Annotated in this window: 104 protein-coding genes and 2 pseudogenes (1 of these 106 cut by a window edge); 37 read left to right on the top strand and 69 right to left on the bottom strand. The window is 70.6% G+C overall.

Going from position 1 to position 112,207, the window contains the following annotated elements; all coding sequences use genetic code 11:
* The 3 genes from ACZ7OO_RS16365 to ACZ7OO_RS16355 form a co-directional block, all read left to right on the top strand.
* Positions 1–14: the final stretch of a hypothetical protein gene (locus tag ACZ7OO_RS16365; protein ID WP_471505291.1), read on the top strand. Its footprint begins 847 nt before the window's first position; the window shows 14 of its 861 coding nt (coding positions 848–861); its start codon lies off the left edge, out of view; the stop codon is at positions 12–14.
* A 142-nt stretch (positions 15–156) separates the two neighbouring features.
* On the top strand, positions 157–744 hold the full coding sequence (locus tag ACZ7OO_RS16360) for a pyridoxamine 5'-phosphate oxidase family protein (RefSeq protein WP_471505289.1): 588 nt from the start codon (positions 157–159) through the stop codon (positions 742–744).
* Positions 745–747: 3 nt separating this feature from the next.
* Complete coding sequence (locus ACZ7OO_RS16355) at positions 748–1,452, top strand: L,D-transpeptidase family protein (RefSeq protein WP_471505288.1); 705 nt, start codon at positions 748–750, stop codon at positions 1,450–1,452.
* 36 nt (positions 1,453–1,488) lie between these two features.
* Here the strand turns inward: ACZ7OO_RS16355 and ACZ7OO_RS16350 are convergent, their stop codons facing one another.
* Entirely contained in the window at positions 1,489–2,964 is a 1,476-nt protein-coding gene (locus ACZ7OO_RS16350) for a sensor histidine kinase (protein ID WP_471505286.1), read from the bottom strand.
* Positions 2,961–3,701, bottom strand: coding sequence for a response regulator transcription factor (locus ACZ7OO_RS16345; RefSeq protein WP_471505560.1), 741 nt, complete (start codon positions 3,699–3,701; stop codon positions 2,961–2,963). Before ACZ7OO_RS16345 ends, ACZ7OO_RS16350 begins: the two co-directional genes overlap by 4 nt.
* A 151-nt stretch (positions 3,702–3,852) precedes the next feature.
* On the opposite strand from ACZ7OO_RS16345, the gene ACZ7OO_RS16340 reads away from it, so the two are divergent.
* The 8 genes from ACZ7OO_RS16340 (at position 3,853) to ACZ7OO_RS16305 (ending at position 11,812) form a co-directional block, all read left to right on the top strand.
* The gene (locus tag ACZ7OO_RS16340) at positions 3,853–5,208 is read left to right on the top strand and encodes a ferredoxin reductase family protein (protein WP_471505285.1); all 1,356 of its coding nucleotides are present in this window, start codon (positions 3,853–3,855) and stop codon (positions 5,206–5,208) included.
* A 10-nt stretch (positions 5,209–5,218) separates the two neighbouring features.
* The gene (locus ACZ7OO_RS16335) at positions 5,219–5,734 is read left to right on the top strand and encodes an FMN-binding protein (RefSeq protein ID WP_471505283.1); all 516 of its coding nucleotides are present in this window, start codon (positions 5,219–5,221) and stop codon (positions 5,732–5,734) included.
* A gap of 59 nt (positions 5,735–5,793) precedes the next feature.
* On the top strand, positions 5,794–7,176 hold the full coding sequence (locus ACZ7OO_RS16330; protein ID WP_471505281.1) for a ferredoxin reductase family protein: 1,383 nt from the start codon (positions 5,794–5,796) through the stop codon (positions 7,174–7,176).
* Positions 7,177–7,228: 52 nt separating this feature from the next.
* Positions 7,229–8,026, top strand: coding sequence for an FMN-binding protein (locus ACZ7OO_RS16325; RefSeq protein ID WP_471505280.1), 798 nt, complete (start codon positions 7,229–7,231; stop codon positions 8,024–8,026).
* A complete protein-coding gene (locus ACZ7OO_RS16320) occupies positions 8,019–8,819 on the top strand; it encodes an FAD:protein FMN transferase (protein WP_471505279.1) in 801 nt (266 codons plus the stop codon). The genes ACZ7OO_RS16325 and ACZ7OO_RS16320 overlap by 8 nt, the downstream gene beginning before the upstream one ends.
* A 109-nt stretch (positions 8,820–8,928) precedes the next feature.
* Positions 8,929–9,102 (top strand): hypothetical protein, encoded by a 174-nt coding sequence (locus ACZ7OO_RS16315; protein WP_471505277.1) that lies wholly within the window; start codon positions 8,929–8,931, stop codon positions 9,100–9,102.
* Between the two features lie 77 nt (positions 9,103–9,179).
* Positions 9,180–10,994: an ABC transporter ATP-binding protein gene (locus ACZ7OO_RS16310; protein WP_471505276.1), complete on the top strand. Its 1,815-nt coding sequence runs from the start codon at positions 9,180–9,182 to the stop codon at positions 10,992–10,994.
* On the top strand, positions 10,991–11,812 hold the full coding sequence (locus tag ACZ7OO_RS16305) for a serine/threonine-protein kinase (RefSeq protein WP_471505274.1): 822 nt from the start codon (positions 10,991–10,993) through the stop codon (positions 11,810–11,812). The genes ACZ7OO_RS16310 and ACZ7OO_RS16305 overlap by 4 nt, the downstream gene beginning before the upstream one ends.
* A 1-nt stretch (position 11,813) precedes the next feature.
* On the opposite strand, the gene ACZ7OO_RS16300 is transcribed toward ACZ7OO_RS16305, so the two are convergent.
* The 10 genes from ACZ7OO_RS16300 to ACZ7OO_RS16255 all read right to left on the bottom strand — a co-directional run bounded on the left by ACZ7OO_RS16300 (position 11,814) and on the right by ACZ7OO_RS16255 (position 22,182).
* Complete coding sequence (locus ACZ7OO_RS16300) at positions 11,814–12,563, bottom strand: hypothetical protein (protein WP_471505272.1); 750 nt, start codon at positions 12,561–12,563, stop codon at positions 11,814–11,816.
* Positions 12,553–13,140: an RNA polymerase sigma factor gene (locus tag ACZ7OO_RS16295; RefSeq protein WP_471505271.1), complete on the bottom strand. Its 588-nt coding sequence runs from the start codon at positions 13,138–13,140 to the stop codon at positions 12,553–12,555. The genes ACZ7OO_RS16300 and ACZ7OO_RS16295 overlap by 11 nt, the downstream gene beginning before the upstream one ends.
* Positions 13,141–13,249: 109 nt before the next feature.
* Complete coding sequence (locus ACZ7OO_RS16290) at positions 13,250–13,795, bottom strand: arginine repressor (RefSeq protein ID WP_351320293.1); 546 nt, start codon at positions 13,793–13,795, stop codon at positions 13,250–13,252.
* 7 nt (positions 13,796–13,802) lie between these two features.
* Positions 13,803–14,999, bottom strand: coding sequence for an acetylornithine transaminase (locus ACZ7OO_RS16285; RefSeq protein WP_471505270.1), 1,197 nt, complete (start codon positions 14,997–14,999; stop codon positions 13,803–13,805).
* Positions 14,996–15,913: an acetylglutamate kinase gene (argB, locus tag ACZ7OO_RS16280; RefSeq protein WP_471505268.1), complete on the bottom strand. Its 918-nt coding sequence runs from the start codon at positions 15,911–15,913 to the stop codon at positions 14,996–14,998. The genes ACZ7OO_RS16285 and argB overlap by 4 nt, the downstream gene beginning before the upstream one ends.
* Positions 15,910–17,061: a bifunctional glutamate N-acetyltransferase/amino-acid acetyltransferase ArgJ gene (argJ, locus tag ACZ7OO_RS16275; RefSeq protein ID WP_471505267.1), complete on the bottom strand. Its 1,152-nt coding sequence runs from the start codon at positions 17,059–17,061 to the stop codon at positions 15,910–15,912. Before argJ ends, argB begins: the two co-directional genes overlap by 4 nt.
* On the bottom strand, positions 17,058–18,086 hold the full coding sequence (argC, locus tag ACZ7OO_RS16270; protein ID WP_471505266.1) for an N-acetyl-gamma-glutamyl-phosphate reductase: 1,029 nt from the start codon (positions 18,084–18,086) through the stop codon (positions 17,058–17,060). Before argC ends, argJ begins: the two co-directional genes overlap by 4 nt.
* Before the next feature lie 66 nt (positions 18,087–18,152).
* Positions 18,153–18,563: a GtrA family protein gene (locus ACZ7OO_RS16265; protein ID WP_471505264.1), complete on the bottom strand. Its 411-nt coding sequence runs from the start codon at positions 18,561–18,563 to the stop codon at positions 18,153–18,155.
* Entirely contained in the window at positions 18,563–19,537 is a 975-nt protein-coding gene (locus tag ACZ7OO_RS16260) for a glycosyltransferase family 2 protein (RefSeq protein WP_471505263.1), read from the bottom strand. The genes ACZ7OO_RS16265 and ACZ7OO_RS16260 overlap by 1 nt, the downstream gene beginning before the upstream one ends.
* A gap of 23 nt (positions 19,538–19,560) precedes the next feature.
* Positions 19,561–22,182, bottom strand: a complete 2,622-nt coding sequence (locus ACZ7OO_RS16255) for a YfhO family protein (RefSeq protein ID WP_471505261.1) — start codon at positions 22,180–22,182, stop codon at positions 19,561–19,563.
* 247 nt (positions 22,183–22,429) lie between these two features.
* Between ACZ7OO_RS16255 and ACZ7OO_RS16250 the strand changes: the two are divergent.
* From ACZ7OO_RS16250 to ACZ7OO_RS16240, 3 genes and pseudogenes are all read left to right on the top strand, one after another.
* Positions 22,430–22,723: pseudogene (locus tag ACZ7OO_RS16250) on the top strand (carboxymuconolactone decarboxylase family protein); the annotation flags it as partial.
* Between the two features lie 57 nt (positions 22,724–22,780).
* The gene (locus ACZ7OO_RS16245) at positions 22,781–23,017 is read left to right on the top strand and encodes a hypothetical protein (protein ID WP_471505260.1); all 237 of its coding nucleotides are present in this window, start codon (positions 22,781–22,783) and stop codon (positions 23,015–23,017) included.
* A gap of 14 nt (positions 23,018–23,031) precedes the next feature.
* The gene (locus tag ACZ7OO_RS16240; protein ID WP_471505559.1) at positions 23,032–23,475 is read left to right on the top strand and encodes a DUF6314 family protein; all 444 of its coding nucleotides are present in this window, start codon (positions 23,032–23,034) and stop codon (positions 23,473–23,475) included.
* Positions 23,476–23,580: 105 nt separating this feature from the next.
* On the opposite strand, the gene ACZ7OO_RS16235 is transcribed toward ACZ7OO_RS16240, so the two are convergent.
* The 3 genes from ACZ7OO_RS16235 to ACZ7OO_RS16225 form a co-directional block, all read right to left on the bottom strand.
* Entirely contained in the window at positions 23,581–24,174 is a 594-nt protein-coding gene (locus tag ACZ7OO_RS16235; RefSeq protein WP_471505258.1) for a histidine phosphatase family protein, read from the bottom strand.
* Between the two features lie 116 nt (positions 24,175–24,290).
* Positions 24,291–24,737: a GNAT family N-acetyltransferase gene (locus tag ACZ7OO_RS16230; protein ID WP_471505257.1), complete on the bottom strand. Its 447-nt coding sequence runs from the start codon at positions 24,735–24,737 to the stop codon at positions 24,291–24,293.
* A gap of 43 nt (positions 24,738–24,780) precedes the next feature.
* The gene (locus tag ACZ7OO_RS16225) at positions 24,781–26,250 is read right to left on the bottom strand and encodes an aminotransferase-like domain-containing protein (protein ID WP_471505255.1); all 1,470 of its coding nucleotides are present in this window, start codon (positions 26,248–26,250) and stop codon (positions 24,781–24,783) included.
* Between ACZ7OO_RS16225 and ACZ7OO_RS16220 the strand changes: the two genes are divergently transcribed.
* Together ACZ7OO_RS16220 and ACZ7OO_RS16215 are read left to right on the top strand one after the other, a co-directional pair.
* The gene (locus ACZ7OO_RS16220) at positions 26,249–27,175 is read left to right on the top strand and encodes a DMT family transporter (protein WP_471505254.1); all 927 of its coding nucleotides are present in this window, start codon (positions 26,249–26,251) and stop codon (positions 27,173–27,175) included. The two genes, ACZ7OO_RS16225 and ACZ7OO_RS16220, sit on opposite strands and share 2 nt — an antisense overlap.
* A 13-nt stretch (positions 27,176–27,188) precedes the next feature.
* Positions 27,189–27,389 (top strand): DUF1918 domain-containing protein, encoded by a 201-nt coding sequence (locus ACZ7OO_RS16215; protein WP_471505253.1) that lies wholly within the window; start codon positions 27,189–27,191, stop codon positions 27,387–27,389.
* 46 nt (positions 27,390–27,435) lie between these two features.
* Here ACZ7OO_RS16215 and ACZ7OO_RS16210 read toward each other — a convergent pair whose 3' ends face one another.
* On the bottom strand, positions 27,436–28,662 hold the full coding sequence (locus ACZ7OO_RS16210) for a glycoside hydrolase family 10-like protein (protein WP_471505251.1): 1,227 nt from the start codon (positions 28,660–28,662) through the stop codon (positions 27,436–27,438).
* A 170-nt stretch (positions 28,663–28,832) separates the two neighbouring features.
* Here ACZ7OO_RS16210 and ACZ7OO_RS16205 point away from each other — a divergent pair, with 170 nt between their 5' ends.
* Together ACZ7OO_RS16205 and ACZ7OO_RS16200 are read left to right on the top strand one after the other, a co-directional pair.
* Positions 28,833–29,693, top strand: a complete 861-nt coding sequence (locus tag ACZ7OO_RS16205; RefSeq protein WP_471505250.1) for a 3-hydroxybutyryl-CoA dehydrogenase — start codon at positions 28,833–28,835, stop codon at positions 29,691–29,693.
* Positions 29,694–29,909: 216 nt separating this feature from the next.
* Positions 29,910–30,167 (top strand): hypothetical protein, encoded by a 258-nt coding sequence (locus ACZ7OO_RS16200; protein ID WP_352219974.1) that lies wholly within the window; start codon positions 29,910–29,912, stop codon positions 30,165–30,167.
* A gap of 19 nt (positions 30,168–30,186) precedes the next feature.
* On the opposite strand, the gene ACZ7OO_RS16195 is transcribed toward ACZ7OO_RS16200, so the two are convergent.
* From ACZ7OO_RS16195 to infC, 10 genes are all read right to left on the bottom strand, one after another.
* Positions 30,187–30,723, bottom strand: coding sequence for an NUDIX hydrolase (locus tag ACZ7OO_RS16195; protein WP_471505249.1), 537 nt, complete (start codon positions 30,721–30,723; stop codon positions 30,187–30,189).
* Positions 30,724–30,811: 88 nt separating this feature from the next.
* The gene (locus ACZ7OO_RS16190) at positions 30,812–32,152 is read right to left on the bottom strand and encodes a transcriptional regulator (protein WP_471505247.1); all 1,341 of its coding nucleotides are present in this window, start codon (positions 32,150–32,152) and stop codon (positions 30,812–30,814) included.
* Between the two features lie 202 nt (positions 32,153–32,354).
* The gene (locus tag ACZ7OO_RS16185) at positions 32,355–33,461 is read right to left on the bottom strand and encodes a PP2C family protein-serine/threonine phosphatase (protein WP_471505246.1); all 1,107 of its coding nucleotides are present in this window, start codon (positions 33,459–33,461) and stop codon (positions 32,355–32,357) included.
* A gap of 195 nt (positions 33,462–33,656) precedes the next feature.
* Positions 33,657–36,170, bottom strand: coding sequence for a phenylalanine--tRNA ligase subunit beta (pheT, locus tag ACZ7OO_RS16180; protein ID WP_471505244.1), 2,514 nt, complete (start codon positions 36,168–36,170; stop codon positions 33,657–33,659).
* Positions 36,170–37,291 carry a phenylalanine--tRNA ligase subunit alpha gene (gene pheS, locus ACZ7OO_RS16175; protein WP_352219978.1) on the bottom strand — a complete coding sequence of 374 codons (1,122 nt, stop codon included), beginning with the start codon at positions 37,289–37,291 and terminating at the stop codon, positions 36,170–36,172. The genes pheT and pheS overlap by 1 nt, the downstream gene beginning before the upstream one ends.
* 162 nt (positions 37,292–37,453) lie before the next feature.
* Complete coding sequence (locus ACZ7OO_RS16170) at positions 37,454–38,590, bottom strand: sensor histidine kinase (protein ID WP_471505242.1); 1,137 nt, start codon at positions 38,588–38,590, stop codon at positions 37,454–37,456.
* A 53-nt stretch (positions 38,591–38,643) separates the two neighbouring features.
* Positions 38,644–39,498, bottom strand: coding sequence for a TrmH family RNA methyltransferase (locus tag ACZ7OO_RS16165; protein WP_471505241.1), 855 nt, complete (start codon positions 39,496–39,498; stop codon positions 38,644–38,646).
* 107 nt (positions 39,499–39,605) lie between these two features.
* The gene (gene rplT, locus ACZ7OO_RS16160) at positions 39,606–39,989 is read right to left on the bottom strand and encodes a 50S ribosomal protein L20 (protein WP_018549117.1); all 384 of its coding nucleotides are present in this window, start codon (positions 39,987–39,989) and stop codon (positions 39,606–39,608) included.
* A 97-nt stretch (positions 39,990–40,086) separates the two neighbouring features.
* Complete coding sequence (gene rpmI, locus ACZ7OO_RS16155; RefSeq protein ID WP_189264757.1) at positions 40,087–40,281, bottom strand: 50S ribosomal protein L35; 195 nt, start codon at positions 40,279–40,281, stop codon at positions 40,087–40,089.
* Positions 40,282–40,416: 135 nt separating this feature from the next.
* Positions 40,417–41,073, bottom strand: a complete 657-nt coding sequence (gene infC / locus ACZ7OO_RS16150) for a translation initiation factor IF-3 (protein ID WP_352220194.1) — start codon at positions 41,071–41,073, stop codon at positions 40,417–40,419.
* A 400-nt stretch (positions 41,074–41,473) separates the two neighbouring features.
* Between infC and ACZ7OO_RS16145 the strand changes: the two genes are divergently transcribed.
* Positions 41,474–41,848, top strand: a complete 375-nt coding sequence (locus ACZ7OO_RS16145) for a DUF1844 domain-containing protein (protein ID WP_471505239.1) — start codon at positions 41,474–41,476, stop codon at positions 41,846–41,848.
* A gap of 3 nt (positions 41,849–41,851) precedes the next feature.
* Here ACZ7OO_RS16145 and ACZ7OO_RS16140 read toward each other — a convergent pair whose 3' ends face one another.
* A complete protein-coding gene (locus ACZ7OO_RS16140; protein ID WP_471505238.1) occupies positions 41,852–42,583 on the bottom strand; it encodes an SseB family protein in 732 nt (243 codons plus the stop codon).
* A gap of 150 nt (positions 42,584–42,733) precedes the next feature.
* Here ACZ7OO_RS16140 and ACZ7OO_RS16135 point away from each other — a divergent pair, with 150 nt between their 5' ends.
* Positions 42,734–43,732 carry a serine hydrolase gene (locus tag ACZ7OO_RS16135; RefSeq protein WP_471505236.1) on the top strand — a complete coding sequence of 333 codons (999 nt, stop codon included), beginning with the start codon at positions 42,734–42,736 and terminating at the stop codon, positions 43,730–43,732.
* Between the two features lie 95 nt (positions 43,733–43,827).
* Here the strand turns inward: ACZ7OO_RS16135 and mycP are convergent, their stop codons facing one another.
* Both mycP and ACZ7OO_RS16125 read right to left on the bottom strand, forming a co-directional pair.
* On the bottom strand, positions 43,828–44,991 hold the full coding sequence (mycP, locus tag ACZ7OO_RS16130) for a type VII secretion-associated serine protease mycosin (protein WP_471505234.1): 1,164 nt from the start codon (positions 44,989–44,991) through the stop codon (positions 43,828–43,830).
* On the bottom strand, positions 44,988–45,851 hold the full coding sequence (locus ACZ7OO_RS16125; RefSeq protein WP_471505232.1) for a hypothetical protein: 864 nt from the start codon (positions 45,849–45,851) through the stop codon (positions 44,988–44,990). Before ACZ7OO_RS16125 ends, mycP begins: the two co-directional genes overlap by 4 nt.
* Positions 45,852–47,423: 1,572 nt before the next feature.
* On the opposite strand from ACZ7OO_RS16125, the gene ACZ7OO_RS16120 reads away from it, so the two are divergent.
* Complete coding sequence (locus tag ACZ7OO_RS16120; RefSeq protein ID WP_471505230.1) at positions 47,424–48,626, top strand: amino acid deaminase/aldolase; 1,203 nt, start codon at positions 47,424–47,426, stop codon at positions 48,624–48,626.
* A gap of 5 nt (positions 48,627–48,631) precedes the next feature.
* Here ACZ7OO_RS16120 and ACZ7OO_RS16115 read toward each other — a convergent pair whose 3' ends face one another.
* From ACZ7OO_RS16115 to ACZ7OO_RS16100, 4 genes are read right to left on the bottom strand one after another with little or no spacing between them, the layout of a single operon-like run.
* The gene (locus ACZ7OO_RS16115) at positions 48,632–49,447 is read right to left on the bottom strand and encodes a DUF2510 domain-containing protein (RefSeq protein WP_471505558.1); all 816 of its coding nucleotides are present in this window, start codon (positions 49,445–49,447) and stop codon (positions 48,632–48,634) included.
* A 39-nt stretch (positions 49,448–49,486) separates the two neighbouring features.
* Entirely contained in the window at positions 49,487–50,278 is a 792-nt protein-coding gene (locus ACZ7OO_RS16110) for a 3-oxoacyl-ACP reductase (RefSeq protein ID WP_471505229.1), read from the bottom strand.
* The gene (locus tag ACZ7OO_RS16105; protein ID WP_471505227.1) at positions 50,275–51,654 is read right to left on the bottom strand and encodes an aldehyde dehydrogenase family protein; all 1,380 of its coding nucleotides are present in this window, start codon (positions 51,652–51,654) and stop codon (positions 50,275–50,277) included. The genes ACZ7OO_RS16110 and ACZ7OO_RS16105 overlap by 4 nt, the downstream gene beginning before the upstream one ends.
* 8 nt (positions 51,655–51,662) lie before the next feature.
* Positions 51,663–53,021 carry a glutamine synthetase family protein gene (locus ACZ7OO_RS16100; protein ID WP_471505226.1) on the bottom strand — a complete coding sequence of 453 codons (1,359 nt, stop codon included), beginning with the start codon at positions 53,019–53,021 and terminating at the stop codon, positions 51,663–51,665.
* A 95-nt stretch (positions 53,022–53,116) separates the two neighbouring features.
* On the opposite strand from ACZ7OO_RS16100, the gene ACZ7OO_RS16095 reads away from it, so the two are divergent.
* On the top strand, positions 53,117–53,851 hold the full coding sequence (locus tag ACZ7OO_RS16095) for a FadR/GntR family transcriptional regulator (protein WP_471505225.1): 735 nt from the start codon (positions 53,117–53,119) through the stop codon (positions 53,849–53,851).
* A gap of 54 nt (positions 53,852–53,905) precedes the next feature.
* On the top strand, positions 53,906–54,592 hold the full coding sequence (locus ACZ7OO_RS16090; protein ID WP_471505224.1) for a gamma-glutamyl-gamma-aminobutyrate hydrolase family protein: 687 nt from the start codon (positions 53,906–53,908) through the stop codon (positions 54,590–54,592).
* 242 nt (positions 54,593–54,834) lie between these two features.
* On the opposite strand, the gene ACZ7OO_RS16085 is transcribed toward ACZ7OO_RS16090, so the two are convergent.
* Positions 54,835–55,755 (bottom strand): LysR family transcriptional regulator, encoded by a 921-nt coding sequence (locus ACZ7OO_RS16085; RefSeq protein ID WP_471505222.1) that lies wholly within the window; start codon positions 55,753–55,755, stop codon positions 54,835–54,837.
* Between the two features lie 70 nt (positions 55,756–55,825).
* On the opposite strand from ACZ7OO_RS16085, the gene ACZ7OO_RS16080 reads away from it, so the two are divergent.
* Positions 55,826–56,944 carry a TDT family transporter gene (locus ACZ7OO_RS16080; RefSeq protein WP_471505221.1) on the top strand — a complete coding sequence of 373 codons (1,119 nt, stop codon included), beginning with the start codon at positions 55,826–55,828 and terminating at the stop codon, positions 56,942–56,944.
* On the opposite strand, the gene ACZ7OO_RS16075 is transcribed toward ACZ7OO_RS16080, so the two are convergent.
* From ACZ7OO_RS16075 to ACZ7OO_RS16065, 3 genes are all read right to left on the bottom strand, one after another.
* The gene (locus ACZ7OO_RS16075; protein WP_471505219.1) at positions 56,856–57,575 is read right to left on the bottom strand and encodes a helical backbone metal receptor; all 720 of its coding nucleotides are present in this window, start codon (positions 57,573–57,575) and stop codon (positions 56,856–56,858) included. The genes ACZ7OO_RS16080 and ACZ7OO_RS16075 overlap by 89 nt on opposite strands.
* The gene (locus ACZ7OO_RS16070) at positions 57,575–58,144 is read right to left on the bottom strand and encodes a helix-turn-helix domain-containing protein (RefSeq protein WP_362721681.1); all 570 of its coding nucleotides are present in this window, start codon (positions 58,142–58,144) and stop codon (positions 57,575–57,577) included. Before ACZ7OO_RS16070 ends, ACZ7OO_RS16075 begins: the two co-directional genes overlap by 1 nt.
* A 748-nt stretch (positions 58,145–58,892) precedes the next feature.
* On the bottom strand, positions 58,893–59,291 hold the full coding sequence (locus tag ACZ7OO_RS16065) for a hypothetical protein (RefSeq protein WP_471505218.1): 399 nt from the start codon (positions 59,289–59,291) through the stop codon (positions 58,893–58,895).
* A gap of 64 nt (positions 59,292–59,355) precedes the next feature.
* On the opposite strand from ACZ7OO_RS16065, the gene ACZ7OO_RS16060 reads away from it, so the two are divergent.
* Positions 59,356–60,285 carry a 5'-3' exonuclease gene (locus ACZ7OO_RS16060; RefSeq protein ID WP_471505216.1) on the top strand — a complete coding sequence of 310 codons (930 nt, stop codon included), beginning with the start codon at positions 59,356–59,358 and terminating at the stop codon, positions 60,283–60,285.
* A 115-nt stretch (positions 60,286–60,400) separates the two neighbouring features.
* Positions 60,401–61,252, top strand: coding sequence for a siderophore-interacting protein (locus ACZ7OO_RS16055; RefSeq protein ID WP_471505214.1), 852 nt, complete (start codon positions 60,401–60,403; stop codon positions 61,250–61,252).
* 90 nt (positions 61,253–61,342) lie between these two features.
* Here ACZ7OO_RS16055 and ACZ7OO_RS16050 read toward each other — a convergent pair whose 3' ends face one another.
* The 3 genes from ACZ7OO_RS16050 to ACZ7OO_RS16040 all read right to left on the bottom strand — a co-directional run bounded on the left by ACZ7OO_RS16050 (position 61,343) and on the right by ACZ7OO_RS16040 (position 63,934).
* Positions 61,343–62,119 (bottom strand): ABC transporter permease, encoded by a 777-nt coding sequence (locus tag ACZ7OO_RS16050; protein WP_471505213.1) that lies wholly within the window; start codon positions 62,117–62,119, stop codon positions 61,343–61,345.
* Entirely contained in the window at positions 62,116–63,123 is a 1,008-nt protein-coding gene (locus ACZ7OO_RS16045; protein ID WP_471505211.1) for an ATP-binding cassette domain-containing protein, read from the bottom strand. Before ACZ7OO_RS16045 ends, ACZ7OO_RS16050 begins: the two co-directional genes overlap by 4 nt.
* Positions 63,124–63,301: 178 nt before the next feature.
* Positions 63,302–63,934 carry a PadR family transcriptional regulator gene (locus ACZ7OO_RS16040; protein WP_471505209.1) on the bottom strand — a complete coding sequence of 211 codons (633 nt, stop codon included), beginning with the start codon at positions 63,932–63,934 and terminating at the stop codon, positions 63,302–63,304.
* 211 nt (positions 63,935–64,145) lie between these two features.
* On the opposite strand from ACZ7OO_RS16040, the gene ACZ7OO_RS16035 reads away from it, so the two are divergent.
* The 3 genes from ACZ7OO_RS16035 to ACZ7OO_RS16025 all read left to right on the top strand — a co-directional run bounded on the left by ACZ7OO_RS16035 (position 64,146) and on the right by ACZ7OO_RS16025 (position 68,327).
* Positions 64,146–65,672, top strand: coding sequence for an amino acid permease (locus ACZ7OO_RS16035; RefSeq protein ID WP_471505207.1), 1,527 nt, complete (start codon positions 64,146–64,148; stop codon positions 65,670–65,672).
* Between the two features lie 508 nt (positions 65,673–66,180).
* Positions 66,181–67,281, top strand: a complete 1,101-nt coding sequence (locus ACZ7OO_RS16030; protein ID WP_471505205.1) for a hypothetical protein — start codon at positions 66,181–66,183, stop codon at positions 67,279–67,281.
* Positions 67,282–67,385: 104 nt separating this feature from the next.
* Positions 67,386–68,327 (top strand): RluA family pseudouridine synthase, encoded by a 942-nt coding sequence (locus ACZ7OO_RS16025; RefSeq protein WP_471505203.1) that lies wholly within the window; start codon positions 67,386–67,388, stop codon positions 68,325–68,327.
* A 21-nt stretch (positions 68,328–68,348) separates the two neighbouring features.
* Here ACZ7OO_RS16025 and ACZ7OO_RS16020 read toward each other — a convergent pair whose 3' ends face one another.
* The 6 genes from ACZ7OO_RS16020 to ACZ7OO_RS15995 form a co-directional block, all read right to left on the bottom strand.
* Entirely contained in the window at positions 68,349–69,821 is a 1,473-nt protein-coding gene (locus ACZ7OO_RS16020) for a cytochrome P450 (protein ID WP_471505201.1), read from the bottom strand.
* Between the two features lie 50 nt (positions 69,822–69,871).
* On the bottom strand, positions 69,872–70,492 hold the full coding sequence (locus tag ACZ7OO_RS16015; protein ID WP_352220007.1) for a GTP-binding protein: 621 nt from the start codon (positions 70,490–70,492) through the stop codon (positions 69,872–69,874).
* Complete coding sequence (locus ACZ7OO_RS16010) at positions 70,473–70,886, bottom strand: DUF742 domain-containing protein (protein ID WP_471505199.1); 414 nt, start codon at positions 70,884–70,886, stop codon at positions 70,473–70,475. Before ACZ7OO_RS16010 ends, ACZ7OO_RS16015 begins: the two co-directional genes overlap by 20 nt.
* Positions 70,883–71,290, bottom strand: a complete 408-nt coding sequence (locus ACZ7OO_RS16005) for a roadblock/LC7 domain-containing protein (protein ID WP_352220009.1) — start codon at positions 71,288–71,290, stop codon at positions 70,883–70,885. Before ACZ7OO_RS16005 ends, ACZ7OO_RS16010 begins: the two co-directional genes overlap by 4 nt.
* Positions 71,287–72,873, bottom strand: a complete 1,587-nt coding sequence (locus tag ACZ7OO_RS16000; RefSeq protein WP_471505197.1) for a sensor histidine kinase — start codon at positions 72,871–72,873, stop codon at positions 71,287–71,289. Before ACZ7OO_RS16000 ends, ACZ7OO_RS16005 begins: the two co-directional genes overlap by 4 nt.
* 323 nt (positions 72,874–73,196) lie before the next feature.
* Positions 73,197–73,823, bottom strand: a complete 627-nt coding sequence (locus ACZ7OO_RS15995) for a TetR/AcrR family transcriptional regulator (RefSeq protein WP_471505195.1) — start codon at positions 73,821–73,823, stop codon at positions 73,197–73,199.
* A 185-nt stretch (positions 73,824–74,008) separates the two neighbouring features.
* Here ACZ7OO_RS15995 and ACZ7OO_RS15990 point away from each other — a divergent pair, with 185 nt between their 5' ends.
* From ACZ7OO_RS15990 to atzF, 4 genes and pseudogenes are all read left to right on the top strand, one after another.
* On the top strand, positions 74,009–74,833 hold the full coding sequence (locus tag ACZ7OO_RS15990) for an urea amidolyase associated protein UAAP1 (RefSeq protein ID WP_471505193.1): 825 nt from the start codon (positions 74,009–74,011) through the stop codon (positions 74,831–74,833).
* Positions 74,830–75,432, top strand: a complete 603-nt coding sequence (locus tag ACZ7OO_RS15985) for an urea amidolyase associated protein UAAP2 (RefSeq protein ID WP_352220013.1) — start codon at positions 74,830–74,832, stop codon at positions 75,430–75,432. The genes ACZ7OO_RS15990 and ACZ7OO_RS15985 overlap by 4 nt, the downstream gene beginning before the upstream one ends.
* Positions 75,429–78,941, top strand: a complete 3,513-nt coding sequence (locus ACZ7OO_RS15980; RefSeq protein ID WP_471505191.1) for a 5-oxoprolinase/urea amidolyase family protein — start codon at positions 75,429–75,431, stop codon at positions 78,939–78,941. Before ACZ7OO_RS15985 ends, ACZ7OO_RS15980 begins: the two co-directional genes overlap by 4 nt.
* A 4-nt stretch (positions 78,942–78,945) precedes the next feature.
* Positions 78,946–80,622 (top strand): annotated as a pseudogene (atzF, locus tag ACZ7OO_RS15975) (allophanate hydrolase); the annotation flags it as partial.
* 67 nt (positions 80,623–80,689) lie between these two features.
* Here atzF and ACZ7OO_RS15970 read toward each other — a convergent pair.
* The 11 genes from ACZ7OO_RS15970 to ACZ7OO_RS15920 all read right to left on the bottom strand — a co-directional run bounded on the left by ACZ7OO_RS15970 (position 80,690) and on the right by ACZ7OO_RS15920 (position 92,105).
* Positions 80,690–83,542: a DEAD/DEAH box helicase gene (locus ACZ7OO_RS15970; RefSeq protein WP_471505190.1), complete on the bottom strand. Its 2,853-nt coding sequence runs from the start codon at positions 83,540–83,542 to the stop codon at positions 80,690–80,692.
* Between the two features lie 94 nt (positions 83,543–83,636).
* On the bottom strand, positions 83,637–84,581 hold the full coding sequence (gene tatC / locus ACZ7OO_RS15965; protein WP_471505188.1) for a twin-arginine translocase subunit TatC: 945 nt from the start codon (positions 84,579–84,581) through the stop codon (positions 83,637–83,639).
* Positions 84,582–84,628: 47 nt separating this feature from the next.
* Positions 84,629–84,913: a Sec-independent protein translocase subunit TatA gene (gene tatA, locus ACZ7OO_RS15960; protein WP_352220016.1), complete on the bottom strand. Its 285-nt coding sequence runs from the start codon at positions 84,911–84,913 to the stop codon at positions 84,629–84,631.
* A gap of 260 nt (positions 84,914–85,173) precedes the next feature.
* On the bottom strand, positions 85,174–85,368 hold the full coding sequence (locus ACZ7OO_RS15955) for a hypothetical protein (RefSeq protein ID WP_471505186.1): 195 nt from the start codon (positions 85,366–85,368) through the stop codon (positions 85,174–85,176).
* 10 nt (positions 85,369–85,378) lie between these two features.
* Positions 85,379–85,639, bottom strand: a complete 261-nt coding sequence (locus ACZ7OO_RS15950; protein WP_471505557.1) for a hypothetical protein — start codon at positions 85,637–85,639, stop codon at positions 85,379–85,381.
* A gap of 84 nt (positions 85,640–85,723) precedes the next feature.
* Positions 85,724–86,743 (bottom strand): helix-turn-helix transcriptional regulator, encoded by a 1,020-nt coding sequence (locus tag ACZ7OO_RS15945; protein WP_471505185.1) that lies wholly within the window; start codon positions 86,741–86,743, stop codon positions 85,724–85,726.
* A gap of 19 nt (positions 86,744–86,762) precedes the next feature.
* A complete protein-coding gene (locus tag ACZ7OO_RS15940; RefSeq protein WP_471505183.1) occupies positions 86,763–87,716 on the bottom strand; it encodes a helix-turn-helix transcriptional regulator in 954 nt (317 codons plus the stop codon).
* 206 nt (positions 87,717–87,922) lie between these two features.
* Positions 87,923–88,294 (bottom strand): FKBP-type peptidyl-prolyl cis-trans isomerase, encoded by a 372-nt coding sequence (locus tag ACZ7OO_RS15935; RefSeq protein WP_352220021.1) that lies wholly within the window; start codon positions 88,292–88,294, stop codon positions 87,923–87,925.
* A gap of 74 nt (positions 88,295–88,368) precedes the next feature.
* A complete protein-coding gene (locus ACZ7OO_RS15930; protein ID WP_471505181.1) occupies positions 88,369–89,370 on the bottom strand; it encodes an FKBP-type peptidyl-prolyl cis-trans isomerase in 1,002 nt (333 codons plus the stop codon).
* A 104-nt stretch (positions 89,371–89,474) separates the two neighbouring features.
* Positions 89,475–90,836, bottom strand: coding sequence for a Pup--protein ligase (pafA, locus tag ACZ7OO_RS15925; RefSeq protein ID WP_069771814.1), 1,362 nt, complete (start codon positions 90,834–90,836; stop codon positions 89,475–89,477).
* Positions 90,837–90,845: 9 nt separating this feature from the next.
* The gene (locus tag ACZ7OO_RS15920) at positions 90,846–92,105 is read right to left on the bottom strand and encodes an MFS transporter (protein ID WP_471505179.1); all 1,260 of its coding nucleotides are present in this window, start codon (positions 92,103–92,105) and stop codon (positions 90,846–90,848) included.
* Positions 92,106–92,193: 88 nt separating this feature from the next.
* On the opposite strand from ACZ7OO_RS15920, the gene ACZ7OO_RS15915 reads away from it, so the two are divergent.
* Positions 92,194–93,210, top strand: coding sequence for a LacI family DNA-binding transcriptional regulator (locus ACZ7OO_RS15915; RefSeq protein WP_471505177.1), 1,017 nt, complete (start codon positions 92,194–92,196; stop codon positions 93,208–93,210).
* Between the two features lie 77 nt (positions 93,211–93,287).
* Here ACZ7OO_RS15915 and prcA read toward each other — a convergent pair whose 3' ends face one another.
* The 6 genes from prcA to arc form a co-directional block, all read right to left on the bottom strand.
* The gene (gene prcA / locus ACZ7OO_RS15910; RefSeq protein WP_471505176.1) at positions 93,288–94,055 is read right to left on the bottom strand and encodes a proteasome subunit alpha; all 768 of its coding nucleotides are present in this window, start codon (positions 94,053–94,055) and stop codon (positions 93,288–93,290) included.
* A gap of 71 nt (positions 94,056–94,126) precedes the next feature.
* On the bottom strand, positions 94,127–94,972 hold the full coding sequence (prcB, locus tag ACZ7OO_RS15905) for a proteasome subunit beta (RefSeq protein WP_471505174.1): 846 nt from the start codon (positions 94,970–94,972) through the stop codon (positions 94,127–94,129).
* Positions 94,924–95,412, bottom strand: a complete 489-nt coding sequence (locus ACZ7OO_RS15900; RefSeq protein ID WP_471505172.1) for an endonuclease VII domain-containing protein — start codon at positions 95,410–95,412, stop codon at positions 94,924–94,926. Before ACZ7OO_RS15900 ends, prcB begins: the two co-directional genes overlap by 49 nt.
* A 15-nt stretch (positions 95,413–95,427) precedes the next feature.
* A complete protein-coding gene (locus ACZ7OO_RS15895; protein ID WP_351739822.1) occupies positions 95,428–95,646 on the bottom strand; it encodes a ubiquitin-like protein Pup in 219 nt (72 codons plus the stop codon).
* A gap of 194 nt (positions 95,647–95,840) precedes the next feature.
* Complete coding sequence (gene dop / locus ACZ7OO_RS15890; RefSeq protein WP_471505170.1) at positions 95,841–97,352, bottom strand: depupylase/deamidase Dop; 1,512 nt, start codon at positions 97,350–97,352, stop codon at positions 95,841–95,843.
* Between the two features lie 244 nt (positions 97,353–97,596).
* Complete coding sequence (gene arc / locus ACZ7OO_RS15885; protein WP_471505168.1) at positions 97,597–99,363, bottom strand: proteasome ATPase; 1,767 nt, start codon at positions 99,361–99,363, stop codon at positions 97,597–97,599.
* Between the two features lie 535 nt (positions 99,364–99,898).
* Here arc and ACZ7OO_RS15880 point away from each other — a divergent pair.
* A complete protein-coding gene (locus ACZ7OO_RS15880; RefSeq protein WP_471505166.1) occupies positions 99,899–100,204 on the top strand; it encodes a ferredoxin in 306 nt (101 codons plus the stop codon).
* 43 nt (positions 100,205–100,247) lie between these two features.
* Here the strand turns inward: ACZ7OO_RS15880 and ACZ7OO_RS15875 are convergent, their stop codons facing one another.
* The 3 genes from ACZ7OO_RS15875 to ACZ7OO_RS15865 all read right to left on the bottom strand — a co-directional run bounded on the left by ACZ7OO_RS15875 (position 100,248) and on the right by ACZ7OO_RS15865 (position 103,744).
* The gene (locus tag ACZ7OO_RS15875; protein ID WP_352220031.1) at positions 100,248–100,829 is read right to left on the bottom strand and encodes a hypothetical protein; all 582 of its coding nucleotides are present in this window, start codon (positions 100,827–100,829) and stop codon (positions 100,248–100,250) included.
* A 288-nt stretch (positions 100,830–101,117) separates the two neighbouring features.
* Positions 101,118–102,020, bottom strand: a complete 903-nt coding sequence (locus ACZ7OO_RS15870; RefSeq protein ID WP_352220032.1) for a tRNA (adenine-N1)-methyltransferase — start codon at positions 102,018–102,020, stop codon at positions 101,118–101,120.
* Between the two features lie 230 nt (positions 102,021–102,250).
* On the bottom strand, positions 102,251–103,744 hold the full coding sequence (locus tag ACZ7OO_RS15865; protein WP_471505164.1) for a site-2 protease family protein: 1,494 nt from the start codon (positions 103,742–103,744) through the stop codon (positions 102,251–102,253).
* A 140-nt stretch (positions 103,745–103,884) separates the two neighbouring features.
* Between ACZ7OO_RS15865 and ACZ7OO_RS15860 the strand changes: the two genes are divergently transcribed.
* Complete coding sequence (locus ACZ7OO_RS15860; protein WP_471505162.1) at positions 103,885–104,826, top strand: RecB family exonuclease; 942 nt, start codon at positions 103,885–103,887, stop codon at positions 104,824–104,826.
* Positions 104,827–104,841: 15 nt separating this feature from the next.
* Positions 104,842–105,513 (top strand): response regulator, encoded by a 672-nt coding sequence (locus tag ACZ7OO_RS15855; protein ID WP_020939010.1) that lies wholly within the window; start codon positions 104,842–104,844, stop codon positions 105,511–105,513.
* Positions 105,514–105,616: 103 nt separating this feature from the next.
* Here ACZ7OO_RS15855 and ACZ7OO_RS15850 read toward each other — a convergent pair whose 3' ends face one another.
* From ACZ7OO_RS15850 to metH, 3 genes are all read right to left on the bottom strand, one after another.
* Positions 105,617–107,221 carry an ABC transporter substrate-binding protein gene (locus ACZ7OO_RS15850; RefSeq protein ID WP_471505160.1) on the bottom strand — a complete coding sequence of 535 codons (1,605 nt, stop codon included), beginning with the start codon at positions 107,219–107,221 and terminating at the stop codon, positions 105,617–105,619.
* 422 nt (positions 107,222–107,643) lie between these two features.
* Entirely contained in the window at positions 107,644–108,345 is a 702-nt protein-coding gene (locus ACZ7OO_RS15845) for an HAD family hydrolase (protein WP_471505158.1), read from the bottom strand.
* Positions 108,346–108,505: 160 nt separating this feature from the next.
* Positions 108,506–112,021: a methionine synthase gene (gene metH, locus ACZ7OO_RS15840; RefSeq protein ID WP_471505157.1), complete on the bottom strand. Its 3,516-nt coding sequence runs from the start codon at positions 112,019–112,021 to the stop codon at positions 108,506–108,508.
* Positions 112,022–112,207: the final 186 nt, after the last annotated feature.

Here is a 112,207-nt window from a genome sequence, read left to right as displayed (position 1 = left end):
CGCTCACCAAGTGACGTGACAGGCAGCTGTGGCCGCCCCGTGTACAGCGCCGGCCGGGGCGGCCACAGTGGTGTCCGGAGGCCTGGGGACCCCGGGGCCGTCCGGATGCCGGAATTGCTTAGACGCGCGAAGTAAACGCGCCGATAATTCCCTGGTATGGGAAAGACCTATGAGCGCATCGACGGCAGACTCCGCACGTTCATCGAGGAACAGCCCGTGTTCTTCACCGCCACCGCACCGCTCGCGGGCGACGGCACGGTCAACCTCTCCCCCAAGGGCCTCAAGGGCTCCTTCGCGGTGCTCGACGAACACACCGTGGCCTACCTGGACTTCGCCGGCTCCAACGCCGAGACCATCGCCCATCTGCGGGAGAACGGCCGCATCACCCTGATGTGGTGCGCGTTCCAGGGCCCGCCGAACATCGTGCGGGTGCACGGCCGCGGCGAGCCGGTCTTCCGCGACGACCCGCGGTTCGGAGAACTGCTGACCCGTTTCCCCGGCATCGACCCCACCCCGCACGGCCTGCGCGCGATCATCGTCGTGCACGCCGAACTCGTCCGGGACACCTGCGGTTACGCGGTCCCCTACATGGCGTACGACACCGACCGCGACCTGCACGGCAGGCGCTTCGCGCGCGAGGACGACGCCTCGCTGAGCGCGTACTTCGAGAAGAAGGACCACATCGCGGTGAGCCTGGATGGCCTACCCGGGCTGCCGTTGCCGCTGCCGCCGTCTACCGTCTGAGCCATGCGTCCAGGCGTCGCCGTCACCCTTGTCTCCGCGTCCCTGCTGCTGCTCGGCGCGGCACCGGGCGGCGGGGACACCGCACCGCTGCCCGCGCGGCTGGCCGACACGGGTGGCGGCAGCCAGCTGATCACCGCCGAGGCGTCCGCACCGAACTCGACATCGGGGACTTTGACCTGGTGGGAGCGCCGAGACGGGCAGTGGGTGCGGGTCGGGTCGGCCGCCGCGCGGTTCGGCGCGAAGGGACTGGTCGAGGGAACCGCGCGGCAGCAGAGCACGAACACCACCCCGACGGGGTTGTACGACCTTCCGTTCGGGTTCGGCCTCCAGCCGGCACCGACCGGGACTGCCGTCGAGTACCGGGCGGTGACGGCGAATTCATGGTGGTGCCAGGACAACGACTCGACCTCCTACAACCGTTGGGTCGAGCCGTTGCCGAGCGACTGCCGGGCCGCCGAGTCGGAGCGGTTGTCGTCGTACCGGACGCAGTACGGTTATGCGCTGGTGATCGGGTTCAACTACGAGCGTCCTGTGCGGGGACGGGGTGCCGGGATCTTTCTCCATGTCAACGGACAGGGCGCCACGGCCGGGTGTGTGTCGGTGCCGGTGGACGCGATGCGGGAGATTCTGCGGTGGGCGGATCCGGCCCGGGCACCGCACATCGCCATCGGGACCACCGGCGGGGACACGGCGATCACCCGGTACTGACTTCACAGAAGCGCCGCAGGAGCCACCCCTGCTGGGTCACCCGAGCGGAAGTCCGACCATGAACGTCGTCGATCCCGGGGCGCTTTCCAAGGTGACGGTCCCCCCGTGGGCCTCCACCACCGCCGCCACGATCGACAGGCCCAGGCCCGCTCCCCCGCCGGAGGCGTCCGCGCGGCGGCGGTGGTCGGCTCTCGTGAAGCGTTCGAAGACGCCCGGCTGGATGTCTGCCGGGATGCCCGGACCGCCGTCGTGGACCTGAAGGACCCCTGCCCGGCCGTCCGCCTCCAGCGTCACCGTCACCTTCGTACCAACAGGCGTGTGCAAACGCGCGTTGGCCAACAAGTTGGCCAACACCTGTTGCAGGCGGTGCGTGTCGCCCGTCACCGTCACCGGCTCCTCCGGGAGGTCCAGGGTCCAGTGGTGGTCCGGGCCCGCGGCGCGGGCGTCCGTCACCGCGTCCAGGATCAGGCGGGTGAGGTCGACCGGGTGGCGTTCCAGCGGGCGACCCGCGTCCAGGCGGGCCAGGAGGAGGAGGTCGTCGACCATCTCGCCCATCCGGGAGGACTCGGCGGCGATGCGTTCCAGGGCCCGGGTGATCTCGGGAGGGAGCGGGCCCGGGTGGAGCAGCGCCAGTTCCGCGTGGCCGCGGACCGAGGCGACCGGGGTGCGCAGCTCGTGGCTGGCGTCGGCCGCGAAGGTGCGCAGGCGTTCCTCGCTGGCGTGGCGTTTCGTCAGCGCGTCCTCGACATGGCCAAGCATGCGGTTGAAGGCCGTGGCCACCCGGCCGACCTCGCTGCGGGGGTCCGCTTCGGGGGCGCGGGGTGGCAGGGCCACCTCACCGCTGGCGAGCGGCAGTTCGCTGACCCGGGTGGCGGTGGCCGCCACCCGGCTCAGGGGGCGCAGGGACCAGCGGACCCAGAGGGCTCCGGCCACTCCCGCCGCGGCGAGAGCCAGGCCGAAGACGCCGGCCGCCACCCCTTCCAGTCGGTGGACGGTGGCCTTCACCGGCTCCAGGGGCAGTCCGGTGATCAGGACGTCCCCGTCGCGGCCCGGCCAGGCCATGAGCCGGTAGTCGCCCATGGAGGAGAGCCGGACCGTGTGGCCCCCGCCGTTCGCGGGCACCTCGGCGAGGGAGGCGCGGTCGCGGGCCGTGAGGCCGACGGTCAGGTCCGGATTGTTCCCGGAGGGGATCAAGGCCGCGTTGGTGACCTGGCCCTTCAGGAGCCGCGCGCCGAAGGTGCCGGCGGCCTGGCGCCGGGTGTCGCCGTGCTCGTCGCCGTCGTGGTCGGTCGGCTTGATCTTGCCGTGCTCCAGCGACTCCGGGAAGCTCACGCCGGTCTGCTGGAGCTGCTGGTCCAGGCGTCCGGTGAGGAAGCCGTCCAGCTCGAGCACCGCCGCGACGCCGACGGCCGCGCAGCTCACCGCGAGCAGGACGACCAGGCCGACGGTGAGGCGGGCGCGGAGGGTGCGGGGCCCGCGGAGGCGCCGTAGCCGCCGCCGTAGGAGATTCACCTGGTCACCGGCTTCAGGACGTAGCCCGCGCCGCGGACCGTGTGGATCATGGGCTCTCGGCCCGCGTCCACCTTCTTGCGCAGGTAGGAGATGTACAGCTCCACGACGTGGGCGCGGCCGCCGAAGTCGTACGACCACACCCGGTCCAGGATCTGCGCCTTGCTGAGGACGCGGCGCGGGTTGCGCATCAGGAAGCGGAGGAGTTCGAACTCGGTCGGGGAGAGCTCGATCAGTTCGCCGGCCCGGGTCACCTCTCGGGCCTCCTCGTCCATGGTCAGGTCCCCGACGGTGAGGCGAGGGCCCTCGTCCTGCTGACGGGCCATTCCGGCGCGGCGCAGCAGTCCGCGCAGCCGGGCGACGACCTCCTCCAGGCTGAAGGGCTTGGTGACGTAGTCGTCGCCGCCCGCGGTGATACCGGCGATCCGGTCCTCCACGGCATCCCGGGCCGTGAGAAAGAGCACACAGACGTCCGGCTTGACCCGGTGCAGCGAACGGAGCACGGCGAAGCCGTCGGTGTCCGGCAGCATCACGTCCAGGACCACCGCGTCCGGCCGCAGCTCACGGGCCGTGGCCAGGGCGGATTCGCCGTCGCCCGCCTCGCGGACCTCCCAGCCCTCGTAGCGCAGGGCGCCGGTGAGCACCTCCGCGAGATCCGGGTCGTCGTCGACGACGAGGACCCGCAGCGGGGTGCCGTCGGGGCGGGTGAGGGCGGGGCGGCCGGAGCGGGTGGTGTTCATCGCGTCTACCAGCATCGCTCCTCCGGGGAGAGAGCGGTGACCCCTGGTCCTCTGAGTTTGCTCTGAGTCGGCTCAGCAGGCGCCCGCTCAGAGGTCGCTCAGAAGTTCGGACTGCACAGTGGCGGCACGGAACGGAGAAAGGACGCGACTCATGACGACCGTGGACGAACGGCGTACGGCCCCGGCCGTGCCCGTGGCCACGCGCCGCTCCCCCGCCACTGCCGTGCTCACCGTGCTGTGGGCCGGGGCGGTGGCCGTGCTCGCGCTGTGGTGGTCGGACAGCGGCTCGGTCGTCGGTGCGGCGGGCTGGCTGACCGGGGCCGGGCGGATCGCCGGACTGCTGTGCGGGTACGCCTGTGCGGTGCTCGTCGGCCTGATGGCCCGGGTGCCGTTGCTGGAGGTCCGGGTCGGCTCGGACCGCGTCGCCCGCTGGCACGCGATGGCCGGCCGGTACACGGTCTGCCTGCTGGTCGCGCACATCGCACTGATCCTCAGCGGGTACGCCGCCCAGGACCATGCCTCGCTCGTCCACGAGACGCTCACCGTCGTCCTGGACTATCCGGAGATGCTCAAGGCCACCGCCGGTACGGTGATCCTCTTCGCGGTCGGTGTCACCTCGGTGCGGGCGATGCGCCGTCGTACCAGCTACGAGTTCTGGTACTACGTCCACCTCCTCACCTACGCGGCCGTCTTCCTCGCCTTCGGCCACCAGCTGGCACTCGGCAACGACTTCAACGGCAAGCCGGTCCCCACCGCCTTCTGGTACGCGCTGTACCTGGGGGTCGCGGGCCTGGTGCTGTGGTTCCGGATCCTGGCTCCCGTGCGGCTCAATCTCCGGCACCGGCTGCGGGTGGAGACCGTGCAGCAGGAGGCGCCGGGCGTGTACTCGGTGGTGATCCGCGGGCGGCGCATCGACGAAATCGGGGCGCGGGCCGGGCAGTTCTTCCGCTGGCGGTTCCTCGGCGGCGACCGCATGGGCTGGACGTCGACGCCGTACTCGCTCTCGGCACCGCCGCGCGGCGACCTGCTGCGGATCACCGTCAAGGCACTCGGCGACCACAGTGCGGCCGTGTCGCTGCTGCGCCCCGGCACCCGGGTGTGGGCGGAGGGCCCGTACGGCGCTCTCACCGCCGACCGGGCCACCAGCCACCGGACCCTGCTGATCGCGGCCGGTGTCGGCGTCACCCCGCTGCGGGCGCTCTTCGAGACGCTGCCCGGCGAGGTCACGCTGCTCTACCGGGCGCGTACGGCCGAGGACCTGGCGCTGGGCGGCGAGCTGGAGGCGATAGCTCGGTGGCGTGGCGCCGAGGTGCGGTACGCCCTCAACGGCCCGCACGGCGAGCGCCCCGCCCTCACGGCGGAGGCGCTGCGGGCGACCTTCCCCGGTCTCGCCGGGCACGACGTCTACATCTGCGGTCCGCACGGGTTCGCCCAGGAGGTGTACGGCGCGCTGCGTGCCGCCGGGGTGCCGGACCGCCGTATCCACCACGAGTCCTTCGAGCTGTGAGGCCCCTGCCGTGCACCCACTGAACAAGAACCGGCCCCTGCGGCGCATCATGCTGGCGAGCGCCGCCACCGTCTCGGGGATGGTGCTGCTGCTGGCACTGAAGCCGCACACGAGCCCGACCGTGGTCACCGACTCGGCGGCCCCGGCGCCGTCGAGCAGCGCGAGCGCCGCGCCTCGGGCGTCGAACGGCACCGGCGGGAGCGGCAGCACCGGCGGGAACGACAGCACCAGCGGGAGCGGCAGCACGGTTACCAAGACCGTCACCGGGGACACCGTCCAGACCCGCTGGGGTCCCGTCCAGGTGCGGGTGACCGTCAAGAGCGGCAAGATCACCGACGTAGCGGCGCTCCAGTACCCGCAGGGCAACCCCCGGGACCAGGAGATCAACAGCTACGCCCTCCCGCAGCTGCGCAGCGAGGCGCTGGCGGCCCAGAGCGCGAGCATCGACACCGTCTCCGGGGCCACCTACACCAGCGAGGGTTACCAGCAGTCGCTCCAGTCGGCACTGGACTCCGCGGGTCTCTGAACACTCGGGCTGTGCGGCACGTACCTGTGGGCCAAGGGTCAAGTCCCGACGGAGGAACCGTGACCACCACGCTCGCAGGCGGACGTGCCGCCCGCCGCCAGACGATGCGCCGCATCCGCCCGCGCCGCTCCCCGGCCGTACCGCTGCTGCTCGCCGTGTGGGCGGGCGCGGCGGCCGTGCTGTGGCTGTGGTGGCACAACACCCCGTCCATCGCCGACCAGAACGGCAAGATCCTCAACGCCGGCCGCATCACCGGTCTGCTGGCCGGATACCTGATGGCACTCGTCGTGCTCCAGATGGCCCGGGTGCCGGCGCTGGAGCGGCGGGTCGGCTCCGACCGCGTCGCCCGCTGGCACGCGATGAGCGGCCGCTACACGCTCTGCCTGGTCTTCGCGCATGTCTTCCTCATCATGTGGGGCTATGCGCTGCAGGCCGGCAAGACGCTGAACGACATCGTCCAGCAGACCATCGACTCCATCAACCAGCTCCCCGACATGGGCAAGGCGGCCATCGGCACCGGTCTGTTCGTGGTCATCGGCCTCACCTCGATCGGCCCGGTCCGGCGCAGGATGCCGTACGACACCTGGTACCACGTGCACCTGCTCACGTACGCGGCGGTGTTCCTGACCTTCTGGCACCAGATCACCACCGGCAACGACTTCGCCCTCACACCGATGGCCAAGACGTTCTGGTACGGCCTGTACGGAGCGGTGAGCGCGCTGGTCGTCTGGTACCGGATCTTCACCCCGATCCGGCTCAACCTGCGGCACCGGATGCGGGTCGAGGCGGTCATCGAGGAGACGCCGGGCATCGTGTCGGTGCTGATCGGCGGCCGCAAGCTGCACCGGATGGGCGCGGAGGCCGGCCAGTTCTTCCGCTGGCGGTTCATGGCCCCCGGGATGCGGTTCAGCTCGCACCCGTACTCGCTGTCGGCGGCGCCCCGCCCCGACATGCTGCGGATCACCGTCAAGGCGATCGGCGACCACAGTGCGCGGCTGCGCGAACTACGGCCCGGAACCAAGGTGTGGGCCGAAGGGCCGTACGGGGCGATGACCGCGTCCCGGCGCAGCCGCGGCAAGGTTCTGCTGGTGGCGGGCGGCGTCGGGATCACGCCCATGCGGGCGCTGTTCGAGACGCTGCCCGGCGCCGCCGGCGACCTGACGCTGCTCTACCGGGCCAACACCACGCAGGATCTGGCACTCTGGGACGAACTCGCCAAGATCGCCAACGAGCGCGGGGCCCGGCTGATGTACGCGGTCAACAGCCCGGAGGGCGAGCGGCCCGACATCTCCGCGGAGAACCTCCAGCGGAAGATCCCGGACATCGATCGCCACGACGTCTTCATGTGCGGCCCGCCCGGGTTCGCGCAGCAGGTGTACGACGCTCTGCGCGGCGCGGGGGTTCCCGCCCGCCGCATCCATCACGAGTCGTTCGAGATGTGAGCGACGGGACCACGGAATCCACGGAATCCAGGGAATCGGGAGTTCGGAAACGATGAGGAAGAGTCACCCCATCAGGCGTGTGGTGCTGGCCACCGCGGCGACCGTGTCCGGTGTCGTGCTGCTGCTGTCGCTGAAGCCGTCGTCCGCCCCGGCGTCCGCGTCGGCGGCGGGCGCGGCCCCGTCGGCCGCGGCGGCGGGACAGGAGTCGCCGCAGGGCGGCACCGGGGGCGCCGGGGCCACGACGGTGACCGGTGACGCGACCCAGACCCAGTACGGGGTCGTACAGGTCCGGCTGACCGTCGCGGACGGGAAGATCACCCAGGCCGAGGCGGTCCAGGCGCCCAAGGGCGGCACCAGCGACCAGAAGACCGCGCTGTCGGTGCCGCAGCTGAACAAGGAGACGGTGGCGGCGCAGAGCGCGAACATCGACTCCGTCTCCGGGGCGACCTACACCAGCACCGGCTACAAGCAGTCCCTGCAGTCGGCGCTGGACAAGATGAAGGAGACGGGCGCGGCCGGCTCGTCCGGCTCCTCGTCGTCCGGCTCCTCATCTGGCTCCGGGTCCGCGCAGGCGCAGGCCAAGACGGTGACCGGGCAGGTCGCGCAGACCCAGTACGGGCCGGTCCAGGTCCGGATCACCGTCGCCGGCGGGAAGATCACCAAGGTGGACGCCGTACAGGCGCCCAGCGGCGGCACCAGCGACCAGAAGACCGCGCTCTCCGTACCGAAGCTCAACCAGGAGGCGGTGGCGGCCGGGAACGCGAACATCGACTCCGTCTCCGGGGCCACCTACACCAGCACCGGCTACAAGCAGTCCCTGCAGTCGGCGCTGGACCAGGCCGGTGGCTGAGGCGGTGGCGGACGCGGAGGCTCCCGCCGCGATGCGTCATGCCGAGGAGGTCATGGGGACCGTCTTCTCCTTCGATGTCCGCGGCGGGGATCCGGATGCCGTACGGGCGGCCCTGGACGAGGCGGTCGCCGGACTGCACCGGGTCGACGAGGTGTTCAGCACCTACCGCGAGAACAGCCAGGTGTCCCGCCTGGCACGGGAGGAACTGGGCGTCGACGAGTGCGACGCCGAGGTGGCCGAGGTGCTGGAGCTCGCGGCCGAGGCGGAACGGGCCAGCGACGGCTGGTTCAGCACGCGCTACCGGGGACGCCTCGACCCCACCGGCATCGTCAAGGGCTGGTCCGTCGAGCGGGCGGCGCGGGCGCTGGCAAGGGTCGCCGGGGTGACCGGGGTGAGCGTGAACGGGGGCGGCGACGTCCAGATGTTCGGCGCGCCCGAGCCGACACGGGCGTGGCGGGTGGGGATCGCCGATCCGCTGCGGCCGGGCGGGCTGGCGGCGGTGATCACGGCGGCGGGCGTGGGCGAACTGGCGGTGGCCACCTCCGGTACGGCGGAGCGGGGCGCCCATATCATCGACCCGCGGACCGGGAAGTCGGCGGTGACGGACCTGGTGGCGGTGACGGTGGTGGGTCCGCGGCTGACCTGGGCGGACTGCTGGGCCACGGCGGCGTTCGCGATGGGGTCGCGGGCGGGGCTGGCGTGGCTGGAGTCCCTGCCGGACGTGGAGGGGCTGCTGATCACCGCGGGCGACGAGGTGCGGTGCACCGGGGGGCTCGCGGCGCGTCTGGGCTGAGGGCACCGACTGAGCAGAGTGCGACATTTTTCAGATTTGACCCATAGATCGCCATCCCATCCCCCTCTTCGGCCGTACTCCCTGTGAAGCAAGTTTCGGGAGGAACACCATGGCCATCTTCAGCAACCTCATGCCGGCCGACCACCGGCACCATGACGACCGCTCGTCCGACGACGACCGTCACGGCCACCGCCACGACGATCACGACCACCACGACCACCACGACCACCACGACCGCCACGGCCACGACCACGGCGACCGTCACGGCCACAACGGCTACTGACCGCGCGCAGCGGCTGAGCGGACCGGCGATCGAAGGAGCCGGTCCGCTCAGCCGGCGGTTCCCCGGGGATCCCCGTCATGGCTGATGTCCTGCGGCGTCTGCTGTCGAACGGTGAGCCGTCCGACGCCCTGGTCGCGGCCGCACCCCCGCTGTCCCCGCGCGAGGTCTTCCGGCGGTTCTGGCCGTACACCCGCGGTGGCCGGCGCTGGCTCGTGCCCCTCGTCCTGCTGAGCCTGACCGCCCCCGCCGTCGACGCCGCCGAGCTCTGGCTCTTCAAGATCGTCGTCGACGATGTGCTCGTCACGCGGGAGTTGCGGCCGTTTCTGTGGATCGCGCCTACCTATCTGGGCCTTGTGGTCTGCTCCGGCGTGCTCGGCTTCGCCGACGACGTGACCTCCACCTGGGTCGGCGAACGCTTCCTGCTCGCTCTGCGCTCCGATGTGTTCCGGCATGTCCAGGGGCTGTCGCTGGGCTTCTTCGAGCGTCGGCGACTCGGGGACGTGCTGTCCCGGGTCACCGGCGATGTCGACGCGGTGGAGACGTTCCTGCTCTCGGGGGTGGCCGACGCCCTGTACTACGTGATCCGTCTGGGCGTCTTTCTCGGTCTGCTGTTCTACCTGCGCTGGGACCTGACCCTGCTCGCCCTCGTCATCGTGCCGCTGTTCTGGGGCTCCGCCCGGCACTTCTCGCGGCTGATCAAGGAGGCGTCCCGGGAGCGCAGGCGCCGCAGCGGCTCACTCAGCGCGATCGCCGAGGAGTCGCTGGGCAATGTGATGCTCGTGCAGGCGTACAACCGGCAGGGCTGGGAGGCGCGCCGGTTCGAGCGGGAGAACGTCGGCAGGTTCCGGGCGGCGATGGCGTCGGCGCGGATCCGTGCCGTGTACGGGCCCGTCGTGGAGATCATCGAGGTGTCGGGCGGGCTCGCGGTGCTGGGCCTCGGCACCTGGGAGATGGCCGAGGGCCGGCTCACGCTCGGCGGGCTGCTGGCGTTCCTCGCGCTGATCGGCAAGCTGTACAGCCCGGTGCACGGCCTGTCGGGGCTCGGCACCACCTTCTACGCGGCCTCCGCCTCGGCGGAACGGATCATCGAGTTCCTGGACCAGCGGCCCCAGGTGGCCGAGGCGCCGGGGGCACGGCGCATCCGCCGGGCGCGGGGTGACGTGGAGTTCGACGGGGTGTGGTTCCGCTATCCCGGCAGGGCGGCCTGGGCGCTGTCGGGGGTGTCCTTCCATGTGGCGCCCGGGGAGACGCTGGCGCTGGTCGGGGCGAGCGGGGCGGGCAAGTCCACTCTCGCGAAGCTGCAGTTGCGGTTCTACGACCCCGACCGGGGCGCGGTCCGCCTCGACGGGACCGACCTGCGCGAGCTCAGCCTGTCCGACGTACGGGAGAACGTGGCGGTGGTGTTGCAGGAGACGCTCGTCTTCCATGGCACCGTGCGGGACAACATCGCCTACGGGCGGCCGGCGGCCACGGACGCGGAGATCGTCGCGGCGGCGCGCGCCGCGGACGCGCACGAGTTCATCGAACGGCTCCCGGAGGGCTACGACACGCTCGTCGGCCAGCGCGGCCGCACGCTCTCGGGCGGCCAGTGCCAGCGGCTGGCGATCGCCCGGGCCATGATTCGGGACGCGCCGGTGCTGCTCCTGGACGAACCGACCGCCGGGCTCGACGTCCGGTCGGGCCGGCGGATCATGGACCCGCTGCGCCGGCTCATGGACGGACGGACGACCGTCGTCATCTCCCACAACCTCCTCACCGTCCGCGACGCCACCCGGATCGTGGTGCTCGACCACGGCCAGGTCGTCGAGGACGGCGCGCACGCGGATCTGCTCGGCCGCGAAGGGGCGTACGCCCGGCTGCACCGGCTGAACGCGGGAGCGGTGCTGTCATGAACCTCGTGGGCCAGGCCCCGCCGCTGGCGCCTGGCACGCGACCGGTCCCGGGGTACGAGGTGCTGGGGCATCTCACCCGCACCGGGTGGCTCGACCTCCACGACGCCTGGAGCGCGGAGCGGGACTGCCGATGCGTGATCAAGGTGGTGCGGCCCGACCGCCGGGGCGAGCGGGGGCTGGGTGAGCGGCTGCTGCGCGAGGGCCGGTGGCTGCGCGACTTCAGCCATCCGCACCTGGTCCGCGCATACGACCTCTTCGACTCCCCCGAGCCGCTCGTCGTCCTGGAGACGCTGACCGGTGAGACGCTCTCCCACCTGCTGCACCGGCTGCGGCGCCGGCCGTCCGCCGCCGACATGGCGCTGCTCGGGGTGCAGCTGTGCTCGGCGCTCCACTACCTGCACGGCCGGGGCCTGCTGCATCTGGACCTCAAACCGTCCAACGTGGTGGTGGACCGCGGTCACGCCAAGGTGCTCGATCTGAGCCTCGCCCGGCCGCCCGGGCCCACCCCGGCCGGGGTGGGCACCTGCTGTTACCTCGCCCCCGAGCAGGCTCGCGGCGGCACCCTCACTACCGCCGCCGACGTGTGGGGCATCGGCGTCACACTGTTCGAAGTCGCGTGCGATGACTGGCCTTTCGACTGCGCCGGGGCCGCGCTGGAGCACCGTCCGCCGCCGGTCTCCTCCCGGCGGCGGCTCCCCCGCCCTCTCGCCGCCGCCGTCGACGGCTGTCTGCGGGCCGAGCCCTCGGCCCGCCCCACCGTCCCCGACCTGGCCGCCGCCCTGGACGCGACCCTGCCGTCCCCGACCCGCGGCGCGTGATTCACGTCTTCGGGGCCACCACGTTGCCCTTCTGCAGCTGGGCGGTGGCGAGGACGGTGCCGTCGGGAGAGGCCAGGCGGGCGCCGGTGTACTTGGTGAGGTCGACGGGGACGGCCACACCCCAGTTGCCGCGCCCGTCGCGCAGCGGGAAGTCGCCCACCCGCGTGGTCGTACCGTCGGCGCGTTCCAGGAGGCAGGTGACCTTGCCCGTGTAGGGGGTGCCGGTGAGGGCGACGGACATGAAGATCCAGGCGGGGCGGCCGGGGTGGGCGTAGACCTCGCCGACGGGCTGCCCGCCCCCGGCCGGGGTCATGTCCCCGACCAGCACGGGCTCGGACCCGACGGCGGGCGCCGAGGCGGTGATCTCCTGGACGGCGGTGCCGATCCCCCAGCCGGCGAATCCGACGGCGACGGTGAGGGCGGCGCCGACCGCGGCGAGCCGCAGCCGGGCCCGCCGGGCGCGGCTGCGCAGGCCCTGGGCGGCGCGGGCGGGCCGCTGCCCCTCGGGCCCCGCCGACTGCTGGGCCAGGCTGCGCGCCACCCGGGTCTCGAAGCCGGGCGGTGGCTCGCGGTCCGGCAGCAGGCCGATCAGCCGGTCGCCGATCCCGGTGAGCTGCCGGACGTACTCCCGGCAGTCCGCGCACCCGTCCAGATGGGCGATGGCCTCGGCCCGCTCGCGGCCGGGCAGCACGCCCAGCGCCAGTTCGGCGCCGGCCTCCCGCAGCTTCTCGCAGTTGGCGTCACTGGACATGGTCGCCTCGCTTCGGAGACGTGAGTACGGTGCGGAGTCTTGCCATCGCCGTCCTGATCCGGGTCTTGGCGGTGCCCAGCGGGATCTGCTCCGTGTCGGCGATCTGCTGGGCTGTCATGCCGTAGATGCCTGCCATCATGAGGGCTCGGGCCTGTTCCCTCGGCAGCCGTGCCAGAGCCGCCCGGAGCTGGGTGGACGCCTCGTCGGCCAGCGCCCACTGCTCCGGGGTCTCGGTGACGACGTCGAGGAGGGGGTCGAGGTCCTCGGGTGCCATCGGTTGCGTCCGCCGGGCACGGACGGCGTCGACGGCGAGGTTGTGCGCGATGGTGGTGAGCCAGGTCGCGACCGAGCCGCGGCGCGAGTCGTAGATCTGGGCATGCCGCCACGCGCGCTCGAAGGTCTGCTGAGCGATGTCCTCCGCGAGCTGCTGGTCCCCGGCGACAGCCATGGCGACGCCGAAGACCCGGTGCTGGAACCTCCGTACGAAGATCGCGGCGAGCTCCGGATCTCCGCTGGCCAGCCCTGACAGCAGAGCCTCGTCCGGGAGACGGCCGACGGGGAACCGGAAACCCGACACACCTCTGTATACGTTCGACGGCCGCCAGGGGATTGCCCGGCCGCCTGACCGCTCGCCGCGGAAGATCACATACCCATTCTCCGTCGGCGGGCCGGGCCACGCACGCGGGTCAGTGACCGTTCTGGGCCAGGCGCAGCAGGTGGTCCGCGAGGGCCTGTCCGCCGGTCGGCTCACGACTGATGAGCAGCAGCGTGTCGTCCCCGGCGATCGTCCCCAGGATGTCCTGCAGTTCCGCCTGGTCGATCGCCGAGGCGAGGAACTGAGCCGCCCCCGGAGGGGTCCGCAGGACGACCAGGTTCGCCGAGGCCTCCGCGGAGATCAGGAGTTCCTGGGAGAGGCGGCGCATCCGCTCCTCCTTCGCCGACTCCCCCAGCGGCGCACGGGGCGTACGGAAGCCGCCCTCGCTGGGCACCGCGTAGATCAGTTCCCCGTCGGTGTTGCGGATCTTCACCGCGTTGAGCTCGTCGAGGTCCCGGGAGAGCGTCGCCTGGGTGACCGTCAGCCCGTCGTCGGCGAGCAGCTTCGCGAGCTGGCTCTGCGACCGCACCGGCTGCCGGTTGAGGATGTCCACGATCCGGCGGTGCCGGGCGGTCCGGGTCTGCGGCACCGCGGGCCCCGCCCCGCCCGACTGGTCGAACTCCTGCGCCTGGCTCATCGTCGTCTCATTCTCCGGATCGTCCGTCCCCGCTCGCTGCGTCGAGGATGCCGGGCAGGGCCCGCAGCAGCGCGTCCGCCTCGTCGTCGCGGAGGTTCAGCGGGGGCATCAGCCGAACGACGTCCGGGGCGGGCGCGTTCACCAGGAACCCGGCCTCCTGAGCCGCCTGCTGCACCTGTACGGCCAGCGGCTCGGTGAGCACGATACCCAGGAGGAGGCCCGCCCCCCGGACATAATCGATCAGCCGGTGGCCGAGACCCTCGATTCCGTCCCGCAACTTCTCGCTCTGCCGCTTGACGTTCTCCAGCAACCCCTCGTTCTCGATGGTGTCGAGGACGGCGAGCCCGGCGGCGCAGGCGACCGGGTTGCCGCCGAAGGTCGTGCCGTGGTGGCCCGGCTGGAGGAGTTCGGCGGCGCGGCCGAAGGCCACGGTCGCGCCGAGCGGCAGTCCGCCGCCCAGCTGCTTGGCGAGGGTGACGACATCGGGCAGCACGCCCTCGTGGGCCTGGTACTCGAACCAGGTGCCGGTGCGGCCGATACCGGTCTGCACCTCGTCCAGGACGAGCAGTGCGCCGGTGGCGGCGGTGATCGCGCGGGCCGCCTTGAGATAGCCGGCCGGGGGGACGACCACGCCGTTCTCGCCCTGCACGGGCTCGATGACGACCAGGGCGGTGTCCTCGGTGACGGCGGCGGCCAGCGCCTGTGCGTCGCCGTAGGGCACGTGGGTGACGTCGGCGGGCAGCGGGCGGAACGGGTCCTGCTTGGCGGGCTGCCCGGTGAACGCGAGGGCGCCCATGGTACGGCCGTGGAAACCGCCGTCGGTGGCGACCATGTGGGTGCGCCCGGTCAGCCGGCCGATCTTGAATGCGGCCTCGTTGGCCTCGGCGCCGGAGTTGCAGAAGAAGACCCTGCCCTCCCGGCCGAAGAGCTGGAGCAGCCGTTCCGCGAGGGTGACGGTGGGCTCGGCCATGAAGAAGTTGGAGATGTGGCCGAGGGAGGCGATCTGCCGGCTCACGGCCTCGACGATCGCGGGGTGGGCGTGGCCGAGCGCGTTGGTGGCGATACCGCCGACGAAGTCGTAGTACTGGCGGTCCTCGGTGTCCCAGACCATGACGCCCTCGCCGCGTACCAGGGGCAGCCGCGGGGTGCCGTAGTTGTTCATGAGCGCGCCCTGCCACCGCGTGGTCAGCTCCTGGTTGCTCATGACTGTTCCCCCTGTCGCTCGTCGGGCACGACCATCGTGCCGATGCCTTCGTCGGTGAAGATCTCCAGCAGGATCGAGTGCTGGACTCGGCCGTCGATGACGCGGGCGGTGGTGACGCCGTTGCGTACGGCGTGCAGACAGCCCTCCATCTTCGGCACCATGCCGGAGCTCAGCTCCGGCAGCAGCTTCTCCAGTTGGGAAGCGGTGAGACGGCTGATCACCTCGTCGGAGTTCGGCCAGTCCTCGTAAAGGCCCTCGACGTCGGTGAGGACCATGAGAGTCTCGGCGCCCAGCGCAGCAGCGAGTGCCGCAGCCGCCGTATCAGCATTGACGTTGTAGACATGTCCCGAATCACAGTCGTCCTGGGAGCGGGCGATCGAGGAGACGACCGGGATCCGGCCGTCGGCGAGCAGGGCCTGGATCGCGCCCGTGTCGATCGCGGTGATCTCGCCGACCCGCCCGATGTCGACGAGCTCGCCGTCGATCTCGGGCCGGTGCTTGGTGGCGGTGATGGTGTGGGCGTCCTCGCCGGTCAGACCGACGGCCAGCGGGCCGTGCTGGTTGAGCAGGTTCACCAGCTCGCGCTGCACCTGTCCGGCCAGCACCATCCGTACGACGTCCATGGCGTCCTCGGTGGTGACCCGGAGCCCGGCCTTGAACTCGCTGACGATGCCGTGCCGGTCGAGGGCGGCGCTGATCTGCGGGCCGCCGCCGTGCACGACGACCGGCTTGAGGCCGGCGTGGTGCAGGAAGACGACGTCCTGGGCGAACGCGGCCTTCAGGTCCTCGTCGATCATGGCGTTGCCGCCGAACTTGATGACGACGGTCCTGCCGTTGTGGCGCACCAGCCAGGGCAGCGCCTCGATGAGGGTCTGGGCCTTGGGCAGCGCGGTGTGCTTACGCGTAGTGCTCATGACGAATAGGCGCTGTTCTCGTGGACGTAGTCGGCGGTCAGGTCGTTGGTCCAGATAGTGGCGGTCTCCGCGCCCGCGGCGAGGTCGGCGACGATGTGCACCTCGCGGTAGCGCATGTCGACCTTCTCGCGGTCCTCGCCGACTCCGCCGTTCTTGCACACCCAGACGCCGTTGATGGCGACGTTGAGCCGGTCGGGCTCGAAGGCGGCCCTGGTGGTGCCGATCGCGGAGAGGACGCGGCCCCAGTTGGGGTCCTCGCCGTGGATGGCGCACTTGAGAAGGTTGTTGCGGGCGATGGAACGCCCCACCTCGACGGCGTCGTCCTCGCTTGCCGCGTTGACCACCTCGACCCTGATGTCCTTGCTGGCGCCCTCGGCGTCCCGGATCAGCTGCTGGCCGAGGTCGTCGCAGACGGCCCGTACGGCCTCGGCGAACTCCTCGTACCCGGGGGTGACCCCGGAGGATCCGGAGGCGAGCAGCAGCACGGTGTCGTTGGTGGACATGCAGCCGTCGGAGTCGACGCGGTCGAAGGTCGTACGGGTGGCTGCCCGGAGCGCCTTGTCCAGGACCTCGCTCTCGGCGACCGCGTCCGTGGTGAGCACGACCAGCATGGTGGCGAGGCCGGGCGCGAGCATGCCGGCGCCCTTGGCCATGCCGCCGACGGTCCAGCCGTCCTTCGTCACCACGGACGTCTTGTGCACGGTGTCGGTGGTCTTGATGGCGATCGCGGCCTTCTCGCCGCCGTGCTCGCTCAGGGCGGCGGCCGCGGTCTCGACCCCCGGGAGGAGCTTGTCCATCGGGAGCAGCACACCGATCAGACCGGTCGAGCAGACGGCCACCTCGATGGCGCCCCGGCCCAGCACCTCGGCGGCCTTCTCCGCCGTCGCGTGGGTGTCCTGGAAGCCCTTGGGGCCGGTGCAGGCGTTGGCGCCGCCGGAGTTGAGGACGACGGCCGAGACCTGGCCGCTCTTGAGGACCTGCTCGGACCACAGGACCGGCGCGGCCTTCACGCGGTTGGAGGTGAAGACGCCCGCGGCGGCACGGCGGGGCCCGTCGTTGACCACGAGGGCCAGGTCGGGGTTGCCGTTCTCCTTGATCCCGGCCGCGATGCCCGCGGCCGTGAATCCCTTCGCTGCCGTCACGCTCACGGCGCAACTCCGATCGTGGTCAGCCCGGTGGTCTCGGCGAGACCCAGGGCGAGGTTCATGCTCTGGACGGCACCGCCCGCGGTGCCCTTGGTCAGGTTGTCGATGGCGCTGATCGCGATGATGCGGCCCACCGCCTCGTCGTATGCGACCTGCACCTGAACGGCGTTGGAACCGTAGACGGACGCCGTGGCGGGCCACTGGCCCTCGGGGAGCAGGTGGACGAAGGGCTCGTCGGCGTAGGCCTTCTCGTAGGCGGCCCGGACGGACTCGGCGCTCACCCCGCTCTTCGCCGCGGCGCTGCACGTGGCGAGGATGCCCCGGGGCATCGGCGCGAGCGTCGGTGTGAAGGAGACGGCGATCCGCTCCCCCGCCACCGCGCTGAGGTTCTGGATCATCTCGGGGGTGTGCCGGTGGCCGCCGCCGACGCCGTACGGCGACATGGACCCCATGACCTCGCTGCCCAGCAGGTGCGGCTTGGCCGCCTTGCCCGCGCCGGAAGTGCCGGACGCGGCGACGATCACGGCCTCGGGCTCGGCGAGCTGGGCCGCGTAGGCCGGGTACAGGGCCAGGGAGACGGCTGTGGGGTAGCAACCGGGTACCGCGATGCGCTTGGACCCCTCCAGCGAGGCGCGGGCACCCGGCAGTTCGGGGAGGCCGTAGGGCCAGGTGCCGGCGTGCGGGGAGCCGTAGAAGCGCTCCCAGTCGGCCGGGTCCTCGAGACGGAAGTCGGCGCCCATGTCCACGACGAGGACGTCCGGGCCGAGCTGCTCGGCGACGGCGGCGGACTGGCCGTGGGGCAGGGCGAGGAAGACGACGTCGTGCCCGGCGAGGGCGTCGGCGGTCGTCTCCGCCAGCACACGGTCGGCCAGCGGCAACAGATGCGGCTGGAGCGCGCCCAGGCGCTGCCCCGCGTTGGAGTTGCCGGTCAGGGCACCGATCTCGACCTCGGGGTGCGCGAGGAGCAGCCGCAGGACCTCTCCGCCCGCGTATCCGCTCGCTCCGGCAACCGCCGCACGTACCGCCATGTCCATCCTCCTCCAGATGGCATGACTATACGGTCCGTTGCACGTTTATGCAACGCCGTATGCAACCTATGCGGCCTCCACCTTCGGCAGCATGACCCAGCGCGACACCACGAAAGTCACCGGAATCGCCGCCGCCGAGGCCAGCAGCGGAGCGAACCGGCTGCCGGCGTGCAGTACGTCGACGATCACATAGACCCCCACCGTGGTGATCACGAAATTCGTCGCATTGGTCAGCGGGAACAGCAGGAATTTCCGCCAGGTGGGACGTATTCGGTAGGTGAACTTCGCGTTGAGAAAGAACGAACCGATCATGCTCAGCAGGAATGCGAGAATATGCGCGGCGAGGTACGGCAAATACACAAGGAACAGCAGGTAGAGACCGTAGTACGTCGCCGTGTTGATGACCCCGATCACCGCGAAGGTGATGATCTGCCCGGATATCGGGCGGGTGGGTCCGGTGGTCAAGGCGTTCGGCATCAGGGGATGAGGTCCTTCGTCGTGCCGCGGGTGCGGTCTTCCGTTCGGTCCACGTTCGTCGCCTTCACCAGGAAGTGCGGGCGCCCCTTGACCTCGTAGTAGATCCGGCCGGTGTACTCACCGATGACCCCGAGCATGATCATCTGCACGCCGGCCAGGGCGGTGACGGCTGTAATGATGGTGACATAGCCCGGCGTCTGGACGCCGTTGATCATCGCTCCGCCCACGATCCACGCCGTGTACACACCGGCCAGGGCCAGCAGGGTCATGCCGAGGTAGAGCGCGGCGCGCAGCGGGCGGTTGTTGAAGGAGAGCAGCCCGTCGAGGCCGTAGTTGAGCAGGCTGCGGAACGACCAGGAGCTGGAGCCGTGTTCGCGTACCGCGTTCTCGTACTCGAAGGTGGTGCTGGGGAAGCCGACCCAGGCGAACAGGCCCTTGGAGAACCGGTTGTACTCGGTGAGGTCCACGACGGCGTCCACCACCCGGCGCGACATCAGCCGGAAGTCGCCCACGCCGTCGACGAGTTCGACGTCGACGAGCCGGTTGATGAGCCGGTAGTAGAGGCGGGCGGTGAGCGTGCGGGTGAAGCGGTCGCCCTGCCGGGTGCGCTTGGCGATGACCTGGTCGTAGCCCTCGCCGCGCAGTTCGACCATGCGCTTGATGAGCGACGGCGGGTGCTGGAGGTCGGCGTCCATGACGATCACGGCGTCGCCGGTGGCGTGCTTCAGACCGGCGAGCAGGGCGGCCTCCTTGCCGAAGTTGCGGCTGAAGGAGACATACCGGACGCGCGAGTCGCCCTCGGCGATCTGGCTGAGGAGGGTCAGCGTCTTGTCGCGGCTGCCGTCGTCGACGTACACGAACTCCATGTCGTGACCGAGCGGCAGGAGCTCGTTGGCGATCTTCTGGACCTGCTCGTGGAAGCGCTCGATGACGTCTTCCTCGTTGTAGCAGGGCGCGACGATCGATATCAGCATGGGTTTCTCCCCCTGGGGACGGGTCAGTGAGCGGTGGTCGTGCGCTCGCCGGAGCGGATGACGGTTCTGCGGCGTACGGCCGAGAGGGTGCCGAGCAGGATCAGGGTCAGCAGCGAGGCGCCGCCGACGGCGGTGCCCAGGCGCAGCCCGGGTGGGTGGAAGGTGCAGGTGAGGCTGGTGGCGGAGCCGTGCAGCGGGACGGCGATCAGGCCGTAGAACTCGCTCGCCGCGACCTCGTCGCCCCCGGCTGAGCAGCGCCAGCCGGCGATCCGCGGGGCGGCCACGACGGCGGTTCCCCTGCTGCCGGCGGGAAGCCGGGCGTGCAGGGTGCCGTCGGAGACGGTCACCTCGGTCGCGCCCGTGGACTTCAACTGCTGTACGGCGCTGCGCAGTTTCGCGGTGTCGAGGCAGCCGACGGCGCCCTGCGCCGGGACGCGGCTCAGCCGGTTGGGCAACAGGTCGATCCGCACCCGCCCCGAGGCGCGTACCGTGCCGAGCGGCTGCATCGCGGCGATCTTCGCGCCCTCGGCGTCGGACCGGTAGAGCTGCTGCTCGCCGCCGCTGGCGAGTTGTGCCGTACCGGAGTAATGCGGCGCCCACAGGAACGCCTCGCTTCCGGCCCGGCACCGAGCGGTGAGCGTCTGCGCTCCGTCGACCAGCAGCCCCCGCACCTCGTCGCCCTTCCGCTCACCGCTGAGGGTGGTGCGCGGCAGGGTGTAGACGCGGGTGCCGAGCAGCAGTTCCTGGTTGCGGTACGGCGAGAGGCCGAAGGCGGCCGGGGTGGTGCGCGCGGCGGCGGGCCGCACGGTCACCAGCGGCGGGACGTCCTCGCGGGTGACGGTCGCCGGGCCGCCGCCCTGGGGCAGCCACTTCTGGTGCGGGTCCGGCGGGTTGTGCACCCGGGCGCCCACCGAGAAGACTGCGTCGGTGACCGGGTTGTCGAGGCTCTGCAGGCTGCGGCCGCGCGAGGTCCAGCCGTCGCCGAGCGCGGTGAGGGTGCGGCTGAGGACGTCGGAGGTGAGGCTGCTGTAGTACTGGGAGCCCTGGCCGCCGACCATCATCGGGTCGTTGGCGACGGTCTGGTTGCGGCCGGGTTCGGTGCGGTACTTGGGCCAGGCGTCGGCCTGGGCGACGGCGTCCGCCTCCCGCTGCTGGCGGTCTCCCCAGGGTGCGTAGTCGTCCATCTGGCTGAGACGCATACGGCCGGCCACGGCGGAGGTGGCGGCGGCCTCGCCGAACTGGGCGCCGATCAGCAGCACGGCGGCAAGTCCGGCAAGCGCGGGCCTGCCGTCCCTGAGACTCAGGAGCGCGAGCCCGCCGAGGGCGCCCGCGACCGCGATCAGCACCACCGGCCAGGTGTGGTGGGCATGCTTCTGGGTCAGGGTGCTGCGGCCGGCGACGACGGCGATCAGGACCAGGAGCACGGTGGCGGCGCCCAGGGCGCGCCGGTCCGGCAGCCCGTAGGCAAGGGCATGCCACGCCGCTATCACCAGCAGGGCGCAGAACACGAAGGCCTGCCGGTAGGAGCTGCCGTTCGGGGCGGCGAAGGCGTGCCAGGCCAGGCTGGTCGGCGCCCACTGCAACGACAGACCCACGGCGAGCACCAGCACCGTCCAGCCCGCCCGTACCCGGGCCGGGACCTTGCGGTGGAAGGGCAGGGCCAGGGCGAGCACCAGCGCGGTGATGCCGACGTAGAGGGCCGGCGAGTTGTAGCTGTAGGTGGTCGGCAGCAGCCGGGCGAACAGGTAGTCGGCGCCGACCGGGGCGAAGTGGCCCTCGCGGCCCGGGTAGGCGTGCTTGGTGCCGGAGTAGACGACGATCACCAGCGGCGCGGCCAGGCCGATCCCGAGCCCGACGACGACCGTGGCCCGGCCGACCACGGCCAGTGCGCGCCGCCACGGCAGCTCGGCGAGCACCAGCCGGAGCAGCAGCACGAGGGCGGCGCCGAGGGTGGCCATGTAGGCGGTGTAGAAGTTGGCGGTCCAGGCGAGCGCCACGATCAGCACGCCGAGCAGCGGGCGCCGGCCGGCCATGGCCCACTCGCCGACCAGGCAGAGCAGCGGCAGCGCGATCAGCCCGTCGAGCCACATCGGGTTGAACGAGGCGAGGGCGAGGCTCCAGCCGCACAGGGCGTAGGAGGCACCCAGGATCCCGGCCGCCCACCAGCGGCCGCGGCGCAGGCTGAGCAGCAGCCAGGCCATGGCGGCTCCGGCGGTCGCCGTCTTCAGCACGGTGATCACGTACACCGCGAGGTCGATCTCGTCACGCGGGAACACCCCGACCAGCAGGGCGAACGGGCTGCTGACATAGGTGCCGATGTCAGGCAGGAAGCTGGAGCCGTAACCGGACTGCCAGTTGAAGACGATCCCGCCGTCGGCCCTGCCGTGCAGCAGGTCCCACAGGTGGGCGTGGAAGGGCACGTACTGGTTGCCGAGGTCGTTGACGCTGCGGGTGTGGGAGCCGAAGGGGTAGCTGCGGGCCACCACGTCGGCCGCACAGAACGCGACGGTGGTGAGGAGCGCCGAGAGCAGGGCGGCCGCCCGGCGCGGATCGGCGTTCAGCCGTCGCGCGAGTCCGGTCTCCCGCTCTTCGCTCCCCGCCGGTTTCACCCCCTGTTCGTGCCCGGTCAGGGTCGTGCGATTCATGCTGTGCGGCCCCCAGAGAAAAACGGGGGGTGGTTACTCCCCGCTGGTCGGTGTTTCGCCGACTTAGACGGGTAGAGGTTCCTGATGGTTGTGTCTCGCCTGTGAAGTAATAAGTCGAATTCCGAATGTGTGTACGCGTGTAGAAGGAATTCATTACTTCGATGGAAACAGAAGATTTCCAGGATGTGAGCGACAGGTTAACTCGCCGTTGAGAACCAGGTCAGAATGTCCTGACCAGTGGGCTGAGATGAGCGAGAGCACCAGCCGTGACGAGCGTTTCGCCCGTGGGCTGGAGGTCATGAGCCAGGTCGACGGCGGGCTCGGGGAGCGGGTCCTGGAGTCGCTGGCCGACAGCAGCCCCGAGCTGGGCCACCAGGTCGTCGCCTGGGGCTTCGGGGAGATCTGCTCCCGGCCCGAGCTGGTGCCGCGTGACCGGCAGCTGGTGACCCTGGGGATGCTCACCGCGCTCGGCGGCTGTGAGCCCCAGCTGGAGGTGCACATCAACTTCTCCCTGAACGCGGGACTCACGCCCCAGGAGATCGGGGGGCGGACGTCGGCCGGCTCGGGGACGGGTGCCATGGCGGCGTAAAGTCGGCGCATGCAGATGCTGCTGCCGTACCTGATCGTGCTCGCCGGGTTCGCCGCCGTCCTCGCGGCTCTCGCCTGGCTCGCGCGGTACATCCGGCGACGGGGCTCGGCGGGTGGCGGGCTGAGTGGGGCGCTCGCCGCGTACGAGGAGGCGTTCCGGGCGACCGGCCACGCCTCGCACCACGAGATCCGGCAGCAGGCCGAGCGCAAGGCACCGACCGGCTCCCCCCGTCCGAAGAAGACATGACCGAAGGCATGACCGTGGGTGATTTCTGGCCGGTGGCCGATGTGCTCGCGCACCTGCTCGGGCGGTGGCGGGTCGAGCGGGGCGTGCGGGATCTGGCGAGCGGGGACGAAGGGTGGTTCGAGGGGGCCACGGTGTTCCGGACGCTGGCCGGGGGCGGCCTGCTGCACGAGGAGTCGGGGACGTTCACCTGGCAGGGGGTGGCGCGGCCCGCCGAGCGGACGCTGCGGTTCCTGCCGGGGCCGCGGCCGGGCACGGCGGACGTGCGGTTCGCCGACGGGCGGCCCTTCCACGACCTGGACCTGGCGTCGGGACATTATGTCGCCGACCACCCGTGCGCGGCCGACCTCTACCGGGGCGAGTTCACCGTCCGGGACGCCGACCACTGGCGGACGGTGTGGCTGGTCGGCGGCCCGGCGAAGGACCTGGTCCTGACCAGCGACTACGTGCGCGAGCCCTGAGACCGGACCAGCGGACCTCGGCCCACCAACCCGTGACCACGAACCGGCCACCACGGCTCCACGGACCGCCGACGCCGCCGCCATGCGGCACCTCCAGCGGAGCGCTCAAGTACGCGAGGCCTGGTTCGGCGACACGTCGAACCGTAGGTTCCAGCGTCCGGCGCGGCCCGTCACCGTGGTCGTCGACAGGGGGCGCACGTCGATGTTCCAGTATGTCGACGGGGGCGCCTTGAGGGCGTAGACGAGCGCGGCGCGGATCACCGAGGGCTCGGCGACGGCGACGATTCGGCCGCCGTCGTCCACCGGGCGGGTGTCGAGCCAGCCGCCGACCCGGGAGATGAACGACAGCAGCGACTCACCGCCGTGCGGGGTGGCGCGCGGGTCGCCGAGCCAGGCGTCCACCTGGTCGGGCTCCCTGGCCATCGCCTCGCCCAGCGTCAGCCCGCGCCAGCGGCCCATGTCGCAGTCGCGCAGGGCGAGCTGGACCAGCGGGGCGTAGCCCAGACCCTCGCCGGTCGCGCGGCTGCGCGGGGTCGGCGAACAGTAGCGCAGCTCGGCCGCCGCGAGCGGTAGCAGGTCGGCGGCGACGCGCTGCACCTCGTCCCAGCCCGCCTGGTCCAGGGGGCGGGCGTCCTCGAAGCGCTCCGCGAGCAGCGGTGAGCTGCGCGCGGCCGCCACGAACGTGACCCGAAGTGACATGCGGCGATGGTGTGACGCTCAAGTGCACAGGTCAAGGGCTCTTGATGGGTGACTTGCGCGAGGAGGGGGAAACGTTACCCAATGGTCAGGAGGTGTCCGACAAGTCAACCGGAATGTCACTTCGGTGCCTCGTAGTAGAGGACCATCCACTGGTCCGGGTGTTCGAGCGGCGCAAATCCGAGCTTCTCGTAGACCCCGTGGGCGTCGTGGGTGGCGAGCAGGACGCGCCGCACCCCGGACGGCCGCAGGTGCTCGCGGATCGCCCCGACCATCGCCGTGCCGACGCCCTTGCCGCGCACCGACGGGTCGACGTACACGTCGGCGAGCCAGGCGAACAGCGCCTGGTCGGTCACCACGCGCGCGTACGCGACCTGCTCCCCGGTGACGGTGTCGTAGACCCCGAAGTTGAGGGAGCCGGTCATCGCCCGCCGGTGCTGCTCCAGCGGGCGGCCGGTCGCCCAGTAGGCGTCGGTGGACAGCCAGTCGTGGACGCGTTCGACGTCCACACGGTCGGTGTCGGCGGAGAACTCATAGCCCTCGGGGAGGCTGGGTGCGTCGCTCATGGGGGGATCCTCGCCGGTCGGCCGCACCGGCGTCGATCGGATTTCAGGGTCCTTCGGACGGGGCTCTCAGGGTTCCGGGCCGCAGCACCTCGTCACAGGCCGTCCGCAGCCGTCGTACGCCCTCCAGGATCTCCCCCGTCCCGGCGACCGCCGCGAAGCTCAGGCGGATGTGGGCGGCCGGGGGTTCGGCGCTGAAGTAGGGGCGGCCGGGGGTGACGGCGACGCCCGCGCGGAGGGCCGCGGCGGTCAGGGTCGTGTCGTCGATGCCTTCGGGCAGGCGGAGCCAGAGGTGGTAGCCGCCGGAGGGGATGTGCGGGAGGGCGAGTTCGGGGAGGTGGTGGGCGAGTGCGCCGGTGAGGGTGTCACGGCGGCTCTTCAACTCGGCCGACAGGGCGCGCAGATGGCGGGGCCAGGCCGGGGAGCCGACGAGTTCGAGGGCGGCCTCCTGGAGGGGGCGGGGGACGAAGAAGGTGTCGACGATCTGGATGGCGCGCAGGCGTTCGAGGACCGGACCGCGGGCGGCCAGTGCGGCCACCCGGAAGCTCGGCGAGGTGGCCTTCGTCAGCGAGCCGACGTGCACCACGACTCCGTCGGGGTCGTCGGCGGCGAGCGGGCGGGGCAGCGGGCCCGCGTCGGCGTGGACCAGCCGTCGTACGTAGTCGTCCTCGATGACGAACGCGCCGGCCTCCCGGGCGATCCGCACCACCTCGGCGCGGCGGTCGGGGGCGAGGACGGCCCCGGTCGGGTTCTGGAAGAGGGGCTGGCAGACGAAGACCCGGGCGCCGGTGGCGCGGAACGCGTCGGCGAGGAGGGCGGGGCGCACCCCGTCGGGGTCGACCGGGACCGGGACCGGGCGCAGTCCCGCGGCGCGTGCGATGGCGAGCATGCCGGGGTAGGTGGGGGACTCGACGAGGACCGGGGCGCCGGGCGGGGCGAGCGCGCGCAGGGCGGTGGCCAGGGCCGACTGGCCACCGTTCGCGATCAGCACGTCGGCCGTGGTGACCGCGCCGCCGATGTCCCGGGCGAACCACTCGCGCAGCTCCGCAAGCCCGTCGAGGGGCGGCCGTCCCCACGCGCCGGGCCGGCGGCCGGCCCTCGCCAGTGCCGCCGCCATCGCGCGCTCCGGTTCCAGGGAGGCGTGCAGGTAGCCGCCGCTGAGTTCCAGCACACCGGGCGGCGGGACGGCCAGGCAGACGGTGACCCCGGATGCGTCGACCGTGCGCGGGACCACGTCGAGGGCGCCGTCGGCGCTGAGCGCCACCTCCTGCCAGGAGGTGTCCCCGGTGGACTCTGCCGTGGTCCGCGGCCGGGCCTTGAAGGCACCGGCACCGGGCCGGGTGACGACCAGACCCTCCGCGACCAGCTGGGCCAGCGCCCGCGAGACCGTCACCGGGCTCACCCGGAACCGCTCCACCAGCGCCCGGCTCGACGGCAGCTTTCCACCCGCCGAGTAGCGGTCGAGCTCCCGCCGCAGATGTTCCGCCAGTTCAAGGACACTGCTACGCTCTTGCATGAGAGTAGAGAGTAGCGCTACCACAGCCAGTTCGATAGCGGTCGACACTCCCCCGGCCACCCCCGCCTCCCATCGGGCCGGCACCCTGCAGGCCGCACTCGGTGTCGTCGCCTTCTCCCTCACCTTCCCGGCCACCGCCTGGGGGCTTGAGGGGTTCGGGCCCTGGGCGCTGGTGGCGGTGCGCAGCGTGCTCGCGGCGGCCATGGCGGGCAGCTGTCTGCTGTTCCTTCGGGTACGACTGCCCGAGCGCCGGCACTGGGCGGGGCTGGCCGTCGTCGCGGCCGGCGTGGTGCTCGGCTTCCCGATGCTGACCACGCTCGCCCTGGAGACCTCCACCACCTCGCACGCGGCCGTGGTGGCGGGCCTGCTCCCGCTGACCACCGCCCTCTTCTCGGCCCTGCGCATGGGCGTACGTCCCTCCCGCACCTTCTGGGCGGCGGCCCTCGCGGGCGCGGCGACCGTGCTGGCGTTCACGATCGCCCAGAGCGGCGGGGCGCTCACGACCGCCGACGGGTATCTCTTCGCGGCGCTGGTGGTGTGCGCGGCCGGCTACACCGAGGGCGGCCGGCTGGCCCGGATCATGCCGGGCTGGCAGGTCATCGGCTGGGCGCTGGTGTGCTGCCTGCCGCTGACCGTGCCGGCCGCGGTGGTCGCGCTGTCGTACGAGCCGGTCGTCTGGAACGCGCACGGCGTGGCCGGCGTGCTGTGGGTGGCGGTGGGCTCGCAGTTCCTCGGTCTGGTGGTCTGGTACCGGGGCATGGCGGCCGTCGGCATTCCGAAGGCCAGCCAGTTGCAGTTGGCCCAGCCCCTGCTCACACTGGTGTGGTCGGTACTGCTGCTCGGCGAGCACGTCACCGCGGCCGCTCCACTCACGGCCGCCGCAGTGCTCGTGTGCATCGCCGTCACCCAACGATCGCGATCGTGAGGAGGCCCTGGAGATGCATGCATCCAAGGGCGACCAGCTTGTCCAGCACGGCAGGGTGGTCGGACAGCACGACCATGTCTCGGAAGTCGTCCAGGTGCTGGGCCCCGAGGGCAACCCGCCCTACCGGGTCCGCTTCGAGGACGGCCACGAGGCCATCATGTCCCCCGGCCCCGACTGCCAGGTCAAGCACCGGGAGACCCAACAGCGTCAGTAGGCCGCGGCGACGGGCCTACGCAACGGGGGCGCCCGCCGCTCTCCGGTCAGACCGGCGGGAGGGCCGGCTGCTGGTAGTGGTCGGCGACCACCCGTGACAGCGCCCCGATCGGATCGGCGGCCACGTCCTGGGCCGCGAAGTACACATGCCCGCCGACCTGCGCGTACTGGTTGGCCAGGGTCAGATGCCGGGACAGCTCGGCCGGGTTCTGCCAGGCGGTGGGCGCGCCGGCGGCCCCCGCCTGGTACAGCGCCTCACCGATGTAGAGCCGGGTCCCGGAGCCCTTGGCCACGCCCGCCCACCACTCGACGACCTTGGCGTAGTCGGCGGCCGCGTCGCCGATCTGCCAGTACGCCTGCGGGACGACGTAGTCGATCCAGTTCTTCTGCACCCATTTCCGGGTGTCCGCGTACAGGTCGTCGTAGGTCTCCACCCCCGCTTGGGTGTCCGAGCCCCGGGAGTCGGTGGTGGCGTTGCGCCACACGGCGAACGGGCTGATTCCGAACCGGGTGCCGGGCCGGAGCTTGCTGATCCCGGCGGCGGTCTCGGTCACCAGCTTGTCGATGTTGTCCCGGCGCCAGGCCGCCCGGGAGGAGAAGTCGCCGCCGTGGGTGTCGTAGGCGTCGTCGTCGTCGAAGGTCTGGCCGGCCACCGGGTACGGGTAGAAGTAGTCGTCGAAGTGGACCGCGTCCACGGGGTACTTGGCGACCGCGTCCAGGATCGCCTGCTCCACGAAGGCACGGACCGCCGGGATGCCGGGGTTGTAGTAGAGCTTGCCGCCGTATGGCACCACCCAGTCCGGGTGCTTGCGGGCGGGGTGCGAGGCGACCAGCTTGCCCGGGTCGGTGTTGTTGGCGATCCGGTACGGGTTGAACCAGGCGTGCAGTTGCAGGCCCCGGGCGTGCGCCTCCGCGACGGCCACGCCGAGCGGGTCCCAGCCCGGGTTCTTGCCCTGGGTGCCGGTGAGGTACTGGGACCAGGGCTCGTGGGGCGAGGGCCAGAACGCGTCGGCGGTGGGCCGCACCTGGAACATCACAGTGTTGAGCCGGTAGTCCACCGCCTTGTCGAGGAGGGCGGTCAGCTCCTTGCGCTGGGCCGAGGCCGACAGCCCGGTGCGCGAGGGCCAGTCACGGTTGGAGACGGTCGCCAGCCACATGCCTCGCATCTCGGTGGCCGCGCGTCGGGGCCGGGCCGCGGCCGTCGCCCCCGGTGCCGCCAGCGCCAGCGTCGACAGCGCCGCCGCCGCAAACATCCTGCGAGACACTCCTGCCATCTGAGACCTTCTAACTCTCCGGATCCGCGTGGTCACGGATCGCCTCCGCGCCACAGGATGCACCCACCCACACGATCGATCATCGATACTTACGGGTAACGTGCACGAACGGAGCAGGCACCGGATCCGGAGGTCCTGCCGGCCGGCCGTAGATCAGCGAAGGGGACGATGTGACCGACATCGAGAAGGTCGGAGTCGTGGGCTGCGGCCAGATGGGAGCAGGCATCGCCGAGGTGTGCGCTCGCTCCGGTCTGGACGTGAAGGTCGCCGAGACCACCGGCGAGGCCCTGGAGATCGGCCGTACCCGGCTGTTCAACTCCCTGGGCAAGGCGGCCGAGCGCGGCAAGATCAGCGAGGAGGAGCGGGACGCCACCCTGGCGCAGCTGAGCTTCACCACGGACCTCGGCGAGTTCGCCGACCGTGACCTGGTGATCGAGGCCGTCGTCGAGAACGAGCAGGTGAAGACGGAGATCTTCCAGGTGCTCGACCAGGTGGTGACCCGCCCGGACGCGATCCTGGCCTCCAACACCTCCTCGATCCCGCTGGTGAAGCTGGCGGTCGCGACCTCCCGTCCCGACCATGTGATCGGCATCCACTTCTTCAACCCGGCCCCGGTGCAGAAGCTGGTCGAGCTGATCCCCGCGCTCACCACCTCCGAGGGCACCCTGAGCCGTGCCCAGGTCTTCGCCGAGAAGGTGCTCGGCAAGCACGCGATCCGCGCCCAGGACCGGTCCGGGTTCGTGGTCAACGCGCTACTGGTGCCGTATCTGCTCTCGTCCATCCGGATGTTCGAGTCCGGCATCGCGAGCCGCGAGGACATCGACAACGGCATGGAGATGGGCTGCGCCCACCCGATGGGCCCGCTGAAGCTGTCCGACCTGATCGGTCTGGACACCATCGTCTCCATCGCCAACTCGATGTACGCCGAGTACAAGGAGCCGCTGTACGCCGCTCCCCCGCTGCTCCAGCGCATGGTCGAGGCGGGCCGGCTGGGCCGGAAGACCGGCTCGGGCTTCTACACCTACGGCTGAGCACACCCGACTTTCCACGTTGATTACAGGGAGCGATGCTCCACGGGCCCGGCACCGCCAACGGTGCCGGGCCCGCGTGTTTCACACACCGTGTGCGCTCCGGACACGCATATGCCCTTCGCACACTCTCCCCACGCGCTCACCTGGCGAGTTCATCTTCATGCGCATGCAAAGGGATGCGGAACGACATCTTCGACTACGCAAAGGAGTGGACCCGTGGCCACCGAACAAGAGCATCCCGTGGTCCAAGGAGAACTCGCAGAGTTACGTCGTCGCCTCGATGTGGCCTACGCCCGGGTCGAGGGAGGGCTCAACCTGCTCAGTCACCGCACCAAGGAGACGGCCAAGGAACTGGACGACGTGAACGCCCGCCTCGCCTCGCTGGAGAATGCCCGCTGGCCTCTGCCCTCGATCGCCGCGCTCATCGCACTGGGCGCCCTCGTCGTCACCGTCTGGCAGGCGCTGGCCCGCTAGTCGGCCAGTCGTCAGTCGCCTAGTCACCGGCCAGCCTGAGGTGGTGCAGCAGGAGTAACGCGGCCGCCATGTTGGCGGCCGGGACCTCCCCGCGGGCGATCATGTCCGGGACGAGCTTGAGAGGGACCCACTCCCGGCGGTCCGATTCGAAGTCGTCCACGGGGTGTCCGACGTACTCGCCCTCGTCGGACCAGTAGATGTGGTGCCGGGCGTCGGTGAGGCCGTTGGACGGCTCCACGGTCATGAGGTGGTGCAGGGTTCCCGGCCGCCAGCCGGACTCCTCCTCCAGTTCCCTGGCGGCCGCGACGGCGATGTCCTCACCGTCCTCGACCACACCGGCCGGGAGTTCCCACCCCCAGCTGTCGGTGATGAAGCGGTGGCGCCACAGGAGGAGGACCTCATTGGCCTCGTTGACCACCGTCGCCACGGCCACGGGCCGCAGCCGTATCAGGAAGTGGTCGAGATGCCGGCCGTCCGGCAGCTCGACATCTGCGAGTTTGACGCTGAACCAGCGGTTTTCATACACAGATTGTTCGTTCAGTTTCGTCCACTGCACGGTTCTGCCACCTTCCGCCGAGTAAGTGGCAATATCGCAGCAGGGACTCCTCAGGCCTACAGTGCGCCTCGATCGATACGGGTGCGGTCTACAGCGGTACGCGCAGCGCGCTGTCGATGAGCTCGGCGGCTTCGGCGGTTCCGGCCGAACCGCTGCGCACCAGGTGCTCGCGCACCGCGCGGAGTCTGTCGCGCAGTCGCTGGGACTCCATTCCGCGGGCCTGTTCGGCCATCTGCACGGCCGTGGCCACCGCGTTGTCCGCGTTTCCCTGGCGCAGTTCGATGGTGCTGAGCATGGCCAGCCGATGCACCCGTCCCCGGTCGTGGGCCGGGTTGTCGACGGCGGCCGCGGCATGCTCCCGGGCGGCGGCCAGCTCGCCGAGACTGAGCAGCGCCTCGGCCACCTGCACATTGACCAGACCGGGTTGGACATAGCCGGTCTCGTCGGGTTCATAGCCGCGCCGGATGCGTTCGGCGGCCGCCTCCGCCCGCCGGATGCAGGACAGCGCGCTCGTGCCGTCGCCGAGGTGGGCGTACGCCTTGGCCTGCATCGCGTAGAGGTCGGAGGCGAGCGCCGGGGTGATGTGCTTGCCGGCGGCGCGCAGCGCGGCCTCCGCGAACGCGACGGCCTGCCGGAACTCCCGCATGAACAGCGCCTGGTTGACAAGGAGCGCGATGACGTACGCGCCGAGTCCCCGGTCGCCGCTCGCCTTCGCCAGGCGCAGGGCCTGGTGGAAGTAACGCTGAGCGAGGCCGTGGGCGTCGGAGTCGTAGGCGCAGATCCCCACAATGGCGACCAATCCCCCGGTCGCCCGGTGCAGTTGACGCCCCGTGGCGTCCGTGTAGCTGCCTCGCAGCAGCGGAGCCGCCTCGGCGTTGAGGAAGCCGACGACCCTGCTGCGGGTGGCCATGCCGCCGGCCTTGCGGTACATCTGCTCGTAGTGGGCGCGGGCGGCACGCAGCATCTCCAGGTCGCCCGGGGTGACCCGGTGCCGGCCGCCACGCGAGACGTCCACGTCCTCAGGGGGGTTCTCCCACTCCCACACCGGCATCACCGCGGGCGTGCCGGTGACGGCGGGGGCGCCGAGTATGTGCGGGCGCTGCTGTTCGTCGGACCGCCACAGGGCCGTGGCCCGTTCGACGAACCCGGAGAGCGCGGTGGTGTGCGGGACACTGGGCTCGCCGGGCACGCCGAGGCCGATGTCATCGAGGGTGACCGTGCGGTGCAGCCGGGCGGCGAGCACCTCGCAGATCAGGTCGGGCACCTGGCCACGCGGCCGCTGGCCCTTCAACCACCGTGCCACGGCGGTGTGTTCGTAGCGGAGCGAGAGTCCACGGGCCCGGCCCGCCTGGTTGACATGGGCGGCGAGACCGGCGTGCGAGATCCCCGCCTCGTCCAGGATCGCGTCGAGCAGAGAATTGGGCTGCATGAATGCCCCCCCGAGTGGCCTGGTGCCGTCAGCGTAGTGCGTGGGTGTTCACACGGGGTGTGAACGGAGTGCGCGAATCCGCAGCGTACGCACGCTGTTGCGGAGCGTGTCGGACCGGTTGACTGAACTGCCTCGCAAGAGGCCGGCCGGGCCGCCGGCTCCCCCCCTCCTACAGTGCGGTGGCCTGGCCGATGTCCGGGGGCTAGCGGTGCGTTGACGGCTGCGGGTGCGCAGGGGTCGGTCGCACGGTTCCCCGCGCCCCGAGCAAGGCGCGTTGCTGTGCACGGTCGTTGGTCAGTGCGAGGAGTGCGATGTCGTCGGAGGGACGGCCGTTCGTGTGGTGGAGCAGGGCGGTGAAGACCGTCCTCAGGATGGTCTGCGGAGAGACCGGGCGGTCCCGTACCGCTTCCGCCAAGGCCCCCCGCAGGGAGAAGAAGTGGCCCCGCGCGTCTCTCGCGTCCTCCGCACCGTCCGTATAAAGGACGAGGGAGTCGTCCGGGAGCAGTCGACCACAGTGCGTGGCGGCAAGGTCCGGCGGCAGGGGGAAGGGCCCCAGAGGCGGCAGCGGTTCCGCCCCCGACAACGGGCCGATCCTCGTCCCGCTGATCAGATACGGCCATGGATGGCCGCAGTTGAGAGCGCGTAGTTCGCCGTCCCCGGCGATCTCCAGCAGGAGTACGGTGACGAACTCCTCGGCGACCGGGTTGTCCGGGTCGAGGCCGCTGGAGGGGTGTTCGGCGCGGGCTCGTTCGCGCAGGTGTCTGGCGAGGGCGCGGTCCAGCCGGCCGAGGACATGGCCCAGTTCGGGCTCGTCGTGGGCGGCCTCGCGAAAGCTGCCGAGGACGGCGGCGACGGTGCCGATGGCGGCCAGTCCGTGCCCGCGTACGTCGCCCATCACGACCCGTACGCCGTGCTCGGTGGCGACGGCCTCGTAGAGGTCGCCGCCGATGATCGCGCCCCGGTCGGCGGAGAGCTGGGCGGCCGCGACGTTCAGCCCCGCGAGACGGGGCGGCAGAGGCCGCAGCAGCACGCTCTGCGCGGCGCAGGCGACCCTGCGGGCCTGCCGTAGCTCCCGGAGCAGGGCCCGGCGGACATGGAGTATCAGCCCGGTGCCGACCGCGAAGAACACGGCGCTGGTGACGATCCGCGCGCCGAGCCCGTTCTGCTCGGCCAGCGGGCATCCGAATTTGTACGAGACCGCGACGGCACCCCACACCGTGGGCAACCCCAGGGCGAGCGCACAGCGCGAGGACCGAGAACGTGTCCGGGGCCGCCTCCCACGGGGAACCCCAGCCTTGATGCGGATCATGCCGATGGCCCCCAAGTAGGCCCTGACAGAACAGACGGACCGACCCCGAAAGGCCGGTCCGATTCTGTCGACGGCATGCCCCGAAAGGGCCATGTCCCGGATGGATCTCACCCGAATGAGTGACCGTCCGTCAGACACCCGCATTTATGCAGGTGGCAAGCGCCCCGAAGGGACTCGGGACTGTGTCCGTTGCGCCTAGCCCCGCAGCACCGCTCCCGTGCGCTCGCCCGCCAGGGCGACCGCCGCATCCCGGGCAGCCGACGCCTCGTCCACCGTCAGCGTGCGATCGGACGCCCGGAACCGCAGCGCGTACGCCAGCGACTTCTTCCCGTCGCCGAGCTGCTCGTCGTTGACATACACGTCGAACAGCCGGATGCCTTCGAGCAGTTCACCCGCGCCCTCGCGCAGCGCGGCCTCGACATCCGCGGCCGGTACCGGCTTGTCCACCACGAGGGCGACATCCTGCGTGGCCACCGGGAACGTCGAGATGCTCGGCGCCTGCGGCACACCGTCGCCGGCCTGCTCCAGGGCGTCCAGGTCCAGCTCCATCGCGCAGGTGCGCGCGGGCAGCCCCAGTGCCTTGAGCACGCGCGGGTGGAGCTCGCCGGCGTGGCCCACGACCCGCTCGGTGCCGTCGGCGACGACCGCCAGCTCGGCGCACCGGCCGGGGTGCCACGGCCCGTACTGGCCGGACCGCACGATCAGCTCGGCCCCGGCCTCACGGGCGACCGTGCGCCCCGCCTCGACGGCGTCGGCCCAGTCGGCCGGACGGCCCTTGCCCCACCAGCCGGCCTGCTCGCGGGCGCCCGTGAGGACGGTGGCCACGTGCCGGGGCTGCTCGGGCAGCACGGCGTTCAGCGCGGCGAGTTCCTCGTCGGTCGGGCGGCGGTCGACCGGCAGATGACCGGCGACGCCCTGCTCCTCGCGCGGGAGGAAGACCAGGCCGGTCTCGAACAGCGCCAGGTCGTGGGCGCCCCGCCCGTCGTTGCGGCGCAGCGCACCGAGCAGACCCGGCAGCAGCGAGGTGCGCAGCGCGGGCTCCTCGTCGTTGAGCGGGTTGGTCAGCCGGAGGGCACGGCGGGCCGGGTCGTCGGCAGCCAGGCCCAGCTGGTCGAAGACCTGCTCGCTGACGAACGGGTAGTTCGGCGCCTCGACATAACCGGCCCCGGCCAGCGCGCGGCCCACCCGGCGGTGCAGCCGCTGACGGTGGGTCAGGCCCCGGCCGGACGGCGCCTTGGGCAGCGTGGAGGGCAGGTTCTCGTAGCCCTCCAGGCGGATGACCTCTTCGGCCAGGTCGTTCTGTTCGATGAGGTCGGGCCGCCAGGACGGCACGGTGACGATCAGTTCGTCCTGCCCGTAGACATCGCAGCCCACCTCCTGGAGACGGCGGACGACGGTCTCCCGGCCGTACTCGACACCCGCGACCTTGTCGGGGTGGTTCGCCGCGACGGTGATGGTGTGCGGCGCGGAGGGCGCGATCACCTCGGTGACGCCGGCCTCGGCGGTGCCGCCGGCGAGCAGCACCAGTAGGTCCACCGTGCGCTGCGCGGCGGCGGCCGCGGCCTGCGGGTCGACCCCGCGCTCGAAGCGGCGGGAGGCCTCGGAGGACAGCTTGTGGCGGCGGGCGGTGCGCGCGATGGCGACGGCGTCGAAGTGGGCCGCCTCGATCACCACGTCGGAGGTGGCGTTCTCCATGTCCTCGTGGTCGGCGATCTCGGTGTTGGCGCCGCCCATGACGCCCGCGAGACCGATCGGGCCGCGGTCGTCGGTGATCACCAGGTCCTCGGCGTGCAACTTCCGCTCGACGCCGTCGAGGGTGACGATCTTCTCGCCCTCGGCCGCGCGGCGGACGCCGATGGTGCCCTGGACCAGGTTGCGGTCGTAGGCGTGCAGCGGCTGGCCGAGCTCCATCATCACGTAGTTCGTGACGTCGACGGCGAGCGAGATCGGGCGCATGCCGACCTTCTGGAGCCGGCGCTGGAGCCAGATCGGGGAGCGGGCCTCGGGGCTCAGCCCGGTGACCGTGCGCGCGGTGAACCGGTCGCAGCCGATCGGGTCGGCGACCTGGACCGGGTAGCCGAAGGCGTTCGGGCCGGGTACGTCGATCAGCGCCGGGTCGCGCAGCGGCAGACCGTAGGCGATGGCGGTCTCGCGGGCCACACCGCGGATGGACAGGCAGTCGCCGCGGTTGGCGGTGACGGCGATGTCCAGGACCTCGTCGACCAGTTCGAGCAGCTCGATGGCGTCCTTGCCGACCTCGGTCTCCGGCGGCAGCACGATGATGCCGTGGGTGCCGTCGGCGCCCATGCCCAGCTCGTCGCTGGAGCAGATCATGCCGTGGGAGGTCCTGCCGTACGTCTTGCGGGCGCTGATCGCGAACCCGCCGGGGAGCACTGCCCCTGGCAGGACGACTACGACCTTGTCGCCGACGGCGAAGTTGCGGGCGCCGCAGACGATCTCCTGCGGCTCACCGGTGCCGTTGGCCCTGCCGACGTCGACCGTGCAGAAGCGGATCGGTTTCTTGAAGCCCTCCAGCTCCTCGATGGTGAGGACCTGGCCGACGACCAGGGGGCCCTTGAGGCCGTCGCCGAGCTGCTCGACGGTCTCGACCTCCAGACCGGCCGAAATCAGCTTGGCCTGCACATCGCGGCCGGTCTCGGTGGCCGGCAGGTCGACGTACTCCCGCAGCCAGGAAAGCGGGACCCGCATCAGATCTCCATCCCGAACGGCCGGGTGAACCGGACGTCACCCTCGACCATGTCTCGCATGTCCTCGACGTTGTGGCGGAACATCAGCATCCGCTCGATGCCGAACCCGAAGGCGAAGCCGCTGTACTTCTCCGGGTCGACGCCGCAGGCGGTGAGCACCCGCGGGTTGACCATGCCGCAGCCGCCCAGCTCGATCCAGCCTTCGGAGGAGCAGGTACGGCAGGGCCGGTCGGGGTTGCCGACGGACTCGCCCTTGCAGACGTAGCACAGCATGTCCATCTCGGCGCTGGGCTCGGTGAAGGGGAAGAAGTTCGGCCGCAGCCGGGTCTTCATGCCCTCGCCGAACAGCGACTGGACCATGTGGTCCAGGGTGCCCTTGAGGTCGGACATGGTCAGGCCCTCGTCGACGGCGAGCAGCTCCACCTGGTGGAAGACCGGGGTGTGGGTGGCGTCCAGTTCGTCGGTGCGGTACACGCGGCCGGGGCAGATCACGTAGACCGGCAGCTCGCGGTCGAGCAGCGAGCGGATCTGGACCGGCGAGGTGTGGGTGCGCAGCACGACACCGGACTCGGTGCCGCCCTGCGGGCCCTCGACGAAGAAGGTGTCCGCCTCGCCGCGCGCCGGGTGGTCCGGGCCGATGTTGAGGGCGTCGAAGTTGAACCACTCGGCCTCGACCTGCGGGCCCTCGGCGACCTCGTAGCCCATGGCCACGAAGATGTCCTCGATGCGGTCCGAGAGCGTGGTCAGCGGGTGGCGGGCACCGGCCGGGACGCGGTCGTAGGGCAGTGTGACGTCCACCGCCTCCTCGACCAGCACCCGGGCATCGCGCTCGGCCTCCAGCTCCTCCTGGCGGCCGGCAAGGGCCTTGTTCACGGCGCCGCGGGCCTGGCCGACCAGCTTTCCGGCGGCGGCCTTGGCGTGCGGGGGCAGGGCGCCGATCTCGCGGTTGGCGAGGGCCAGCGGGGAGGTGCCCCCGGTGTGGGCGACCTTGGCCTCCTGGAGCGCGTCGAGGGAGCCCGCGGCGGCGAACGCGGCGAGCGCCTCGTCCCGCATGCGCTCGATCTCTTCCGGTTTCAACGCCTCGACCTCGACAGGGTCGTACGACTTATTGGGTGCCGACATCTCTTCCCGTGCTTCCGATTGGCTGGCGGTGGTCCCCGAGACCGTTGGTGGGCCGTGTGAAGGACACAAAGGTGCCAAAGGCCGAGTCTAACGGGGTGGAGGAATGCGAAGCGCCCGCGGGCTGCTCAGGCGGTCTCGGTGAGCCGGACGGTGTCCGTGATCTCAGGCGAGATACGCCGGTGCGCTCACGGGCAACGTAAATCGGAACTCGGCGCCGCCGCTCGCGGCGCGTCCGACGGTGATGGTTCCGCCGTGGGCCTCGACGATGCCCTTGACGATATAGAGCCCGAGGCCGGTGCCCCCGCGCTTGCTGCCCCGCCAGAAGCGGGTGAAGACGCGGTTCATGGACTCCTCCGGGATGCCTGGCCCCTCGTCGCTCACGGTGACCGACGTGCCGGCGCTCTCCCCTTCGCGCGGGGACGCCGAGGGCGTGACGTCAATGGTGACGGCTCCCTCGCCGTGCCGCACGGCATTTTCGATGAGGTTGCTGAGGACCTGGTCGACCTTGTCGGGGTCGGCCCACAGCGCGGGCAGCGGCTGCTCGATGCGGAGCAGGAACCGGTCGGCGGGCTGCCCGGCGGCGACATACGCCTGGATGTGCCGCCCGACGGCCGCCCCTATGTCCACGGGCTGCCGGCGCAGCTCAAGGCGTCCGCTGTCGATCCTGGAGATGTCCAGCAGCTCGGCGATGAGCCGGGTGACCCGGTCGGCGTCGGCGTCGACCGTCTCCAGCATCAGCCGCTTCTGGTCGTCGGTGAACCGCTCCCATTTGGCGAGCAGGGTGGCGGTGAACCCCTTGACGGAGGTCAGCGGGGAACGCAGCTCGTGGGCGACGGTGGCGATCAGCTCGGCGTGACTGCGTTCGGTACGGCGGCGGGCCTCGGTGTCCCGCAGCGACACGACGACCCGGCGGACGGGCCCGGTGGGCTCGGCGCGCACATACCTGGCGGACACCAGCACCTCCCGGCCGCCGGGCAGCAGGAGGTTCCGCTCCGGCTGACCGACCCGGATGGCGAGGCCGCCGTAGGGATCGGTGAGCTGCCACCAGCGCCTGCCCTCCAGGTCCTCTAACGGCAGGGCCTTCTCCAGCCGTTGTCCGAGGGCGTCGGCGGGGGCGGTGGCGGTGATCCGGGCGGCGGCCGCGTTGAAGCGTACGACGATGCCGTGCTCGTCGGCGACCACCAGGCCGTCGGGCAGTTCGTCGGGGTCGACACCGGAGCCGGTGAGGTCGCCATGCCGGGGTGCGGGTACGCGGCCGGTGCCGCTGCCGCCCGGCGCGTTGCTGGTGCCGACACTCATCCCCGTACTCCACCTCTCAGACGGCGCAGCAGGCCCCCGAGCTGGTCACCTTACTAGCTCTCGGTGACGGAACGGCACCCTCCGGAGGCACGCTGTGCACGGGCCGTTGCGTACAGACATACGGCGGCGGCGGTGGCGAGGTTCAGGCTTTCGGCTTTCCCGTGGATGGGAACGCGCACGACGGCGTCCGCCAGCGCGCGGGTCTCCTCCGGGAGCCCCCAGGCCTCGTTCCCGAACACCCAGGCGGTGGGTCCGCCCATCGTGCCCTTGTCGAGCTCGTCGTCGAGGTCGTCGGTCCCGGCGCCGTCGGCGGCGAGGATCCGCACACCGACGTTCTTCAGCCCGGCGACGGCCTGCTCGACGGGCACCCCTACGGCGACGGGCAGATGGAAGTGCGACCCGACGGAGGCGCGCACGGCCTTGGGGTTGTACAGGTCGACAGAGGCATCGGTCAGTACGACGGCCTCCGCACCGGCAGCATCCGCGCACCGCAGCACGGTCCCGGCGTTGCCAGGGTCGCGGACGTTGGCGAGGACGGCGACGAGCTTGGGACGGGCGGCGAGGATGTCCTCGAACGGGGTGTCGATGAACCGGCAGACACCGACCAGCCCCTGTGGGGTGACGGTGGTGGAGATGTCGGCGACGACCTCTTCGGAGGCGAGGTGGATCCGGGCGCCGACGTCCCGGGCGTCCCCGACGATGTCGGCGTACCGCTCCGCGGCCTCGACGGTCGCGAACAGCTCGACGAGCGTCGCCGTCCCGTCGACCCGATGCCCCACCGCCTCCCGCACAGCCTGCGGACCCTCGGCGAGAAACAGCCGGTCCTTCCCCCGGAAGTTCCGCTTGCCAAGCCGCCGAGCGGCAGCCACACGGGCGGAGCGGGGGGAGATCAGCTCGGGGGTGGGCATCTTGTTCTTCACCTTCAGCAAGAGATGGGGCGGCAGGCAACAGTAGGACCCGCAGGCCATTCAGCCTGCGGGTCCTTCAGTCACGTCGGCCAAGGCCAGCGCCAGCGTCACGCCGCCTTCGGCGCGTTGACGTCCGCCGGCAGCGCCTTCTGCGCGACCTCGACGAGCGCGGCGAACGCGCCGGCGTCGTTGACCGCCAGCTCGGCCAGGATCTTGCGGTCGACCTCGACGTTCGCGGCCTTCAGACCCTGGATGAAGCGGTTGTACGTGATGCCGTTGGCGCGGGCAGCGGCGTTGATGCGCTGGATCCACAGCTGCCGGAAGTCGCCCTTGCGCTTCTTGCGGTCGTTGTAGTTGTAGACCAGCGAATGGGTGACCTGCTCCTTGGCCTTGCGGTACAGGCGCGAACGCTGACCGCGGTAGCCGGAGGCGGCTTCGAGGATCGCCCGGCGCTTCTTGTGGGCGTTGACTGCCCGCTTGACGCGTGCCACTTGTTAACTCCTTGTAGCGGGGCCGCGGTTGACTCACGCGGCCCGGAAACGACTGGGTCCCGGTGCTGACTTCAGGGCGCCGGCCGGCGCCCGCGTGTCACTTGCCGAGAAGCTTCTTGATCTTCGCGGTGTCGCCCGGGGCCATCTCGGCGTTGCCGGTGAGGCGACGCGTCACACGAGACGACTTGTGCTCGAGCAGGTGGCGCTTGCCGGCGCGCTCACGCAGCACCTTGCCGGAGCCGGTGATCTTGAAGCGCTTGCTGGCACCGCTGTGCGTCTTGTTCTTCGGCATAGCGCCGTTATCTCCTCGTCGATGGCGCTCCGGTGCCCGGTCGCGAAACCGGGCACGGTGGAACGTCGCTCTTGTATCGATTGCATCCGGAGACTTTCGCCCCTGGGTGCTGACCTGGGGCGGTTGCCCCCGGGATCACGCCTCGGCGGGCTCCTCGGCGGGCGCCTCGGCCTCCGCGTCGGCCTCCAGCTCAGCCGCGTTCTGCGACTTGCCGGGGTTGGCCTTCGCTTCGGCCTTGCGGGCTTCCTGCGCCTGCCTGGCCTCGGCCATCGCCTCGGTCTTCTTCTTGTGCGGACCGAGAACCATGATCATGTTTCGGCCGTCCTGCTTCGGGTTCGACTCGACGAAACCGAGGTCCTGGACGTCCTCCGCGAGACGCTGCAGCAGTCGGTAGCCCAGTTCGGGCCGGGACTGCTCGCGACCACGGAACATGATCGTGATCTTGACCTTGTCGCCCTGCTTGAGGAACCGTACGACGTGACCCTTCTTGGTGTCATAGTCGTGCGGGTCGATCTTCGGCCGGAGCTTCATTTCCTTGATGACCGTGTGCGCCTGGTTCTTGCGCGCCTCACGGGCCTTCATGGCCGACTCGTACTTGAACTTGCCGTAGTCCATGAGCTTGCAGACCGGCGGGCGTGCGCTCGCCGCCACCTCGACCAGGTCGAGGTCGTACTCCTGCGCAAGCTCCAGTGCCTTGGCCAGGGGGACGATGCCCACCTGCTCGCCACTGGGACCGACAAGTCGCACCTCGGGAACGCGAATCCGGTCGTTGATGCGGGGCTCGGTGCTGATGGATCCTCCTCGGTAGCACCACGCGACGGTCTGGCGGACAGCCGCGTAACGTCTGTTTTCGTGAGACCTAACCGCACCGAAGCAGAAAAAATGCCCCGGACGATCACAGGCGGGGCTCCTCGAACTACCGGAACACCGCCGCGAGGATCGCGGGGCGCACTATCGGACGGAACGCCGTCGCCATAGCGGCGAAGCGACCGTCTGACCGGTGACCCGCCGCCCAGCAGGGCGATCAGGTGGGAGTTCGAAGCCTCCACTTGTGGGCCGGGTCGGTTAGCCGCGAGGCATACCCGTCCGGCCGGTCGTCACACAAGGTTAGCAGCAAAGCGGAGAGAGGACCAATTGGGACGTCCTGGGCCCAGGTCGGAGCCCTGGGTCCGCTGCGCCTATCGTGGGCGTCATGAGTGAGACGCCCCTTCCTGGCCCCGGTGACGCCGGACAGCCCGACTTCGACGAGATGACCCGCGACATCGCCGAGGTCCCCGCGGTCGAGGTGATCGTGACGGTCGCCGTCAACCTGATGAGCGCCGCGGCCGTGAAGCTCGGTCTGACCGAGGAGGGCGACAAGTACAAGGACCTGGACGAGGCCCGCAAGCTGGTCACCGCCCTCGCCGGACTGCTCGACGCGTCCGCGACCGAGATCAGCTCCTTCCACGCGGCCCCGCTGCGGGACGGCCTGAAGTCGCTCCAGCTGGCCTTCCGCGAGGCCTCGATCGTCCTCGACGAACCGGGCCAGGGCCCCGGCGAGAAGTACACCGGCCCGGTCTACGGCTAGCGATCAGTTCCTTACGTACAAGGGCTCGCCCGGCGGCGTGGTCCCGGCCGGCAGCAGTGCCAGGTCGAGGCCGCGTACCAGGCGGGCCCGCAGCGTCTCGTCGGCGGCCAGTCGCCCGGCGACGGCCTGGACGGTCTCGGCGGCCGGCGCGGCCGGGTCCAGGACCAGGGCGAGGGTGCCGTCCGTCTGCCCCGGCCCGAGGTGGGCGCGGTGTACGGCGGGTTCGGCGGCCACCGCGGCCCGTACCGCCTCCCGCACCGTCGGGTCGGCGAGCGGATCAGCCGTCGTACGCCCCTCCGCGAGCGCCCGCAGCGCCGATCCGGTCAGTTCGAACGGCACCGGCCCCGACAGGTCCAGCACCACCGTGTCCGCCTTCTCGTGCGCGGCGGCCTGCAGCGCCTGGTGCAGGGGTACGGCGACGGGCCGCGCCGCCGGGTCCCAGCGGGCCAGCGACTCGGTGGAGGTGAAGGCGGGCAGGGCGGTACGGTGGCCGGCCTTCAGGGTGGGGACGGCCATGTCGCTGGTCTTCTCGCGGCGCAGCCCGTTCTCGTCCTCCTCCACCTCGCCCAGGACGGCCACCACCGGGACGAGCAGCCGCGCGCCCTTCAGTGCCGCCAGGACGGGTCCCGTCGCCGTCCGGTCCTCGGCCCAGGCGGCCAGCGCGGCGGTCAGCCGGGGGTCGGCGGAGCCGTCGTCGTCGGAGTAGCCGGAGTCGGGAATGTTCTTGTTCGCCACGGTCCCCGACCCTATCGGTGGGATGCTGCTGCGGTTGTGCGGGCCCCGAAACCGGATCGACACGGCTTTCACGGGATTCTCAGATATCCCTGACCTCCTTCTAACTTCCGACAAACGGATCGCACAGTCCCCGCCCCAAGCATCGCGGGCATGGAGTCCCCCAGAGCCACCTCAGGATCCCGGCGGGGCCGCCGCCGTGCCCGGCCCCGGCGCCGGGCCCTGCTGTACATCTCCCTCGCAACGGTCGCCGTCGTCGGCGCCACCGCGGCGGGGACCGTGTATGTGAAGGCACACGCACGCGACGGCGGCGCCGTATCCTCGGCTGCGTCGCCGACGCCCTCCTCCTCGGCCTCGGCGAGCGGGGAGGCATCGGTGGAGCCCGTGACGGAGCCGGCCGTGGACCGGGACGCGCTGCTGAGCACGGTGATGGAGACGGTGACCGTGCCGTCCGGGGCGAAGGTGTCGGCGGCCGTCCTCGACCTGGACTCCGGCGACAGCGCGACCTACGGCGACTCGGCGTTCGACACGGCGAGCATCGTCAAGGTCGACATCCTGGCGACGCTGCTGCTCCAGGCGCAGGACGCGGGCCGGCATCTGACGGCGACGGAGAAGGCGTACGCCGTGAAGATGATCGAGAACAGCGACAACACCTCCGCGTCGGAGCTGTGGGAGATCATCGGCAAGGCGGCGGGCCTGGACGCGGCGAACAAGCGCTTCGGGCTGACGGAGACGGAGGGCGGTGACGGGGCGCTGTGGGGGCTGACCCAGACCACGGCGGCCGACCAGCTCACCCTGCTCCAGCAGGTGTTCGGGGACGGCTCGAAGCTGAGCGAGGCCTCGCAGGCCTACATCCAGGGGCTGATGAAGACGGTCGAGTCGGACCAGCGGTGGGGGGTCTCGGCCGCCGCCGACGGTCCGGAGTTCGCGCTGAAGAACGGGTGGCTGGCGCGGAGTACGACCGAACTGTGGGACGTCAACAGCATCGGGCGGGTGACAGCGGGCGGGACCGACTATCTGGTCGCGGTGCTGTCCAACGGCACGGTGAGCCAGGCGAAGGGGATTTCGCTGGTGGAGGCGGCTGCGAAGGCGGCGGTGGGCTCGTTCACGGAGTCTTCTTCTGAGAGTGCGGCTGCTTCTGCTTCGCAGTAGGGGGAGGGTTCAACGGTTCGTGGGCGGGTGCGCGCCGGTGGGACCTGGTCGCGCCCACGCGGCGGAGCCGCACACCGATACAGCCCCGCGCTTCTTCAGATCGGTCTGCGGCGGTTTCGCCACAGGACTCCTGCCGCCACCAACAGCACGCCGCCCGCGCCGCCCGCCAGCGGGGCCGCCCAGTCCGTCGCGCTCGTTGTCTGCTTCTCCGTGTCCGGGCCCGGGCCGAAGTACTTCTTGCCGTACGACGCCGACGTGAGGCTCTGTGTCTTCAGCTTGGCCGCGGCCTTGATCGCCGCGGTTGGGTCGATCATGCCGAAGCCCCGGGAGTCGTCGCGGCCGCCGGCCGGGGCGTCGCGGGCCGTGTCCTCCAGGAGCTTTTTGACCTGGGCCGGGGTGAGGCCCGGGTGGGCGGCCTTGATCAGGGCCACGGCGCCTGAGACGAAGGCCGAGGCGGCGCTTGTGCCCCACCCCTCGTAGTACTTGTGGTCCGGGTCGGCGATGACGATGTCGTCGCCGGGTGCGCTGATCGTGGCGTACCAGCGGCGGGTGGAGAAGGCTGCGCGGGTGCCGAACTTGTCCACCGCGGTGGCGGCGATGACGCCGGGGTAGGCGGCCGGGTAGGAGATGTGGTCGCCCTTGTCGCCGCCGTTGCCGGCGGAGGCGACGACCACAACGTCCTTCTTCAGGGCGTACTGGATGGCCTCGTCCTCGCTGGGCTCGGGGTGTGCGGAGTCGGAGTCGTCGCCGAGGGAGAGGTTGATGACGTCGGCGCCGTGGTCGGCGGCCCAGCGGATGCCCTCGGCGAGGGCGTTGCCCCGGGTGGAGCGGGCCTTGCCGCGGGCGCTGTCGCCGTCTTCGAGGATGACCCGGACGGGCAGGATCCTGGCTTCCGGGGCGACCCCCATCACACCGTCGCCGTTGCCGACCCCGTGGCCGTGACCGGCGATGATGCCGGCCATGGCGGTGCCGTGCCGGGCCCAGGTGCGTTCGCCGGGCCGGGCGCCGAAGCCGATCATGTCCTTGGCGGTCAGGACGTTGCCGACGAGGTCGGGGTGGTCGGCCTCGACACCGGTGTCCAGGACGGCGACGGTGACGCCCTTGCCCTTGGTGGTCTGCCAGGCCTCGTCGAGGTGCAGGGCGGACAGACCCCACTGCTGGCTGCGGATGCTGTCGGCGTAGGCGGTCGTGGACGGCAGGAGGGCGAGCGAGCCGGCGAGCAGCAGGCTCACCGCGGCCCCGGTTGCGCGGCGCTTCATGAGGGCTTCTCCGTTGCCGAGCCTGCGGTGTTCTGCCGCAGTCGCCGTTCGATGCGGTCGGCCAGGCCCTGGGCCTCGTTGCCGAGGCCGCCCTGGGCCGCGGCGGTGGTGGCACCGGACGCCTCCGCGTCGGCGGCGGACTGCGGGGTGTCGACGGTACGGCCGTCGGCCCAGCCGGAGACGGCGTAGGCGACGACCGGGGCGTCGGTGAGCACGGAGATCGTCCAGGAGGCCCGCTGGTGCCGGCCGAACCGCTCGGCGGCGGTGCCCTTCGCGGCGTACGGAAGGGGCATCAGGTCGGTACGGCGGTCCAGGTGCTCGTCCTCGAACCGCTTGGCGAGGGCTGTCATCCCGGCCGGGTCGGCCTTGGTGAACAGCAGCCCCACGGTCGTCACATAGCTCTGGGTGGCGTCGGTGTAGGTGGCCCGGATCAGTCGCTGGCAGCCGACGGGGGCGAGGACCTTGCGCAACAGCGGGTCGAAGGCGTCGGCGCAGCCGGTGGCGGGGGCGACGGCGATCCGTGTCCAGGTGCGGTCGGCTCCGCCGGGGCCGGCGCCGGTGCCCTGAACAGTGGGCGGGAACAGTTCGTCGACAGGCACGTTGTGCCACAGGCCGGCGGCGGAACTGAAGCTGCTCGCCGCTGCCACGTCACCGCCGTCGTCGATGATCCAGCTTCCGGTCACCGCGCCGCCGATCAGTCCGAGCCCGAGCACCATGCAGGCGGCGGCAGCGGCGGTACGGGGCGCCACGCGACCGACCAACGACCGCCCCCACCCTCGCTCGTCGTACCCCTCGGGCTCGCCGAAGGTCACAACCGGCCGGTCCCTGCCGGGAGTTCCCGTGGAGGCGGTCCAGGACATCGCGGGGTCCGGCAACAGACCGGGGCCGTGCGACGACGAGGCGGTGTCACGGGGAGGCGGCGCAACACCGGTAGCCGGGGGAGTCGCGGGGCGGGGCGGGGCGACGGAGGCCGGCGCCGGGGCGTCCGTCGGGCGGGGCGGGAGGGTGGGCTTGGGGGGCTTCGCCGGGCGGGGCGGCGGGGGCGCCTTCGGCGGTGTCATGGGGCGCGGCGGGGCCGTCGGTACCGGGAACGTCCGCATGTGCGGGCTCCAGGCGGTGCCCGGCTCCGGCGCGCCGAGAGAGGCCGGGAAGTCACTGCGCGACCGCTCGGGCCGTCTGGGCCCGGTCACACCGGCGGAGCCGTCGGCCGTACCGGCCGAGGACGAGGACGCCGGTCCGGCGGCACCGCGCAGCCCGTCCGACGACGGCTCGGGCTCCTCCGCAGCACCGTCGGGGCGAAGCGAGGCGGTCGACTCCGAAGCGGACTCCGGGCGCCGGGACGACAGGCCAGGACCGTACGGCGTCCGGGACGGCGTGACGCGGCCGGTCTCCCGTCCGGGCGACGCGAACGGCTCGGTCCGACGGTCCGCCTGTCCGGGAGACACGGGCGCCGCGGCGCGGCCGACCTCCCGCCCAGGAGACGCGAACGGCTCAATCCGGCGACCCTCCTGCCCGGGGGACACGGGCGGCACCGTCCGGCGACCCTCCTGCCCGGGGGACACGGGCGGCATCGGCCGACCCGGCTCCAGACCCGAGGCGGCAGACGGCGTGGCACGGCCTGCCTCCCGCCCAGAAGACGCCAACGGCTCGATCCGGCGGGCCTCCTGCCCCGGCAACGCGGACGGTACCGTCCGGCCCGGCTCCGGACCGGAGGTGTCAGGCGGGGTGTCCGGGAAGCGGGCCGGGGCCGGCGGTCGGGGCGGTGACGCGGTGGGCTCGCTCTGCGGGGGGCGGAGGTCGGGGTAGCGGGGACGCGTGATGCGTTCGGCGGACGTCTGGCGGTCGACCGCCCGGTCCCCCGGACCCTGTTCGCCCTGCGCCACCGCACCGCCCCGACTCGTCCGGTCATCACGACTCTGCTGCACGCCGGGCCGTCCCGGCAGCTGGTCCTGCCCGGTGGTGTCGGCCCTACCAGTGGATACGTCGGACCGCTGCGACCAGTTCACTCGGCTCGGCCGGTCGAAGAATCCCGGCCCGTCGGTCCGCCCGGACGCATCGGCCGCGGCCGCACCCGGCGTCTCACTCCCGCCGCCCGCCCCGTCGGCGTCCGGCGCGGGGTCGGGCGAAGGCCGTCGCGGGATCGGGGCGTGCCGCGCTTCCGTGCTCATGCGCCCCCCGTTTCCTCCTGCCCGGGCCAACTCCGCGTACCGGCCGGCGTGCTCCCCGGCGCGGAGACGTCCGCCCCCGGGCACGCATACCCGCACGTGCGGATCCGCATCCCGGCACGGGTCAGGCGCCCGGGGTCGTTCCGCCGTACGTGCGCGTCACTCTACGGGTTGTACGAGGGCGAACGGGAACCAGTCCGCGCCCCCGGGGCATCTGCCCGTATCGTCCCCCTACCCTGCGGTAATCCTGTCTGGCAGGCTTCGTTCATGACTGCGCGCGCCGCCGACCGGGCCCGTTATGACCGGGCCACCGCCCATCTGGACGCCCCTCTCGCGATCGTCGATCTGGAAGCCTTCGACGCCAACGCGGACGATCTCGTGCGCCGGGCCGGCGGCAAGCCGGTACGGGTCGCGAGCAAGTCCGTGCGCTGCCGGCACCTGCTGGAACGGGTCCTCGCGAAGGACGGTTTCGCCGGGATCATGTCCTTCACGCTCGCGGAGTCGCTGTGGCTCGCGCGCTCGGGGTTCGAGGACATCCTGCTGGCCTATCCGTCCGCCGACCGGACCCGGTTCGCCGAACTGGCCGCCGATCCCAAGCTCGCCGCCGCCGTGACGGTGATGATCGACGACCCGGCACACCTCGATCTGATCGACGCCGCGCGTGACGGCGGGAGCGAAGTGGTGCGGGTCTGCCTGGAGTTGGACACCTCGCTGAAGCTGCTCGGGGGTCGGCTGCGGGTCGGGGCCCGCCGTTCACCGCTGTACTCCCCCGCCCAGCTCGCCGACCTGGCGCGGACCGTGGCCCGGCGGCCGGGCTTCAAGCTGGTCGGAATCATGGGGTACGAGGGGCACATCGCCGGGGTCGGCGACGATGTCGCCGGCCGGCCGCTGCGCTCCCGCGCGGTCCGGCTGATGCAGGCCACCGCCCGCCGTGAGCTGGCCGAGCGGCGCGCCGCCGTGGTGCGGGCGGTACGGGCGGTGGCGCCGGACCTGGAGTTCGTCAACGGCGGCGGCACGGGCAGTGTGCAGACCACGGCGGCGGAGGACGCGGTCACCGAGATCGCGGCCGGGTCAGGCCTGTACGTGCCCCGGCTCTTCGACAACTACACGTCGTTCACCGGCCGTCCGGCCGCCCTGTTCGCCATGCCGGTGGTACGGCGGCCCGGTGTCGGGGTCGTCACCGTCCTCGGCGGCGGCTATCCGGCCTCGGGTGCCGCGGGCCCCGACCGGCTGCCGGTGCCGTACCTCCCGCAGGGGCTGTCGTACGACCCGCAGGAGGGCCCCGGCGAGGTGCAGACCCCGCTGCTGGGCTCCGCGGCGGACGATCTGCTGATCGGCGACAAGGTGTGGTTCCGGCACGCCAAGGCGGGCGAGCTGTGCGAGCGGTTCGCCGAGCTGCATCTGGTCGAGGGCGACCGGGTGACGGCGACCGTACCGACGTACCGGGGTGAAGGTCACACCTTCCTCTGACCCGTTCAACCCGTCGGCTTCCGGCCCACGGCTCGGATGCCGCTGGTGATCGCGTCCATGTCGGACAGCGGCGGTCCGTCCGGGCCGGCGTCGAAGACGAACCGGACGACGGCCGGGGCCGGGATGCCGGAGTGGGAGGGGAAGGCGAGGGACTGGACATAGCCGCCGGGTCCCTGGGCCGTCCTCACCCGCCAGCGCACCAGGTAGCCGTCACGGCCGGCGACCGCGACCCGCCCTGACTTGACGACCTGGTGGGACCGGATGCCGCCGAAGGGCCGCCGCCCGCCGGGATCGTGCCCGTACGCCGTCTCGGCCGCGTCCGGTACGTCCCGTTCGGCGACGGTGCGCGCGGAGGCGCCGTCGGCATCGGAGGCCGTACGGCTGATGACCTCGCCGTGGCGGCACCGGCCGGTCTCGGCCGGGCAGTGGTAGGTGCCGTCGGTGGTCATCACGATGTCGTTCTGGGCGAGGTCCGAGGAGCTGGTCCAGCCGGTGGGGACCGGCAGGGTGATGCCGTTGAGCTGGTCGACGACGAGCGACGGGGGCGGTGGGCCGGTGGGGGCGGTGTTGAGCGTGGTGTCCATGCCGTCGCGCACCTCGTCCGTGCGAAGCACGCTCGCGCCGCCGACGATCGCCGTCGCCAGCACGGCACCGGCGGATATCAGCGCGATCGCCTTGGCGCGTCCGGACGCCCCGGCCGCCGGGGTCGGCGGCGCGGGGAGGCCTGCCGGGGTGCGCCGGTGCTCGGTCCAGGTCCTGCCGTCCCACCAGCGCTCCAGGTGCGGGGCCTGTGGGTCGGAGTACCAGCCGGGCGGCGTCATGCTCACTCCCGCACTGTAGGGCGGGAGTCGAGACGGCTCCTACAGGGGTGTGACATAAGCCCCGGAGATCCCGCCGTCCACCAGGAAGTCGCTGGCGTTGACGAAGGAGGAGTCGTCGCTGGCCAGGAAGGCGACGGCGGCGGCGATCTCCTCGGCCTCTGCGAACCGGCCCAGCGGGATGTGGACCAGGCGGCGGGCGGCCCGCTCGGGGTCCTTGGCGAACAGCTCCTGGAGGAGGGGGGTGTTGACCGGCCCCGGGCACAGTGCGTTCACCCGGATGCCCTCCCGGGCGAACTGGACGCCCAGTTCCCGGGACATGGCCAGAACTCCACCCTTGGACGCGGTGTAGGAGATCTGCGAGGTCGCCGCGCCCATCCGGGCCACGAAGGACGCGGTGTTGATGATGGAGCCCTTGCCCTGGCGCCGCATGTAGGGGATGGCGGCCTTGCAGCACAGGTAGACGGAGGTCAGGTTGACCTCCTGGACGCGCTTCCAGGCCTCCAGGCCGGTCTCCAGGATTGAGTCGTCGTCGGGCGGCGAGATGCCGGCGTTGTTGAAGGCGATGTCGACGCTGCCGTAGGTGTCGTAGGCGGTCCTGAAGAGCGCCTCGACCTGTTCCGGGTCGGTGACGTCGACCTTCACGAAGAGTCCGCCGACCTCCTCGGCGGCGGCCTTGCCACGGGTGTCGTCGACATCGCCGCAGACGACGTGCGCGCCCTCGGAGGCCAGCCGCCGCGCGGTGGCGAGCCCGATGCCGCTGCCGGCTCCGGTGATGACGGCGGTACGGCCGACGAGTCGGCGGCAGACGGTCTCTTCGGTGGATGCGGTCACTGTGCGGGGCCCTCCGTGCTGATGAAGACGTTCTTGGTCTCGGTGAAGGCGGTGAGCGCGTCCGGGCCGAGTTCGCGGCCGATCCCCGACTGCTTGAAGCCGCCGAAGGGAGTCCAGTAGCGGACGCTGGAGTGGGAGTTGACGGACAGGTTGCCGGCCCTGACGGCTTGCGAGACGCGCAGGGCGCGGCCGACGTCACGGGTCCAGAGGGAGCCGGAGAGGCCGTAGTCGGTGTCGTTGGCGATGCGGATCGCGTCGGCCTCGTCGTCGAAGGGGATGACCGCGGCGACCGGGCCGAAGACCTCCTCGACGGCCACGCGCGCGTGCGGGTCGACGCCGGTGAGGACGGTCGGCGGGAACCAGAAGCCGGGGCCCTCGGGGGCCTTGCCGCGGATGCCGGGCGCGTCGGTGTCGACGTACGAACGGACGCGTTCCAGCTGGGCCTTGGAGATCAGTGGGCCCATGTCGGTCCTCTCGTCGGCCGGGTCGCCGACGGTGACGGACTCGATCGCGGGGGCGAGGAGTTCCAGGAAGCGGTCGTGGACGGGCCGTTGGACGAGGATGCGGGTGCGGGCGCAGCAGTCCTGCCCGGAGTTGTCCAGGAAGGACATGGGGGCGGCGGCCGCGGCGGCCTCGATGTCGGCGTCGGCGAAGACGATGTTGGGGCTCTTGCCACCGAGTTCCAGGGTCACGCGCTTCACCTGGTCGGCACAGAGCGCCATGATGCGCTTGCCGACGCCGGTGGAGCCGGTGAACACGATCTTGGCGACGCCGGGGTGGCGGACCAGGGCCTCGCCCGCGATGTCGCCGCGACCGGGCAGCACCTGGAAGAGGTGCTCGGGAAGGCCCGCCTCCAGGGCGAGTTCGGCGAGGCGGAGTGCAGTGAGGGGGGTGGTCTCGGCGGGCTTCAGGATCACCGCGTTGCCGGCCGCGAGGGCTGGGGCGGTGCCCCAGGCCGCGATGGGCATGGGGAAGTTCCAGGGAGCGATGACACCGACGACCCCGAGGGGTTCGAGGAGGGTGATGTCGAGGCCGCCGGGGACCGGGATCTGGCGTCCGGTCAGGCGTTCCACTCCGCCGGCCGCGTAGTCGAGCAGGTCCCGGACGTTGCCCGCCTCCCAGCGGGCGTTGCCGACGGTGTGCCCGGCCTCGCGGACCTCCAGCCGGGCGAGTTCCTCGCGGTGTTCGTCGACGACGACGGCGAAGCGGCGCAGCAGCCGGGCCCGGTCGGTGGGTGCGAGCGCGGCCCACCGCTGCTGAGCCTGGGCGGCCCGTCGTACGGCGGTGTCCACGTCCTGTTCCACGGCCCCCGGGACGGTCGCGATCACCTCCTCCGTGGCCGGGTTGAGGACGTCGAGTTCGTACTGGTGCGACAAGGGATGCCTCACATGCGTTCGAAGGAGCGGCGCAGCTCCCAGTCGGTCACCGCGGCGTCGAAGGCCGCCAGTTCGACGCGGGCCATGTTGCGGTAGTGCGCGACGACCTCGTCACCGAAGGCGGCCTTGGCGATGGGGCTGTTCTCCCAGAGCTCGGCGGCCTCCCGGAGCGTGGTCGGGACATGCGCGAAGTCGGCGGTGTAGGCGTTGCCGGGGCAGGACTCGGGGAGTTCGAGCTTCTGCTCGACGCCGTACAGCCCGGCCGCGACCAGGCCGGCGACGGCGAGGTGCGGGTTGACGTCACCACCGGGCAGCCGGTTCTCGAAGCGCAGCGAGCGGCCGTGGCCGACGACCCGGAGTGAACAGGTGCGGTTGTCGTGGCCCCAGGCGACCGCGGTCGGGGCGAAGGAGCCCGGCTGGAACCGCTTGTAGCTGTTGATGTTGGGCGCGTAGAGGAGCGAGAAGTCGCGGAGCGCGGCGAGCTGTCCGGCGAGGAAGTGCCGCATGACCTCGGACATGCCGTCCTCGGAGGCGAAGACGTTGGCGCCGTCCGCGTCCGTCAACGACAGGTGGATATGGCAGGAGTTGCCCTCCCGCTCGTTGTACTTGGCCATGAAGGTGAGGGAGACGCCCTCCTGGGCGGCGATCTCCTTGGCGCCGGTCTTGTAGACGGCGTGCTGGTCGCAGGTGACCAGGGCCTCGTCGTAGCGGAAGGCGATCTCGTGCTGGCCGGGGTTGCACTCGCCCTTGGCGGACTCGACCGTCAGGCCCGCGGCCGCCATCTCGTTCCGGATCCGGCGCAGCAGTGGCTCGATCCGCCCGGTCCCCAGCACCGAGTAGTCGATGTTGTACTGGTTGGCCGGGGTCAGCCCGCGGTAGTTGGCATCCCAGGCCGCCTCGTAGGTGTCCTTGAACACGATGAACTCCAGCTCCGTACCGACCTGTGCGGTGTAGCCGAGTTCGGCGAGGCGCTCCAACTGGCGGCGGAGGATCTGCCGGGGCGCGGCGACGACCGGGGAACCGTCGTTCCAGGCGAGGTCGGCGATGAGCATCGCGGTACCCGCGTTCCAGGGCACACGGCGGAGGGTGGCGAGGTCGGGATGCATGGCGAAGTCGCCGTAACCGCGGTCCCAGGAGGACATGTCATAGCCCTCGACCGTGTTCATCTCGGTGTCGACGGCGAGGAGGTAGTTGCAGCCCTCGGTGCCGTGGCGCAGGACCTCGTCGAGGAAGAAACGGGCGGCGAACCGCTTTCCCTGCAGTCGCCCTTGCATGTCGGGGAAGGCCAGGACGACAGTGTCGATCTCACCGCTCGCGACAAGGGTGTGCAGTTCCTCGACGCTGAGCGGGGGTGTGCGGTCTGCCACGGGAGGACTCCTTGGGCTTCATCGCGCTGTTGCGGCCGGGCCGGGAGCTCTAAGGTATTGGTGAGGACCATTGCTTGGGAAGGGGGTACGGCCATATGTCGCTGGATGCGGACGGCGCCCTCGACGACCCGTTGACGCCGGTGCTGCGACCGGTACGGGCGGGCAACGGCTTCGAGGAGGCGCTGGAGCAGATCCTCCAGGTCGTCCGGCTGGGCCTGGTTCCGGGCGGCGAGCGGCTGCCCGCCGAGCGGGAACTGGCGGAACGGCTGGGGATCAGCCGGGTGACGCTGCGCGAGGTGCTGAAGGTGCTCCAGGACCAGGGTCTGGTGGAGTCCCGGCGCGGCCGGTACGGCGGGACGTTCGTGCTGCCGCGCACCGACGCGGGCGGCGAGGACGAGCTGCGGCGCCGGATCGCCGAGGTCGACATCGAGGACGTGCTGCGCTTCCGTGAGGTGCTCGAGGTGGGCGCGGCCGGGCTGTGCGCGGCGCACGGGCTGACCGACGACCAGACAGGCCGCCTCCGGGAGGCCCTGGCCCGCACCCATGAGGCGCCGCTGGCGGACTACCGTCGTCTCGACACCCTGCTGCATCTGACGATCGCCGAGTTGTGCGGCTCCCCCTCTCTCACCGCCCAGTACGCGGGAGTACGGGCCACGGTCAACGACCTCCTCGACTGCATCCCGCTCCTGGTCCGCAACCTGGAGCACTCGCAGCGCCAGCACATCGCCCTGGTGGAGGCGGTCCTGGACGGGGACGCGGACGGCGCCCGGGAGATGATGCGGGAACACTGCGCGGGGACGGCCGCTCTGCTCCGGGGCTTTCTGGCGTAGCGGCCGGTCGTCGTGCCATAAAGGTGTGGACGCACACCTTTGAGGGAGGGGCCCATGGCCGGACGGCCACTGATCGGCGTGAGCACATACCTGGAGGCCGGGGCGCGCTGGGGCGTCTGGGAGCTGGAGGCGGCCCTGCTGCCGGCCGGCTACCCACGTCTGGTCCAGCGGGCGGGCGGCCTGGCCGCGCTGCTGCCGCCGGACGACCCCGGGCACGCGGCGGCTACGGTGGCCCGCCTGGACGGCCTGGTGATCGCGGGCGGCCCGGACGTGGAGCCGGTCCGCTACGGCGCCGAACCCGACCCCCGCACCGGCCGCCCCGCGCGTGCCCGGGACGCCTGGGAGCTGGCCCTGATCGACGCGGCGCTGACGGCGGGCACACCGCTGCTGGGGATCTGCCGGGGCATGCAGCTGCTGAACGTCGCCCTCGGCGGCACCCTCGTCCAGCACATCGACGGGCACGCGGAGGTGCCCGGTGTCTTCGGCCGCCACGAGGTGAAGCCGGTTCCCGGGACCCGGTACGCCGACACGGTCCCGGAGGAGACCGCCGTCCCCACCTTCCACCACCAGGCGGTGGACCGCCTCGGCAACGGCCTGGTCGCCTCGGCGTACGCGCCCGACGGCACGGTCGAGGCGATCGAACTCCCCGCCGACCGCGGCTGGGTCCTCGGCGTGCAGTGGCACCCGGAGATGGGCGAGGACCTGCGGGTGATGCGCGCACTGATCACAGCCGCGACCTGAGCGGCGCCGGGGCGGCGTCGACCTGAGCGGCGCCGGGGCGGCGTCGGTGCGCGCGCTGGGGCGGTCGCGGCCATGGGTTCCGCCCCCTCCGCCCCTACCTGTCCCCTCACCAGGGGGCTGCGCCCCCTTCCGCCCCCGCTTCCGGGGGCTGCCGCCCCCAGGCCCCCACTTCGGCCTGAACGGCCTCGTCCTCGAACACCGGACGGGCCGGCCGACCGGTGGGTGGGCGAGGGTCTCCGGCGTCAGCCGCGGGTCAGGGAAAGCAGTTCGCGCGCCGGGCCGGTCGGGCGGTGGCCCGTCGGCCAGACCGCGCGCAGGTCACGGCGCAGCGCGATCCCCTCCACCGGGATGCTGACCAGCCGTCTCATCGCCAGCTCCTCCCCCACCACCAGTTCGCTCAGCACCGCCGGGCCCGCGCCGCTGACCGCCGACGCCTTCACGGCTGTAGTGGACGACAGTTCGATCAGTGGGCGAGCCAGGCCGCCCAGTGCCGCGTCCAGGACCTGGCGGGTGCCGGAGCCGCGTTCGCGGAGGATCAGGGGGGTCGCCGCCAGTTCCTCGGCCGCCAGCGGGCGTCGGCGACGGGCCCAGGGGTGCGCGGGGGCCGTCACCACGATCAGGCGGTCGTGGGCTATCACCGCCGAGTCCAGGCCCTGCGGAACCGTCAGCCCCTCCACGAAGCCCAGGTCCGCCTCGTCCGCGAGCAGCCGTTCCGCCACCGCCGCCGAGTTGCCGGCGAGCAGGGAGACCGCCGTGTCGGGGCGCTGGGCGCGCAGTGCGAGCAGCCAGCCGGGGAGGAGGTACTCGGCGATGGTCATGCTCGCCGCGACCCGCAGGCGCGAGTCCCGTCGGTCCCGCAGCGCCTGCGCGCCCGCGTCGAACGCCTCCGCCGCCTCCACCACCCGTCGCGCCCAGTCGGTCACCAGCGCGCCCGCGTCGGTGAGCCGCGAGCCACGTGGTGAGCGGTCGACGAGAGCCACGCCCAACTGCCGTTCCATCGAGCGGATCCGGCTGCTGGCCGCCGGCTGGGTGATGCCGATCTCCCGGGCCGCCGCCCCGAGGCTGCCCAGCCGCGCCACCGCCAGGAGCAGCTCCAGCGCACCGAGATCCGGCACGCGATGCGCCAGCGTGCCGCCTGCCGTCCGACCCTCCGTCTCGCCCATAAGACCAGCTTATGCCCCCATAGGACCGGACTCCCTGGTCGCGGCCCCGCGTCGGGAGCACGGTGGGCTCATGGTCACCGCACTCAGGCATCTCGGCCCCAACTGGTACGCCTCCGTCATGGGCACCGCAGCCCTCGCCCTCGGCGGCGCCGCGCTCGGCGACGACGGCTTGCGTGAGCTCTTCGTCGGCGTCTGGGCACTGTCCCTGCTGCAACTCGTGGTCCTGCTGGCCGCCCGCGCCCTGCACTGGACCTACCATCCCGACCAGGCCCGCGCCCACCTCCGCGATCCGGCCATGGCCCCCTTCTACGGCTGCCTCTCCATGGCCCTGCTCGCGGTCGGCGGCGGTGCCCTCACGCTCGGGCGGGACTGGATCGGCGAAACCGCGGCCGTCGACCTCGACTCCGTGCTGTTCGTCGCCGGGACGGCCGTGGGGCTCGCGGCCGCCGTCGCCGTGCCGTACCTGCTGGCCGTACGGCACCGGGTCGAGCCCGGTCAGGCCACCCCGGTGTGGCTGCTGCCGCTGGTCGCACCCATGGTGTCGGCCGCGCTCGGCCCGCTGCTGGTCCCGCATCTGCCAGCCGGGCAGCCGCGCGAGACCCTGCTCTACGGCTGCTTCGCGCTCTTCGGGGTGAGCCTGCTGGCCACCCTGCTGATGCTCACGCTCGTCTTCGCCCGGCTGGTCACCAGTGGTCCGCTGCCCCTCGTGCTCATCCCGACGATCTTCCTGGTGCTGGGCCCGCTCGGGCAGTCCACGACGGCGGTCGGCGCCTTCGCGGACCTCGCCCCCGGGGTCGTACCGCCCCAGTACGCCACCGGTTTCGGCCTCCTCGCGGTGCTCTACGGCGTTCCGGTCATGGGATTCGCGATGCTGTGGCTGGCGCTGGCGGTCGCGCATGTGGTGCGGGCGCGGCGGCACGGCATGGGGTTCGCCATGTCCTGGTGGGCCTTCACCTTCCCGGTGGGGACGTGTGTCACGGGCGCCGCCGCGCTGGGGCGGCACACCGGTCTCGCCGTGTACGACTGGCTGGCGGTGGGTCTGTACGCCGTGCTCGTCGCCGGCTGGCTCGCGGCTGCCTCCGGCACCGTACGCGGGCTGCTCAGCGGCGAACTGCTCGCAGGGCCTCGTCCAGCACCCGTGGCGCCTCGGCCAGTGACGGCCCGTACCATGTCAGGTGCCGCCCGCTGACCAGGGCGCACGGCAGGCCGGGGAAGGCCTCCGGACCGTCGTCGGCGGTGAAGCGGTAGGGCTCGTCCGGGAGGACGACCAGGCCGGGCCGCGCCTCGATCAGTTCCTCGACCGCGATACGGGGATACCGCTCGGGGTGAGCGGCGTAGAGATTCTCGAGGCCGAGCCGCTCCAGGACATCCCCGGCGAAGGTGTCCCTGCCCAGGACCATCCACGGCCGCCGCCAGATCGGTACGACCGCCGTCGCACGGGGTCCAGCGGGCACCGGCGCGGACCAGGCCGCCTCCGCCTCGTCCAGCCAGCGGGGACGGCCGCTCACCCCGCACGCGGTCAGCACGCGGGCCAGCTCCCGGAACGCCTGGGGTACCTCCCGTACCTCTGTGACCAGCACCTCCACCCCGGCCGCGCGCAGTGCGTCGAGGTCGGAGGCGCGGTTCTCCTCCTCGTTGGCGATCACCAGGTCGGGGGCGAGGGCAAGGATCCGGTCGAGCTTGGGGTTCTTGGTGCCGCCGACACGGGTGACGTCGAGGTCGGCCGGATGGGTGCACCAGTCGGTGGCGCCGACGAGGACGTCCGGCGCGGACACGGCCACCGTCTCGGTGAGCGACGGGACCAGGGAGACCACCCTCATCAGCGGGGGCGGTCCTGGACCGCCTCGATGTGTTCCGCCACCGCCACCACGATCACCCGGGTGTCCGGGACCGTCGCCCGCCAGCGGTGGCGGACTCCGCCGGTCAGATAGAGGGTGTCGCCGCGGCCGAGGCGGTAGGCGCGGCCCTCGGCCTCGATCTCCACCGCGCCGTCGGCGACGTACATCAACTCGTCGTTGCGATGCTGGAATTCGCGGCCGGCGTCGTGGTCGCCGGTGAACTCGGAGGCGTGCAGCTGGTGGTGGCCGCGCACCAGGGAGCGCACCCTGGGTGCGAAGTCCGGTTCGGTGGCGTCGGCGCGTACGACGTCCACGCTGCACGCCGGGTCGGCGGCGGCGAGGAGTTCGACGGCCGTGGTGCGCAGGGCGTCGGCGACCTTCTCCAGGGAGGTGCGGCTGGGCCGGGCTCTGTCGTTCTCGATCTGGCTCAGGAAGGGCACCGAAAGGCCGCTGCGCTCGGCCACGACGGCGAGGGTGAGCTCCAGCGCGCGGCGGCGCCGCCGGACTGCCGCGCCCACCCGCACGGGCTGCTGGTCTTTGTGGTCGCCCATCGCTCCGGCTCCCTCCTTCGCTCGTCGTTCCGTCTTCCGGGTGCCCCGCTCGGGCCGGACCCCTTCGTTGGGTTCTCTGCACCCTACGCATGTTCGGCAAACCGTTTCAGGCGGGCGTCACATCCCCGTCACGTCGGGTGAGGGCGACCCTCACAGTTCGCGCCAGTAGACGAGCTCGCCGGACTCGCCGGGTGCGGACTCCTCCTTCGGGATGAAGACGCTGACCAGGAGGGCCGGGCGGCCGTCGGGGTCGGTGAGCAGCGTGGCCGACGGATTGGCGAAGGCGCGACTGCGGCCGGGGGTGCGCAGGCTCAGCCGGTCGGCCCGGCCGGAGGCGGGGTCGTAGGCGTAGGTCGACAGCTGCCGAAGTCGTTGCGCAGGCGCTGGCCCTCGATCAGGACGACGGGGCGCCCCATCAGTTCGACGCGTGAGCGGTCCCCGATGTTCCCGGCGGTGCCCCAGGCCAGGAGAGCCAGGTCGAGACGCTGATCCGGACCGGCCCGCCAGACGCTGAAGTCCCGCAGGTGGCGCGGAGTTGGCGGTCGGTGGCGCAGTCGGCGCGGTAGTGGCCGGTCAGTTCCACGGTGTCGCCGTGGACCGCGGTGATGTCCGGGGTGCCCTCGGCACAGCGGGACAGTGTGTGGGGCGCGTCGAACGCGCGGTCGGCCGTTCCGGTCAGCAGAGCGGTGAGGCTTGGGTAGTGCCGTAGCGCTATGTGGTTGGCCGGATCCTTTTCGTGGGCGAGGACTCATCCGCCGCTGCCGCCGGTGTGCAGGGAGGACTGGCTGGTGCCCGGGCCGAAGTCGTGGCGGCGGGTCCAGGTGCGCAGGTCGGTGGAGGTTGCGACGGCCGAACGGAAGCGGCCGTCGGCGAGGGTGGTGTGGTGGACGGCGAGGTAGCCGCCGCCGTACACCTCGGGTGGGTGATCTCGGCGGTGTCCATGGTGCGGCCGGTGTCGTCCCGTGCGCCGAAGACCGCGCCGTCCGCCGGCGTCACGTCCCCGGCGAGCGCCTCGAACCGGGAGGTGGCGACCGAGGCCGGCGAAGGCGAGGACGCCCGGGGCCACCCCGCGCAGCCACCAGGCCAGTGACAGATGCCGTACCCGCCCTGGTCGGCGCAGGTCAAACCCACGAGTGGGCCAGGTCACGAGATCTCCACAAGCCGCACCTCGGCACGGAGGCACCCCGCCGCTGTCAGTGCCGTGCGGCATGATGCGAGGCGTGACCGCACGACTGATGCTTCTCGACACCGCCTCGCTGTACTTCCGCGCCTACTTCGGCGTCCCGGACTCCGTGAGGGCGCCGGACGGCACGCCGGTGAACGCCGTGCGCGGGCTGCTGGACTTCATCGACCGGCTGGTCAAGGACCACCGTCCGGACCGGCTGGTGGCCTGTATGGACGCCGACTGGCGGCCGCAGTGGCGGGTCGACCTCATCCCTTCTTACAAGGCCCACCGCGTCGCCGAGGAACACGAGGCGGGACCGGACGAGGAGGAGGTGCCGGACACCCTCTCCCCGCAGGTGCCGGTCATCGAGGAGGTGCTGGACGCGATCGGTATCGCCCGGGTCGGCGTCGCCGGCTATGAGGCGGACGACGTGATCGGCACGTTCACCGCGCGCGCCGACGGCCCGGTCGACATCGTCACCGGCGACCGTGACCTCTACCAGCTGGTGGACGACGGGCGCGGGGTGCGGGTGCTGTACCCGCTCAAGGGCGTCGGCACGCTGCAGACGACCGACGAGGCGTGGCTGCGCGAGAAGTACGGGGTGGACGGACGCGGGTACGCGGATCTGGCGCTGCTGCGCGGCGACCCGAGCGACGGTCTGCCGGGCGTGCCGGGCATCGGTGAGAAGACGGCCGCCAAGCTGCTCGCCGAGTTCGGTGACCTGGCCGGGATCATGACCGCCGTCGACGACCCGAAGGCCAGGCTCACCCCGTCGCAGCGCAAGCGGCTGGACGAGGCCCGGCCGTATGTGGCCGTCGCGCCGACGGTCGTCCGGGTGGCCGGGGACGTCCCGTTGCCGGACGTCGACACCACGCTGCCGAAGGCCCCGCGTGATCCCGCCCGGCTGGACGCGCTGTCGGCGCGCTGGGGGCTGGGCGGCTCGCTGCACCGGCTGCTGCTGACACTCGGCGGGTGACTGTCAGAGAATTGTTCCGGCAAAACCCGCTCATCAAGTGTTCATGGAGGAGGTGTTAACTGGGAAGGAGATGCTAACTTAGGCAAACCTAACCAGTGGAGCAGGGAGGCCGGTCATGGCAGAGCGCCCGGGACGTAAGGCGCGTAAGCCCCATTCCGCCCAGGTGGTGCGCACCGAGCGGCTGAGCCCGCATATGCAGCGCGTCGTTCTCGGCGGTGACGGACTGGCCGGTTTCGCCGCGGACACCTGCACCGATCATTATGTGAAACTCCTCTTCGGTGCGGAAGGCGTCACCTATCCGGAGCCCTTCGACATGGAGCGGATCCGCGCCGAGTTCCCACGCGAGCACTGGCCCGTTACCCGGACCTACACGGTGCGTTCCTGGGACGCCGAACACCGCGAGCTGACCCTGGACTTCGTCGTGCATGGCGACGAGGGCCTGGCCGGCCCCTGGGCGTGCCGTGTCCAGCCCGGCGAGACGGTGCACTTCATGGGCCCCGGCGGCGCCTACGCCCCCGACGCGGACGCCGACTGGCATCTGCTCGCCGGCGACGAGAGCGCGCTGCCCGCGATCGCCCGCTCCCTGGAGTCCCTGCCCCCCGAGGCGAAGGCCTTCGCCTTCATCGAGATCTCCGGCCCCGAGGAGGAGCAGAAGATCGACTCCCATGTGGAGGTCGTCTGGCTGCACCGGGGCGAGCGGCCCATCGGCGAGGCCCTGGTCGCGGCCGTACGGGCGCTGGAGTTCCCGGAGGGCCGGGTGCACGCCTTCGTCCACGGCGAGGCGAGCTTCGTGAAGGAGCTGCGGGCGCTGCTGCGCGTCGAGCACCAGATCCCGCGCGAGGATCTGTCGATCTCCGGCTACTGGCGCCTGGGTCACAACGAGGACGGCTGGCAGGCCTCCAAGCGCGACTGGAACGCCCGTATCGAGGCGGAGCAGGAGGGCGGCGGAGCGGCGGCCGCCGCCTGAGAAGTTCCCGGAGGCCACGAGGCCGTACGCGGTCGGGCCGCGCGGCCTCGGGACCGGCGGCACCCGGAGGCGCCGCCGGTCCCGTGTCGGTCACACCGAACGCTGGTACGACCGGAACGTCCTGATGGACAGCCACACGGCCGCGACCGCCAGCGCCAGCAGCGCGCCGCCACGACCGAGCACCGCACCCCAGTCGGGATCCGCCGACATCGCCGAACGCCCGGCCACCATCGCCCAGTTGAGCGGATTGAAGTCGGCTGTGTGCCGCATCCAGCCCGGCATCCGGGACGGCGCCATGAAGGCGCTGGACAGGAAGGTCAGCGGCAGCAGCAGGAAGGTGTTGATCCCGATGATCGACTCCCGCTCCTGCACCAGCATCCCGAGCGCGTTGGACAGCGCCCCGAAGACGGTGCCGAGCAGTACGGCGGCCACCACCAGAACCGCGATGCCCCCGATCCCGCCCGGGTAGTCGGCGCCGCCCAGCAGCCCGAGCAGCACGATGATCAGCGACTGGCCGGCGGTGACCAGGCCGTTGTTCACCACGTTGCCGTTCATCAGCGCGGCCCGGCTGACCGGTGTGGTCAGGAAGCGGTTGAGGGTGCCGCGCTGGATCTCCTCCAACGTACCCATGCCCGCCCACATGTTGGAACTGAGGGCGCTCATCACGACCACGCCCGGCACCAGGTAGTCGAGATAGCTGGTGGTGCCGAAGCCGCCCAGCTCGACGACCTTCTTGAAGAGGTTGCCGAACAGGAACAGCCAGATCACCGGCTGGATCAGGGTGATGACGGCGTACGCGGGCTGGCGGGCGAACACCAGCAGCTGGCGCTGGGTCATGTACCAGGTCTGGGAGAGCGCGTTGCTCATCGGGCACCTCCGGCCGGGGCGAGCGTGTCGGCGGTGTCGGCCTCGGCGTAACGGCGGCCCGCGTGGCGCAGGTAGACGTCGTCGAGGGAGGGGCGGGCGACGGTCGCGGCCACCACGGTCACCCCGGCCCGCTCAAGAACGGCGAGCAGCGCGGGCATGGCGGCGGCGCCGTCGTCGGCACGGGCACTGATCCGACGGCCGTCGAAGAGCGTCTCGCGCACGCCCGCCAGTCCGGTCAGTGCGCCCGTGAGCAGGGTGCGGCCGGCCTCGCCGGGCGCCTCGCGCAGCTCCACATGGACGGCGTCGCCGCGCAGTTCGCCCTTGAGGGAGTCGGGGGTGCCCTCGACCACGACCCGGCCGCGGTCGACGATCGCGATCCGCTCGGCGAGCCGGTCGGCCTCCTCCAGATAGTGGGTGGTGAGCAGGATGGTCAGGCCCTCCTCGCCGGCCAGCCGGCCGATCTCGTCCCACATCGCGGTGCGGGCCTCGGGGTCGAGACCGGTGGTGGGCTCGTCGAGGAACAGCACCTCGGGGCGGTGGACCAGGCCGAGGGCCACGTCGAGGCGGCGCCGCATCCCGCCGGAGTAGCCCTTGACCTGACGCCCTGCGGCGTCGGTGAGGGTGAAACGGTCCAGAAGTTCGTCGACCCGGCGGTTCAGCGCGGCTCCGCGCAGGCCGTAGAGCCTGCCCTGGAGCCGGAGGTTCTCGCGGCCGGTGGCGACCGGGTCGGCGCCCGAGTTCTGGGCGACCACGCCGATCGCCCGGCGCACCCGGTCCGGATGGCGCAGCACGTCGTGGCCGGCCACGGTGGCGGTGCCCGAGTCAGGGCTGGCCAGAGTGGTGAGGATCTTGACGGTGGTGGACTTGCCGGCGCCGTTGGGCCCAAGGAGCCCGAAGACGGTGCCGGGTTCGACGGTGACGTCCATGCCGTTCAGCGCGGTGACATCACCGGGGTAGGTCTTGATCAGCTGGCGCGCCTGCACTGCGGGCGCACGGGTGTTCATGACAGGGCTCTCCTGATTGAGCGGATGACAGGGGATGACAGCTGATCCGCCTGAGGAGCGCCGGGCTATCCTGGGTGTGCCGCACCTCGATCGCCCGGATCTGCCTCACGGCGGATTCAGCTCGGGGTTCGAGACCCTGGCGGAGCTGCTGCAACAGCTCTGCCGGGGTCTGTTTCTGTTACTGGTCCACCTCCGTGAACTCCGGCGGGTACTCGCCGGTCTCATGGAACCGGCGCCAGCCCTCGACGCCCGCCAGTGAACCGTCCTGTATCTCCCGCACGAAGCCGCGGACCCATTCCGTCTGCGCCTCCAGCATGTGCAGGTGGTACTCGACCTCGACGATGAACAGCCGGGGCAGCGTCTCGTGCAGCTTCTCCAGCACGGCCCGGCCGCCGGTGACCTCCACCTCCAGGGAGCGCAGCCGCTCCTCCAGCAGGCGCGCGACCTCGTCGGGCGGCAGGGCGCCCAGCAGTGAGAGCGCCGTCTCGAAGATCGGGTACTCCTTCACCGGGACGGCCACCAGATCCGACAGCCAGTGGACCATCTCCTCGCGCCCGGCGTCGGTGATGCCGTAGACCGTGCGCTCCGGGCGGTTGCCCTGCCGCTCCACGTCGGCCACCTCTACGAAGCCGTGCTTCTCCAGGTTCTGCATGACCGTGTAGAGCGAGCCGTAGTTGATCCGGGTGCTGGTGTCCTTGCCCTGACGGCGCATGGTCTGGGCGATCTCGTACGGATGCATCGGCTTCTGCCAGAGGGTCGTCAGCACGACGAGCGCCAGAGGATTGCTGAGCTTGCGCCGCTTCGCCGCCATACCGAACCACCTCGCTTCCGAATATCCGTGGCCGAACATATCGCGTCTCCAGCGCGACCGTCAATACACACGATGTATCGCGTTCGGAGTGGCTTCGCAAGGGCGTGAGGACTTGGGCCCGCCCCGGATACGCCGGTGTGACGCCGTCGAAACAGCGCGTCCCTAATTTCTGTCGCCCGACAGGAAATCCGCCTGACAGGCAGGTACCGCCGTGACGACCACCGACGACCACTCCCTCAAGGAAACCGACGACCACTCCCTGGAGGAGTTCGGCTACCGCCAGGAGCTGCACCGCAGCCTCGGCCGGTACGCCTCGTTCGCCGCCGGGTTCTCCTTCATCTCCGTACTGACGACCGTCTTCCAGTTCTTCGCCTTCGGGTACGCCTTCGGCGGCCCGGTCTTCTTCTGGGCCTGGCCGGCCGTGCTGATCGGCCAGTTGCTGGTGGCCGCCTGCTTCGCCGAACTCGCCGGGCGCTATCCGATCTCGGGCGCGATCTACCAGTGGTCCTCACGTCTGTCCAACCCGTCCTTCGGCTGGTTCGCCGGCTGGATCATGGTGATCGGGCAGATCGTGGTGGTCGCGGCGGCGGCCCTGGCCCTGCAGATGGTGCTGCCGGCGCTCTGGTCCGGCTTCCAGCTCGTCGGCACGGACTCCGCGCCCACTTCGGCCGACGGAGCCGCCAACGCGGCCGTCCTGGGCGTCGTCCTGCTGGTGCTGACCACCCTCGTGAACATCATGGACAACCGGGTGATGTCCGTGATCAACCGGGTCGGGGTGACCGCCGAGATCATCGGCGCGGTCCTGATCATCGTGCTGCTGCTCACCCACTCCAAGCGCTCCCCCGGCATCACCTTCCACACCGGGACGGCCGCCGAGGGAGGCCTGCTGGGCGCCCTGCTGGTCGGTTCGTTCACGGCCGCGTACGTGATGATCGGCTTCGACAGCGCGGGCGAGATGAGCGAGGAGACGCACCAGCCGCGGCGGACGGCGCCGCGCACGATCCTTACGGCGCTCGGGGCGGCGGGGCTGCTGGGCGGCCTTGTCGTCCTCGGCGGCCTGCTGGCCGCGCCGAGCCTGACCGACGGGCGGCTGGGAGTGGACGGGCTGAGTTACGTCCTGACCAGCAGCCTCGGCGACGGGGTGGGCCGGGCGCTGCTGGCCGACGTGGTGGTGGCCATCGGGGTGGCGACGCTGGCGATCCAGACCGCGGCCTCTCGCATGCTGTTCTCCATGGCCCGTGACGGGCAACTGCCGTTCGCCGGCCGGCTGGCGCGGGTCAATCCCCGTACGGGGATGCCAGGAGCGCCGGCCGTGGTGGTCGGGGTGCTGGCCGCCGTGTTGCTGCTGCTCAACTTCGCCTCGCCGGACGCGTTCCTGGCGATCGGTACGACGTGCATCGTGATGCTGTATCTCGCGTACGCGATGGTCACCGGACCGCTGCTGGTGCGGCGGCTGCGGGGGGAGTTCCGTGCCGAGGGCACGGACGAGACCGGGGCGGCGTTGTTCTCGCTGGGGTGGTGGGGGGTGCCGGTCAACGCGGTCGCGCTGCTGTACGGGCTGGTGATGTCCGTGAACCTGGCCTGGCCTCGGGGGGCGGTGTACGACCCCAGTGGGGGCCACTGGTACTTCCGGTGGTTCACCGTCCTCTTCCTGGCGGTGACGGTTGGACTGGGTGCCTTGTGGCGGTTGACCCGGGCCGAGCAGCGGGCGGCGGTGGCCGTGCCGGAGGCGGCCTAGTGATCTGGTCTTGAGTTCACGTCCCGCCACATGCCTCGTCGGCGTCACATCACCCCCGTGCGACCGAACAGCGTCAGAAACGATCAGACGTCGCAAGATCTGAGGGTGTATGAGAATCAACTATTGCCTGATCAAGCCCAACAGCTATCATCGGTGACGACATTTCAGCCAAGTGCGCCCCTCGTATGCCGCTGTCCGCTCGCAATACGCCCCTGCACGGCGACCGACGTCGACGCACGCTTGGCATCACGGCCAGAAGTGGGAATTTCTTGCGGAGGCTCGGGCTATGACAGCAAGTGGCGTTGAGGTCGGGACAATAACTCCGGACATGCTCGCTTGGAAGGGCTCTGCCCAGGAGGCTCTGGAGCAGCTGTCAGAATCACAGGGCACTCAGGAACTGCTGCATCGTGCGCACGATCTTTGGTGCGGGCGGGACTGTGATCGCAGTACGGCGTGTACTTTCCTGCACTACCCGCGAAACCCGGCGACAACTGTCCGCCCCTCGGCCATGAGGTCGCGTTACAACAAGCAGACCGCTCATCTGTACGCCGTCATGGGGGGAAAAGGCTACGTAGGCCCGGTCACACAGCGCCACCGCGTGAATGTGTGGCCGTTACTGGACAAGGTCGTAGAACAGTGGGACACGGCCGGAGGGCGACGCGGCAGGAACCCTGCAAACTACTCCGACTGGACAAAGAAGCATGATGTCAAGGCTGCTGACACGGTGTCACGCGCATGCCGTGACACCATCCAGTGGATGGCCTGTTGGTGTGGTGAGCGGTATGGCGCGGATCCGCTGGGCCTTCACTACATAGCCTTCGCCACCATCATCGACGACATCTGCATCCCCCCGCTCGATCTGGTCAATGGCCGCTTCCGCATGTACGGCCGGTCCGTACCTGACCTGGTGCAGGCGATGGAGGCGGCCGACTGGGGGCGTGACGCGACCCATGCGTTGCTGTCGCTGGTCCGGCAAGCGGTAGTCCAGTACGCGGAGAAGATGGACTTCCACCCGGGGAACGAACAAATCGGCCTGCATGCCGAGCTGAGCGACTCGCCGGACATGTGGGACGGGGTCATGTTCCGAGGTAACACCGGAAATGCCTATGGCACCGCCATCATGGTCGCCCGGAACAGCGGAACGGGCCCGGTTTCCTTCAACTGGCTCATGGACAGCGCCATTTGCGACTGCCTCTCCATGGATCTGTGCAAGTCGGCGCTCGGCATCTACTCGGTGGACAACCATCAGCCGACATCAAATGAAACCCGGTCGGAGGAAAGGAAGGCAAGCTACCGGTCGATCTACCTCGACCTCATCGACGACCTGGTCTTCTCCGGTGCACCAGAGCCATTGGTTCACTTCGGCCGCAGCGGCTTCCTCTTCGTGCAGATTCAGGACCGTTACCAGGAACGCCGACATGGAAGGCGATTCCCGCTGGCTCCGCCGATGGCCCGCGAGCTCGAGCGGCTCTTCGGCAAGGTGCCGACAGATGAATGGCTCGAGAAGGTATTCGATGCGGCAAGGCGACATCGGATCGCCGAGTCGTGCGGTCACTCCCTCCACCAGAGTGCGCGGCCGGAGACACAACCGACGAGGCTCCCCGCCTGAACAGGCGAGAGAGCAAGCACCTCGGGAGCCGACCTGCGGCGCAGGAACCGCTGGACGAGCGCCGAGCGAGCCGGGCACGCCACGGCCCTCGTATGCTTGATCGGATGAGACGCCGTGCTCCGTCCCCGCCCTCTCCCCTGCCGCAGCGCGAGGGAGTGGATGCGGTGCGGGTGCGGTTGCCTGCCGGGCACGCGTGGGCGACCGTGCGGGATCATCTCGTGGCGCGGCTCGCGGCCGAGGCCGGGGTGATCGACGGAATGCTCGACGCGGGGCAGATCGTGGACGTCCACGGGCGTCCGGTGCCGCGGGACATGGCGTACGTGCCGGGGATGTTCGTCTGGTTCCACCGGGAGCTGCCCGCCGAGGAGCAAGTGCCCTTCGCGGTCGAAGTCCTGTACCAGGACGAGCACGTGGTGGTCGCCGACAAGCCGCACTTCCTGGCCACCACACCGCGTGGCAGCCATGTCGCCGAGACGGCCCTGGCACGGCTGCGGAGGCAGTTGGGCGCCCCGACGCTGGGCGCTGCGCACCGGCTGGACCGGTTGACGGCCGGGCTGGTGCTGTTCACCGTGCGGCCCGAGGAGCGCGGCGCGTACCAGTCGCTGTTCCGGGACAAGCGGGTGGCGAAGGAGTACGAGGCCGTGGCGCCGTACGACCCCGCGCTGGTCCTGCCCCGTACCGTGCGCAGCCGGATCGTCAAGGAGCGCGGGGTCGTGGCGGCTCGCGAGGTCGGCGGCGAGCCCAACGCCGTCACCCGGATCGAGTTGCTGGAGCACCGGAACGAGCGTGCCCGGTACCGGCTGATGCCTCGTACCGGGCAGACTCACCAGCTGAGGGTGCACATGAGCGCGTTGGGGGTGCCGATCCTCGGCGATCCTCTCTATCCGGTGGTCACCGGCCCCGTGGCGGCCGGTGACTTCCGTCGTCCGCTCCAACTGCTGGCGCGGGTACTGGAGTTCACCGACCCGGTCACGGGGCGTGACCACCGGTTCGTCAGCCCGCGTGTGCTGCGGGCCTGGTCGTCGTACGAGGAGTGGGCGGCATAGCCCTTCCGGTGCCCGGTCGGCTCAGTTGCCGCGCCACCATTCCAGGATGCGCCGGAACACGCCCGGCCGGCGGGCCGGTTCGGGTGCCGACGTGGGCTCGCCGGCCGGGATGGGCGGCTCCGGAGCCTCGGGCAGTGGCTGCTCCGTGCCGGTCTGCCGGCTGTTCGGGCGCTGCAGCGGCACCGGGTTGACAGCGGGCCGCTGCATGATGTCCTGCTGGGGCTTCGGTGCGAACGTCACCGGCAGTTCCACCAGGTGCCGGTTCGAGATGGACGACCGCCAGCGCAGCTCGTGCTCTTCGCAGGCGAGTTGGACGTCCGGAACGCGGGTCAGCAGCGCATCGACGCCGACGTCGGCGATGGCGCGGCCGATGTCCTGACCCGGGCACTCGTGGGGGCCGCCGCTGAAGGCGAGGTGGGAGCGGTTGCCCTGCATGTTGGCCCTGAGGTCGGGGCGGACTCGCGGGTCGACGTTGCCCGGTGCGATACCGAGGAGGAGTCCGTCGCCCTTGCGGATGCGCTGTCCGCCCAGCTCGGTGTCCTGCTTGGCGAAGTAGGCGAACACGGTGCTGAACGGCGGCTCGTCCCACAGGGTCTGCTCGACCGCCTCGGGCACAGTCATCTGGCCGCCGTTCAGCTGGGCGCGGAAGCCGGGGTCGGTGAGCACCACGCGCAGCACGTTGGCGAGGAGATTGGCGGTGGCCTCGTAGGCGGCGAGGAGCACCACGCGCAGGTGTTCCCTGACCTCGTCGTCGGTGAGTCCGGCCGGGTGCGTGACGAGGTGGCTGGTGAAGTCCTCCTGAGGCCGGGCGCGGCGGCGGGCGGCGAGCCGGCCAAGGACGTCCATGACGTAGGAGTGACTGGCGAGCGCGGTCTCGCTGCCCTTGAGACAGTCGCGGGCGGCCTGCACCAACCGGTCGCCGTACTCCTCAGGCATGCCGAGGATCTCGCACATCACCGCCATCGGCAGGTGCTCGGCGAACTGACCGACCAGGTCCGCGGTGCCCTCCTCGCAGAATTTGTTGACGAGGTACTGCGTCGCGCGGTTGATGTGGCGGCGGATGCCCCGGTGGTCGATGGTCGACATCGCGCCGGTGACCGCGCCGCGCAACCGCAGGTGCTCGTCACCCTCGGCGTGGGCGCAGATGGGCTGCCAGGCGAAGTGCGGCATGAGCGGGTGGTCGGGCTTGACCATGCCGTCCCGCATCGGGGCCCACAACCGGTTGTCCTTGCAGTACTGCGAGGGGGTGCTCACCATGTGCATGTTCTCGCTGTGGCCGAGCACCACCCAGATCGGCACGTCGTCGTGGAGCAGCGCGGGAGCCACGGAGCCGTGTTCGGCGCGGAGTTTCTCGTACACGGCTCCCAGGTCCTCGGCCTCGGCGCCGTAGAGCCGGCGCAGCCCGCCGGGGCCCAGGCCGTGTGCGGGGCAGCCGGGGGGCGGCCCGAGCGAGGGGTCGTCCGTACCGGTCAGGGAGTTGGATTCAGGCGTCACTGTGATCGCTCCGGAACTGAAATGGATCTGCGGATTGCTGATTGCTGCGTTCAGACGGACGTCTTCGCCATCTCCAGGGAATGCAGAAAGCGCATCAGCGTCATGAGCGTGTCGCGGCTGGAGGCCCGGCGGCGTGCGTCACACTCCACGATGGGGATCTCCGGCGTCAGGTCGAGTGCCGAGCGGAGGTCCTCGATCGGGTAACGGGGCGCATCCGGAAAGGAGTTGACGGCGATGACGAAGGGCACGCCTCGCTCCTCCAGTCGCCCTATGACGTCGAAGCTCACTTCGAGGCGCCGGGTGTCGATCAGGACGACAGCGCCGAGGGCGCCTTCGAACAGGCCGCTCCACAGGAACCAGAAGCGTTCCTGGCCCGGGGTACCGAAGAGGTACAGCACCAGTTGCTCGGTGATGCTGATGCGGCCGAAGTCCATGGCGACGGTGGTGGCCGTCTTGGTGTCCGAGCCGTAGTTGTCGTCGACTCCGACGCCGGCCTGCGTCATGGTCTCCTCGGTGGTCAGCGGAGTGATTTCGCTGACCGAGCCGACCATGGTCGTCTTGCCGACCCCGAAGCCGCCGACGATCACGATCTTCACCGCGGCCTGGGCCGTGTGCGGAAGATGGTTCTCTGTTCGTGGACCCGTGATGGTGTCAGAGCTTTTGAAGTCCATGCATCACTGTTTCGAGAAGGGAACGGTCGGGGAGCGCCTGCCGGACGATCGGGGCGCGCGCCTGTACCAGTTCGGCCGTCAGCAACTCGGTGAGCAGGACGGTCACCACGCTGAACGGCAGACTGAGGTAGGCCGACAACTCGGCCACGGACAGGGGGGTCGCGCAGAGCCGGATCAGCGCCGACTGCTCCGGCGGGGAGGACGGCGGCGGGTCGGCGCGCGCCACGATTAAAGTGACCAGGTCGAGGGGCGCGCGCTCGCCGTCCGTGACCGCGCCCGTGAGCACGTACAGCCGCTCGACGTCCTTGTCCTCGCCCTTCTCCTCGCCCGATGTGCGGGGCTCCGGAAGGGGCTCTTCCCTGAGGTAGCGCCGCTGGCGTTTCGGAGGAGTCATACGGTCTGCCCGTTGCGCCTGGGGGGACTGGTCAGATGGGCGCCGATCCGCACGACGAGGTCGCGCATATGGCCGCTCATGTACCCGGGTTCGGCGACCACGTCGGAGAGCACCGCGAGGTAGGCGTTGGGTCCCGCGGCCATCAGGTAGAAGTAGCCGCCGTCGATCTCGATGATGACCATCTTCATCTTGCCGGTGCTGTCCGGGATCTCCTGGGCGACGGCGCCGGCAAGGCTCTGCAGTCCCGCGCAGGCCGCCGCGACGCGGTCGGCGGCGTCCGGATCGCCGCCGTGGCGGGCGATGCGCAGGCCGTCGGCGGAGAGCACCACGATCTGCTCGATGCCCGGTACGCCGTTGGCGAGATCCCTGAGCATCCAGTCGAAGTTGCCACGCTGCTGGATCACTTGAGGTCCCCCTCGTCATCGGCCTCGTCGCGGGCCGGCTCGGTCTTCTGGGTGATAGCGGTCGGGTCCGGGGCGCCCTTGAGTCCTTTCATGAACGCCTCGACCCACAACCCCGGTTCGGGTTCGTCCTTCTGCTCCGGCTCGGGGTCGGGCGCCCACGGCCGGGCCGCCCGGGCGGCCTCCTCGGCGGCTTCCGCGGCCGCCGCCTCGGCGTACCGCTGGGAGAGTGGGATCTTGACCCGGCTGCGGCGCTGGGGCAGTCCGTTCGCCGTCCACTCGGTGACCTCGGGGACGTCGTCCTCCATGCTGACCGTCACCGGGATACGCGGTGCGGTGGTGGGACGGCGACGCTTGGGCGCGCGCTTGGGACCCTCCACGGCACCGAGTTCGAGCTTGGGCGCGGCGGTGGCGCCGATGCCGTGGGCCTTCCCGACTGCGGCGTCGGTGGTCATCATGTCGGACGGCACGATCAGGACCGCGCGGACTCCGCCGTACGCCGACTGCCGCAGCGAGACCTGCATGTTGTACGCCCGGCACAGGCGGCCCACGACGGCCAGGCCGAGGCGGGGGCTCTCGCCGAGGTCCTGGAGGTCGACGCCGGCCTTGGCCCGTTCGATCATGTCCTCGGCACGGGCCCGGGCCTCCTCGCTCAGGCTGACGCCGGAGTCCTCGATCTCGATGGCGACGCCGGTCTGCACCTCGACGGCGGTGACATGCACCTTGGTCTGCGGCGGCGAGTAGCGCGTCGCGTTGTCGAGGAGTTCGGCGGCGGCGTGGATGACCGGCTCGACGGAGATGCCCTTGATGTTGACCTGGGCGATGGAGTCCAGCGAGATCCGACGGTACTCCAGGATCCGCGACATCGCGCCGCGCAGCGTGCTGTACAGCGTAATGGGCTGCGGCCACTGGCGGCCGGGTCGGCCGCCGCCGAGGACGGAGATGGAGTCGGCCAGGCGGCCGATCAGCGCGTTGCCGTGGTCGATGCGCAGCAGGTCGTCGAAGACCTCGGGGTTACGACCGTGGTCCTCCTCCATCTCCCGGAGTTCCTTGGCCTGTTGGTGGACGATTGCCTGGACGCGGCGGGCGACGCTGACGAAGGAGCGCTGCGCGGAGTCGCGCATGATCTCCTCGGTGTCCACGATGCCGAGCACGTAGCTGAGCAACGCGCGCTGCGACTCCGGGATGTCACGCCAGGCCGGTTCGCTGTCGACGGTTTGGCGAACCGCCTCTGCGGGGGATTCGCCGGAGCGCAGCCGGTAGAGCGCTTCGGGCAGGATCTCCTGCCCGAAGCGGACGATCTCCTGGTCGTGGGCGGCGATGCGCTGTTCCAAGTACGCGGAGTTACGGGCGTGGTCCGCACGCAGATCCCGCACAGTGCGGCCGCGACGTACCGCTTCCGCCGCCGTCGCGAGCACCAGCAGCAGGCCGACGGCCCCGCACCCGCCTACGGCGGTTCGGGCAGCGGTCCCCGCCACCAGGATGACGCCGGTCACGGTTGCCGCGACCATCAGTATGGCGGGCAGCAACAGCACGCGCGCCATGGGAAGTTCACGGCCTTTGGGAGGCGATTGCACACTCACCATGTATGCCTTCTGAGACGAATCGGCTGGGTGTCGGGGAAGTTCGTGGGGGGAAGGTTCATGGAGCAGTCAGGATCTTCCGTATGATTGGGAACAGGCGCGCGAATTCATCTCAACTCGGTGCGCCGCGGGCGAGCTTAGTCCGACCGGATCAACGCCGTGTCATATTCGGCAAGCACCTGCAAGCAGCCAAACGACTGGAGTACCCTCGGTCGTTTTGCACGCAGGGCGTGTGTTCGCACACACTGCGTCACGGCGTACGGACGTACGACGACGACTCACCGTGACGGGTGAAACAGTCCTCCGAGCCGAAACCTCCGCCGGGTTCAGACCCCGGCGATCCGCAGTGCCGCGTCGGCAGTGGCGCGGGCGAACTCGTCGACGGGACGCTCCGGTTCGGAGCGGTGGATCAGGATGACGCCCTCGATCAGCCCGAAGACGAGATCGGTCCGCAGCTCCAGCACCCCCTTGGCGAGCCCTCCACCGACGGCCGTCGCAGCGATCAACTGCCGGTAGGCGTCCTTGAGTTCGGCCCGCACGGCATGGAATCCGGCGAACCGCTCGGTGTGCACCTCGGGCAGCAGGTAGAGCGCGCCGAGGTTGTGCGGCCCGGTGCACAGCAGCTCCACGTCGGCCCGGCACAGGGCCCGCAGCCGCTCCTCGGCCGGGGTCATGTCGTCCGCGAGCAGCTCACGCGCCCAGTCCAGCGACGGCGTGACGGTGGACTCCAGGAGCGCGGCAAGGAGTTCCTCCTTGCCGGAGACGTAGTGGTACATCGACGCCTGCCGCATGCCCGCCCGCTCGGCGATGGCCCGGGTGGTGGTGGCCGCGTAGCCACGGGTGGTGAACAACTCGGCGGCGGCCACAAGCAGTTCGGCCCGCGGGTCCAGACCGCTGTCCGGCCGCTGCGCCGCCCGCGGCCGGCCGACCCGACGGCCACTGCTCGTCCCCATGCGCTCGATCCTCGCACACGACGCCCTACGACGATCACCACGAGGCCAGGCAGCCCGGCCGCGCTCCCCCGGTGAGCCCTCGGTAACCGGGCCGGAACGCCCCGGCAACGCCCTCGACCCGCCCCGCCCCTAATTTCTGTCGGGCGACAGAAACAACACCGAGCCCACGGAACCGGAGGTCAGCGATGGCGACAGCGACCACGTACGGAGCCCGGGCGCATGCCCGCGCCCAGGAGGGCACCCGCGCCGAGGCCATGCCCGTCGTACCGGCGGCCGACTGGCCGGACCCGCCCTGCGAGGCCGGCCACCTGGTGTGGGCGGAGACGGTGGCGGGGGGCAACTACACGCACCGCGTCCTGGCCCGCGGCACCGAGCTGCGCCTGACCGACCCGCTCGGCGACGCCTGCGCCCACCTCCTGCTCTACGTCACGGGCCGCCCGTGGGAGCGGCTGAACGTCGCCGACACGGTCAAGGTCCAGTGGAACGCCTACCTCCGCGAGGGTGTGCTGCTCCTGTCCGATCAGGGCCGGGTCCTCGCCTCCGTCGTCGCCGACACCTCCGGCAGGCACGACGCCCTGTGCGGCACCTCCACCCTGGTCCGCAACACCGCCCGCTACGGCGACGGCACCCCGCAGTCGCCCTCCCCCGCCGGCCGCGAGCTGTTCAAGCTGGCGGCGGCCAAGAACGGCCTCGAACCGCGCGACCTGCCGCCGTCCCTGTCGTTCTTCCAGGGCGTGGAGGTACGCGACGACGGCACGCTGGACTTCACCGGCTCGGCCGGCCCCGGCGGCAGCGTCACGCTCCGCGCCGAGCAGGACGTGACCGTGCTGATCGCGAACGTCCCGCACCCGGCCGACCCACGCCCCGACTACGTCAGCACCCCCCTGGAGGTCCTGGCCTGGCGCGCCGCCCCGACCCCGCCCGGCGACCCGCTCTGGGACGCCACCCCCGAGGGCCGCCGCGCCTTCCTGAACACCGCCGAATTCCTCGCCGCGAGGGGGCTCGCATGACCACGCAGACCGTCGTCCCGGCCCGCGCCGCCTGGTCCGCCGTCATCCGCGACGGCGAGACCCTGACCATCACCGACCTGCACGGCAACCAGGCCGTCGACTTCCTCGTCTACGACGCCCACGACACGGCGGTCCGCTACAGCGCTCCCGACACCGTCCACGCCCAGGGCGGCATCTTCCTCACCACCGGCAGTGTGCTGCTCTCCAACGAACACACCCCGCTGATGACCGTGGTCGCCGACGAGGTCGGCCGCCACGACACGGTCGGCGGGGCCTGCTCCAAGGAGTCCAACACCCTGCGCTACGGCCACCACACCTGGTCGCAGCACGCCTGCGTGGACAACTTCCTGGCGGAGGGCGCGAAGCACGGCCTCGGCAAGCGCGACCTGGTCTCCAACATCAACTGGTACATGAACGTGCCGGTCGAGAAGGACGGCACGCTCGGCATCGTCGACGGCCTCTCGGCACCGGGCCGGAAACTGACCCTGCGCGCCGAACGGGACGTCCTCGTACTGGTCTCCAACTGCCCCCAGATCAACAACCCCTGCAACGGCTTCGACCCGACAGCGGTGGAGATGACGATCGGGGCCGCCGGATGAGCTTCGACACCCTGCTGATCGCCAACCGGGGCGAGATAGCCGTCCGTGTCATCCGCACCGCCCGCGAACTGGGCCTGCGCACGGTCGCCGTCTACTCCGACCCCGACCGCTCGGCTCCCCATGTCCGCCTCGCCGACGAGGCGGTACGGCTCGGCCCGGCCCCGGCGAAGGAGTCGTACCTCGACGCCGACCTGGTCCTGAAGGCCGCCAAGGACACCGGCGCGGGGGCGATCCACCCCGGGTACGGCTTCCTGTCCGAGGACGCCGCTTTCGCACGGCGCTGCGAGGAAGCCGGGATCGTGTTCGTCGGCCCGACGCCGGAGCAGCTGGACCTGTTCGGCGCGAAGCACACGGCGCGGGCGGCGGCTCAGGCGGCAGGAGTGCCCCTCGCACCGGGCACCGGGCTCCTCTCCGACCTGGCCGAGGCGCTGCGCGAGGCGTCCGCCATCGGCTATCCCGTGATGCTGAAGGCCACCGGCGGTGGTGGCGGCATCGGTATGTCGGCATGTCGATCGGCCGCCGAACTGGCCGACGCCTGGGACCGGGTCCAGCGCGTGGCCGCCGCCTCCTTCTCCTCCGCCGGGGTCTTCCTGGAACGCCTGGTCGAGCACGCCCGCCATGTCGAGGTCCAGGTCTTCGGCGACGGCACGGGCAGGGTCGTCACCTTCGGCGACCGGGACTGCTCCCTCCAGCGCCGCAACCAGAAGGTGGTCGAGGAGGCCCCGGCCCCCGGCCTGCCGTCGCAGGTGCGTGCACAGCTCGCCGCCTCCGCGCGCGACCTGTGCGCTGCGGTGGGCTACCGCTCCGCGGGCACGGTCGAGTTCGTGTACGACGCGGCACGCGAGGAGGCCTACTTCCTGGAGGTCAACACCCGGCTCCAGGTGGAACATCCGGTCACCGAGGAGATCTACGGCGTCGACCTCGTCGCCTGCATGCTCCGCCTGGCGAGGGGCGAGAGCGACGTCGTCCGGGATCCGGGCGAGCCGCGCGGTCATGCCGTCGAGGCCCGTGTCTACGCCGAGGACCCCTCCCGCGACCACCGGCCCAGCGCCGGTCTGCTGACCCGGGTGGAGTTCCCGGAGGGGGTACGCGTCGACGGCTGGGTGGAGACCGGCACCGAGGTGACGACGTCGTACGACCCGATGCTCGCGAAGGTGATCGCCTACGGCCCCGACCGCACCCAGGCCCTGCGCGCCCTCGACGAGGCGCTGGCCCGCACCCGTGTCGACGGCATCGAGACGAACCTTGGTCTGGTGCGTGCCGCACTCACCGAACCGGACTTCCGGGCCGCCGCCCACTCGACGGCGACCCTCGCCACGGTCACCGACCCGACCCCCCGGATCGAGGTCGTCGCCGCCGGCACGCTCACCACGGTCCAGGACTGGCCGGGCCGCACCGGCTACTGGCAGGTCGGGGTGCCCCCGTGCGGTCCGATGGACGACCGCTCCTTCCGGCTCGGCAACCGCGCACTGGGCAACCCGGAGGGCGCCCCCGGCCTCGAATGCACCCTCCAGGGTCCGTCCCTGCGCTTCACCCACCCCACAACCGTCTGCGTGACCGGCGCCCAGGCCCCGGTGACCCTCGACGGCACGCCGATCGCCCAGTGGGAGCCTGTGACGGTCCCGGCGGGCGGGCTGCTGGAGATCGGCGCCCCCACCGAACACGGCCTGCGCACCTACGTCCTCTTCGCCGGCGGCGGCCTGGACGTGCCCGCCTTCCTCGGCAGTGCGAGCACCTTCACGCTGGGCCGTTTCGGTGGCCACGGCGGCAGGGCGCTGCGAACGGGTGACGTCCTGCACGGCGGCGCCGTCGCGAACGGCGAGCCCGTCGCCGAGCGCCCGCGCTTCACCGCCGTCTGGCACATCGCGGCCGCCGAAGGTCCCCATGCCGCCCCGGAGTTCTTCACCGAGGACGACATCCGCGACTTCTACGCCGCCGAATGGAAGGTGCACTTCAACTCGGCGCGCACCGGGGTCCGGCTGGTCGGCCCCAAGCCGCGCTGGGCACGCACCGACGGCGGCGAGGCGGGTCTGCACCCGTCCAACATCCATGACACCCCGTACTCGGTCGGCGCCGTGGACTACACCGGCGACATGCCCGTCCTGCTCGGCCCCGACGGCCCCTCCCTCGGCGGCTTCGTGTGCCCGGCGACCATTCTGAGCAGCGAGCGCTGGAAGCTGGGCCAGCTCCGCCCCGGCGACACGGTCCGGTTCGCCCCGGTGGACGTGACGGGCGCGCCCCGCCCCGAGATCGTCGACGGCGGTGTCCTGGCCCGCGACGGGGACGTGACCTACCGTCGCAGCGGCGACGACAACCTGCTGGTCGAGTTCGGCCCGATGCAACTGGATCTGGCCCTGCGGATGCGCGTCCACGCGCTGATGGAGGCGGTGACGGCGGCTGACCTGCACGGGGTCACGGACCTCACCCCGGGAATCCGTTCGCTCCAGATCCGGACCGACCCGGGTCTTCTCACCCAGTCCGAACTCCTGTCCGCCGTAAGGGAGATCGTCGTGGGACTCCCGCCCACCGACGAACTGGTGGTCCCGTCCCGCACGGTCCATCTCCCCCTCTCCTGGGACGACCCGGCGACCCGTGAGGCGATCGCCCGCTACATGGCGGGCGTCCGCGACGACGCCCCCTGGTGCCCGTGGAACATCGAGTTCATCCGCCGGATCAACGGCCTGGACTCGGTCGAGGACGTCTATCGCACGGTCTTCGACGCGGAGTACCTGGTCCTGGGCCTCGGCGACGTCTACCTGGGAGCCCCGGTCGCCACTCCGCTCGACCCGCGCCACCGCCTGGTCACCACGAAGTACAACCCGGCCCGGACCTGGACCGCCGAGAACTCCGTCGGCATCGGCGGCGCCTACCTGTGCGTCTACGGCATGGAGGGCCCGGGCGGCTACCAGTTCGTGGGCCGTACGACCCAGGTGTGGTCGGGCTGGCAGCAACGCGGGGCGTTCGAGCCGGGCTCGCCGTGGCTGTTGCGCTTCTTCGACCGGATCAGTTGGTATCCGGTGTCCGCGGAGGAACTCCTGGACCTGCGGGCCGACATCACCTCCGGCAGGTTCGTGCCGCGCATCGAGGAGGGGACCTTCTCGTTGGCGTCCTACCAGAAGTTTCTCTCCGAACACGCGGACGCCGTCGAGGAGTTCAGGACACGCCAGCAGCAGGCCTTCGCCGCGGAGCGCGACGCCTGGGAGGCGGCCGGCGAGTTCGCGAGGGCACAGACGGCGACGGCACCCGCCTCCCCCGCACCGGCCGAGGTGTCCGTCCCGCCGGGTGGCCGTCTGATAGAGGCCGAATTCGCGGCCTCCGTATGGCAGTTGAACGTGGCACCCGGCGACGAGGTGACCACCGGCCAACCCCTCCTCGCCCTGGAGGCGATGAAGATGGAGTCCAGGGTGCATGCGCCGATGGCCGGAGTGGTGACGGAGATCCTGGCGAGGCCGGGCGACCAGGTGGAGGCGGGGACGGCACTGCTGGTCCTCGCACCGAGCGCGAACTGACCGACAGGAGCAAGAGAGCATGTCCAGCACTGTCTCCCGTGTCCGTGCCGCCTACGCGCGTATCGAAGCGGTCGACCGCCCCGAGATCTGGATCGACCTGCGCCCACGCAAGGAGGTGGAGGCGGAGGCCCGAGCGATCGACGAACGGGTGGCCACGGGCGAGCGCCTCCCCCTCGCCGGGCGCCTGTTCGCCGCCAAGGGCAACATCGACGTACAGGGACTGCCCACGACGGCGGGCTGCCCGGCATACGCCTACCAGCCGGAGGCCGACGCCCCGGTGGTGGGCCGCCTGCGCGCGGCCGGCGCACTGGTCCTCGGCACCACCAACCTCGACCAGTTCGCGACGGGCCTGGTCGGCACCCGTTCCCCGTACGGCGCGGTCCGCAACGCGATCGACCCCGCCAGGATCAGCGGCGGCTCCAGCTCGGGTTCGGCGGTGGCGGTGGCCCTCGGGATCGTCGACTTCGCCCTCGGCACGGACACGGCGGGTTCGGGCCGGATCCCGGCCGCCTTCAACGGCATCGTCGGACTGAAGCCGACCAGGGGCCTGGTGCCCACGGCCGGGGTGGTCCCGGCCTGCGCCTCGATCGACTGCGTGACGGTGTTCGCCCGCACGCTCCCGGAGGCCGAGCAGGCACTGTCGTACATGGCGTCCCCGCCGGACCGCACACTCCCGCCCCTGCCCCAGCGAGCCCCGGGCCCCTGGCGGATCGCCGTCCCGCCGCTCTCTCAGCTCGGCGAACTGGACGAGGGCTGGGCGGAGGCGTACGAGGAAGCGGTCGCGCGTCTCGTCGCTTCGGGCGCCTCGATCCGCCCGCTCGACCTGACCCCCTTCGCCGAGGCGGCGGCGATGCTCTACGAGGGCGCGTTCGTGGCCGAGCGCTACACGGCGGTGGGCTCCTTTGTCGACAAGTTGCTGTCTTCCGGCGGCGAAGGCCTGGACCCCACGGTCACCGGCATCATCACCCGGGCCCGCGACATCACGGCCCACCGACTCTTCACCGACCAGGACCGCTTGTCCGCCCCGCGCGCCCGCGCCCTGGCCGAACTGGCCGACGCGGATGCCCTGCTGCTCCCCACGGCCCCCGGCCACCCCACCCTGGCCGAGGTGGCGGCCGACCCCCTGGGCGCCAACGCCCGCCTGGGCCGCTTCACCAACTCCACGAATCTCTTCGACCTGGCGGCGGTGGCGGTGCCGGCGGGAGAGGTGAACGGACTGCCGTTCGGTGTGATGCTGATCGGCCCCGCCTTCACAGACGACCGCCTGGCCACGATCGCCCGCTCCCTGGAGCCAAGAGTGAGCCTTGCGGTGGTGGGCGCACACCTGACAGGCCAGCCACTGAATCCACAGCTCCTGGCAATGGGAGCCGTACTGGACCGCACGACGACGACAGAACCGACGTACCGGCTCTACGCCCTGCCGACGACTCCACCGAAGCCGGGCCTGGTGCGGGTGGACGAGGGAGGTGCAGCGATCGAGACGGAGATCTGGCGCCTACCGGCGGAGGGCCTGGGCCGCCTGCTCGCACAGCTCCCCCGCCCGATGACTCTGGGCAGGGTGGACCTGGCAGACAACACAAGCGCCCCCGGTTTCCTGTGCGAACCGAGCGCTTTGAGGGACGCCGAGGACATCACGTTGTACGACGGCTGGCGTAAGTACTTGGAGCGCCGGGAAGCGTGACCTACCCAAAGGGGCGCGGGGAACTGCGCGACCGGCCCCCACCCACCCGCACCCGCCGCCGAAGCCGTCACCCCACAGACGAGTAGGCCACAACTCCCCGCAGCACCAGATCAACCGCCTTCCGAGCGGTCTTCGCCACAGTCGACCCCTCCACCGGAGCCGCGGCAGCAATCTGTCCGAGCACGTCGATGACCTGCTTGCACCACCGCACGAAGTCACCCGCGGGCATCTCCGCCTCCCGCAGCACCTCGTCCAGCCCTGTCCCCGACGCCCACATGTACGCGGCCCAGGCGAAGCCGAGGTCCGGTTCCCGCTGACCGACGCCCTCGGTCTGGGTGATCCGGAACTCCTCCTCCAGCGCGTCCAGCCGCCCCCAGATCCGCACCATCTCACCGAGCGCGGCCTTGGCCTTCCCGGAGGGCAGCTTCGGGGCCATCGCGTCGTCAGCGGCACGCGACTCGTAGACCAGCGCCGAAACGCACGCGGCCAGTTCGGCGGGACCGAGCCCCTCCCAGACCCCAGCCCGCAGGCATTCGCTGGCGAGCAGATCCAGCTCGCCGTACAGCCGGGCCAGCCGCTTTCCGTGCTCGGTGACCTCGTCGCCGCGCAGGTAGTCCAACTCGGTCAGCAGTGCCACGATCCGGTCGAAGGTGCGGGCGATGGTGTTGGTCCGACCCTCGATCCGCCGCTCAAGCTGTGAGGTGTCCCGCATCAGCCGGTGGTAGCGCTCGGCCCAACGGGCGTGGTCCTCCCGGTCGTTGCAGCCATGGCAGGGGTGCGCCCGGATCGCGGTCCGCAGCCGTGCGATCTCGCGGTCGTCGGCGGCCTGAGACCGCTTCTTGCGGGCCCGCTCCGGCGGAATGTGCCCGGCCTTGGTGCGCAGCGCGGACGCGAGGTCGCGACGGGACTGCGGGGAGCGGGGGTTGAAGGACTTGGGGATCCGCATCCGCTCCAGCGCCTCGACGGGCACCGGGAAGTCCATCGACGCCAGCCGCTTGACCTGCCGTTCGGCGGTCAGCACCAGCGGCCGTGGCCCGTCGTGCTGCTCGAAGCCGCGGTGGCCGTTGGACCGCCCGGCGGGCAGCCCGGGGTCCAGCACCAGGGCGAGCCCGGCGTACTTGCCCGTCGGCACATGGATGACATCGCCCGGCTTGAGCTTCTCCAGCGCCACCGCCGCCTCGGCGCGCCGATCGGCCGCGCCCTGCCGAACGAGTTCGGTCTCGCGGTCCTTCAGCTCACGCCGCAGTCGCGCGTACTCCTCGAAGTCGCCGAGGTGGCAGGTCATGGACTCCTTGTAGCCTTCGAGTCCTTCCTCGTTGCGCTGCACCTGACGGGAGATCCCGACGACCGACTTGTCGGCCTGGAACTGCGCGAACGAGGTCTCCAGGAGTTCCCGGGACCGGTGCCGCCCGAACTGCTCGACCAGGTTGACCGCCATGTTGTACGACGGCTTGAAGCTGGAGCGCAGCGGATAGGTACGGGTACCCGCGAGCCCTGCGAGATGCTCGGGGCTGAATCCCCGCTGCCACAGCACCACGGCATGACCCTCGATGTCGATGCCCCGCCGGCCCGCACGGCCCGTCAGCTGGGTGTACTCGCCGGGGGTGATGTCGGCGTGCTGCTCGCCGTTCCACTTGACGAGCTTCTCCAACACCACCGAGCGCGCGGGCATGTTGATGCCGAGCGCGAGGGTCTCGGTGGCGAACACGGCCTTCACCAGGCCGCGTACGAAGAGTTCCTCGACGACCTCCTTGAAGGTCGGGAGCATGCCCGCGTGGTGGGCTGCGATACCGCGCTCCAGGCCCTCCAGCCATTCGTAGTAGCCGAGGACGTGCAGGTCCTCGTGCGGAATCGACGAGGTGCGCTCCTCGACGAGGGCGCGCACCTGTTCCCGCGCTTCGTCGTCGTTGAGCCGGAGGCCGGCGTACAGGCACTGCTGGACGGCGGCTTCGCAGGCGGCGCGGCTGAAGATGAAGGTGATGGCGGGCAGCAGGCCCTCGGAGTCGAGCCGCTCGATGACCTCGGGGCGTCCGGGTGTCCACACCCTGGACCGCTGCCGGCGCTCCCGCTCCCGGTCGGCCTCGCGCATGGCACGCCCGCGCCTGCGGTCCTGGTAGGACGGTCTGCTCGCCTCCATCCGGGCCAGCCGGGTGAGGTCGGGGTTGACGGCCTTCTTCTGGCCCTCGCCCTCCTCGAACAGGTCGTACATCCGGCGTCCGGCGAGCACATGCTGGAACAGCGGGACGGGCCGGTGTTCGGAGACGATGACCTCGGTGTCGCCGCGGACGGTGTCGAGCCAGTCGCCGAACTCCTCGGCGTTGGACACGGTCGCCGACAGGGAGACCAGGGTCACGGACTCGGGGAGATGGATGATCACCTCTTCCCAGACGGCGCCGCGGAAGCGGTCGGAGAGGTAGTGGACCTCGTCCATGACCACATAGCCGAGGCCGAGGAGGGTCTGGGAGCCCGCGTACAGCATGTTCCGCAGGACCTCGGTGGTCATGACGACCACGGCGGCGTCCGGGTTGATGCTGTTGTCTCCGGTGAGCAGGCCGACCATGCCGTCGCCGTAGCGGCGGCAGAGATCGGCGTACTTCTGGTTCGACAGCGCCTTGATGGGTGTCGTGTAGAAGCACTTCTTGCCCTGCATGAGGGCGAGGTGGACGGCGAACTCGCCCACGATCGTCTTGCCGGAGCCGGTGGGGGCGGCCACCAGTACGCCCTTCCCTGCTTCGAGCGCCTGGCAGGCCTCGATCTGGAAGGGGTCGAGGCCGAATTCGTACATCTCGCGGAAAGACGCGAGCGCGGTGGCCTGCTCGGCGGCCCGCCTGCGGGCCGCCGCATACCGCTCGGCCGGTGAGAGGTCCTCTGTCATCGTGCTTTCGAGCGTACCGGTCCCCACTGACAACAGGACGATCATTATCCGGAACATGGGACGACGGACAACGAAGAGGTGCCCGCGTCGTGGGACGCGGGCACCTCTCGGTGGCTTCGGTGACTGGCGCGGGTCCCGGTCAGGTCACGTCGTCGTAGCCGTTGACCCGCTCCGGGGTCTCGGGCAGCGCGCGGGTGGCGGAGACGGTCTCGATCTCGCCGATGTCCTCGGGGGTGAGGTCGAGGTCCGAGGCCTCGTCGTCGTCGGGCCCGTCGGCCTCGCGGCGGCGCTTGCGCCGGTCGTTGGCCAGCGAGAAGAGGACGGCGCCGAAGTACAGCACCCAGATCGGCCCGGCGAGTGCCAGCATGGAGAGCGGGTCGGTGCTCGGGGTGGCGACGGCGGCGAAGACCGTGATGCCGAGGATCATGGCCCGCCACCAGCCGAGCATCCGCTTGCCGGTGATGATGCCGGTGAGATTGAGCATCACCAGCAGCAGCGGAAGTTCGAAGGAGAGCCCGAAGACGATCACCATGCGGGTGACCAGCTGGAGCAGGTCATCCAGTGGCAGCAGGTTGGTGATGCTGCCGTTCGGCGTGAAGTCGATCAGCACCTTCGCGGTGGTGGGCAGCACCTCGTACGCGAAGAACGCGCCGCCCAGGAACAGCGGGGCGCCGGTGAAGACGAAGGCGTACGCGTACTTCTTCTCGTGCCGGTGCAGGCCGGGCGCAACGAAGGCCCACAGCTGGTACAGCCAGATCGGCGACGCGAACACGACACCGGCCGTCAGCGAGACCTGGAGGGCGAGCGTGAAGGGGGCGAGCAGACCGTTGATGGTGATCTGCGCGCACTTCTTGTTGTCGCCCGCCTTGGCCAGCTCCGCGAAGGTCTGGTGGCAACCGACCGAGTCGAGGATCGGACTGGTCAGGAAGTTGATGATGTCGTTGTAGAAGAAGGCGGCGACCACCGTCACGATGACAATGGCCAGCATGGCCTTCGCGAGCCGGTTGCGGAGCTCACGAAGGTGATCCGCGAGAGGCATCCGCCCCTCGGGATCCCTCTCCTGTTTGCGGGCAGACTTGGGCAACCCACGTCCTCATCTCGTGCGGCAGGCCGGGGGTCACCGGCCTTGCGTCAGCGCTGGGTGGTGTCCGACGGCTCGTTGACCGGGCGGGAGCTGGTCACGTCGCCGGGGGACGCCTGGATGGTGCGCTGAGCCTGGGCCTGCTCGCCGGAGGCGGGCGCCTGGGCGGAGGAGGTGCTGTTGCCGTCTTCCTTCATCGCCTTGGCCTCGCTCTTGAGGATGCGCGCGGACTTGCCGAGCGAGCGAGCCATGTCCGGAAGCTTCTTCGCGCCGAACAGCAGGATGACGACGACAAGGATGAGAATGATCTCGGGAGCGCCGAGCCTTCCGAACATAAGTCTTTACCTTCTCACCGAGGCGGCTGGGTGGGGTGCTGTCCGATCAGCCGGACACCTGTCCGAGCAATCGTGCTCACAGCGATCGTAACGCTCGGGGGTAAACGTCAGGCAATCCCCGTGCGTACGCCCGGTCCGCGGTACGGGCCTCGTTCTCCGCCCCGCGAGCAGCAGCGTACCTGCCGGGGCGGGCACCGTGACAGGGCGAAGTGACACAAACCGCTTACGGCGCAGTACTCACACCGCTTCCACAGCAGGTCTCAGAGGGTGTCCACAGTACGGGCGGCACTGGCCGCGGCCCGCTCCAGGTCCTCGGCGGCCCGGTTGATGCGCCGTGCCGAGTCCGCGACCTGCACGCCGAGGCGCCGTGCCTCAAGGAAGACCCGGACGGCGAGCACGCCGAGCACGGCGAGACCCACGAAACCCACAGCTACCGCGAACATCGGCCAGAACATGCGGGTGAGCCTAGACGGTGGGGTGCAGCCGCAGGGTCCTGACCCCGCCGCCGGTCAGCAGCTCGATGATCCGCTCACCCGCGGGCTTGCGGACCAGGACGCCGCAGTCGGGGCAGGTGAAGGAGTAGAACGTGGTCTTGCTGGTGGCTCCGATGGCCAGGCGCAGGGCGCTCGCGGCAAGCTCGAAACTGCCCCGGCAGTCCGGGCAGCCGGCCCTGAACACCACGGGGACCACTCTTCTCATCCCGGCGAATGCGGCCGCGACCGTCATGTCCCTCGCGCCTGCGACACCGGAACCCGAAGCCTCGTTCAAATCCCTCGCCCCTCCTTCTTGATCGTTCGCCTTCGGAGCGACTCAGGCTCCCCCATGCCCTTCCTCGTCGCCGTGCACAGCATGGTTGTCGTACGCCGCCAGGGCCTCGCGGGCCGCCCGGCGGGCGCTGTCGGCCAGCTCGGGCGGTGACACGATCCGCCCGTCGCCGCCGAGCCTGAGTGCCAGCCGGCGCAGGGAGGCCGGTTCGGGGGTGCGCAGACTGATACGCAGACCGCCGTCGGGAAGCTCATCGGCGCTGTCGTGCGGGTAGTACTCGGCGACCCAGCGGCCTGCCGGGCCGACCTCGACGACCACCTCCGGGTCCTCGGCGGCCGGCTGCACCAGGGCCTCGGACAGGTCACGCAGCTCGATCTCGGGGGGCGCGGACGGCTCGTCGAGGATCTTGATCTCGGCGACGCGGTCGAGGCGGAAGGTGCGCCGGGCCTCGGAGCGGCGGCACCAGGCCTCCACATAGGTGTGGCCGACGCTGACCAGGCGGATGGGGTCGATCTCGCGCTCGGTGACCTCGTCGCGGGCCGGCGAGTAGTAGCGGATCCACAGCCTGCGGCGCTCGGAGATCGCCCGGTCGACGTCGGCGAAGACCCCGCCCTCGGACTCGAAGGTCACGGAAAGCCGGGCGCTGGCGCCGGCCGCCTCGCCGGCCGCGGTCTCCACCTTGGCGGTGGCCCGCAGCAACGCCTGCCGGTCGCCCTCGCGCAGTCCGGGCAGGGTGGACACGGCACGGGCGGCGACCAGCAGCGCGGTCGCCTCGTCGGCGGCCAGTCTCAGCGGCTCGGCGGCCTCCTCGCCGAGGGCGGCCGCGTTGTGCCACCAGATGCGCTCGCCGTCGGTGTCGATGTCCAGCAGATCGCCGCCCCGGAAGCTGGTGCCGCACATGGGCAGCACATCGAGGTCGGAGACCAGCTCGTCCTCGGTGATGCCGAAGGCACGGGCCACGTCCGCGATCCGGGCGCCGGGGCGCTCGCGCAGATAGGTCACCAGGGAGAGCATCCGTCGGGTCTGGTCGATGGCGTTCACGGGCCTGACCGGTTTGCCTGCCACTGTCCTGCTCCGCTCCCCCTCAGCCCTTGGCCACGGCACGCAGCCGGTCCACCACGTCCGCGCGCAGCTCGGCCGGCTCCAGCACCACCACGTCCGGCCCGAACTCCACCAGCCAGGCGTCCAGGCCGTGCCCGTACGGAATCTCCAACTCGTCCCAGCCGTCGCCGAGTTCCCGCACCGCCGTGGCCTTCGCCCGAAGGGGGTAGCCGGCGCCGGAACGCAGCCGGATCAGGGCCGAGCGGTCGGCGATCTCACCGGCCCAGCTCGAGACGGTCTCCCGGACGGTGACCACGTCCGGGACCGGCGCGGTGAAACGGGTGCCCCGGGAACGGACCCGGCCGGTGATCCGGGACAGCCGGAACACCCGCTCGGCACCCCGGTCCCGGTCCCAGCCCGCCAGATACCAGTGGCCGCGCCAGCACTCCAGCGCCCACGGCTCCACATTCCGGGTCTCGGGACGGGCGGCGGTGGCCTTGCGGTAGTCGAAGACGACCGGGCGGCGGTCGCGGCAGGCCAGCATCAGCGGCTCGAACGCGGCCTCATGCACCGGGATGCGCGGCTCCAGGGCGCTGTGCGCCTCGTAGGGGTCGACATCCTCGGGCAGCCCGGCCGCGCGCAGCTTCTGCAGGGCGCCGCTGGCCGCGCCGGCGAGCCGGGCCTGCTGCCAGACCTTGGCGGCCAGCCCCAGGGCGGCGGCCTCCTCGGCGTCCAGGGTGATGGGCGGGAGGCGGTTGCTGTCGCGGCGGGCGAGATAGCCGACCTCGCCCTCCAGGTTCTCGACGGTCTCGATCACCAGTCCGAGCTCGCGCAGATCGTCCTTGTCCCGCTCGAACATCCGGCTGAAGGAGTCGTCACTGCCCGCCTCGAGGTAGGCCTCGATCGATTCGCGCAGCTCGCGCTTGCTGAGCGGCCGACTCGTCCCCAGCAGACACAGCGCCAGGTTCATCAGCCGCTCGGCCTTGGCAATGGCCATCGACGCCCTTCGCCTTCCCTATGGTGCTTCTGATCGATGACCGTACCGCTCCGGAGTGTCACGGCAAAAGCCAGTACAAACAACGAGGACCGAAACGGGCAGGCCACGACAAACAACAAGGGCCCGCGCGTGCGGCACGGGCCCTCGTCCAGCCGGTTTCCGACCAGGTACGGTCAGCGCCGGACGGCGCCGACCAGGCACGGGGATCAGACCCCGAGCAGGTCCACGACGAAGATCAGCGTCTCACCGGGCTGGATCGCCGGCGTCGGGCTCTGGTTGCCGTAGGCGAGGTGGGCCGGGATGGTCAGCTGGCGACGGCCGCCGACCTTCATGCCCTCCACCCCCTGGTCCCAGCCCTTGATGACACGGCCTCCGCCCAGCGGGAAGCGGAACGGGGTACCCCGGTTCCAGCTGGCGTCGAACTCCTCGCCCGTGCTGAACGCGACACCCACGTAGTGCACGGTGACGGTCTGGCCGGCCTTGGCCACCTCGCCGTCGCCCTCCCAGATGTCCTTGATCTCCAGGTCGGCCGGGGGCTCGCCGCCGGGGAAGTCGATCTCGGGCTTGTCGATGCTCACGTCTCTAGCTCCTGCTTGTGTACGACACGGAACCCGGCCAGTCTTTCATCCCCGCCCGCGTCCCGCCCGCGTGACTACATCGCCGCCAGCACATCCACCGAGAACACCAGCGTCGAACCCTTCTTCACCACACCACCGCTCGGCGGGTTGTTCCCGTAGGCCAGATCCGGCGGTACGACGATCATCAGCCGGCTGCCCACCTTCTTCCCGGTGATCCCCTGCGCCAGCCCCTTGACGACCGCCTGCATCTGCGCGATCGCGAACTGGGCCAGCCGCCCGCTGTCGTACGTCTGCTCGAAAGCCTTGCCGCTGTCCCAGACCACGCCCTTGAACTGGCACAGGATCGTCTGCGACGACTTCACCTCCGGGCCGTCGCCCTCAAGGACGTAGTTCGCCACCAGCTTCTTCGGCGGGTCGGTCTTGGGAATGTCGATCGACGGAGCCTTCCCGTCGGTGTTGGTGCCGATCTTGGGCAGCGCGGAGTCGCTCTGCGCGACCTCCTTGCCGGTGCTGGAGCTCTTGGAGTTGAACGAGTTCAGCACATCCACGACGAACACCAGCGTGTCCGTGCCCTTGATCCCCGCCTGCGGGTTGCCCGACGAGCCGTAACCCCAGGTCGGGGGCACGGCCATCAGCACCCGGCTGCCGACCTTCTTCCCGGCCAGCGCGTACCGCCAGCCGTCGATGATGCTGCCCTGGGCGAGCTGCATGAGCAGCGGCGTACGGTCGTACGACTGGTCGAAGACCTTCGCCGTCGACCAGATCTGCCCGAGGTAGTTGGCCTGGATGAAGTCGTTCTCCGCGACCGACTTGCCGCTGCCCGCGATCACCGTCTTGACCGCAAGGTCCTTCGACGGGTCCCCGGAACCCTTGGCCACCGTCGGCTTCTCGTCGAACTTCGTACCCGCCGTGATCGCCGGCAACGGCCCGTCCACGATCTTCGGCGGCGGCACCGAGGAAGCGGAACCCGACGGTGCCGCGCTGGCCTTGCTGGAAGCGGACTTGTCGTCGCCACACGCGGCAAGCGTGACCAGTCCTGCGGGTACGGCGGCAAGGAGAAGAGAGCGTCGGCGCACGGAAACAGCCTCATAATCGGTCGATCTTGCGGATGCGTGCGCGCAACTCTACGACGTGACACGGGCGCCGTACGGTAAACGTACGGCGCCCGTGTGGCGTTCGCTCACATACCGGCGATGAGCTTCTCCACCCGGTCGTCGACCGAACGGAACGGGTCCTTGCACAACACCGTCCGCTGCGCCTGGTCATTGAGCTTCAGATGCACCCAGTCGACCGTGAAGTCCCGCCGCTGCTCCTGAGCCCGCCGGATGAAGTCACCGCGCAACCGCGCCCTAGTCGTCTGCGGCGGCACCGACTTGCCCTCGAAGATCTTCAAGTCATTGCAGATCCGAGCGGCTTGACCCTTCCTCTCCAGCAGGTAGTACAGACCCCGACGACGGTGAATGTCGTGATAAGCGAGGTCTATCTGCGCCACCCGCGGATGAGACATGGTCATGTTGTGCTTGGCCCGGTACCGCTCGATGAGCTGGTACTTCATCACCCAGTCGATCTCGGTGCCGATCCGGTCCAGGTCCTCGGCCTCGATGGCGTCCAGGGTGCGGCCCCACAGCTCCAGGACCTGGTCGACCGTGCCGGTACGGATACCGCGGCGCTCGACGAAGTCCACGGCCTTCTCGTAGTACTCCCGCTGCACCTCCAGGGCGGAGGCCTCACGGCCGCTGGCCAAGCGCACCTTGCGTCGGCCCGTGATGTCATGGCTGACCTCGCGGATCGCCCGGATCGGGTTCTCCAGGGTCAGGTCCCGCATCACCGTGCCCGCCTCGATCATGCGCAGCACCAGGTCGGTGGCGCCGACCTTCAGCAGCATGGTCGTCTCGGACATGTTCGAGTCGCCCACGATGACATGCAGCCGGCGGTAGCGCTCGGCGTCGGCGTGCGGCTCGTCGCGTGTGTTGATGATCGGCCGGGAGCGGGTCGTCGCCGAGGAGACGCCCTCCCAGATGTGCTCCGCCCGCTGGCTGACGCAGTACACCGCACCGCGCGGTGTCTGCAGCACCTTGCCGGCGCCGCACAGCAGCTGCCGGGTCACCAGGAACGGAATGAGGATGTCCGCGAGCCGGGAGAACTCCCCATGCCGCGCCACCAGATAGTTCTCGTGGCAACCGTAGGAGTTGCCCGCCGAGTCCGTGTTGTTCTTGAAAAGGTAGACGTCGCCCGCGATTCCTTCCTCGTGCAGGCGTCGTTCGGCGTCCACCAACAGTCCTTCGAGAATGCGCTCGCCGGCCTTGTCGTGGGTGACCAGTTCGGTCACGTTGTCACACTCGGGTGTCGCGTATTCCGGATGTGAGCCCACGTCGAGATAGAGCCGGGCGCCGTTACGAAGAAAGACATTGCTGCTACGGCCCCATGACACGACACGGCGGAAGAGGTACCGCGCCACCTCGTCAGGCGACAGGCGGCGCTGTCCCCTGAACGTGCACGTGACGCCGTACTCGTTCTCCAGCCCGAAAATGCGGCGGTCCATGACTGAACATTACGCCCGATCCCCTGAGCTGAAACGGGGTTCGGCAGCACGATTTGGATCATTTTCCAATGAAGCCGCAACCACCGCGCCCCCACCGGGAGCTGCGAGGACCCGACCCGTGACCACCAGGACCAGCAACGACACACCCCCCGCCGCCCCCGGCACCGCGAACCCCCACAGCGCCCCGCCCGCCTCTACGACCGGTCCCGCCAGGCCCGTTCCCACCGACGCCCCCACTGTGAACGTCGTCACAAGCCAGGAGAAGGCCTCGGTGACCGTCCCCGCCGGCGCGTGCCGGTCCACCAGCACGAACGCACATGCGATCGCCGGCGCCAGGAACACCCCCGCCAGCACGGTGAGCAACACCATGGCCGGCGCACCCGGCATCACCATCAGCGGCAGATAACACACCGCCAGAAGCGCCACCAGGACGCGCAGTCGCACCGCCGGCTCCCCCCGCCAGAGCCGCGCCCCGTACACCGAGCCACCGAGCAGCGCACCCAACCCCAGCCCCGCCATCATCCAGCCGTACACCCCGTCACCACCGTGCTCGTCCGCGTACGGCACCGACGCCACCGTGATGGAACCCAGCGCGATCCCGACGAACAGAAACGCACCCAGCAGAGCCAGCAACCCGGACGACCGCAGCGCACCCAGCCAGTGCGCCGCACGCGGCGCCGAACGCCACGCGCGCGAAGGCGGCGAGACGACCACGGAGAGCGCCCCGAGCACCCCCATCGCGTTCACCACCAGCAGCGCCGCCTGCGCCGACCACAGCGACACGCACAACGTCACCAGCAACGGCCCCGCCGTGAACATGACTTCCTGGGCCACCGCGTCCATCGCGTACGCCGTGTGCACCTGGTCCTCCCTGCCGAGCACACTCGGCCACAGCGCACGCAGACCGCCCTCCAGGGGCGGCGTGAACAGCCCCGCCGCCGCCACGCACGCACAGGCGAGCGGCAGCGGACCGGTGCCGGCGAAGGCGAAACCGGCCATGGCGAGAGCCGACGCGAGAGCGGCGGGCAACTGGACACGCGGCTGCCCGTGCACATCCACCAGCCGGCCCAGCACCGGCTGACCCACCGCGTTGGCGACGCCGTACACCGCCGCGAGCGCCCCCGCCAGGCTGTACGTGCCACCCTCCGCACGCACGAACAGCACGATCGCGAGCGCGGCCGTGGCGTTCGGCAACCGCCCCACCAAGGTGCCCGTCAGCAAGCGGACCGCGTGCCTCGCCCTGAGGATCTCCAGGTACCCCGCGGCCATGCCCCGCCTCCAAGTTTTACGTATAACCCTTGCTTCCATACGTACCATGTGCGCTGTTCACCCGTCCAGACGAAGGAGCCCACACCCGGTGGCACGCAGCAGCACGCGCCCGACGAGCCGCGACGTCGCCCAAGCCGCCGGCGTCTCCCAGGCAGCCGTCTCCCTCGTCCTCGGCGACAAATGGCGCGGCCGCGTCTCCGAGGCCACCGCCGAACGGGTCCGGGAAGCCGCCCGCGACCTCGGCTACCGGCCCAACCTCGCCGCCCGCAACCTCCGCCTCGGCCGCACCCGCACCGTCCTCCTCGTCGTCCCCGCACTCACCACCGAGTTCTTCGCCGGCGTCTACACCGGCGCCGCCCGCGTGGCCGCCGACAACGGCTTCGGCGTCGTCCTCTATCCCTCCCCCGAAGGCATCGGCCCGGCCCGCGACCCCTTCGCCTCCGCCCAGGCCGCCCTCGACGGCGTCATCGCCTCCTCCATGGCCGCCGACGCCCTCACCGCCATCCGCGGCGACCAGCTCCCCCTGGTCATGCTCGACAGCGACCCCGAAGGCAGCCTCGGAGCCGCCACCGTCAACCTCGACATCGCCGACGGCGTTCGCCAGGTCGCCGAACATCTGCTGGCCCTCGGCCACCGCCGCTTCCTGCACCTCGCCGCCGACGTCGCCTCCTGGACCTTCGAGGTGCGCGCGCGCGAACTGGCCGCGCGCACGGCAGAGGTGCCCGGCACCTCCGTACGCACCGTCCACGCCCCGATCTCCATCGAAGGCGCCCTGACGGCCACCGAAGCCGCCCTCGCCACACCCGGCCCCCACCCCACCGCCCTCGTCTGCGACGACGACAAACTCGCCGCCGGCGCCTACAAGGCCCTGCGCCGCCGAGGCCTGCGCATCCCCGACGACATCTCCGTCACCGGCCTCGACGACCTGGCCCTCGCCACCGCCATCGACCCCGAGCTCACGACCGTACGACTGGACGCGGAACTCTTCGGCGAACGCGGCATGCACGCCCTCCTCGCCGTCCTGGAAGGCCGCGAGCCGGAGGGCCGGGACATCCCGGTAGAACTGGTCGTACGAGGCTCCACGGCACCCCCACGGCAGCCCTAGGCTCTGTCGTCACAAACACCCGCGCCCCACCCGGAGGACTCGCCGGGCGGGGCGCACAGAGCGGGGTGGGAGCGGGGTTACTCGACGTCGCCGCCGGAGTCCTCCGTCGCGTCGGCCTCATCGGCGGACGTGGCGGTGGCCGCACCATCCGACTCCAGCAACCGGGACAGCTGCGGACCGCCGATGCGCTTGAACTTGCGCTTCTGCGGACGCGTACGGTCCAGCACCGCAACCTCCAGCCGCTCGGCCGGAATCTCCCGCTGAGTGCCGTTAGACTCCCGCGACAGAGCCGTCACAGCCAGCTTCAGAGCCTCCGCCAAGGTCATACCGTCCCGGTGCTCACGGTCCAGATAACTGCTGATCTGCTCCGCATTGCCACCGACCGCGACCGAACCGTGCTCGTCGACGATCGAACCGTCATGCGGCAGCCGATAGATCTGGTCACCCTCCGGGGTCTCCCCGACCTCCGCCACGACCAGCTCCACCTCGTACGGCTTCTCGGCCGCACTGGAGAAGATCGTGCCCAGCGTCTGCGCATACACGTTGGCAAGACCACGCGCCGTCACATCGTCACGGTCATAGGTGTAACCACGCAGGTCGGCGTAGCGCACCCCACCGATCCGCAGGTTCTCGTACTCGTTGTACTTGCCGGCGGCCGCGAAACCGATCCGGTCATAGATCTCGCTGAACTTGTGCAGCGCACGGGACGGGTTCTCACCGACGAACACGATGCCGTCGGCGAACTGGAGCACAACCAGACTCCGGCCGCGCGCGATGCCCTTCCGGGCGTACTCCGCACGGTCCGCCATGGCCTGCTGAGGTGAGACATAGAACGGCGTCGACACCGGTATCCGTCCCCTTCCTTAGGGTTCCGTCGAAGTCACTGGGATCACCTTCACAACAAGCGCCGGGCGCCTCAGAGCAGCGCCGCGCGCGGGCCGTCCGGCTCCTCCAGACGGCGCGCCAGCACCGCACGGGCGATCTCGGAGGACTCGTCGTCGGTGAGCCGACGGAACCCGTCCTCGGTGATCACGGTGATGATCGGGTAGATCCGGCGGGCGACATCCGGACCACCGGTCGCCGAGTCGTCGTCAGCCGCGTCATACAGAGCCTGCACCACCAGTGTGGTCGCCTGCTCCTCGCTCAGGTCCTCACGGAACAGCTTCTTCATGGCCCCGCGCGCGAAGATCGAGCCGGAACCCGTCGCGGAGAAGTGGTGCTCCTCGGAACGGCCACCCGTCACGTCGTACGAGAAGATCCGCCCCTTCCCCCGGTCAACGTCGAACCCGGCGAACAGCGGCACGACCGCCAGGCCCTGCATGGCCATACCGAGGTTGGAACGGATCATCGTCGACAGCCGGTTCGCCTTGCCCTCCAGCGACAGCTGCGCACCCTCGACCTTCTCGAAGTGCTCCAGCTCCAGCTGGAAGAGCTTCACCATCTCCACGGCGAGACCGGCGGTGCCGGCGATACCGACCGCCGAGTACTCGTCGGCCGGGAAGACCTTCTCGATGTCGCGCTGGGCGATCACATTCCCCATCGTGGCCCGGCGGTCACCGGCGAGCACCACGCCGCCGGGGAAGGTCGCCGCGACGATCGTCGTCCCGTGCGGCGCCTCGATCACCCCCTGCGTGGGCGGCAACTGCCGCTTGCCGGGCAGCAACTCCGGCTGGTGGTCGGAGAGAAAGTCCATGAACGAAGAGGACCCAGGCGTCAGGAAGGCAGCTGGTAGACGCCCGGTGCTACGAGTGTTGGCTTCCACGCGTTTCCTTCCAGATAGGCGGCGGCCCGGCGAGCGACGACGGGCTTGTCCCTCAATTTACCGATGGCCGAATTGCAGTTGAAGCACAGTACGCCTGGGACCCTACCCGTCTTGTGGCAGTGATCCACATGAACGGGCGGGGCATCGAGACAGATCACACAGAGCCCGTACTGGGCGGCGACCACCGCGTCGCGTTCGGCTTCGGTGAGCCCGTAGTTGCGCCTCGGGTGGTACGCACGCCATGGACGGCCCGGCAGGCCCTGCCGCGAGACCGGCAGAGCCTTCTCGCGAACCGTCTCGCCCCGGGCTTCCTGGCGACGTCGCGTCTTCGGCGGCGCAGTCGCGACAAGTGGCCTGCAGGCCGTCAGCCCGAGACTTGTTCGCCGCGAATGCGCCGACCGGAAACACCTGCTGGCACGCCGAGCACTTCGACCCCCCATCGTTCACGAAGGTGACTACTGTCCACCCTTCTGAACGAAGGACCGCACGAAGTCCTCCGCGTTCTCCTCCAAGACGTCATCGATCTCGTCCAGGACGGAGTCCACGTCATCGCTCAGCTTCTCGTGGCGCTCCTTGAGGTCCTCCGAAGCCTGCGCTTCCTGCGTCTGCTCCTCGGCCTCCTCGGTGGAACGTGTGGCCTTCTGCTGTCCGCCGCCGGTGTCCTTGGTTGCCATAACCCTCACCCCGCTCAGTTCGCGTTCGCCCGACATGGTCGACAGGTCGGCATTCCTGCCGATCGGTGGTGATCAGACCCTACAAGCCGGGTCCGACATCGGCCCCGCAGTTTCTCCAACGTACGGGGGCCACCTCGATGATTCCCGGGCAGCGGGATTTTGACCCCGGCCGCCCGGTGCGGTCCGAGTACCGTTCAGCCGCCGGAGAGGACCCTGACCAGGTCTTCCGCGGTGCGGCAGCGGTCCAGGAGCTCCTTGACGTGATTTCGCGTTCCGCGTAGTGGTTCCAGGGTTGGGACGCGCTGGAGGCTGTCCCGGCCCGGGAGGTCGAAGATGACCGAGTCCCAGCTGGCGGCGGCGACGTCGTCGGCGTACTGCTCCAGGCAGCGGCCGCGGAAGTACGCGCGGGTGTCCTCCGGCGGGTTTGTGCGGGCCCTGTCGACGTCGGCCTCGGTCAGGAGGCGCTTGATGCGCCCGCGGGCCGCGAGGCGGTTGTAGAGGCCCTTCTCGGCCCGTACGTCGGCGTACTGGAGGTCGAGGAGGTGGAGCTTGGCGGCGTCCCAGTCGAGGTCGTCGCGGCGGCGGTAGCCCTCCATGAGTTCCTTCTTGGCCACCCAGTCGAGTTCGCCGGAGAGACTCATGGGGTCGTTCTCCAGGCGGTTGAGGGTGTCCTCCCAACGCTGCAGGACGTCCCTGGTCTGTTCGTCGGCGTCGGCGCCGTAGCGCTCCTCGACGTATTTGCGGGAGAGCTCGTAGTACTCCATCTGGAGCTGGACGGCGGTGAGTGTGCGTCCGCTGCGCAGAGTGACGAGGCGCTTGAGGGTGGGGTCGTGGGAGACCTGGTGGAGGGTGCGCACGGGCTGGTCGACGGCGAGGTCGACGGCGATGAAGCCGTCCTCGATCATCGAGAGGACCAGGGCCGTGGTCCCGAGCTTCAGGTAGGTCGAGATCTCCGACAGGTTCGCGTCGCCGATGATCACGTGCAGGCGGCGGTACTTCTCGGCATCCGCGTGCGGTTCGTCGCGGGTGTTGATGATGGGGCGCTTGAGGGTCGTCTCCAGGCCGACCTCGACCTCGAAGTAGTCGGCGCGCTGGCTGAGCTGGAAGCCGTGTTCGTGGCCGTCCTGGCCGATGCCGACGCGGCCGGCGCCGGTCACGACCTGGCGGGATACGAAGAACGGGGTGAGGTGGCGCACGATGTCGGAGAAGGGGGTTTCCCGCTTCATCAGGTAGTTCTCGTGCGTGCCGTAGGAGGCGCCCTTGTTGTCGGTGTTGTTCTTGTACAGGTGGATGGGCTGGGCACCGGGGAGCTGGGCGGCTCGTTCGGCGGCCTCGGCCATGATGCGTTCGCCGGCCTTGTCCCAGAGGACGGCGTCGCGCGGGTTGGTGACCTCGGGGGCGCTGTACTCGGGGTGGGCGTGGTCCACGTAGAGGCGGGCGCCGTTGGTGAGGATGACGTTGGCGAGGCCGATGTCCTCGTCGGTGAGCTGGCTGGCGTCGGCGGCCTCGCGGGCGAGGTCGAAGCCTCGGGCGTCCCGCAGCGGGTTCTCCTCCTCGAAGTCCCAGCGGGCCCGGCGGGCCCGGTGCATCGCCGCGGCGTAGGCGTTGACGATCTGGGATGAGGTGAGCATGGCATTGGCATTGGGGTGGCCGGGGACGGAGATGCCGTACTCCGTCTCGATGCCCATTACTCGCCGTACGGTCATGCGGCCCTCCTTGCCCGGCGGAGCCCTCGGTCGTGGGCTCCGCTCGCGTACCGCTGGCGCTCCGGTGCGTGTGCGGTGCCCGTCCCCGCACTGCGCGACTCGGCGGTAGGAAAGAGCCTAGAACGCCTTTGCGCTGGTGGGGAGATCATTTGCGTCATTGCCTTGCTCGCCTCGGTTCCGGTTTTGGCCGGAAAAACAGTCGGCTGCGGGTACCCGGTGGGGGCACCCGCAGCCGCCCTGTGTTTTACAGGTACTGCCCGGTGTTTGCCACCGTGTCGATGGAGCGCCCGGTGTCCGCGCCCTGCTTTCCGGTGATGAGGGTACGGATGTAGACGATCCGTTCGCCCTTCTTTCCGGAGATTCGGGCCCAGTCGTCGGGGTTGGTGGTGTTGGGCAGGTCCTCGTTCTCCTTGAACTCGTCCACGCAGGCCTGGAGGAGGTGGGAGACGCGGAGGCCCTTCTGCTTGTGCTCGAGGAAGTCCTTGATCGCCATCTTCTTGGCGCGTCCGACGATGTTTTCGATCATTGCGCCGGAGTTGAAGTCCTTGAAGTAGAGGACTTCCTTGTCGCCGTTGGCGTAGGTGACTTCCAGGAAGCGGTTTTCCTCGGATTCGGCGTACATGTGTTCCACTGCCGTCTGGATCATGCTGGCAACGGTGGTGGCCTTGCTGCCGCCGTGCTCGCCGACGTCGTCGGAGTGCAGCGGGAGGCGTTCGGTGAGGTACTTGCCGAAGATGTCCTTGGCTGCCTCGGCGTCCGGGCGCTCGATCTTGATCTTCACGTCGAGGCGGCCGGGGCGGAGGATGGCGGGGTCGATCATGTCCTCGCGGTTGGAGGCGCCGATGACGACCACGTTCTGCAGGCCTTCGACACCGTCGATCTCGGCGAGCAGCTGGGGGACGATGGTGTTCTCCACGTCCGAGCTGACACCGGAGCCTCGGGTGCGGAAGAGGGATTCCATCTCGTCGAAGAAGACGATGACGGGGGTGCCCTCGCTGGCCTTCTCCCTTGCACGCTGGAAGACGAGGCGGATCTGCCGCTCGGTCTCGCCGACGTACTTGTTCAGGAGCTCGGGGCCCTTGATGTTGAGGAAGAAGCTTTTGCCGGCGGCCTGGCCGGTGACTTCGGCGACCTTCTTCGCCAGGGAGTTGGCGACGGCCTTGGCGATGAGCGTCTTGCCGCACCCGGGGGGTCCGTAGAGCAGGACGCCCTTCGGGGGCCGCAGTTCGTGTTCCTTGAACAGGTCCGGGTAGAGGTACGGCAGCTCGACCGCGTCGCGGATGGCCTCGATCTGGTTGCCGAGGCCGCCGATCTGGTCGTAGCCGATGTCGGGTACTTCTTCGAGGACGAGTTCCTCGACCTCGCTCTTGGGCACGACTTCGTAGACGTAGCCGGAGCGGGGTTCGAGCAGGAGGGCGTCGCCGGGACGGATGGTGACGTCCAGGAGCGGCTCGGCGAGCCGTACCACCCGTTCCTCGTCGGTGTGCCCCAGGACGAGGGCGCGTTCGCCGTCCTCAAGGATCTCCTTGAGGGTGACGATGTCACCGACGCGCTCGTACTCCATGGCCTCGACCACGTTGAGCGCTTCGTTAAGCATGAGTTCCTGGCCGCGCCTGAGCTCGTCCAGGTCGACGCTTGGGCTGACGTTCACCCGCAGTTTGCGGCCGCCGGTGAAGATGTCTGCGGTGCCGTCCTCGTTGGCTTGCAGGAAGACACCGAAGCCGGCCGGCGGCTGTGCGAGTCGGTCGACTTCCTCCTTGAGGGCCACGATCTGGTCGCGGGCCTCGCGGAGTGTGTTCGCGAGTCGCTCGTTCTGGGCGGACACGCCGGCCAGGTTCGTCTGCAGCTCGACGATCCGCTCTTCGAGAATCCTCGTGTGTCGCGGAGAGTCGGCGAGCTTGCGTCGCAGGACGGCGATCTCCTGCTCAAGATATGCAATCTGCCCGGCCGGGTCGTCGGACCCTCGTCCCGGGCGGATGCCGCGGTTCATGTCGTCGTCGTGGGCTGCCACGGTCCTCACCTCCTCCAAGGGGAGCTGGACGCTTCCAGACCCTACCTGGGTGGGTGTCGATTGAAACCCCTAGATCACCAAGACTGTCAAGGTGTGTCGTCGGTCACCCATCGCTTCTCCCCCGTGCCCGGTGGATACCCACTCAACGCGATTCGGAAGCTGCGTGTTCCAGGCCTGGAGCGGTCAAAACCCTTCGTGACTGACCGGAGTTGTCCGCTCGATGCCGGTTCAGGGGTTGTGCCCCGGCGAGGCCGTCCTTACACAGAGCAACCGGACGGGCGGTGTGGGTGATCGAGAACGCGGGTTGAGGGTTGGCTCAAGTCGATCGATCCGGTGGCCGAGCGCCGTCGTCTCGCGCGGCCCGGTGCGCCGTGCGCGCGGCCGGAAGGGGCGCCGGGCGCGGGCGGGTGCCCCGGCGGAGGGCACGGCCGGGGGTGGTTCGGGCGGAGGTAGGGTCGAAGGAGTTCAACACCCGCCGGGGCGGGACCGGGTGACCGCCGGGTCCGGCCGTCCGGCGCTTTCGACGGCAGGAGAGATGACCGTGCAGCAGGAGGCCCTGGCCGGCGCGGAGGCGCTTGAGGTCTGGATCGACCAGGATCTTTGTACGGGTGACGGGATCTGTGCCCAGTACGCCCCGGAGGTGTTCGAGCTGGACATCGACGGCCTGGCCTATGTGAAGGGCGCCGACGACGAACTGTTGCAGGCGCAGGGGGCGACGGTGCCGGTGCCGTTGCCGCTGCTGACGGATGTGGTGGATTCGGCTCGGGAGTGTCCGGGCGAGTGCATTCATGTGCGCCGGGTCGCGGACCGGGTCGAGGTGTACGGGCCCGACGCGGAGTGACTTTCCGGCCACCCCGCGGCCTGGGATCGGGCTGGTGCGGCGGTCAGACGCTGTGGGCGGCCGCGGGGGTGGAGCGGACGAAGGTGTGGCCGTTCCACTGCCAGGTGGCGCCGGTCTTCACGTCCGGACAGCAACTGGGCACATTGTCCGAGGAATAGCCGAGCAGGGTCGCGGTGACCGTTTTGGCGGCGACCGTGAAGTCGGTGACCGTGAGCCGGTCCTTGGGGTCGACGAGGGTGGCGACGACGCGCGGGCGGGTGGCGTCGGCGGCCTGGGTGAGGACGTAGACGCCGTCGGGCGGGGTGCCCATGGCCGAGTCGCAGTGGACCACCGCCACGGTTTCCGGTCTGCCGTCGCCGTCGAGGTCGCCGGTGACTTTCTTGACGACCCTCTCTTTCACGGGGCCGCAGTCGAGGGGGAAGTCCACGCCGGTGGTGCTGGGCGGCGCGGTGGCCGCGGGGGCGGGCTTCGTCTCGGAGCCGGCGGCGGGCTGGGCGGCTTTGGCCGCGCCCGGCTGGAAGAGGGACGACAGAGCGATGACGCCCGTCACGGCAGTGGCGGTGGCGAGCCAGTGCATGGGGCGGGTGTCGGTGTGAGCGAGCTCCGGGACCACGGATTGCTGCACTAGGAGTGTCTCCTGCGAGGCATGTGCCGGTGGGGATGGCCTGCATGGTGCCACACGTCACAGTTGGTGGGAACGGCGGGGGTGGGCTTCTGTGACGGCGGGTGGGTTTCCGCGACGGCGAGGTGGGCTTCCGCGACGGCGGGGGTGGTTTGTGCGGGTCCCGGGGTCGCGCGGTCCTGCGCCGGGTCGACGTGCTGCCGCGTCAACGCGTGAGCGCCGCTGCCCAGTTCCGTCGGTCGGGGGGAACTGGGCAGCGGCGCTCGTACGTTGAAGCGGCGACGGGACGGGTCAGCGGCCGGCGCCACCGTCGGCGTTGGGGCCCTCGTAGTCCTCGCCGTAGGCGCCCTTGGCGGGGCGGCGGCGGCGCATGGGGGGCTCGACGCCGTCGGCGAGGCGGCGGGCGGTGAGCAGGAAGCCGGTGTGGCCGATCATCCGGTGGTCGGGGCGGACGGCGAGGCCCTCCACGTGCCAGTTGCGGATCATCGTCTCCCAGGAGGTCGGCTCGTTGAAGCAGCCGATCTCGCGGATGGACTCGACGGTCCGCGCGAGCTGGGTGGTGGTGGCGACGTAGCAGCACAGGATGCCGCCGGGCACGAGCGCCTTGGAGACGGCCTCCAGGCACTCCCAGGGGGCGAGCATGTCGAGGATGACACGATCGACGTCGGTGTCCGACAGGTTGTCCTGGAGGTCGCCGACGGTGAGCTGCCAGGCGGGGTGCGGGCCGCCGAAGTAGCGTTCCACGTTCTGCTGGGCGATCTCGGCGAAGTCCGCGCGGCGCTCGTAGCTGTGCAGCATGCCCTGGTCGCCGATGGCGCGCAGCAGGAAGCTGCTGAGCGAGCCGGATCCGACGCCGGCCTCGACGACGCGGGCGCCGGGGAAGATGTCGGCGAAGGAGAGGATCTGCCCCGCGTCCTTGGGGTAGACGACGGCTGCCCCGCGGGGCATGGACAGGACGTAGTCGGGGAGCAGGGGGCGCAGCGCGAGGTAGGCGACGTTGCCGGTGGTGCGGACAACGCTGCCCTCGGGAGCGCCGATCAGTTCGTCGTGCGGGAAGGAGCCCTTGTGGGTGTGGAAGTTCTTCCCGGCTTCGAGCGTGAACGTGTAGTGGCGGCCCTTGGGGTCGGTCAGCTGTACCTGGTCCCCGACCTTGAAGGGCCCGCGCCTGCGGGCGGCACCGGTCGGTTCGGACATGTGAACAGCCTACCGGGGTTTGTGGAGGCCACCGACCACGGGGAACGCGCACCGCTGCGGTGTCGGTGAGGGTCCTCGACCCGGAGCAGATGGGTCTGCTCGGACGGACCCGGGTGCACCAGGAAGCAGCCCTGTCCGGTACACCCCACTGCGACCGCGTGGTCCGGCGCGACCGTGTGATGCGGCCGTCCGCCCACCGGAGTGTGAGACCCGCTTCGGGAAGAGCGGGCTCAGCTGGGGCGGGCCATGGCCCGTACGAAGGCGCGCTCGACGTCCGCCGCCGACAGGACACCGTAGATCTCGCCGGTCTCCTCCACCACCAGGTACTCGGTGGCGGGGGTGGCGCGCAACACGTCGAGGAGGTCCTCTCCCGCCAGCTCCGCGGAGACGCGCATCCCGTCGGTGAGTTCCTGGGCGAGGCCGCTGACGGCGACCCAGGGGCGGCGGTGCTCGGGTACGCCGACGATGGCGGCCTCGCGGACCAGGGACAGGGGGTTGCCGTCGGCGTCGACGACGACCAGGGCGCGGGCCCCGGCGGCGTTGGCGCGGCGCAGGGCCTCGGAGAGGGGGGTCTCGGTCTCGACGGGGACGGCGCGGCGGGTGAGGGTGCGGGCGCGCAGCTCCGGGAGGTGTTCGCGCAGGCGTGCCATGCGCAGGCTGTTGCCGGCGCCCGTCCAGATGATCGCGGCGAGGACGGCGGCGAGCAGGCCGTCGGTGAGTGCGTCCATGCCGTTGGCGTCGGAGGTGCCGCCGCCGAAGGCGCCCGAGTAGTTGAGCAGCGGGAGGCCGATCAGGACGGAGATGGCGAGGGCGCGGCCGATCCACGCGGCGGCGATGGTGCCGCTCATGGGTCTGCCGGTGATCTTCCAGACGACGGCGCGGAGCATCCGTCCGCCGTCGAGGGGCAGTCCTGGCAGCAGGTTGAAGATGGCCACGATGAGGTTGGAGACCATCAGGCCGGCCAGCAGGACGCCGGGGACCGTGCCGGGTCGGACGGGCTGCATGGCGAGGTAGAAGAGGCCGGAGAGGACGAGGGAGAGCAGCGGGCCGACGAAGGCCAGCACGAACTCCCGCCCGGGGGTCTCGGCCTCTTTCTCGATCTCGGAGACGCCGCCGAAGAACTGGAGCTGGATGCGGCGGACGGGGAGATCGAACCGGATCGCCGCGACAGTGTGGGCGAGTTCGTGGACCAGGACGGAGGCGTAGAAGGCGATGGCGAAGAAGAGGGAGACGAGGTAGCGGGCGGCGCCCAGTTCGGGCAGCACGCGGTCGAGCTGGCCGCCGAAGACCCAGGTGATCAGCGCGGCGACGACGAACCAGCTGGGGGCGACGTACACGGGCACGCCGAAGGGCCGTCCCATGAGCAGCCCGCCGCCGGGTTCCTTGGGCCGCTGCGGCGGCTTCCCCTTGGCCATGCCGGCGTGCGCGTGGGCGCGGCCGTCGGTTTCGTCGGGGCCGGAGGCCGGTGGCCCGGGAGGCGTCTGGGCGTTCTCGTTCTCCGGTGCGGGTGCCTCCGCGGGCGCCTCCGCGGGCGCCTCCGCGGGCGGGTCGGGCTTCGGCTCCGGTTCGCCGGTGTCGGCGGGTGCCTCGGCGCGTGGAGGAGCCGTGGGGGCGTCGGTGGGGTCCGGGCCTCCGTCGTTGGTCGGGGCCGTAGGACCTGCGGGCTGCTCGGTCGGTTCGGCGTCGTCCGACCGGGGCTGCCCGCTGCCGCCGCTCACGTCCACGGTGTCCCCTCGTTAGAAGCATCGTCTCTGGTCGATGGTATGCGGCCGTCGGGACGCGTTTCGCCCCGGCACCCCTGGTGTTGGCCGGGGCGTCGTGCGGGTTGGGTGACTGTCAGTGGCGGGCCGTATGGTCTGTGGTCATGGAGAGCAGCATCGAGGACGCCTCGCGGGCTCAGGGCGCGGACGTCGCGCAGGGGGAAGGGCCGGTCATGCCGGTGCGGGCGGCGGCGGCCGGCCCGCCGGCCTCGCTGTCGCCCTCGCGGGCCAGTGACTTCATGCAGTGTCCGTTGCTGTACCGGTTCCGGGTGATCGATCGGCTGCCGGAGAAGCCGAGCGAGGCGGCGACCCGGGGGACGCTGGTGCACGCGGTCCTGGAGCGGCTCTTCGACGCGCCCGCGGCGGAGCGGACGGCGCCGCGGGCCAAGTCGCTGGTGCCGGGGCAGTGGGACCGGCTGCGGGAGAGCAGGCCGGAGGTCGGTGAGCTGTTCGCGGACGATCCCGAGGGCGAGCGGCTGGCGCGCTGGCTGGGTGAGGCGGAGCAACTCGTGGAGCGCTGGTTCACGCTGGAGGATCCGTCGCGGCTGGAGCCGGTGGAGCGGGAGCTGTTCGTCGAGACCGAGCTGGAGTCGGGGCTGCGGCTGCGCGGGATCATCGACCGGGTCGACGTGGCGCCGACGGGTGAGGTGCGGATCGTCGACTACAAGACCGGCAAGGCGCCGAGACCGGAGTACGCCGAGGGCGCGCTGTTCCAGATGAAGTTCTACGCCCTGGTGGTGTGGCGGCTGAAGAACGTGGTGCCGAGGCGGCTGCAGCTGGTCTATCTCGGCAGCGGTGATGTGCTGACGTACGACCCGGTGCTCGCCGACCTGGAGCGGGTGGAGCGCAAGCTGCTCGCGCTGTGGGAGTCGATCCGGCGGGCGACGGAGTCCGGGGACTGGCGGCCGCGTCCGACCAAACTGTGCGGGTGGTGCGACCACCAGGCGCACTGCCCGGAGTTCGGCGGCACTCCCCCGCCGTACCCGCTGCCGGTGAGGTCGGTCGAGTCGGGTGACCTTCCGCAGGGCAGAATGGGCGCGGACTAGCGAAGGAGACTCACCGTGGCCATCCGCGTCCTACTGGTCGACGACCAGCCACTGCTGCGAACCGGGTTCCGGATGATCCTGGAGGCCGAGCAGGACATCGCGGTCGTGGGCGAGGCCGGAGACGGCCTGCAGGCTCTCGACCAGGTGCGCGCCCTCCAGCCGGATGTGGTGCTGATGGACATCCGGATGCCGCGGATGGACGGCGTGGAGGCGACCCGGCAGATCACCGGTCCCGGCCGGGACGGACCGGCGAAGGTGCTGGTGCTGACCACGTTCGATCTCGACGAGTACGTGGTGGAGGCGCTGCGCGCGGGCGCCAGCGGTTTCCTGCTGAAGGACGCCCCGGCCAATGAGCTGGTGCAGGCGATCCGGGTGGTGGCGGGCGGCGAGGCGATGCTGGCGCCGAGCATCACGCGTCGGCTGCTGGACAAGTACGCCACGCATCTGCCGTCCGGTGAGGAGCCGGTGCCGGACACCCTGCACACCCTCACCGACCGTGAGGTGGAGGTGCTGAAGCTGGTCGCGCGGGGGCTGTCGAACGCGGAGATCGCCGCCGACCTGTTCGTCAGCGAGACCACGGTGAAGACGCATGTGGGGCACGTGCTGACCAAGCTGGGGCTGCGGGACCGGGTGCAGGCGGCGGTGTACGCGTACGAGAGCGGCCTGGTGCGTCCCGGCGCCCAGTAGAACGCGCCGCGAAGCCCGGTAGGACGCGCTGACGACGGGAAGGGCGCCCCACTCCACGGAGTGGGGCGCCCTTCCCGTCGTATGAACCTCGTATGACCGGTCGTCAGCTGCTGGAGCCGCGGCCGAGCTCCCACAGCTGGAGGCTGGCGGAGGAGTTGAGGGCGTAGGCGACGCCCGTGACGTCGTTGCGGGCGGCGACGTACTGCTTGCCCTGCCACAGCGGCAGCACCGGAACGTCGTCGGCGACGATGTCCTGGATCTCGGTCAGGCTGCTTGACGCGCTGAGCCGGTCGGCCTCGAGGCGGGACTTGGGGATCAGCGTGTCGATGATCTTGTTGTTGGCGTAGGGCGAGGCGAGGAAGTTGTCCTTGCCGAGGAACGGCGCGAGGAAGTTGTCGGCGTCCGGGAAGTCGGGGAACCAGCCCATGCCGTAGACGTCGTACTTGCCCTTGCGTTCGGCCGTCTGGTAGGTCGACCAGGGGGTGCCCTCGATGCTGACGTCGAACAGGCCGCTGTCGTTGAGCTGCTGCTTCAGGACCTCGAACTCCTGCTTGGTGGCGGAGCCGTAGTGGTCGGTCGTGTAGTGCAGCGTCAGCTTCACGGGCGTGGTGATGTTCGCCGCGGTCAGCAGGTTCTTGGCCTTGGAGACGCTGGGGTCGCCGTACTTGTTGAAGAAGGAGTTGGAGTGGCCGGTCACGGAGGCCGGGACCAGGGAGTACAGCGGCTCGGCCTGGGAGCCGTACACCTTGGCGACGAGTGCGGCGCGGTCGATGATCTGGGCCATCGCCTGGCGGACGGCCTTGGACTTGACCGTGGGCGCGTTGGTGTCGAAGCCGAGGTAGCGGATCTCCAGGCCGGACATCTCGACAAGGTCGACGTTGGCGTCGTCGCCGGCGCCGAGCTTGTTGATCTGGGACGGCGACATGGTGCGGGTCATGACGTCGATGTCCCCCTTGTCGATCGCCTGGCCCATGGCGTCGGCGTCCTTGAAGGAGCGCATGACGACCTGCTCGTTGTTCACCGTCACGCTGCCCTTGTAACTGGGGTTCTTGGTGAAGGTGGCGGAGACGAGCTCGTCGTTCTGGACGTCGGCCTTGAAGGTGTAGGGGCCGGAGCCGTCGATGGCGAAGCCGTCGCGGAGCTTGTCCTTCGCGTAGTCCTTCGGGTTCACGATGCCCGCGACCGGGGTGGACAGCTTGTACGGGAAGGTGGCGTCGGCGGACTTGAGGTGGAAGATGACCTCTCGGTCGCCCTGGGTCTCGATGGTGTCGATGTTCGAGAGGAGGGCGAAGACACCGGTGTCGGCCTTGATGCGCAGGGCGCGCTCGATGGAGTACTTGACGTCCGCGGCGGTGACGGCGTCGCCGTCGGAGAACTTCAGGCCCTCACGCAGCTTGCAGGCGTAGCGCTCGCTGCCGCTGTCGGTGAAGGAGCAGCTCTCGGCGGCGTCGGGGACCGGTTCGCCCTCACCCTTCGGCTGGGACATGAGGGTCTGCACGGTCTGGCGCAGGATGTTCCAGCCGCCGACGTCGTAGGAGTAGGCGGGGTCGACCGGCGCGGGGGCGTCCTTCGAGGCGGTGAACCGGTCGGTGGTGCCGACGACGATCGCGCCGCCACTATTGCTCCCACTGCCGGATCCACCGCACGCGGCGAGAACCGGAGTGAGCAGACCGACGACGGCCGGCAGCACCAATGTCTTGCGGTTCATGCTCGAAGTTCTCCAGAGCTGTTCGAGTCCGTGTATCCGGCATGCAGGGGTGTCGAAGCGGGTCACGGGGGTAGCGGCGATGTTCTCGCGACGAGATTAGTCGGCGCCCGCAGGAGGGTTCACAGGCGCGTGAGTTGAGGTCCCATCACGCAGTGGAACCGGCTGCGGACAGACCGAAAACCCGACGACGGCAGGATTAGTGCAGCGTCTCCCCAATCGGGACACAAGGGCGCCCGAAATCCCCCCGATCGGGGGCGAGCGGCACACCCGGGCAACGTTGTCGACCCCCTTGCACGTGGGGAACGTCACACGCTCAATTGTGGGAGCAGGTAGCGGAATTCAGCGGGTTGAACAGTTGCGAATTCCGTTGAATGACCGCCGCCGGGATTTCACCCAGTGCTCTTTGCACGCTGGGTGAACGGCTAGCGCATTTCCGTCATCAGTCCGCGCAGAAAAGCCAGGTCGACCTCTTCCAGCGAGGTGACCACGGTACGCCGTGCGGCCGGGGCGATGGGCGCGACGGACGGTACGGCGACCACCTGGCAGCCGGCGGACTCGGCGGCGGCCACGCCGGTCGCGGTGTCCTCGACGACCGCGCATCTGGCCGGATCGACCCCGAGGCCGGCGGCGGCCAGCAGATACGGGTCCGGATAGGGCTTGGTGCGGGAGACCTCGTCGCCGGCGATGGACAGGGTGAAGTACTGGGGGCCCAGTGAGGCCAGGACACGGTCGATGATGCGCCGGTGCGAGGCGGAGACCAGGGCGGTGGGAATCTGCTGCTCGTAGAGTTCGGCGAGCAGCCTCTTGGCGCCCGGCATCAGCGGCAGGGCGGCGCCGATACGCTCCTCGAAGCCGTCGTTGAGCAGCACGCTGAGTTCGGCGAGCGTGATGGCCGCGCCGGTGGCCTCGATGAGGAACCCGGCGCTGCGGGTCATGGGGCCGCCGACCACGACATGGCGCCATGACTCGTCGAGGGTGTGGCCGAGGCGGGCGAAGATCTCGACCTCGACGTCCCACCAGAAGCCCTCGGTGTCCACCAGGGTGCCGTCCATGTCGAGGAGCACCGCCTGAAGCGCGGAGCCTTCCGCCGTACGGGTTCCGAGCGCGGGGACCGTACTGGTCATCCGGGCGCACCTCCTTGAGGGACGACCAGGCCGGTTCCCATGCGGGGAACCGGCCTGCTGTGGACCGACCAGTGTACGACTTATCCGATCAGTGTGCTGTGTGGCGCGCGTCTCGGCGTCGCACCGCACACGCACGGCTCAGTACCGCACCCGTAGCGGCTCACCGTGCGTTGAAGTACTTCGCCTCCGGGTGGTGGATCACGATGGCGTCCGTGGACTGCTCGGGGTGCAGCTGGAACTCCTCGGACAGCTGGACCCCGATCCGCTCGGGCTGGAGCAGGTCGGCGATCTTGGCGCGGTCCTCCAGGTTGGGGCAGGCGCCGTAACCGAGGGAGAAGCGGGCGCCCCGGTACTTCAGGGCGAACATGTCCTCGACGTCACTCGGGTCCTCGCCGGCGAAGCCCAGCTCGGAGCGGACGCGCGCGTGCCAGTACTCGGCGAGTGCCTCGGCCAACTGGACGGACAGGCCGTGCAGTTCCAGGTAGTCACGGTAGGAGTTGGCCTCGAAGAGCTTGGCGGTCTCCTCGCCGATGCGGGAGCCGACGGTGACGACCTGGAGGCCGACCACGTCCGTCTCCCCCGACTCCTCCGGGCGGAAGAAGTCGGCGAGGCACAGCCGGCGGCCGCGGCGCTGACGCGGGAAGGTGAACCGGGTGCGCTCGTTGCCGCGTTCGTCCAGGATGATCAGGTCGTCATCCTTGGAGACGCAGGGGAAGTAGCCGTAGACGACGGCCGCTTCCAGCAGGTTCTCGGTCTGGAGCCTGTCCAGGAGACCGCGCAGCCGGGGGCGGCCGTCGGTCTCGACGAGTTCCTCGTACGACGGTCCCTCGCCGGTGCGGGCCTGCTTGAGGCCCCACTGGCCCTTGAAGAGGGCGCCCTCGTCCAGCCAGCTCGCGTACTCCTTGAGCTGGATGCCCTTGATGACACGGGTGTCCCAGAACGGCGGGGTGGGCACCGGGTTGTCGACGGCGACGTCGGAGCGGACATGGCCCTCCTCGGGCCGCTCCTCGGCCTCGACGGTGGCGGTCGGCCGCACCCGCCGCTGCTTCAGCTCCGGCAGGACGGCGCCGGGCACTCCGCGCTTGACGCCGATGAGCGCGTCCATCAGGCGCAGGCCCTCGAAGGCGTCGCGGGCGTAGCGGACCTCGCCCTCGTAGATCTCGTACAGGTCCTGCTCGACATAGGCGCGGGTGAGGGCGGCACCGCCCAGGATCACCGGGTAACTGGCCGCCAGGCCGCGCTGGTTGAGCTCCTCCAGGTTCTCCTTCATGATCACCGTGGACTTGACCAGCAGGCCTGACATGCCGATGACGTCGGCCCGGTGCTCGTCGGCGGCCTCCAGGATCGCGGAGACGGGCTGCTTGATGCCGAGGTTGACGACGTTGTAGCCGTTGTTGGACAGGATGATGTCGACGAGGTTCTTGCCGATGTCGTGGACGTCGCCCCGGACGGTGGCGAGGACGATGGTGCCCTTGCCCTCCGCGTCGGACTTCTCCATGTGCGGTTCGAGGTAGGCGACCGCGGACTTCATGACCTCGGCGGACTGGAGAACGAACGGCAGCTGCATCTGGCCGGAGCCGAACAGCTCGCCGACGACCTTCATGCCGTCCAGCAGGGTCTCGTTGACGATGTCGAGGGCGGGGCGGTCCTGGAGGGCCGCGGCCAGGTCGGCCTCCAGGCCGTTCTTCTCGCCGTCGATGATGCGGCGCTTGAGGCGCTCCTCCAGCGGGAGGGCGGCCAGTTCCTCGGCCTTGCCGGCCTTGAGGGACTTGGCGGTGGCACCCTCGAAGAGAGCCATCAGCTTCTGGAGCGGGTCGTAGCCCTCGCTGCGGCGGTCGTAGACGAGGTCGAGGGCGGTCTGGACCTCTTCCTCGGTGAAGCGGGCGATCGGCAGGATCTTGCTCGCGTGCACGATCGCCGAGTCCAGGCCCGCCTTGACGCACTCGTCGAGGAAGACGGAGTTCAGCAGGATGCGGGCGGCCGGGTTGAGGCCGAAGGAGATGTTGGACAGACCGAGGGTGGTCTGGACGTCCGGGTGGCGGCGCTTGAGCTCGCGGATCGCCTCGATGGTGGCGATGCCGTCTTTCCGGGACTCCTCCTGACCGGTGCAGATGGTGAAGGTCAGGGTGTCGATGAGGATGTCCGACTCATGGATGCCCCAGTTCCCGGTCAGGTCCTCGATCAGCCGTTCGGCGATCTCGACCTTCTTCTCCGGGGTGCGGGCCTGGCCCTCCTCGTCGATGGTCAGCGCGATGAGGGCGGCGCCGTGCTCGCGGGCCAGCGTGGTGACCTTCGCGAAGCGGGACTCCGGGCCGTCGCCGTCCTCGTAGTTGACGGAGTTGATGACCGCGCGGCCGCCGAGCTTCTCCAGGCCCGCCTGGATGACGGGGACCTCGGTGGAGTCCAGGACGATCGGCAGGGTGGAGGCGGTGGCGAAGCGGCCGGCCAGCTCCTCCATGTCGGCGACGCCGTCCCGGCCGACGTAGTCCACACAGAGGTCCAGCATGTGGGCGCCCTCGCGGATCTGCTCGCGGGCCATCTCCACACAGTCGTCCCAGCGGCCCTGCAGCATGGCCTCGCGGAACTTCTTCGAGCCGTTGGCGTTGGTGCGCTCGCCGATCGCCAGGTACGAGGTGTCCTGGCGGAACGGGACCGTCTGGTAGAGGGAGGCGGCGCCCGGCTCGGGGCGCGGATGGCGCTCGGGCGGGGTGACGCCCTGGACGCGCTCGACGACCTGGCGCAGATGCTCGGGGGTGGTGCCGCAGCAGCCGCCGATGAGGGAGAGGCCGTAGTCCCGTACGAAGTTCTCCTGGGCCTCGGCCAGGCCCTCGGGGCCGAGCGGGAAGTGGGCGCCGTCCTTGGTGAGGATTGGCAGACCGGCGTTCGGCATGCACAGCAACGGGATGCGGGAGTGCCGGGTGAGGTAGCGCAGGTGCTCGCTCATCTCGGCGGGGCCGGTCGAGCAGTTCAGGCCGATCATGTCGATGCCGAGCGGCTCCAGGGCGGTCAGCGCGGCGCCGATCTCGGAGCCGAGGAGCATGGTGCCGGTGGTCTCGAAGGCCATGGAGACCAGGAGCGGGACCTCGATGCCGAGGGCGGCCATGGCGCGGCGGGCACCCAGGACGGAGGACTTGGTCTGGAGGAGGTCCTGGGTGGTCTCGACGATCAGGGCGTCGGCGCCGCCGGTGAGCAGGCCCTCGGCGTTCTGCTGGAAGCCGTCACGGATGGTGACGTACGGCACATGGCCGAGGGTGGGTAGCTTCGTGCCGGGGCCGATGGAGCCGAGCACCCAGCGCTGCCGGCCGTCCCGCGCGGTGAAGTCGTCGGCCACCGCGCGGGCGATGCGGGCGCCGGCCTCGGACAGTTCGTGGACGCGGTCGGCGATGTCGTACTCCGCCATGGCCGCGTGGTTGGCCCCGAAGGTGTTGGTCTCGACGCAGTCGACGCCCACGGCGAAGTACGCCTCGTGGACGGAGCGGACGATGTCGGGGCGGGTGACGTTGAGGATCTCGTTGCAACCCTCGAGATTCTCGAAGTCCTCCAGGGTGGGGTCCTGGGCCTGGAGCATGGTGCCCATGGCTCCGTCGGCGACCACCACACGGGTGGCGAGCGCCTCTCGGAGCGCGGACACACGGGTCCGGCTGTCGGCGGAAGGGGACGGCGGCAACGAGGCCATGTAGGGCTCCCTTGGATGCGACGGCTGTCGGCTATGCGGCTTCCCGGAGCGGTCCCGGGCATGGACGCACCGCGCCAGCGTAACCGGGAGTGGGCTTGGATGGGCAGGGCGTCCATGTGGCGGACGAGTGAGGCACGCGGCCGTCACGGAAGCCTCACATGTGGAGCCGAGTGAGGCACTCTGCCG

It is taken from the genome of Streptomyces sp. NPDC111744, from assembly GCF_055634995.1.
This window is presented reverse-complemented; position numbering and strand designations above follow the sequence as displayed.

What these genes read in the sequence shown, in the direction of transcription:
- ACZ7OO_RS15985 (WP_352220013.1), top strand. Translation starts at nt 74,830, where the DNA reads ATGACCACGCAGACCGTCGTCCCGGCCCGCGCCGCCTGGTCCGCCGTC.
- pheT (WP_471505244.1), bottom strand. Translation starts at nt 36,170, where the DNA reads ATGCGGGTCCCGCTTTCCTGGCTGCGGGAGTACGTCGACCTGCCGGCC.
- ACZ7OO_RS16265 (WP_471505264.1), bottom strand. Translation starts at nt 18,563, where the DNA reads ATGCCGAACGCCTTGACCACCGGACCCACCCGCCCGATATCCGGGCAG.
- ACZ7OO_RS15950 (WP_471505557.1), bottom strand. Translation starts at nt 85,639, where the DNA reads ATGACGGTCGCGGCCGCATTCGCCGGGATGAGAAGAGTGGTCCCCGTG.
- ACZ7OO_RS15900 (WP_471505172.1), bottom strand. Translation starts at nt 95,412, where the DNA reads ATGGGGGGTCGAAGTGCTCGGCGTGCCAGCAGGTGTTTCCGGTCGGCG.
- ACZ7OO_RS16300 (WP_471505272.1), bottom strand. Translation starts at nt 12,563, where the DNA reads ATGTCCAGTGACGCCAACTGCGAGAAGCTGCGGGAGGCCGGCGCCGAA.
- ACZ7OO_RS16310 (WP_471505276.1), top strand. Translation starts at nt 9,180, where the DNA reads ATGGCTGATGTCCTGCGGCGTCTGCTGTCGAACGGTGAGCCGTCCGAC.
- ACZ7OO_RS15860 (WP_471505162.1), top strand. Translation starts at nt 103,885, where the DNA reads ATGGAGAGCAGCATCGAGGACGCCTCGCGGGCTCAGGGCGCGGACGTC.
- ACZ7OO_RS16045 (WP_471505211.1), bottom strand. Translation starts at nt 63,123, where the DNA reads ATGAACACCCGTGCGCCCGCAGTGCAGGCGCGCCAGCTGATCAAGACC.
- ACZ7OO_RS16190 (WP_471505247.1), bottom strand. Translation starts at nt 32,152, where the DNA reads ATGCAGCCCAATTCTCTGCTCGACGCGATCCTGGACGAGGCGGGGATC.
- ACZ7OO_RS16030 (WP_471505205.1), top strand. Translation starts at nt 66,181, where the DNA reads ATGAGGTCGCGTTACAACAAGCAGACCGCTCATCTGTACGCCGTCATG.
- ACZ7OO_RS16055 (WP_471505214.1), top strand. Translation starts at nt 60,401, where the DNA reads ATGGCAGAGCGCCCGGGACGTAAGGCGCGTAAGCCCCATTCCGCCCAG.
- metH (WP_471505157.1), bottom strand. Translation starts at nt 112,021, where the DNA reads ATGGCCTCGTTGCCGCCGTCCCCTTCCGCCGACAGCCGGACCCGTGTG.
- ACZ7OO_RS15970 (WP_471505190.1), bottom strand. Translation starts at nt 83,542, where the DNA reads ATGATCGTCCTGTTGTCAGTGGGGACCGGTACGCTCGAAAGCACGATG.
- dop (WP_471505170.1), bottom strand. Translation starts at nt 97,352, where the DNA reads ATGACCGTACGGCGAGTAATGGGCATCGAGACGGAGTACGGCATCTCC.
- ACZ7OO_RS16285 (WP_471505270.1), bottom strand. Translation starts at nt 14,999, where the DNA reads ATGAGCAACCAGGAGCTGACCACGCGGTGGCAGGGCGCGCTCATGAAC.
- ACZ7OO_RS16315 (WP_471505277.1), top strand. Translation starts at nt 8,929, where the DNA reads ATGGCCATCTTCAGCAACCTCATGCCGGCCGACCACCGGCACCATGAC.
- ACZ7OO_RS15955 (WP_471505186.1), bottom strand. Translation starts at nt 85,368, where the DNA reads ATGTTCTGGCCGATGTTCGCGGTAGCTGTGGGTTTCGTGGGTCTCGCC.
- ACZ7OO_RS16015 (WP_352220007.1), bottom strand. Translation starts at nt 70,492, where the DNA reads ATGGACTTCAAAAGCTCTGACACCATCACGGGTCCACGAACAGAGAAC.
- pheS (WP_352219978.1), bottom strand. Translation starts at nt 37,291, where the DNA reads ATGTCGGCACCCAATAAGTCGTACGACCCTGTCGAGGTCGAGGCGTTG.
- ACZ7OO_RS16170 (WP_471505242.1), bottom strand. Translation starts at nt 38,590, where the DNA reads ATGAGTGTCGGCACCAGCAACGCGCCGGGCGGCAGCGGCACCGGCCGC.
- ACZ7OO_RS16145 (WP_471505239.1), top strand. Translation starts at nt 41,474, where the DNA reads ATGAGTGAGACGCCCCTTCCTGGCCCCGGTGACGCCGGACAGCCCGAC.
- ACZ7OO_RS16085 (WP_471505222.1), bottom strand. Translation starts at nt 55,755, where the DNA reads ATGGGCGAGACGGAGGGTCGGACGGCAGGCGGCACGCTGGCGCATCGC.
- ACZ7OO_RS16060 (WP_471505216.1), top strand. Translation starts at nt 59,356, where the DNA reads ATGCGAGGCGTGACCGCACGACTGATGCTTCTCGACACCGCCTCGCTG.
- ACZ7OO_RS16215 (WP_471505253.1), top strand. Translation starts at nt 27,189, where the DNA reads ATGCATGCATCCAAGGGCGACCAGCTTGTCCAGCACGGCAGGGTGGTC.
- ACZ7OO_RS16210 (WP_471505251.1), bottom strand. Translation starts at nt 28,662, where the DNA reads ATGGCAGGAGTGTCTCGCAGGATGTTTGCGGCGGCGGCGCTGTCGACG.
- argB (WP_471505268.1), bottom strand. Translation starts at nt 15,913, where the DNA reads ATGAGCACTACGCGTAAGCACACCGCGCTGCCCAAGGCCCAGACCCTC.
- ACZ7OO_RS16345 (WP_471505560.1), bottom strand. Translation starts at nt 3,701, where the DNA reads ATGAACACCACCCGCTCCGGCCGCCCCGCCCTCACCCGCCCCGACGGC.
- ACZ7OO_RS16135 (WP_471505236.1), top strand. Translation starts at nt 42,734, where the DNA reads ATGGAGTCCCCCAGAGCCACCTCAGGATCCCGGCGGGGCCGCCGCCGT.
- ACZ7OO_RS15995 (WP_471505195.1), bottom strand. Translation starts at nt 73,823, where the DNA reads ATGGGGACGAGCAGTGGCCGTCGGGTCGGCCGGCCGCGGGCGGCGCAG.
- ACZ7OO_RS15940 (WP_471505183.1), bottom strand. Translation starts at nt 87,716, where the DNA reads ATGGCCATTGCCAAGGCCGAGCGGCTGATGAACCTGGCGCTGTGTCTG.
- pafA (WP_069771814.1), bottom strand. Translation starts at nt 90,836, where the DNA reads ATGGACCGCCGCATTTTCGGGCTGGAGAACGAGTACGGCGTCACGTGC.
- tatA (WP_352220016.1), bottom strand. Translation starts at nt 84,913, where the DNA reads ATGTTCGGAAGGCTCGGCGCTCCCGAGATCATTCTCATCCTTGTCGTC.
- ACZ7OO_RS16340 (WP_471505285.1), top strand. Translation starts at nt 3,853, where the DNA reads ATGACGACCGTGGACGAACGGCGTACGGCCCCGGCCGTGCCCGTGGCC.
- ACZ7OO_RS16080 (WP_471505221.1), top strand. Translation starts at nt 55,826, where the DNA reads ATGGTCACCGCACTCAGGCATCTCGGCCCCAACTGGTACGCCTCCGTC.
- ACZ7OO_RS15990 (WP_471505193.1), top strand. Translation starts at nt 74,009, where the DNA reads ATGGCGACAGCGACCACGTACGGAGCCCGGGCGCATGCCCGCGCCCAG.
- argC (WP_471505266.1), bottom strand. Translation starts at nt 18,086, where the DNA reads ATGGCGGTACGTGCGGCGGTTGCCGGAGCGAGCGGATACGCGGGCGGA.
- ACZ7OO_RS16050 (WP_471505213.1), bottom strand. Translation starts at nt 62,119, where the DNA reads ATGAGCAACGCGCTCTCCCAGACCTGGTACATGACCCAGCGCCAGCTG.
- ACZ7OO_RS16225 (WP_471505255.1), bottom strand. Translation starts at nt 26,250, where the DNA reads ATGCAAGAGCGTAGCAGTGTCCTTGAACTGGCGGAACATCTGCGGCGG.
- ACZ7OO_RS16305 (WP_471505274.1), top strand. Translation starts at nt 10,991, where the DNA reads ATGAACCTCGTGGGCCAGGCCCCGCCGCTGGCGCCTGGCACGCGACCG.
- ACZ7OO_RS15880 (WP_471505166.1), top strand. Translation starts at nt 99,899, where the DNA reads ATGACCGTGCAGCAGGAGGCCCTGGCCGGCGCGGAGGCGCTTGAGGTC.
- ACZ7OO_RS16010 (WP_471505199.1), bottom strand. Translation starts at nt 70,886, where the DNA reads ATGACTCCTCCGAAACGCCAGCGGCGCTACCTCAGGGAAGAGCCCCTT.
- ACZ7OO_RS16290 (WP_351320293.1), bottom strand. Translation starts at nt 13,795, where the DNA reads ATGAGCCAGGCGCAGGAGTTCGACCAGTCGGGCGGGGCGGGGCCCGCG.
- ACZ7OO_RS16040 (WP_471505209.1), bottom strand. Translation starts at nt 63,934, where the DNA reads ATGGCGGCGAAGCGGCGCAAGCTCAGCAATCCTCTGGCGCTCGTCGTG.
- ACZ7OO_RS15850 (WP_471505160.1), bottom strand. Translation starts at nt 107,221, where the DNA reads ATGAACCGCAAGACATTGGTGCTGCCGGCCGTCGTCGGTCTGCTCACT.
- ACZ7OO_RS15895 (WP_351739822.1), bottom strand. Translation starts at nt 95,646, where the DNA reads ATGGCAACCAAGGACACCGGCGGCGGACAGCAGAAGGCCACACGTTCC.
- ACZ7OO_RS15980 (WP_471505191.1), top strand. Translation starts at nt 75,429, where the DNA reads ATGAGCTTCGACACCCTGCTGATCGCCAACCGGGGCGAGATAGCCGTC.
- ACZ7OO_RS16355 (WP_471505288.1), top strand. Translation starts at nt 748, where the DNA reads ATGCGTCCAGGCGTCGCCGTCACCCTTGTCTCCGCGTCCCTGCTGCTG.
- ACZ7OO_RS16120 (WP_471505230.1), top strand. Translation starts at nt 47,424, where the DNA reads ATGACTGCGCGCGCCGCCGACCGGGCCCGTTATGACCGGGCCACCGCC.
- ACZ7OO_RS16255 (WP_471505261.1), bottom strand. Translation starts at nt 22,182, where the DNA reads ATGAATCGCACGACCCTGACCGGGCACGAACAGGGGGTGAAACCGGCG.
- ACZ7OO_RS16090 (WP_471505224.1), top strand. Translation starts at nt 53,906, where the DNA reads ATGGCCGGACGGCCACTGATCGGCGTGAGCACATACCTGGAGGCCGGG.
- ACZ7OO_RS16095 (WP_471505225.1), top strand. Translation starts at nt 53,117, where the DNA reads ATGTCGCTGGATGCGGACGGCGCCCTCGACGACCCGTTGACGCCGGTG.
- ACZ7OO_RS16360 (WP_471505289.1), top strand. Translation starts at nt 157, where the DNA reads ATGGGAAAGACCTATGAGCGCATCGACGGCAGACTCCGCACGTTCATC.
- ACZ7OO_RS16235 (WP_471505258.1), bottom strand. Translation starts at nt 24,174, where the DNA reads ATGTCACTTCGGGTCACGTTCGTGGCGGCCGCGCGCAGCTCACCGCTG.
- ACZ7OO_RS16260 (WP_471505263.1), bottom strand. Translation starts at nt 19,537, where the DNA reads ATGCTGATATCGATCGTCGCGCCCTGCTACAACGAGGAAGACGTCATC.
- ACZ7OO_RS16185 (WP_471505246.1), bottom strand. Translation starts at nt 33,461, where the DNA reads ATGATCCGCATCAAGGCTGGGGTTCCCCGTGGGAGGCGGCCCCGGACA.
- ACZ7OO_RS16165 (WP_471505241.1), bottom strand. Translation starts at nt 39,498, where the DNA reads ATGCCCACCCCCGAGCTGATCTCCCCCCGCTCCGCCCGTGTGGCTGCC.
- ACZ7OO_RS16325 (WP_471505280.1), top strand. Translation starts at nt 7,229, where the DNA reads ATGAGGAAGAGTCACCCCATCAGGCGTGTGGTGCTGGCCACCGCGGCG.
- ACZ7OO_RS15870 (WP_352220032.1), bottom strand. Translation starts at nt 102,020, where the DNA reads ATGTCCGAACCGACCGGTGCCGCCCGCAGGCGCGGGCCCTTCAAGGTC.
- ACZ7OO_RS16075 (WP_471505219.1), bottom strand. Translation starts at nt 57,575, where the DNA reads ATGAGGGTGGTCTCCCTGGTCCCGTCGCTCACCGAGACGGTGGCCGTG.
- ACZ7OO_RS15845 (WP_471505158.1), bottom strand. Translation starts at nt 108,345, where the DNA reads ATGACCAGTACGGTCCCCGCGCTCGGAACCCGTACGGCGGAAGGCTCC.
- rpmI (WP_189264757.1), bottom strand. Translation starts at nt 40,281, where the DNA reads ATGCCGAAGAACAAGACGCACAGCGGTGCCAGCAAGCGCTTCAAGATC.
- ACZ7OO_RS16230 (WP_471505257.1), bottom strand. Translation starts at nt 24,737, where the DNA reads ATGAGCGACGCACCCAGCCTCCCCGAGGGCTATGAGTTCTCCGCCGAC.
- ACZ7OO_RS16025 (WP_471505203.1), top strand. Translation starts at nt 67,386, where the DNA reads ATGAGACGCCGTGCTCCGTCCCCGCCCTCTCCCCTGCCGCAGCGCGAG.
- ACZ7OO_RS16070 (WP_362721681.1), bottom strand. Translation starts at nt 58,144, where the DNA reads ATGGGCGACCACAAAGACCAGCAGCCCGTGCGGGTGGGCGCGGCAGTC.
- ACZ7OO_RS16220 (WP_471505254.1), top strand. Translation starts at nt 26,249, where the DNA reads ATGAGAGTAGAGAGTAGCGCTACCACAGCCAGTTCGATAGCGGTCGAC.
- mycP (WP_471505234.1), bottom strand. Translation starts at nt 44,991, where the DNA reads ATGAAGCGCCGCGCAACCGGGGCCGCGGTGAGCCTGCTGCTCGCCGGC.
- ACZ7OO_RS16245 (WP_471505260.1), top strand. Translation starts at nt 22,781, where the DNA reads ATGCAGATGCTGCTGCCGTACCTGATCGTGCTCGCCGGGTTCGCCGCC.
- ACZ7OO_RS16000 (WP_471505197.1), bottom strand. Translation starts at nt 72,873, where the DNA reads ATGGTGAGTGTGCAATCGCCTCCCAAAGGCCGTGAACTTCCCATGGCG.
- ACZ7OO_RS15920 (WP_471505179.1), bottom strand. Translation starts at nt 92,105, where the DNA reads ATGGCCGCGGGGTACCTGGAGATCCTCAGGGCGAGGCACGCGGTCCGC.
- ACZ7OO_RS16125 (WP_471505232.1), bottom strand. Translation starts at nt 45,851, where the DNA reads ATGTCCTGGACCGCCTCCACGGGAACTCCCGGCAGGGACCGGCCGGTT.
- ACZ7OO_RS16115 (WP_471505558.1), bottom strand. Translation starts at nt 49,447, where the DNA reads ATGACGCCGCCCGGCTGGTACTCCGACCCACAGGCCCCGCACCTGGAG.